Consider the following 114,468-nt stretch of genomic DNA (forward strand, 5'->3'; position numbering starts at 1 on the left):
GGGTACAACGGCCCGGCGACCAGGCCTTGCAGCACCCGAAAGCCAATCAGCTCGGGCATCGAGGTGGAGATACCACAGAGAAACGACGCCAGCACAAACAGGATGGTCGCCCACAAAAACAGCTTCACCTCGCCAAACCGGCGGCTCAGCCAGCCGGTGAGCGGCAGGGCAATGGCGTTGCTCACCGCAAACGAGGTGATCACCCAGGTGCCCTGCTCCGAACTCACGCCCAGGTTGCCGGAAATGGTCGGCAACGCCACGTTGGCGATGGTGGTGTCGAGCACCTGCATAAAGGTCGCCAGCGACAGGCCGATAGTGGCCATCAGCAAGCTTGGCGGCGTAAAGGACGCGGGGGCGTTAGCGCTCATCAGCGTTGCACAGCCTTGGGTGCGGCGAGGCTGTTGTCATGGATCAATTGGCTGATCATGGCATCGGCTTCGGCCAGTTGGCGGTCGTACACGTTAGTGGTGAACGAGGCCTTTTGCGGTGCCTGTTGCGCCAGCACCGGGCCGCTTTGGTCGTGCAGGTTGACGTTGACCACGGTGCTCAAGCCCACCCGCAGCGGGTTCTTGGCCAGCTCCTCGGCGTTGATATGGATGCGCACCGGCACCCTCTGCACGATCTTGATCCAGTTACCGGTGGCGTTCTGCGCAGGCAGCAGGGCAAAGGCACTGCCGGTGCCGGCGCCGAGGCTGTCGACGGTGCCGGTATATTTCACGTCGCTGCCGTAGATATCCGCTTCGATGTCCACCGGCTGGCCGATGCGCATATCACGCAGCTGGGTTTCCTTGAAGTTGGCGTCGATCCACAGCTGGTCCAGCGGGATCACCGCCATCAACGCGGTGCCAGGCTGTACGCGCTGGCCCAGTTGCACAGTGCGCTTGGCCACGTAGCCGGTGACCGGTGCGATCAAGGTGCTGCGCGCGTTGGTCAGGTAGGCCTGACGCAACTGGGCGGCGGCGGCTTGCACGTCCGGGTGGGACGAAATTACGGTGTCATCCACCAAGGCATTGGTGGTTTTCAGTTGCTGCTCAAGGTTGGTCAGGGCGTTCCTGGCGGCGGTCAGGCTGTCACGGGCGTGAGACAACTCTTCCTGTGAGATCGCGCCACCCTGGGCCAGCGTCTTGCGGCGGTTGAAGTTGTCCTGGGCGGTTTGCACGTCAGCTTTCTGTGCGTTGACCTGGGCTTTCATGCCGTCGACGTTGCTGTACAAACCACGCACCTGACGCACGGTGCGGGCCAGGTTGGCCTGGGCACTTTGCAGGCCGACGGCGGCGTCATTCGGGTCGAAGTTGATCAGTACCTGGCCTTCGTGAACCAGGTCGCCGTCGTCGGCGCCGATGCTGACCACAGTGCCGGTGACCAACGGGGTGATTTCCACCACGTTGCCGTTCACATAGGCGTCGTCGGTGCTTTCATTGAAGCGCCCGTAGAACTCATACCAGCCCCACACGCCGACCACGCCAAGAATGACGATCAGCGCCAGGCCGATCAGCATGACTTTGCGTTTGCGCGGGTTGTTATCGGGTTTTTCAGTTGCGTTGCTGTTTTCGGCAGTGGCCATGACAAATACCTCAAATTATTCCGTACGGGTGGCGGGGCTGGTCGTGGTCGCGGCCACGTTATCGGCGTTGAATCCGCCACCCAGGGCTTGCATCAATTGAATCGACAGGTCGATCTGCGCCGCATTCAGGGTCGCCAGCTGGCGCTGGGCCTGCAGCAATTGCTGCTCGATGCTGAGCACATCCAGGTAGTTACCGATGCCGGAGCTGTAACGCTGCACGCCGGTGTCGTAAGACTGCTGGGCAATGTCCGCGGCGTGCTGCTGCGCCTGGATCTGCCGGCCGGTTTCACGCAGTTGCATCAGGGTGTTGCCGATATCGCCCAAGGCTTGCACCAGGGTTTTGTTGTACTGGGCCACGGCCAGGTCGTAATCAGCGTCGCGGGCATCGAGGTCGGCACGCAAACGGCCGCCATCGAAGATCGGCAACGAAATCGTCGGCGCAATGCTGAAGAACCGGCTGGCGGAGCCAAACATCGCATCACCGAGCAACGACTCGGCCCCGGCGCTCGCACTGAGATTGAGGTTGGGGTAGAAGCGGGTTTTGCTCGCGGCCACGTTTTTGCTCGCAGCCTCGACGCGCCAGCGTGCGGCGATCAGGTCCGGGCGGCGGCCCAGCAATTCGGCGGGCAAGACTGAAGGCACGGCGACGGCGCTGGGTTTCAGCACATTCGGCCGGCTCAGCTCGCCGCCACGGTCCGGGCCTTTGCCGAGCAATACCGCCAGGGCGATTTTGGCGCTTTGCAGTTGTTTTTCGGCATCGATCAATTGCGACTGGGAGCTGGCTTCCAGGCTTTCGGTCTGCTGGTACTGGTACTCGCTGTCGATGCCGGAGTTGAGGCGACGTTTGCTCAGGTCGAGCATCTGGCGGGTGCGTTTGAGGTCGTCATTGGCCAGGTCACGCACGATATGCGCCTGGCCCAAGTCGCTGTAAGCCTTGGCCACGTTGGCGGCCAAAGTCAGGCGTGCGGCTTGTTGGTCGACTTCGGCGGCACGCGCCTGGCCCAACGCGGCTTCCCAGGCGGCGCGCTGGCCGCCCCAGAGGTCGAAGTTGTAGTTGAAGCTGGCGCCGATGTTGCGCACGGTGGCATAGGCGTCGCCCTGCCCGCGCGGGTCCTGGTCCTTGGCCAGGCGCGAACGGCTCACGCCGGCACTGGCATCCAGGGTGGGCATGCGTTCGGCATCGGCGGCATAGGCAGCGGCTTCGGCCTGGTGGGCACGGGCGCTGGCCACTTGCATATCGGGGCTGTTTTGCAGGGCTTCATGGATCAGGCCATTGAGCTGCGGGTCGCCGAGGCTTTTCCACCAGTCGGCGGTCGGCCAGGCGGCCGTGGACAGGGTCACGCCGCTCAAGGATTTGCCGGTTTGCAACGTGTTGGCGTCGAGACGTTGGCCTTGAGTGTCGAGGCCGCTGAAATTGGCACAACCGGCCATACTCATCGCCACCAGCACCAGGCTGAGTGCACGCGTTTTCATTGATTACCTACCCGCTGGATGACGATGGCGTCACCGGCAGCTACCAGAATTTTCTTGAGGATTCTTTCCAGGGTTTCCAACTCACCAGGCTCCAGGGCCCCGGCCAGTTCATTCATCGACTGCGCGCCGATGTGCGGCAACATGTCGGCCAGGCGCTGGCCGTCTTCGGTGAGCACCAACTGCACCTGGCGGCGGTCCTGCTCGGAACGCTTGCGCGCCAGCAGGCCCTTTTGCTCCAGACGGTCGAGCATGCGGGTCATGGAACCGCTGTCCAGGGACAGGTGGCGACACAGCTCCGCCGGGGTGTCGACGTCGAACTGAGCAATGATGATCAACACCTTGAACTGCGCGGCGGTGACGCCGTGGGGTTCCATATGGGTGTCGATAATGCGGTCCTTGAGCAGCGCCGCCCGGCCCAGCAATAGGCCCAGGTGGCAGTTGCGAAAGCTGTCAGGGGTAAAGTGGGTCATCGAAAGTCACCTTATTACTGCCTAGGCAGTGAATGTATGACAAGATGTTACTGCTTAGGCAGCGAATGTCAAATGGAATTATTAGCTTGCTTGGTAATTTCGCGACAGGCGGGCTTGGAATACAAACAACTGTGGGAGCTGGCTTGCCTGCGATGGCATCAACTCGGTGTACCTCATGTACCGAGGTGTCTGCATCGCAGGCAAGCCAGCTCCCACAGTTTTAACGAGTACGGGGTTTAGAAATCCCGTTTGTAGAAGATATCCAAAGAACTGGCCACACCACTGGCCACCTCCAGGTACACCTTCTTGCTCAGCAAGTAACGCAAGGCAATGGTATTGGCCGGCTCAAACACCCCAACCCCATAACGCAAACTGAGTTTCTCGGTAATTTTGCCGCTGGCCACCACTGCGGTCTTGTTCCCGGTGCCCTGGGTATCAAGGTCGAAATCCTGAATCCCCAGCTTGTTGGCAATATCCGAAGTCACCCCCGCACTGCCCATAAGCCCCAGGCCCAGGGCAGCCTCAGCGAGCATATTGTTGTCTTCACCCGTGTTGTTGCGCGAACGCCCCAGCACCAGGTACGACAACGCATCTTCCTGAGGCATCGACGGCTCGGAAAAGATCTGCGTGGTCGGCTGCTCGGCGCTACCGCTCAAGCGAATACCGGCAGTCACAGTCCTTGAATCCTCAACGACCACCCGTGTCGCTTCGATATCCAGGAACGGCTGATCCAGGGGCCCGGCAAACAACAGCCGCGCACGCCGCACATTGAGGCGCTGCCCGTAGGCACGGTAGCGGCCGTCGTTGAGCCACAGCTCACCACGGGTGTCCATGTTGTCGCCAATATGCACATGCCCCTGAACCTTGGCAGTCAAGCCAAAGCCGGCAAAGTTAAGCTGGTCTTCACCCACCTCGACGTCGATGTCCATGGCCATCGCCATCGGCGGCTTGCCTTCCTCGGTCTGGCTGCCGACGATCACCGTGTCATCCGAGACCTTGACCGTCGACGGCGGCAGTTCGCGCACGGTGATATCGCCGCGCGGGATGTGCACCTTGCCGGCAATCGCCAGCTTGTCGTCCTTGAGGCTGATCTTAAGGTCCGGCGCCACTTCCAACTTGGCATAGGGCTCAACCGTGACCGGCAATTTCGAGCCTTGCAGGCTCAGGTCCACCGCCAGGGCCTGGCCCCAGCCGACATGGCCCTTGAGGCTGCCCTGCCCGTCTTTGCCGCTGCGCCAGCCACCGTTGAGCTGCACACTTTCACCGGCGATCAGCGCCTGCACGTTCAAGCCCTCAAGGCTCATCGGCAGCTCAGGGCCGGAAACTTCACCGTCGACCAGGTTCACCGTGCCATTGACCTGCGGCGCCAAAAGCCCGCCCGAGATGCGGCCGTTACCGTTGAGCTTGCCATTGAGGGTTTCCACCATCGGCACAAACGGTCGCGCCACGGCGAGGTCCAGGCCAGTGAGGCTGAACGTGCCGGTAATCGGTTTGTCCTTGGGCAACGGATTGATCTGCGCCTGCAACAGCAACTCGCCGAGCTTGCCACCGCGAAAATTCAGCTGCGTGTCGATGCGCTTGGGGTTGAGGGTGGTTTCCAGTTTCAAGGTGTCGTAAGGGAAATCCACCCATTGATTTTTGTCCTTCACGCGCAAGGTGCCGCCGCTGGCATCCACCGCGACCACGCCTTTAGGGCCACTGCTGGGCAGGTCGAGTTGCACATCGGCGTTGAGCTTGCCCTGCCAGGCGAAATCCTTGGGCAAGAAGGCCGCCAGGCTGTCGATCGGGAATTGCTTGAGGTGGTAGCGCAGCTTGGGTTCGGGCATCAGGCGCTGGTCTTCGCCGCACAGGCTGGAACCGCCAGACACCCAGCAGTGCGCGGCAAAGGTCAGCTTACCGTCGGCCAGGCGTTCGATTTTCGCCGGCGCTTGCAGCCTCCAATCCTGGCCGCCGGCCTGCACATCACCGCTGGCCAGGCGCCCACGCCAGTTACCTTTGTCGAGGTTGCCATCCAGGGCCAGGGCGAGTTTGACCAGCGGCCCGGCCAGATCGAGTTGCACCTTCTGGCTCTTGATGTCGCCCTGGGCGCTGGCGGTCAGGGTGCCGACCTGGGTTTCACCGGCTTGAATGCCGCTGCCCTTGAGGTCGATCTTCGCGCGCTGGGCGTTGTCGAGGGCGGCATCGAGTGTGAGGCTTTGCAGTTTGTTGTCGGCAAACGCCAGTTGCTGGCCTTTAAGATCGAGCTTGCCCTGCGGCGCCTTCAGCGTACCGGCCACCTCCATGCGGCCGTTGATTTGCCCGCGCAACTGCGGCCACAGTTGGGCCAGGCGCGCCAGTTTGATGTCGATCTGCCCGGCCAAGCGTTGCTGCAAACTGCCACTGCCATTGATGCGGTTGTCGCCCAGACGGATATCCAGGTTGGCCAGGGTCCACTGTTCGCCCGCGCCTTCGGCCTTGGCTGCCAGTACGGCGGTCTGGCCGCGCAAATGGCCCTTGAGGTCGAGGTCGGCATTGAGTTTAAGCTGCTGGTTTTTGAACTCGCCTTTGCTGCGCAACGGCCCGGCCAAGGTGCCCGGCAACTCAGCAACCCAGTACGCAGGGTTCAATGCCGACAAGTCCAGCGCAGTGTCCCAGGCAATGCCGTCGGCAAATTGCAGGTTCAGGTGGCCTTCGGCCTTGCCTTGCCCGGCGGTCAGTTTCAGCTCGGGCAGGAAGACTTGCTTGAGGTCGCCGCTGAAGGGCGTGACCAGATTGAATTTACCTGCCGGCCCGTCCAGGTCGGCTTTAAGATTGCCGAGGTAGTTGCCGTCCTTGTAGGAAACTTCACCGTTGAACGTACGCAAGGCGACCTGCGGCTCGTCAATTAACGGATAGAGACGATGCCAGGGGAAATCCAGCCAGTTGATTTTCGCGTCGGCACTGAAGCCTTGCTGCCAGTCCAGGTTGGCGCTGAGCTTGAGGCTTTGCTGGTCACCGGCAGTCAGGTCGAGGCCGGCGATCTGTGCGCCCTTGGCGTCGACCTTGCCCTGTAGCAGCAAGGCCACCGGGCCTTTTTCTGCGGGCAGTACGGCCCGGCCGAGCAACTGGTAGCCGCTGCTCAGGTCGCCCTTGGCAGTGAGGTCCAGTTGATTGAGCTGCAAGGTGTCGGGCAGATCGGCGCTGGGTTTGAAGCCATCCGCCGTGATGTGCAACTGCGCGGGCAGGTTCTCCACCAGAGGTTGCAACTCGCCGCTGAGCCTGGCGGGCAAGTAGCCGCTGCTCTGTGCGTCAAGCTTGAGGGTCTTGAGCAGGTCGCCGTCAACCTTGAGCGCAACCGTCCACGGCGCGCCGCCGGGCGCATAGGGCAGGCTGAGGTTGCCGGTGGCGCTCAGCGGCCAGTTGCCGGTGGGTTGCAGCAGGCCGTTGAGGTCCAGCACCAGGTCATCGCGTTGCAGGTGCACCGAATCGATCTGCATGCCGGCAGCCGTCCAGTGCGCCGCCAGTTGCAGGCCCTTGAGTTCTTCACTGCCGTTAAACAACAGGCTGCCGACACGAACGTCGCCCAACTGGATGGCGACCGGCAACTTGAGATCCGGCAACGTGATCGGGCCACTGCTCGGCTCATTGCTTGGCGGCAATTGCAGGCTGACCTGCTCCACGTCCAGCTGGTTGATGCACAGGGTCATGCGCAACAGGCAGCCGGGTGACCAATCAAGCTTCGGCGCATTGAGTTCTACCCGACTCGCGTCCTGCTGCCACAGCAGATGGTCGGCGCTCCATTGGCCGCCCAGGCGCCCCTGGAAATTCTCCACGCTCAACCCCGGCACCTGCGCCAAGGCCCAACGACTGCCTGCTTGAGTACCGAGTACCGTCCACAGCGACAACAGCACCAGCGCAAGGATCGCCACCAGGGCCAGCCCCGCTATTTTCAAACCACGCATCACAGCTCAGGCCCCATGGAAAAGTGCAAACGAATGCCGCCCGGATCTTCGAGGGCATGGGCCAGGTCAAGGCGAATCGGCCCCACCGGCGACACCCAGCGCACGCCCACGCCCACGCCGGTTTTCAGGCTGGGCATTTCCAGGGTGTTGAAGGAGTTGCCTTGGTCGATAAAGGTCGCGATGCGCCATTTTTCGGCGATGGAGTATTGATATTCGGCGCTCAGGGCCACCATGTAGCGCCCGCCGATGCGATCACCGCGATCGTTTTCAGGTGACAGCGTCTGGTACTCGTAGCCGCGCACACTCTGGTCACCACCGGCAAAGAAGCGCAGCGACGGCGGCACCGACTTGTAGCCGTTGGTGGCACTGCCGCCGAACTGCGCACGGCCGAGGAAACGGTGGTTGTCCCACAAAGTAGTCAGGCCCTTGATGGTGGCGGTGCCGTACAGCAAGTTGGTGTCGGAGCCGAGCCCTTCCTTGGCGACCTTGGCGTCGAACATCAGGCGATAGCCATTGTGCGGGTCGATGCGGTTATCGCTGCGCAGGTAGGAATAGTTGATGCCCGGCATCACCAGGTTGCTCAAGCCCGAGTCATTGCCCAGGCGATATTCTTCTCGCTGGTACTTGAGCGAGATGACCCGCGTCCAGCCGCTGGGCAACTTGCTGTGCCATTCAGGGCCGAGGGTGAGCAATTTACTCAGGGTGTCGGTGTTGGCGATTTCTTCATTCTGGTAACCGCCGGCAAAGCGCAGCTTGTCGGTCAGCGGCGGATCGAGCGGGATGTCATACCACAGGCCGACGTTCTGGCGTGGCGCCGACAGTTCGGCCTCCCAGCCATAGCTGTGGCCCTGTGGGTTGACCCAATGGCGGGTCCAGTTGGCTTTGCCGCGCGGGCCGACGTCGGTCGAGTAACCGAGGCCCAGGCCCATAGTGCGTGGCTTGCGGGTGTCGAGTTGCACCGCCACCGGGATCACATCGTTGGTCGAGGCGGTTGGGCTGGCGTCCACGCGCACGCCTTCGAAGAAGCCGCTCGATTGCAGGTTCTGATTGAGTTCGGCGATCAATTCGGAGTCATACGGCGTGCCGCTTTTGAACGGCACCATGCGTTGCAGCAGGTCTTCATCGAACGGCGTGTCGCCGGTAAAACCGACCTTGCCCAAGGTGTAGCGCGGGCCGCTGTCGTAGATGAGTTCGATATCGGCCACACCGGCTTGCGGGTCCACCAGCAACTTCTGGCTGCTGAAACGCCCATTGAAAAAACCATAGCGCGAAGCCTGATTCTGGATAAGACGCTTGGCGTCTTCGTAATTGCCGTGGTTGAGCACTGCGCCGGATTTGAGGTCGTCGCTGGCGGGCACGCGAAACGCCTTGAGGCTCGCGGCCTGGCCGTCGACCCGAATGGTCACGTTGCGCAAATGCACCGGCTCGCCTGGGTCAACCGTGAGGGTCAGGCGCGGGTTCTTGCCGCCCTTCACCTCACTGGAGATCTGCGGCTGATAAAAGCCCAGCGCCTGGGCCGCCTTGCGGGCCTGCTCCTCGGCGCCACGGCTGAACCGTAGCAAGGCTTCTTCATCACGATCGCCAACCCCGCCGATATAGCCTTCGATGTTGGCTTTCAACGCGTCGTTTGATGGCTGGATGCGCACGTCCAATTCGCTTTGCGCAAATACGCCGCAGCTTGTGAACAGCAGAACCAAGCCGCTGGTAAATCTTCCTGGAAACTTCATAGGCGCGGATGCTACACGAGCTGGGGAGATTCTTTGAACCCGCAATAGTCTGAATAATTCTGTCTTAAGCCGTTGCAACATGTAACGCCTGGGGATTGGGATGAAAAAACACATGTTCAAGGACAGGTCCTACCGCCACTTCGCCGATTTCCTCATAGCCTTGGCGCTTGTAGAAATCCAGATAACGCGAGTTGCCGGTATCGAGCACCACACCGGATGAATGCGGGTCTTCGGCACACCAGTTGTGCACGGCCTGCAACAGTTGTTCGCCATAATGTTTGCCCTGGAATTGCGGGTGAATACCCAGCAGCGGCAACACATGCACCGACTCGTTCGGCAGGCACGCCAGCACCGCGTAATGGTAATCCAGGTAACGCCGAGTGCCGCGTACGCCGGTGCTCAGCCACATGCGCAACTGCCAGGCCCAACTCTCGGTGATGCCCAGGCGCCGTTGCGGTGGCGCAATCAGGGCGATGCCGATCAGCCGGTCGTTGACGAACAGGCCGATGGCAGGCAGCTTCTGGAAAAAATGCTGCTTGACCAGCTCACGCACCGTGGCACGCACGCGCTGTTCGTACCCCGAGCGCTCGGCTTCGAAGATGTAGGCAAAGGTCGGTTCATGCCGATAGGCCTGGTACAACAAGGAACGGGCCTCGCGGGAATAGCCGCTGTTGAGCAGGCGAATTTCGGCGGTGGCAGTGGCAGTGGCAGTGTCCGGCATACAGTCAATCTCCCTGGGCGCCACTCAAACGATGGCGTTCTTATGGGTACGAACCTGTGCAGCACCAGTCGTTCCCAGACATTAGCAGCGCATACGTCCTACCGCCACGCTGGCCCCCGCCGGACTTGTCGGCTAGCATCGGCCTTTTGCCAGACTGGACTGCCGACCATGAAAATCGTCTCCTTCAATATCAACGGGCTGCGCGCCCGCCCCCATCAGCTGGCGGCGCTGATCGAAAAGCATCAACCCGACGTGATCGGCCTGCAGGAAACCAAGGTGCACGATGACCAGTTTCCGCTGGCCGAAGTGCAGGCTCTTGGCTATCACGTGTACTACCACGGGCAAAAAGGCCATTACGGCGTGGCCCTGCTGTCGCGCAAGCCGGCGTTGAGCCTGCACAAAGGGTTTGCCAGCGACGAAGAAGACGCCCAGCGTCGCTTTATCTGGGGCACATTTGCCGACGAGCATGGCCAGTCGATCACCGTGATGAACGGCTACTTCCCGCAAGGCGAAAGCCGCGACCACCCGACCAAGTTCCCGGCCAAACAACGCTTCTACGAAGATTTGCAGCACCTGCTGGAAAGCCAGTTCAGCAATGACCAGCCGCTGGTGGTGATGGGTGACATCAATATTTCGCCGGAAGATATCGATATCGGCATCGGCGCCGACAATGCCAAGCGCTGGCTCAAAACCGGCAAGTGCAGCTTCCTGCCGGAAGAGCGCGAGTGGATGGCGCGCCTGAAAAACTGGGGCCTGGTCGACAGCTTCCGCCACTTGAACCCGGACGTGGCCGACCGCTTCAGCTGGTTCGACTACCGCAGCCGTGGGTTTGAAGATGAGCCCAAGCGTGGGCTGCGCATTGACGTGATCCTGGCGTCCAACGGCCTGGTGTCGCGGGTCAAGGATGCCGGTGTGGATTACGATTTGCGTGGGCTGGAAAAACCGTCGGACCATGCGCCGATCTGGCTTGAGTTGAGCTGATTTCAAGGTTTGTGTAGTTCAATGTGGGAGCTGGCTTGCCTGCGATAGCGGTGTGTCAGCCAGCCATTTGACGACTGGCCCACTGCAATCGCAGGCAAGCCAGCTCCCACATGTTGATTTGCAGTGTGCCGGTCATATTTATGCAACCTGCCTGACTTAATCTGGCGGCACTCCCTTTGGCCTAAGAAGGTGCCGGCATGCTGCTGCGCGTTCTGTTCCTGTTGATACTGCCGCTCTACGCTGTCGCCGCTGCCCTCCCCGTTCCCGACCAAGGCCCCGCCCTGCGCATTCAGGGTTCCAATACCATTGGTGCGGCGCTGGGGCCTGCGTTGGTCAAGGGCATGCTGGAGCACCAGGGCTTGCAGGCGGTGCACAGCGAGCCCGGCGATGGCGCCAATGAACAACGGGTGATCGGCAAGACGCGCCAGGGCAAAACCGTCACGGTCGAAGTCGCGGCCCATGGCTCCAGCACCGGTTTCAGCGCACTGAAAAAAACCAATGCAGACCTTGCGGCCTCATCACGCCCGATCAAGGACAGCGAGCTGGTGGACCTTGAACCCCTGGGCGACCTGAAAAGCCCGGACGTCGAACAGGTAATCGCCATCGACGGCCTGGCCATTATCCTCAACCCGCAAAACCCGCTGAACACCTTGAACACCGAACAGCTGGCGCAGATTTTCAACGGTGAAATCAGCCACTGGGAGGATGTCGGCGGTGTCGGCGGCGCCATTCATCTGTACGCACGGGATGATCAGTCCGGCACCTATGACACCTTTAAAGAACTGGTACTGAACCGGCGCGGTAAACCGCTGGCCGCGACGGCAACGCGTTTCGAGTCCAGCGAGGCGTTGTCCGATGCGGTGAGCCATGACCCGCAAGGCATTGGTTTTATCGGCCTGCCGTATGTGCGCCAGGCCAAGGCGCTGGGGATTGTCGACGGTGACTCGCAGCCGATGTTGCCGGTGACCAGCCTGATCGCCACCGAGGATTACCCGCTGTCACGCCGCTTGTATTTTTACCTGCCGCCGTCGAACCGCAACCCGTGGGCCAAAGCCCTGGTGGACTTTACCCAAAGTGGCAAAGGCCAGGCGATTGTGGCCGCCAATGGCTTTATCGCCCAGCAGGTGCAGGCGATCGCCGTGGAGCCACGGGCGTCGATGCCCGAGGGCTATCAAACCATCGTCCGTGACGCCCAGCGCTTGAGTGTGAATTTTCGCTTCGAGGAAGGCAGCGCCAGCCTGGACAACAAGGCGCGCCAGGATTTGCAGCGAGTGGTGGCATATATAAAAAGCCACGGCAAGCTCGACAAGCAGGTGACGCTGGTGGGGTTTGGTGACGCCAAGAATGACCCGCAGCGGGCGGCGCTGTTGTCGAAGTTGCGGGCGATGGCGGTGCGCCGGGAGTTGGTCAAGAGCGGCGTGGTGCTGCGGGACATTCGCGGCTTTGGCGCGCAGATGCCGGTGGCGGCGAATACGGCGGATGAGGGGCGGATCAAGAATCGGCGGGTGGAGGTTTGGGTGTACTAACCCCTCGGGTCTTGTGTTGTAAATACTGGCCTCTTCGCGAGCAAGCCCGCTCCCACATTTTGACCGCGTTCCCCTTTGGAATACGGTCAAAATGTGGGAGCGGGCTTGCTCGCGAATGCAGGCGCCTCGGTGTTACTGCCCGCCGCGCATCAGCTCTTTAGGCACATATTTGCCAATCTCAAACTTGCCAATCGCCGCGCGGTGCACTTCATCCGGGCCGTCGGCCAGGCGCAGGGTGCGTTGCATGGCGTACATATAGGCCAGCGGGAAGTCATTGGAAACCCCCGCGCCACCATGGATCTGGATCGCACGGTCAATCACCTTCAAGGCCACGTTCGGCGCCACGACCTTGATCTGCGCGATTTCGCTTTTCGCGACTTTGTTACCCACGGTGTCCATCATGTACGCCGCTTTCAGGGTCAGCAGGCGCGCCATGTCGATTTCCATGCGTGAGTCGGCGATCTTGTCGATATTGCCGCCCAGGCGCGCCAATGGCTTGCCGAACGCGGTCCGGCTGACGGAGCGTTTGCACATCAGTTCCAGCGCGCGCTCGGCCATGCCGACGGAGCGCATGCAGTGGTGGATGCGGCCTGGGCCAAGGCGGCCCTGGGCGATTTCGAACCCACGGCCTTCACCCAAGAGGACGTTTTCGTACGGCACACGCACGTTGTCGAACAGCACTTCGGCGTGGCCGTGGGGCGCGTCGTCGTAGCCGAACACTGGCAGTGGGCGTACGATTTTTACCCCTGGCGTGTCTACCGGCACCAGGATCATCGAGTGCTGCTGGTGGCGCGGTGCATCCGGGTTGCTCAGGCCCATGAAGATCAGGATCTTGCAGCGCGGGTCGCAGGCGCCGGAGGTCCACCACTTCTTGCCATTGATCACCCATTCATCGCCTTGACGCTCGGCCCGGGCGGCCATGTTGGTGGCGTCGGATGAGGCCACGTCCGGTTCGGTCATGGCGAACGCCGAACGGATCTCGCCGCGCAGCAGTGGTTCGAGCCAGCGTTGCTTCTGTTCTTCGTTGGCGTAGCGCACCAGCACTTCCATGTTGCCGGTGTCAGGGGCGGAGCAGTTGAACGGCTCCGGGCCCAACAGCGAGCGGCCCATGATTTCGGCCAGTGGCGCATATTCGAGGTTGGTCAGGCCGGCACCCAGCTCGGATTCGGGCAGGAACAGGTTCCACAGGCCTTCGGCTTTGGCCCTGGCCTTGAGCTCTTCCATGATCGCGGTGGGCTGCCAGCGGTCGCCTTCGCTGACCTGGCGTTCGAACACCGGCTCGGCCGGGTAAACGTAAGTGTCCATGAACGCGGTGACGCGTTCACGCAGTTCCTGAACCTTGGGCGAATAGGCGAAATCCATGGGCAGCTCCCTTCTCTGAGAGGTTGTTTAGGTCATGCAATCGATGCTAGAACAGCGTTGATAATTTACCTAGCCTATTCTCGGCGTGTATTAACATTCATCACCGATATATGATCGGCGCATGAGCACCTAACAATAAGAGCGCAACGACATGAATCTGAGCAAGGTCGACCTCAACCTGTTTATCGTCTTCGACGCGATCTACACCGAAGCCAACCTGACCCGCGCCGGGCAGATCGTCGGCATTACCCAGCCGGCGGTGTCCAACGCCCTGGCCCGCCTGCGGGAGACCTTCAACGACCCGCTGTTCGTGCGCACCGCCCAGGGCATGGTGCCCACGCCGATGGCGCAGAACATCATCGGCCCGGTGCGCAACGCGTTGTCGTTGCTGCGGGTGTCGGTGCAGGAAAGCCGGATTTTCAACCCTCAGCAGGCGGCCAAGACCTATCGCATCAGCATGACCGACCTCACCGAAGCGGTGATTCTGCCGCTGCTGTTCCAGCGCCTGCGCCGCCTGGCGCCCACCGTGGTGATCGAGAGTTTCTTGTCCAAGCGCCGCGAAACCACCAAGGAACTGGCCGCCGGGCGCCTGGACTTTGCCGTCGACGCACCGCTCAACACCGACCCGCAAGTGCGCCACGTCAAGCTGATGGAAGACCGCTACGTGTGCGCGATGCGCAAGGGCCATCCGATGGCGGGCAAGGACAAGTTCACACTGGATGACTACCTGTCGCTGACCCACATCCATATCTCCAGCCGGCGCAACGGCCTGGGCCACGTTGACCTGGCACTGGGCAAGATGGGCATCCAGCGCAAGATCGCCCTGCGTTCCCAGCATTACCTGATGGCCTCGCAAGTGTTGCAGCAGACCGACATGGTGATGACTGTGCCCGAGCGCTTTGCCCGCCGCCATGAACTGCATTGGTTCAACCTGCCGGTCAACGATGTGCCGCCGGTGGAAACCCACCTGTACTGGCACGAAAGCACCGACCAGGACCCGGCCAACCGCTGGATGCGCGAGCAGATGATCGAGCTGTGCCAGCAAGTCACCGCGCATGAAAAGAAGCTGGATGGCAAGCAAGCTTAAGCGCTGGCGAACGGGCCTGTTGTGGTGAACAGGCTTGTTGTGGCGAGCTCCCTCACCACAGGATAAGTATCCATCCAGGCTATTTGCTTGACGTAAACGTCAACCTGCCTTTAGCTTAGCGCCAAGACCTTCTTGAGCGCCGCCATGAGCACGACCTACAGCATCTCCGACCTCGCCCGCGAGCTCGATATCACCACCCGCGCCATTCGTTTCTACGAAGAGCAAGGCCTGCTGGCCCCGGAGCGCCGGGGTCAGGAGCGCATCTACTCGGCGCGCGACAAGGTCAGCCTCAAGTTGATCCTGCGCGGCAAGCGCATCGGCTTCTCCCTGGCCGAATGCCGTGAGCTGATCGAACTCTACGACCCCAGCAGCGGCAACCACATCCAGCTCAACAGCATGCTGGCGAAAATCGCCGAGCGCCGTGAGCAGCTTGAACAACAGATGCTCGATATCGAACAGATGAAGCTGGAGCTGGACACCGCCGAAGAGCGCTGCACCCAGGCGCTGGCGCAGACCATGAACCCGGTTGGCCCATAAACACAAGGTAGCTGCCCATGTCTCTCCCCTCTTTTGTGCGCCTGGTGGAAGTCGGACCGCGCGACGGTTTGCAGAACGAAGCCCAACCGATCAGCGTGACCGACAAGGTTCAACTGGTGGACGCGCTCAGCGCAGCCGGCTTGAGCTATATCGAAGTCGGCAGTTTTGTCTCGCCCAAATGGGTACCGCAGATGGCCGGTTCCGCCGAGGTGTTTGCGCAGATCCAGCGCATGCCCGGGGTAACCTACGGCGCGCTGGCGCCAAACCTGCGTGGTTTTGAAGATGCGCTGGCGGCCGGCGTGAAGGAGGTCGCGGTGTTTGCGGCGGCGTCCGAGGCGTTTTCCCAGCGCAATATCAACTGCTCCATCAGCGACAGCCTGGAGCGCTTTGCGCCGATCATGGCCGCCGCCAGGCAGCACGGCATCAGCGTGCGCGGCTATGTGTCGTGTGTGTTGGGTTGCCCTTACGAAGGTCAGATTGCGCCTGAGCAAGTGGCGGCAGTAGCACGCGAGTTGTATGCCATGGGCTGTTATGAAGTGTCCCTGGGCGACACCATCGGCACCGGTACGGCAGGCGCCACACGACGGTTGTTCGACGTGGTCGGCGCGCAGGTGCCACGGGAAAAGCTGGCCGGGCATTTCCATGACACCTATGGCCAGGCGATCGCGAATATCTACGCCAGCCTGCTTGAAGGCATCCAGGTATTCGACAGCTCTATTGCGGGCCTCGGCGGCTGCCCTTACGCCAAGGGCGCCAGCGGTAACGTCGCCACCGAAGACGTGGTGTACCTGCTCAATGGCCTGGGTATCAACACCGGCATCGATCTGGAGGCTTTGATTCGTGCGGGCCAGCAGATCAGTCACGTGCTGGGTCGAGCGACGGGTTCGCGAGTCGCCAAGGCACGTAACGCCGGTTGAGTAGCTTAGCCGTGACAATGTGTTACCGCACGGCTACACATCGAGTAACACGGGAACATATTTTGTCGTATTTGCCGCAGGCAAAATCCTACACAAAAATCAAACCATTGATTTTAAAGGATTTTTAGAAGTTGGCACGGCTCCTGCTATCTCTATTGCATAACAAGAATAAAAAGCGCCAAACCTAATAAAAATAAGACGAAACGACTCTGACATAACAAAAACAACACGGCAGAGACGCAGCTAACAGATTTTTTTGAAGAAGATGTGCTTCGCAGGGACGGCTTGCCGCAACCCGCAACCGGTTAGAGAAAAATAAAACTACCTCAGGTAGCTGCCACTGGTTGGATCAATACGAAGAAGCAGATCAGCGTTCAAAAAAATACGTTTGCTCTTGACCCCGAATGGGGGTCGCAAAAAACAGCGGTAAAGGGTAACGGTTGCCAAAAACAACAATAGACCGCCCCTCAATAATAAAAAAAGAGCACGCAACGACAAATTAAAGGGGACCTTCGGGTCCCCTTTGTGCTTTCTGTGTTTCAGCTATTTACCTGACGTTCACTATTCAAACTGTGGGAGCAGGCAAGCCAGCTCCCACATGAGCCTGTGTCGTCAGGTAGAACGCGTTCGCAACTCCTCGATCGAAATTTCGCGCATGCGAAACTTCTGGATCTTGCCCGTCACCGTCATCGGAAACTCATCCACGAACTTGAAGTGCTTGGGCGTCTTGAAGTGCGCAATACGGCCCTTGCACCAGGTTTGCAATTCCAGCTCGTTAGCGACATGGCCGGGGTGGAATTTGACCCAGGCAACAATCTCTTCGCCGTAACGCTCATCCGGAATGCCAATGATCTGCACATCGGCCACCGCCGGGTGGGTAAAGAAAAACTCCTCCAGTTCACGCGGGTACACGTTCTCGCCGCCGCGAATGATCATGTCCTTGTTGCGCCCGGCGATGCACACGTAGCCGTGCTCATCCATGGTCGCAAGGTCACCGGTGTGCATCCAGCCGGCATCGTCGATGGCGTCGCGGGTGCCTTCGGGGTTGTTCCAATAGCCCAGCATCACGCTGTAGCCACGGGTGCAGAGTTCGCCGATCTGGCCACGGGGCACGGTGTTGCCGGCCTCATCGATGATTTTGTTTTCAAGCTGCGGTTGGGTGCGGCCGACGGTGGTGACGCGCCGCTCCAGGTCGTCATCGGCGCCGGTCTGCAACGACACCGGGCTGGTTTCAGTCATGCCGTAGGCGATCTGCACTTCGCCCATGTGCAACTCGCTGATGACCCGGCGCATCACTTCGATGGGGCACGTGGCGCCGGCCATGATGCCGGTGCGCAAGGTGGCCAGGTCGAACTCGCCTCGGCGGGGGTGATCAAGCAGCGCGATAAACATGGTCGGCACGCCATACAGGCCCGTGGCGCGTTCTTGCGCGACAGCTGTGAGCGTCAGCAGCGGGTCGAAACCGTCATTGGGGTAAATCATGGTGGTGCCGTGGGTGATGCAGCCGAGGTTGCCCATGACCATGCCGAAGCAGTGATACAGCGGCACCGGGATTACCAGGCGGTCCTGTGCGGTAAGGCCCAGGCTTTCGCCGACCATGTAACCGTTATTGAGGATGTTGTGGTGACTGAGGGTCGCGCCCTTGGGGAAGCCGGTGGTGCCGGAGGTGTACTGGATGTTGACGGCTTGATCGAAGTGCAGGCTGGCCTGGCGACTATAAAGCTGCTCGGGCGGGATGCCGGCGCCGAGGGTCGCCAGCTGAGACCAGGGCATAAATCCCGTGGGCGGGCTGGGGTCCAGGCTGATCAGGCCGCGCACGTCGGGCCTTAGTTCCTGCAACATGGCGTGGTAATCGGAGCTTTTGAACGAACCGGCACACACCACCCATGCGCACCCGGACTGTTTGAGTACGTAGTCCAATTCGCTGCTGCGGTAAGCCGGGTTGATATTGACCAGGATCACTCCGAGCTTGGCGCTGGCAATTTGGGTGATGCACCACTCGGCACAATTGGGCGCCCAGATACCCAGGCGATCGCCGGTTTGCATGCCCAAAGCCATGAATGCGCGGGCGTGCAAATCCACCGTCTCGGCCAACGCCCGCCAGGTGTAGCGGCGCTGTTGATGGCTCACCACCAAGGCTTCGCCATCGGGGTAGTGCGCCACGGTGTGATCGAAAGCCTGGCCGATGGTCATGGCCAGCAAGGTCTTGTCCTGGGAGCCACGGCTGTAGCTCGGGTGCGGTTGATCCATAACGACCCCTGTTGTCTTTTTTGTAGGTTGACGTAAACGTAAACTACGATTGACAGCGCCGTAACGCAAGCTTACGTTAACGTAAAGGTGAGCGCCCTCCTCCGCGCCCCGCCCACACAACAACAAAGCTCACATTAAGGTGCCTGTCCATGAGTTACCCGTCCCTGAACTTCGCCCTCGGTGAAACCATCGACATGCTGCGCGACCAGGTGCAGTCGTTCGTGGCCAAGGAGATCGCGCCGCGCGCGGCCCAGATCGACATCGACAACCTGTTCCCCGCCGACCTGTGGCGCAAGTTCGGAGACATGGGCCTCTTGGGCATCACCGTGCCGGAAGAGTACGGCGGCGCCGGCCTGGGTTACCTGGCGCACGTGGTGAGCATGGAAGAAATCAGCCGTGGTTCGGCGTCAGTGGCGCTGTCCTACGGCGCGCACTCCAACCTGTGCGTGAACCAGATCAATCGCAACGGCAATCACGAGCAAAAGCTTAAATACCTGCCGAAACTGATCAGCGGCGAGCACATCGGCGCCCTGGCCATGAGCGAGCCGAATGCCGGCTCCGACGTGGTCTCGATGAAACTGCGCGCCGACAAACGCGGCGACCACTACGTGCTCAACGGCAGCAAGACCTGGATCACCAATGGCCCCGATGCCAACACCTACGTGATCTACGCCAAGACCGACCTGGAAAAAGGTCCCCACGGCATCACCGCGTTTATCGTCGAACGCGACTCGAAAGGCTTCAGCCGCAGCAACAAGTTCGACAAGCTGGGCATGCGCGGCTCCAACACCTGCGAACTGTTTTTCGATGACGTCGAGGTGCCCGAAGAAAACATCCTTGGTGTGCTCAATGGCGGCGTCAAAGTGCTGATGAGCGGCCTGGACTACGAGCGCGTGGTGCTCTCGGGCGGCCCGACCGGGATCATGCAAGCGTGCATGGACCTGATCGTGCCCTACATCCACGACCGCAAGCAGTTCGGCCAGAGCATCGGCGAATTCCAGCTGATCCAGGGCAAGGTCGCCGACATGTACACCCAGCTCAACGCCAGCCGCGCTTACCTCTATGCGGTGGCCCAGGCCTGCGAGCGTGGCGAAACCACGCGCAAGGACGCCGCCGGGGTGATCCTCTACAGTGCCGAGCGCGCCACACAAATGGCCCTGGACGCGATCCAGATTCTCGGCGGCAACGGCTACATCAATGAATTCCCTGCCGGGCGCCTGCTGCGTGACGCCAAGCTGTACGAAATCGGTGCCGGCACCAGCGAGATTCGCCGGATGCTGATCGGTCGCGAACTCTTCAACGAAACCCGCTGAAGGAGCGCCCCATGGCCATCTTGCACACCCAGCTCAACCCGCGTTCAGCGGAGTTCGCCGACAACAGCGCGGCGATGCGCCAACAGGTCGACGCCCTGCACACCTTGCTCGCCCATGTGCAGCAAGGCGGCGGCGCCAAGGCTCAGGAGCGACACACCTCGCGCGGCAAACTGCTGCCCCGTGAGCGTATCAACCGCTTGCTCGACCCTGGCTCACCGTTCCTGGAACTCAGCCAGTTGGCTGCGCATCAGGTGTACGGCGAAGACGTGCCAGCGGCGGGCGTGATCGCCGGGATCGGCCGTGTGGAGGGCGTGGAATGCATGATCGTCGCCAACGACGCCACGGTCAAAGGCGGCTCGTACTACCCGCTCACGGTAAAAAAACACCTGCGTGCCCAGACCATCGCCGAGCAGAACCGCCTGCCCTGTATCTACCTGGTGGACTCCGGTGGCGCCAACCTGCCGCGTCAGGACGAAGTATTCCCTGATCGCGAGCATTTCGGGCGGATCTTCTTCAACCAGGCCAACATGAGCGCCCAGGGCATCCCGCAAATCGCCGTAGTGATGGGCTCCTGCACCGCCGGTGGCGCCTACGTACCCGCCATGGCCGACGAAGCGATCATGGTGCGCCAGCAAGCCACCATCTTCCTCGCCGGGCCGCCGCTGGTAAAAGCTGCGACCGGTGAAGTGGTCAGTGCCGAAGACCTGGGCGGTGCCGATGTGCATTGCAAGATCTCCGGCGTGGCCGACCACTATGCCGACAGCGACGAACATGCGCTGGCCCTGGCCCGACGCAGCGTGGCCAACCTCAATTGGCGCAAGCTGGGTGAGTTAGTGCAACGCCCGCCAGTGGCGCCGTTGTACAGCAGCGAAGAGTTGTACGGCGTAATCCCGGCCGATGCCAAGCAGCCATTTGATGTGCGCGAAGTCATCGCACGGCTGGCGGATGGCTCGGTGTTCGATGAGTTCAAAGCGCTGTTCGGCACCACGCTGGTGTGTGGATTCGCACACTTGCACGGCTACCCGATCGCGATTCTGGCCAACAACGGCATTCTGTTCGCCGAAGCCGCGCAAAAAGGCGCGCACTTTATCGAACTGGCCTGCCAGCGCGGGATTCCGTTGCTGTTTTTGCAGAATATCACCGGTTTCATGGTCGGCCAGAAGTACGAAGCCGGTGGCATCGCCAAGCACGGCGCCAAGCTGGTCACGGCGGTGGCCTGCGCCAAGGTGCCCAAGTTCACGGTGATCATCGGCGGCAGCTTTGGCGCCGGTAACTACGGCATGTGCGGCCGTGCCTATGACCCGCGCTTTTTGTGGATGTGGCCGAATGCACGCATCGGCGTGATGGGTGCCGAACAGGCCGCCGGCGTGCTGGTGCAGGTCAAGCGTGAACAGGCCGAGCGCGCGGGCAATGCGTTCAGCGCCGAAGAAGAAGCCGCGATCAAGCAGCCGATTCTCGACCAGTACGAAACCCAGGGCCACCCCTACTACTCCAGCGCACGCTTGTGGGACGACGGTGTGATTGACCCGCAGCAGACCCGTGACGTGCTGGCGCTGGCGCTGTCCGCCGCGCTGAATGCCCCCATCGAGACGAGCCGCTTCGGCGTGTTCCGCATGTAAATGGAGCTGAACCCCATGAGCGATTTCAACACCCTCGAACTGGTCACCGACAGCCGTGGTTTCGCCACGCTGTGGCTCAGTCGTGAAGCCAAGAACAACGCGTTCAATGCGCAGATGATCCGCGAACTGATCATCGCCCTCGACCAGGTGCAGGCCGATGCGTCCCTGCGTTTTTTAGTGCTGCGCGCACGCGGCAAGCACTTCAGCGCCGGCGCGGACCTGGCCTGGATGCAGCAATCGGCCGAGCTGGATTACCACACCAACCTGGACGACGCCCGGGAACTGGCCGAGTTGATGTACAACCTGGCCAAGCTGAAAATCCCGACCCTGGCGGTGGTGCAAGGCGCGGCGTACGGCGGCGCGCTGGGCTTGATCAGTTGCTGCGACATGGCGATTGGCGCCGATGACGCGCAGTTCTGCCTGTCGGAAGTGCGCATCGGCCTGGCCCCGGCGGTGATCAGCCCATTCGTGGTGCAGGCCATCGGCGAGCGGGCGGCGCGGCGCTATGCGCTGACGGCCGAGCGTTTTGGCGGCCAGCGTGCGCGCGACATCGGCCTGCTGGCGGAAAGCTACCCGGCCACCGAATTGGATAGGCAAGTGGAACTGTGGATCGCCAACCTGTTGCAAAACAGCCCGGCGGCCATGCGCGCCAGCAAGGATTTGCTGCGCGAAGTCGGCAACGGCGCCCTCACCCCGGCGCTGCGTCGGTATTGCGAAAATGCCATCGCACGGATTCGCGTCAGCGCCGAGGGCCAGGAAGGCTTGCGCGCGTTCCTGCAAAAACGCCCGCCCAGCTGGCAAGTGCAGGAGCCACGTTCATGAGCACACTGACCACTGTGTTGGTGGCCAACCGCGGCGAAATCGCCTGCCGGGTGATGCGCACCGCCAAAGCCATGGGTTTGACCACCGTGGCGGTCCACAGCGCCACCGACCGTGATGCACGCCATAGCCGCGAGGCGGATATTCGGGTCGACCTGGGTGGAAGCAAGGCCACTGACAGTTACCTGCAAATCGACAAACTGATCGCCGCCGCCCACGCCAGTGGCGCCCAGGCGATCCATCCGGGTTACGGCTTTCTGTCGGAGAACGCCGGCTTTGCCCGTGCGATTGAAGCCGCTGGCCTTGTTTTCCTCGGCCCGCCCGCCTCGGCCATCGATGCCATGGGCAGCAAATCAGCGGCCAAGGCGTTGATGGAAACCGCCGGGGTGCCGCTGGTGCCGGGCTATCACGGTGAAGCCCAGGACCTGGAAACCTTCCGCGACGCCTGCGAGCGTATCGGTTACCCGGTGCTGCTCAAGGCTACGGCAGGCGGCGGCGGCAAGGGTATGAAGGTGGTCGAGGAGGTTAGCCAGTTGGCCGATGCCCTGGCCTCGGCCCAGCGTGAGGCGCTGTCGTCCTTCGGCAACGGGCAGATGCTGGTGGAGAAATACCTGCTCAAGCCGCGCCACGTGGAGATCCAGGTGTTTGCCGACCAGCACGGCCATTGCCTGTACCTCAATGAGCGCGACTGCTCCATTCAACGTCGCCATCAAAAGGTGGTGGAAGAAGCCCCCGCACCGGGCTTGAGTGCCGAGCAGCGTAAAGCCATGGGTGAGGCGGCCGTGCGTGCGGCCCAGGCAATCGGCTATGTGGGCGCCGGCACTGTGGAGTTTTTGCTGGACGCGCGTGGCGAGTTCTTCTTCATGGAGATGAACACGCGTCTGCAGGTGGAGCATCCGGTGACCGAGGCGATTACCGGCCTTGATCTGGTGGCCTGGCAGATTCGTGTGGCTCAGGGTGAGCCGCTGCCGATCACCCAGGACCAGGTGCCGTTGATCGGTCATGCGATTGAAGTGCGCTTGTATGCCGAAGACCCGGCCAATGATTTCCTGCCGGCCACCGGGCACCTGGCGCTGTACCGCGAGTCTGCGCCGGGGCCGGGCCGTCGCGTCGACAGCGGCGTCGCACAAGGCGACAACGTTTCACCCTTCTATGACCCGATGCTCGGCAAGCTGATCGCCTGGGGCGAAGACCGCGAACAGGCGCGCCTGCGGTTGTTGAGCATGCTCGACGAGTTTGCAGTCGGTGGGCTCAAGACCAACCTTGGCTTTTTGCGGCGTATCATCGGCCATCCGGCGTTTGCGGCGGCTGAACTCGACACCGGGTTTATTCCGCGCTATCAGGATGAGCTGCTGCCCGCACTGGGTGCTTTGAGCGATGAGTTCTGGCAGGCGGCGGGTGCGGCGTTTATACAGAGCCAACCCGCCGGTGATGGCCCGTGGGCGGATATCCGCGGTTTTCGTGCCGGGTTGCCTGCGCAAGTATCGTTGCATTTGACCTGCGCCGGGCAGGACCGGCTGGTGACAGTGCAGGACGGCGTCGCGCAGTTGCGTGGCGAACACTTGCTGATCGAACACCATGGCGTGCGCCGCGCTCATCTGGCGGTACGCAACGAAGGCATCCTGTATCTGCGCTGGGACGGCCAGATGCAGGCCGTCAGCCTGTTTGACCCGATTGCTGCGGTCGAGGCCAACCAGACTACTCAAGGCGGCCTCACGGCGCCGATGAACGGCAGCATCGTGCGGGTGCTGGTGGAAGTCGGTCAACACGTGGAGGCCGGCACGCAGTTGGTGGTGCTGGAGGCCATGAAGATGGAGCACAGTATCCGCGCGCCCCACGCCGGGGTGGTCAAGGCACTGTTTTGTCAGGAAGGTGAAATGGTCGCCGAAGGCAGCGCCCTGGTGGAGCTTGAAACCACGGACTAAAACTTCGCCGTGGCTTGCACCACGACCCCGAGGATTCGGCAAGCGTCGGTGAACAGCTGCTTGGGATACGTCGGATTGAGCGGTACCAGGTAACGCTGGCCGCTCTCTTCCAGCAGCTGGCGAAAAGTTGCCTGGGGGCTGTCGGCCCACTGGGCGACCACCAACTTGCCAGGTTCGGGCTCGATGGCCGGGTCCACCAGGATCATCATGCCCGCACCGATGCTAAGGCCATTGGGCGCGGTCATGGCATCGCCCGTCACGGGCAGCCAGAAGGCGTCACCCTGGGCGTGGTAATCGGTCAGTTCAAAACGTGGCGCGCCATAAGTGGCGCGCTCTTCGCGGGTTTCGCAGAGGCTTTTCCAGTCGTTGACCGGGTAGCGGAAGTAGGGGTTGTAGTGTTGTTGCAGGGCCGGTACTTCGCCGGCTTTTTCGCGAATCTCCAGGGCGACCTCCAGGTAGCCCAGCCCCAGCTCGGCCAGCACCCGGTTCATGTCCGCCAGGCTTGGCACGCGGCGCTTGTTGAGCCAATGGCCGACGCCGCCCTGGGACATGCCCAAGCGTTCGGCCAGTTCATCCTGCGTGACCTTGCGGTCTTTCATGTTGGCTTTGACCAACGCGATCCAGTTATCCATGGGGCCCGACCATACGTTGCGCAGTGGTCACGACAATAAACAGTTTGTAGTAATCCATCAAATGACATAAATACGATTCGTATTACTATCGGGTGCAGGTTTTCAACGTCCAGCCAGAGTAATTGACCTCATGATGACGCTCCCGAATCACCTGCCTTGCACGCCCGAAACCGACGAACTGCTGACGCTGCGCAGCAGCGGCGCCGCACAACGGGCACTCGACTATTACTTGAAAGAAGATGTGTCGGCGCCCACGCCTGACGTCGCTTTTTTCGACATCAGGCCCGGCATCAGCCAGGAAGACGCCCTGGTGCACGCATCGGACCTGCTGCGCAGTGCAGCGGCCGCCGCCTATGAATCGGCAAGCAGCCGGCAAGGCAACCAGCGGGACCTGGCATTTTCGGTGGTGTATTTGATTGATATGGCCAAGGCGATGGTGGAGCAGACATTGCAGGTGCCCGCTGCCCAGGCGAACGCCTGACAGGCAACAAAGAAAAATATTTCTATCCCACGGATAAAAACATTTGACTTGCAAATGATAATGATTATTATTGAACCCAGCTGATCGCGAGATCAGTCGATAGACCAAGGGACCTTAGGTCGGACTCTTGGAATATCTCCTCATCAGGCTAATCACGGTTTTTGACCCGGCTCTTTGGCCGGGTCTTTTTTTTGCCAGTTTTTTTCTGGCGTGGCTTCAGGCTAATGAAGACTGTGTGTTGCTTGATGGCCCGCATGGTAGCAAAAGAGCATCGCCAAATGAAAGCCGATCGAACGCTCTAGCCCCGATCTTTGCGAAATAGCGCTTGAGAATCAATCTCATAGATCCTAAGCTGCTGCTGCGTCAGGGACGACGCCCCCTCCCCCGTGCAACAATTTTGCAGCAAGATTTTGCCTCACTCCTGTGTAAGATATCCGCCACAACAATCATACGCAGGCAGCCAGACCATGACAGTGGCCTTGACCTCTATCAAGATCAGTACCGACTTCGACAGCGGCAACATCCAGGTCCTGGATGCCAGCGACGCTTACCAGTTGTTGCTGGCGATCAAACCCGATACCCGCAGCGCACATTTCCAATGGTTTCATTTCAAGGCCGAAGGCATGCATGTGGGCCACACCCACACCTTCCGGCTAAGCAACGCCGGCCATTCGTCGTACAAAAACGCCTGGAGCGGCTACAACGCCGTGGCATCCTACGACCACGTCAACTGGTTCCGTGTGCCCACGCGCTTTGATGGCGATACATTGCATATCAGCCTGGAGACCCGCGAGAAGCAAGCCTGGTTCGCCTACTTTGAACCCTACAGCCGTAAGCGTCACGACTGGCTGATCGAACAGGCCTTGAGCCGCGCCGGCACCCAGCTGCTTGCCACCGGCAAAAGCGCCGAGGGCCGTGATATCCAGTTGCTGCGCCGTGGCAAAGGGGGCGAAGGCCAGCGCAAGGTCTGGATCATCGCCCAGCAGCATCCCGGCGAACACATGGCTGAATGGTTTATGGAAGGCGTCATCGAGCGCCTGCAACAGGACGGTGATGCTGAGCTGAAAAAACTCCTAGCCGTCGCCGACCTGTACCTGATCCCCAACATGAACCCCGATGGCGCCTTTCACGGGCATCTGCGCACCAACGCCATGGGCCAGGACCTCAACCGGGCCTGGCAGAACGCCAGCGAGGCGCTCAGCCCGGAAGTGCTGTTCGCCCAGCAACAGATGGAGAAATACGGCGTCGACCTGTTTCTCGACATCCATGGCGACGAAGAAATCCCCTACGTCTTCACTGCCGGCTGCGAAGGCAACCCCGGTTACACCCCGCGTATCGAAGCGCTGGAAAAACACTTCCGCAGGCACTTGAGCGCCCTGACCCGCGACTTCCAGACCACCCACGGCTACACCCGCGACCTGCCGGGCGAAGCCAACATGACCCTGGCCTGCAATGCCGTTGGCCAGCAGTACGACTGCCTGTCGCTGACCCTGGAGATGCCCTTCAAGGACAACGACGACGCACCCAACCCGAAAACCGGTTGGTCCGGTGAGCGCTCCAAACAACTGGGCAAGGACGTGTTGAGCAGCGTGGCCGATATCGTCACCACCCTGCGTTGACCCGCCCTGCCCCCGGCATCAGCCTTTGGTGCCGGTCATGCTTTGCAGCACACCGTCGCGCCGAATCAACCCGTGGAACAGCGCCGCCGCCAGGTGCAACAGCACCGTCAGAAACAACAGGTAGGCCAGGTAGCCATGGGCCTTGCGCAGCACTGCAAACAACGGTGCATTGGCCGCGACCAATGCCGGCAATTGCACCGAGCTGCTGAGCATCACCGGGTCACCGGCCGCTGAAATCATGGCCCAGCCCAGCAGCGGCAGCACCAGCATCAACGCATATAACACAACATGGGACGCCTTGGCGGCCAGCACTTGCCACAGTGGCAGGTCAGCAGGCAACGGCGGTTGCCGGGTGCAAAAGCGCACCACCAGTCGCACGATCACCAACGCCAGAATCGCGATACCCAGTGGCTTGTGCAGGTGAATCAGCCACTCGTGACGCTCCGACACCGACGCCGCCATGCCCGCGCCGATAAACAACATGGCGATGATCATCAGCGCCATCAGCCAATGCAGCAGGCGAGCCAGAGGCGCGAAAAACCGTGGTTGGGCATTCATGGTTTCGACTCCTGAGGGGCACTGTGCAGCGGGCTGACTTCGCCGGCGCGGCGTACGTAGGAACTGGCATAAGCCGCCGAACGTGCAGCCAGCAGCGGGTCATTGGAGGCCTGGATACCGCTGGGCAAAATCAGCGGGTCATAGTTGATATCGCGGCAATCACCGTCAGCCTGCGGTTGGCTGCTTTGCAGCACCAACGTGCCGGCGTTGAGCACTTTGTGCGCGCCGGTCCAGGCTTTGCTGGCATCGTCCAGCGGATCACCGGGGTTGGCCAGGGTGATGTTCAGCTGCCAACGCAACGGCCCGGAAGCCAGACGCTGCACCAGGTCTTTTTCGAGAAAATCAGCGCCGGATGGCGCGGTGTCACCCGCCGCATCCTGGCTCTGTGGCACCACGCCCCAACGTACCGCCTGGCGCTGGCCATCGGCGTTTACCAGGTAAAAGGCATTGATGCCGTTGTAGGTTTCAGTCGCGTAACTGGCCGATGGCTTGGCAGTCTTGACCCAGGCCAGGAACGGCGCTGTCTCCGGGTGCGCGGCAAAAAACGCCGGCATGCTGGCCGGGTTCGGTTTGCCGGTGGCCGGGTCGGGCGCACCGGCCTTGAGCATCTGGTAAAACGCCTCAGGCGTGCCCACCGGGAACACCGGCATGCTGTTCATCCCCGTGCGCCATTGCTGGCCGTTGGCCTGGCTGAACTGCAAGGCGAAACTGCGAATCGGCACACTGCTGTCCGGCGCGTAGGGGTTGCCGCTGGGCAAGGCGAACCGGCCGATCACCGGGGTCTTCGCTTCGCTGAACACTTGGGCATTCGAGTACGTGCGCGCCTCGGGGCTGCTCTCGAAGTAACCGGCCACACACACGCCCTTGGCATGGTTACGCCGAAACCCTGGGTGCACGCCGTTATTGGTTTCCAGGGCATTGACCAGGGTTTTGGGGCGCAGGCGCTGTGGGTCCAGCGTGCCATTGACGTAGGCGAATGCCCCGGCAGCAACCGCCACGACCGCACCAATACACGCCAGCCTGATGAGCAAACTGAGGGTGCTGAGGGGCGCACGTGGCGGCGATGAGTGATCTACCATGAAAAACTCCGGGGCACGGGCCCACAAGGAAAATGAACTATGAGACGAGTCCCACGTAGGTCTATTCCCTTTTCACTGTAGTTTTTTTCAGAGCAGATGCACCGCGAGCCGAGCGCTCATTTTACACCGCGTTGAACACTGCCGGGCGTTTGTTCAGAAACGCCTGCATGCCCTCCTGCTGATCAGGCGTCGCGAACAACTGGTGAAACAGCCGGCGCTCCAGGCGCACGCCATCGTGTAGCCCCAGTTCCAAGGCTTGCTCAACTGCCTCCCGCGCCGCCCGCGTGGCGGTGCGCGAGAACCCGGCGATCTGCGCAGCCACCAGCAGTGTCTGCGCCAGCAAATCCGCCGTCGGGTACACACGTGACACCAACCCCGCCTGTTCCGCCTCTTGAGCCGTCATCGGCCGACCGGTCAACACCATGTCCATGGTCTTGGCTTTGCCGATCAGCCCGGTCAAGCGCTGGGTCGCGCCCATGCCGGGGATAACCCCCAGCTTGATTTCCGGCTGGGCAAACGTCGCCGTATCGGCGGCAAAAATCATGTCGCACATCATCGCCAGCTCACAACCGCCGCCAAACGCGTAGCCGCTCACTGCAGCAATGGTTGGCGTGCGCAGGCGGGTGAAGGCTTCCCAACCGACGAAGTAGTCCTCGTTAAGCATGTCCAGGTAAGACTTGGCGCTCATCTCCTTGATATCGGCCCCGGCGGCAAAATACTCGGGCGTACCGGTGATGACAAAACAGCCAACCTGCGGGTCCTGGTCCAGCGCTTCCAGACGGCTGATCAACTCCGTCATGAGTGCCGAACTCAGCGCATTCTTGACCTGCGGGCGATTAAGCCTGACCAGCACTACCCGGCCATGACGTTCTACTACTACATTCATAAACACCTCTGCTGATTAATCTCGAGCCTCAATGGCGCGGTGTCAGGAATCCCAGATCGCGCCATACGCCGGTATGCCGCGGGCTTCCATCTCGTGCACCACGCGCTGGGTCAACGCTTGGTTGGCAATACAGATCACTGCTTGCGCACCGAAGGTTTGCACAGCGCCGTAGGCCAACTGCACCAGGTCCGGCTTGCCGCGTTCATCGGTGTCCCAGATCAATGCGCCGGGTTGCGCCCGCAGGATTTCGTCGACCAGCTCATCGCCATAGGTCTTGCGCGGGCTGCGGGTGGACCAGATCAATTGGATCGGCACCTGAGCGGCAAGCAAATGCGGCATCACCGGGCCGATACCGCTGCCGGTGGCGATGTACACCACGGACTTGAACAAGGTTTCGACATTGGCGACGCCCGCCGTGGTGATGCCCTTGACCCAGACGTGGCTGGGCAAGTCTTCGATGAAGCGCCCGGTCCAATCGCCGGCGCGGGAAATGATCAGGCGAAACCCCGCCTCGCCCGGCGCGGGGATATTGGCAAATGAATGCCACTCCAGCAGAGGGTTGCGGCTGATTGCGGTGGAGGACCCCGCGAAGGGCGTGGTGTGGCTAAAACGCGTGATGACCGCATGCCCGGAAGGCCGGATATGTTCAACGGCGACCTTGCGCAGGCGCAACCACGGCAAGATGATGCTCAGCGTCAGCAGCACCAGCATCCAGAATGACCCGCTCTGTACCAGGCGGGTCGAGGTTTCGCTGGAGGCCAGTAACGTCAGCGCCCAGAACACCAGCAGCGCACTCCAGCCGGCGAACCGATGGACCCGCTCGAAGCCATTGTGAAATCGGTTGCGAACCCACGGCTGCGCCATGATGACCATCAACAGCAACAGGCCGAGCAACACACCAGTGAGCCCCATCCAGGCTGACGACACACTGTCGGGCTGACGCAGATAATGTGCGACCTGAATCCCGACCATGACCATGAACCAGGCGGTTGCCGCCAGGGCCGCGCCACTGTGCAACCCGCCAAAGTGGTAGACCTTGGCCGCACTGCGGCGCACGCGCAAAGGCCAGGTGACAGGCACGCGGGTGGCCAGCCAGAACAGCGCATTGACCAGGTATTGCTGGCGAATCAGGATTGCCAGCGACAGGTTGATCAACACCAGGTTCGAAAGCCTTTGAACCGTAACGGCATGGAAATCGACAGCCAGCAGCGCAAACGCCGCATTAACCATCACCACCAGCGCTGCCAGGCGGTTGTAGTAGGAAAACACTGGCAGTGAGGTCCAGCGACGCCACAGTGCCGGCTTGGGCGGCACGACGGTACGGGTCAATGCATCAATCATGCTGGGCCACCTCGGCTGCGATGGCCTGTTGCAGCAGCACGGCCTTGTCGATCTTGCCTCGGGCGGTCAGCGGAAAATGCTCCACCGCGTAGATGGATGTCGGCACGCAGTAGTAGGCCAGGCGCTCCCGGCAACGGGCTCGGCACGACTCAATATCCGCATTGGCAGGCGAGACGAAAGCCACCAGGGTGCGGCTGTCCAACTTCAATGTGACCGCCCGCAGGCAACCATCGCCGGCCTCCAGCGCCATGGACACCGCGTCCAGTTCCACACGGAAGCCACGCACCTTCACCTGATCATCGACGCGCCCCAGGTGCTCCAACTGACCGTCAGCGGTCCAGCGCCCCAAGTCCCGCGTGCGAAACATCATGGCGTCCCCGCCCATAAAGGGGTCCGGGCGATAGCGCGCCTGGGTCAGCGCAGCGTTGTTCAGGTAACCGCCCGTGACTCCGACGCCACCGGCCCACATTTCGCCGGTTTCACCCAGCCCACAGGCACGGCCGTGCTCGTCGAGCACATACACGGTGTTATTGGGCGTCGGTTTGCCGACGGTCAACAACGTGCCAGGTACATGCCGGTGCAACGTGTTGACGATGGTGGTCTCGGTCGGCCCGCAGCCATTGTAGAAGGTGCAATGCTCGGCCCAGCGGTCGGCCAGTACCTGGGAACAGGGCTCGCCCGCGACGGCGACCACTTGGAGGTCAGGGCATTGCGCGGGGTCAAGGTTCGCCAGTATCGAGGGAGTGGCGATCAGCACGTGGCACTGCGCAGCGGTTTGCGCAATGTCTTTATCGCGAATCAGCAGGGTCGCCCCATGGGCCAGGCAACCGAGGATTTCCCAGGCCGCCATATCAAAGCCGATGTTAAGGATTTGCCCCACGTTACGACCCGGTGCCATGCCCATCCGCCCCGGCTGCGTGAGCAAGATGTTGCATACGTTGCGGTGGCTGACACACACGCCGTTGGGCCGCCCGGTCGTCCCGGAAGTGAACAGCACGAAGCAGAGGTCATCGGTGTCGCCGGCAGCGAATACGGCGGTGTTGTCCTCGACAATAAAGGGCTCTTCGGCGAGGAAGCTGTCCAGGCACAGACTGCGCGGGGCCGCATCCGCCGGCAGGTGATCGGCCAGGTTCGACAGGGTCAGAACCACTGGGCTGGTCAACGATTCCAGGACCATACCCAATTGCAGCGTCGGCACGATTCGGGCGTCTTGAGGCACATACGCGGCGCCCACCTTCAACACCGCCAACAGCCCGACCAGCATGGGAATCGAACGCTCGACGAACAGCCCCACGGTGTCACCGCGCTTGACGCCCAGTTCAACCAGGCGCACTGCCAAACGATTGGCCTGACGATTGAGTTGTTCATAACTGATGCGCTGTCCTGCCCACACTGCAGCGATTGCCTGGGGCGTCAACGCCGCTTGCATTTCGACCGCATGGTGCACACTGCCATAGGCAGGCTTGGCCCAAGGGCCACAGCCCCATTGCTCAAACACCACGCGTTGAGCAGCAGGCAAATGAGCCAAAGCGTCTCGGGAGAAGAACTGTTTGTCGGTTGGAGAAAATGTCATGCACACACCCTCATCAATGAACTGCGCGAAATTGTTCGCAGCGGTTACGAGGGTTGATTGAGCGGTGGGAACGGTATTACAGGTCCGTATACAGAGCAGATAGCCCCCACAAGAAGGCTCATTTTTCTTACAGCCCCTGATGGAATAAGCTACGTTGGCTGGCGTCTTCCTCTGCACAACCGACCAGAATTCACGCCCATGCACGCGCTCGACGAACCGTTACGTGAACTCATCCCCAGGCTGCGGCGCTTTGCCGTGTCGCTGACGCGTAACGCCAGCAGCGCCGACGACCTGGTGCAGTCCACGCTGGAACGGGCGATCATCAGTTGGGCCGACAAACGCCCGGAAGGCGACCTGCGTGCCTGGCTGTTCTCGATCCTCTACCGCCAGTTCCTCGACGCCCACCGGCGCAGCCGGCGTTATGCACGCATGCTCGAATTCTTCACCGGTCGTGACGATGCGCAACCTTCAGTGGAGCGCACGGTGATGGCCCAATCGACCCTGCACGCCTTCGATCAACTCAACACCGAGCAACGTGCACTGCTGCTATGGGTGTCGGTTGAGGGTTTAAGTTACAAGGAAGTCGCCGAGATCCTGGCGGTGCCGTTGGGTACCGTGATGTCGCGCCTGTCCCGTGCGCGCCAGGCCTTGCGTCAACTCAGCGAAGGCGAAATTACCAGCCCTGCCCTGCGGATACTCAAATGATCAGCCTGCCCCCCAGCGAACGCGATTTGCATGCCTATGTCGATCACCAACTGCCGGAGAGCGACCGCCGCGTGCTTGAAACCTGGCTGGCCGCCCACCCTGAAATGGCCGCCCAGGTGCAGGCCTGGCAACAGGATGCACACGCCCTTCGCGCGGCCTTGAGCGGGACCTTGCAGCAACCGGCCAACCCCGACCTTGACCCGGCGCTGATTCGCCAACGCATTCGGCATCAATCGCGCCGCCACCTGGCCAGCGCCGCCGTGCTGCTGATCGCGGTCGGCCTCGGCGGCCTTGGCGGTTGGCACGCCCGCGAAGCGACCCAACCGCCGATGTTGCCGATGGCCGATGCCATGCAGGCATTCCGCCTGTTCGCCCAGGACGGCATTATGCCCGCCGACTTTAACGCCGAAGACCGCGGCACTATGCAGGGCTGGCTGGATCGCTATTTCAACCAGGCCCATCGCCTGCCCGATTTGAGCCAGGCCGGTTTCAAGCCGGTGAGCGGGCGCCTGCTCACCACTGAGCAAGGTGCGGCGGCGATGGTGTTGTATGAGGATCAGCAAGGCCATCGCATCAGCTTCTACATCCGCCCGCCGGGCCCGGAAAACGGCTTTCTGCCGCGTGGCAGCCGCAGCGCCGATGGGCTGCAGGCCGATTACTGGTCCGATGGCGGGTATAACTATGCGATGGTCAGCCCGGTGGATCAGGCGGCGACGCACTTGCTCAAGTTCTAGACGATCTAGACAGGTTTTTGTGGGAGCGGGCTTGCTCGCCCCCACATTTTGACCGCGCGTACCTGCACTAGAAGCCTACATCCAGCACCACATTATCAATGTAGGTGCCGCCCGGCGGCGTGGTTTGGTCGGTGTAGATCTTGGCGTTGTAGTTGAACACCTGGCTGCCGGTGCCCAAGCCGTTGCCGGGGTTGATCTCGGCCGTTGAGCTGGCCCGCCGCGCGGCGCCCACGCTGCCCCAGCGCGTGGTGCCGGCACTCATGAAGATGTCGTAGGCGAGGAAGTTGCTGCCGGAAATCATCCGCCGCCGCCCGCCCACGCTCACCGGGTTCTGCCCATCGCTGAGGCCGACGGTGTAGGCGCTGCCCTTGGTGCAGGCCACGCTGGCCTGGCCGTTGACGGTGGCGAAGGCGCTGACCACCGGCGCACTGCCGAAGGCAATCGGCGGCGTGGTGATCTGACAGTCGTTGACCACCGTCATGCTGACGTTCACGGTGGTGGTGCCGTTGTTGACCTCACGGCCCAGGCAGACTCCGCCAATGCCAATGCCCGAGCAATAGTTCCAGTTCCAGAAAATACTCAGGGTCTCGCTGTACACCCCCGACGCCACGTTGCTGCCAAGGGTGGTGGCGAAGTACAGCGGCACGACTTTGGTGCCCGGCCCGAACACCAGGCCAAGGGAGGCGGCAATGCCGCCACTGCCGCCAAAATCGAAGGCGGTGCCACGTGTCATCGGGAACGCCGTGGTGTTGTTGGCATAGATCGTATAGTTGATCACATCACCGGTCGGCCCCACCAGGCCACCTTGGGGCGAACCACTGACGGTCGCGTAAAAATGGTCATTGGAGGTCAACACCGACAATACCGCCGGCGTGCAGCTGAAGCCGGCATTGGTGGTCGAACTGGGCTGGGAGGTGGTGCGCACAGTCATCGAACTCACCGTCGTGCCAAAGCTGGCCGGTACGCTGGCCACCACCGAACACACGGCCTGTACCTGCGCCGACACCCCCAGGCTTGCCAGCAACACGCCCCGCAACAGCCATTCCTTGACCCGCACACGCACACTCCTTATGTCATTGGCACACCAGCGGCCCGATCAGTGGCACCTGGGCCTGGGTGGTATCGAGTTCGAACCTTGCCTGGCAGGTCTGGCCGTTGCCCAAGGTGACTTGCAAGGTGTTATGGGCCGCCAGGTTTTCCAGGTACACCAGGCCGTCCCACCCCACCACCGCCTGCGCGCCGCTTTGCTCGTGTCGCACCTGGCTGCCCAGGGGCAAATCCTGATGCTGGGCGTCAACCAAGGTGATGCTCGCCGCGCTCACCTGGCGCACCGGGAACTCCAGCAAGTAGCCACTGCCACGGCGCACGGCCACCCGCTGCTCGACGTTGGGCACCTGCACGTTCGATGGCAGGTTCAGTGGGTCGATCTCGTATTTGGCGCGGTAGTAAGCACTGGTCCACGGCACCAGCAAGTGCCCGTTGCGGTCGGTTTCGCCCACCACCTGGTTCTCGTAGCGCACCGGCACACCACTGACGCCATCGGTGCTTACCACCACAAACGCATCGTTGACGCGGTTGGCGGCGAACACTTGATTGTCCATCCACACCAGCGAGCCACTGGCGTCGGCCCAACGGGTTTCGGCGTCGCTGCTGCCGTACACGCCGGCCTGCAACTGCACCGACTGCAGGCGCCAGGTCAGGTCGGCCTGGCGATAAGCCGGCCCGTCACCACTGGCATAACCCAGGTTGAAGCCCACACCGCCCTCGGCCGGCATGGCTCGGCTGTAGTTGACCCGCTGCAGGCTCTCGCCGGTTTTACTGCGCTCGGTGCCCACGCTGAGGCTGCCGTACACGTCGAACGGCACCACCACCTGCGCCTGCACCGCCCAACTGCTATCACCCACTTCATGGTTGGCCGACAGGTAAAAACTGCTGTTGCGCCACAGCGGCTTGCTCCAGGTCAGGTTCACCAGGCGGGTGCGCGAATCATCCGCCGCCTGCACATCGAAATAGCCGACGCCCAGGCTGCCGAAATTATTCAGGTTCAGGCTCAAGGTCGCCTGCTGACTGCGCTTGCTGAGGCTGGCGTAAGGCGTGTCGATCAGGCTCAAGTCGGCGTATTGCTCACGGCGCTCGACCCGTTGATACGACAGGCTGTAGTGCTGGTTGCTGTATTGGTAGCCCAGGCTCAGTTGCTGACCGGTCCGGCCGTCGTACCGGCTTTGGCTGACGGCGGTATTGAGCACGCCGAAGTGACCGACCCGCAGGTTGCCGCCGACACCGCCCAGGGCCAGGTCATTGGCGGCTTCGGCATGGCTTTCGAGGGTAAACGCGTCGGATATCCCGTAGCGAAAAGTGCCGCTGGCCACGCCAGGGCCATAGCCGAAATCGCGCAAGGTGTAGTCGCGACGCAAATTACCCGCCGCCACCGAGAAGTCCGACAACCCCTTTTGCAGCAAAGTACTGGTGACATAAAACGGCACCGTGGTCGACACCTGCCGGCCCAGCGCATCGGTAGTGACCACCACCGCCTCGCCGGCGCCGTTGATAAACGGCACGTTGGTCAGGGTGTACGGCCCCGGCTGCAGGTCGGCGCTGCTGGATTTATAGCCATTGATAAACAGGTCCACCGAAGACGGCACCGCCGCCTCGCCGGCGAACTGCGGCAGCGGGTAGGTGACCAGATCCGGGCGCACTCCAAAGTCCCGCGACACCTGCACGCCGCCCAAGCGCACCGAAGTACTCCAGGGCAAGGCGCCGCTGATCACGTCGCCCGCTTCATAGGTCAACAGGCGTTCATCGTCGGAGAATCGCCAGGTGGTGTCGTACCGCCGATAGCCGTTGTACAGGTTGCTGCCGGCGGTTTCCCGGCCAATGGTGGTGCGGTATTGGCCGGTGTTGGACAACGTGCCCCAGGTATCGAACAAGCGCACTTCGTTGAAGATACCGAGGTAGGTGCCCGCATCGTCGGTGTCGTTGAGGTAGGCGTCATAGTTGAGCAACGCGCCGAAACTGGTCAGCGCCTGGGTGCGTGGGTAGTTGTTGCGGCTGCCGATAAATTGCTCCGGCAGCCAGGCCGGCGGCACGCTCAGTATCAGGCGCTGGCCCTGGCTGTCGTAATCGGTGTGCAGGCCGGGAAAGCTTTCCAGCGCAACCTCGCCAGGCATGTCGCCAGGCACGCTCCCAGGCACATCCCCAGGCAACTTCACACCAACCTCCTGCAACACCGACGCCGGCAAAAACAACTGCCCGGCACGCTGATTGACGGCGACCACACGGCCGGTGTCCATCTGGTTGACCACCAACTCCAGGAACAACTGCGCATCGGCAACAGCCTCCATGCTGCTGGGCGGGGGCGGCAACGGCGCAGCGAAGCCCGGCGGCGCCGGCACCAAGCCAGACAAGCCGCCCACCACCCACATCGATCGCCATAGACATCGAGCCCGATCCTGGCTCACCAAGGCTTTGTGTCCATCAATGGACATCTCCATCCGTATTTAACACCAGGGCCTACTCCATGCCCTGCCACACTGAGTCAGCGTGTCGGTGCGAGGCTCTCCATTTGCGTTGCCCCATTGATGCGCACCTGCAACGGCTGATCGGCCGGCAAACCGTCCGGCACCGGCCAGCGCATGGTCGCGCCCGGCAGCACATAGCCCATCAGGCCTTCCACCAAAGGCCGCGGCTGGCCGCCCTGCTTGAACGTGGCATCGGTGAGGCGCGCATGCACGGCGCCCTGGTTGCGCATCTCGACGTAGTTGCGCCCGCCCACGCTGACTTTTTTCCAGCTTAAATCCGGCTTGCCGGCGGTTTTCGGGTCGCGGTCCCGGGTGCCGTCAACCTTGCTCCACAAGCCCGGGCCGTAGGCAAACAACGGCACCGAATAGCGCATCTGGAAACGGATCGCGGCGGCCGTCTTGCCATCCGCCGGCGCCGGTGGGGGCGTGGCCGAAGGGATCTCATCGATGATGATGCGGTACGCCAGCTCCTGGCCGGGCGGCACGTCTTTGGTTCGGGTCAGACGCACCAATTGCTTTTGCCCAGGCTCGATTTTCGCCACCGGCGGGCTGCCAATCACATCGCGCTGGTTCTGGTATTGTTCGTCAAAACCACTCTGGGTCCAGGCAAACACGCGGATCTGCAGGTTGGCGGTCTCGGTGCCGCGGTTCTCCAGCCACAGCGCGCTGGCCTGTTGGTCGGCCTCCAGCACCGGGTCGATCGGCCAGATCAGCACCGAACTGGCCGCCAGGGCCTGCCCCGCCGCCAACATCAACAACCCGCTCAAACCCGCTGCCCACCCGTACCGGGAAGCTGCAAACATAGCTCTCACTCCTTATACCGTTCGCCTTACCACGACAGCTGCACCTGCAACGTGTCGCTGTACGTCCCCCCAGGCTGGTTACCCGGTAATTGCACTCGCCCATAAATCGGCAAGCTGATGTTGTTGGCGTTGCTGTAGGCCACGCTCACGCTTTGGCTGATGCCCAAGCTCTGACTGAACGCCGCGTCCCGAAACAATTGATAAGCCACTTGGGCAGTGCCGCTATTGAGCTGCATCCGCCGTCCGCTGTTGTTATGCAACCCACCATCGACACTCATGCTCAGCGCCACCCCCGGCGTGCATTGCAAGGTCACGCCGCCCGCCAGCGCGACAGACGCCGTACTGGTGGCCAACGCCGAATAGGTGCCGAACGCCAGGCTGCCGTAATTGCTGCCGCCGCCGACCACCAGGCACCCTGGCGTGATCGTCGCGCTGACCTGGAACGACTGGCTGGTCACCGCCAACAGCGACAGCGGCGCTCCCCAGCCGATGCACACCGCCAACGCCGCCCATCCTGAACGCCCCATAGCCCTTAGAACGTCAGGGTCACGTTAACCGTGTCGGTGTAAGTACCGGCCGGCAAGCCCGCCTTGCCATTGGCCTTGCCGTAGATATTCACGGCCTGGGCCACGCCGGTGCTCGGCGCCAGGTTGATCACCCCGCCGATGGCCAGCAGCGTGGAGTGGCCGCTGTCGGTGTACAGGTCATACGGCACGTAGTTGGCCACCCCGTCATACAGCGCGCGGCCACCGCCCACGGACTGGCCATCGTGGGCACCGGCAGACACCGTCAACGTCGGTGACGTACCCGCCGAACACAGAATCGACAACGCCCCGCCACCGCCGCCCAGCACCTGGCCGTCAGCTTCGGTGAACAGGCTGTTGGCGGTACCGAAGTTCAAGTTACCGAAGCTCATCCCGCCGGTGGCTGCGGCGCCGTTGACCTGGCAGCTGCTGGTGAGCACCAGGGTGGCGCTGACCGTACCAGCCACCGTCGCCGCCTGTGCGCCCGACACCCACGCCAACGCCATCAATGGAAAAACCGCCTTCGCTATACATGCATGCATGATGTCCATCCTCATGGTTTACCAATCCAGAGTCACCGTCAGGGTGTCTGTGTAGATGCCGGCCGGTAAGGCCCTGGTATTCGCCACCACCGAGCCGAATACCGGGATCGGTACTTGTGTGCCCTTGGTCACGACGAAATTACGTTGCTCGCCAATGCTGTAGCTGCGCCGGCCGAGCGGATCAGCCGAGAGTTGATAGGGAATGGTCTGGCGCCCGTTACTCAGGCGCCTTGTAGTGCCGTCACCATGGGCACCGCCGTCGATGGTCACGGTGAAGCTGCTGACCACCGAGGGGTTGCAGGACACCGAAAGCGGCGCCTTGCTGCCATCGGTAACGCCCGCGCCCAAGGGGTTGTTCCATGTAGGGCCCTGGCTGCCGAAATCCAGCAGCGCGCTGCCGCCTGCGGGGCTCACCGGCGCGCTCTCGATGTCTTTGCTCACCTGGCAACTGGCGGTAATGACCAGCCGTGCGTGGATCTGCCCGGCAACGGCCGCCTGGGCGTCATCGGCCAGCAGCAACAGCCCGCCCATGGCCGCCAGGGCCCAACTGCGGCTTACCATGTGACGGTGACCTTGAGCAGGTCGGTGTAGCGCCCCACCGCCGGAATATCCTTGAGCGGCTCAATGCGCCCATACAGCGGCAGGTCGACACTGCCGGAGTCCGGCACACGCCCACTCAGCGGCTCGTTGACCGGCAAGGCAATACGCCGCGCAGCGTCGGCATAAATACGGTAGGGAATCGGTTTGCTCGAAGGGGTTGCGGCACTCAGGTAGCGCACTTCGCCGGTGCCGCCATGCAGGCCGCCGTCAACGCGCAGTTGGTAAGGGGTGTCGGGGTTGCACTCCAGACGCGGCTGGCGCTGGCTGATCAGCGCCGCACTCAGCGGCCCGGCCGGGTCATCCAGACGCGGGCCGCTGCCGAAATCCAATACACCCAGTTGCTCGATGCCCGCACTGCGGGTGGTGCCCACCAGCTGGCAGCCCCGCTGCACGTCGATGCGCACCTCCACCTGGAGTTGCGCAGCGTAAATCGTGCTGCAGAGCATCGTGCCCATGACTGCCAAAACGCCTCGTCCCTTCACTGCCCCAAATCCTTGTACAGGGGTGACTGCTCTGTAAGAGGTTAGCCACAAAGGGCGAAACTGCCAGTCTGGGCCGGTTGGCAGGCGTAACATGCCATTTCGAGATAGCGGGGGGCGCCGTTCTGTATTGGTCAAATCGACGTGAGCGCCCTAAAGTGGGCAACCACCGAAATACAGAGTGACGTGCATTGGCTGTGCTTTCCCTGATTCAGCGTCTGCTGGGCAAAAAAACCGCGCTGGCGGGCGCCTCGCCTATCCCGGCGTTCTTTGAAAACAAGGCCCGAGACCAGGGCTATACCCTCAGCGCCGGCCAAACCCGGGCGATTGCCGCCCTCGCCCGCGAGACCCGGCACCTGCTCGCCGGCCAGCCCACGCGCAGCCTGTACCTGCACGGCCCGGTGGGGCGTGGCAAAAGCTGGCTGCTCGATGGGTTTTTCCAGGCGCTGCCGATTGCGCAAAAGCAGCGCGTGCACTTCCACACATTTTTCACCCGCCTGCACCAAGGCATGTTCCAGCACCGTGAACAGGACGACGCCTTGGGCGTGACGCTGGACGCGCTGCTGGCCGATTGCCGAGTGCTGTGTTTCGACGAATTTCACGTCCACGATATCGGCGATGCCATGCTCATCAGCCGCTTGTTCCAGGCCTTGTTCCAGCGTGGCGTGTTGGTGTTGGTGACCTCCAATTACGCCCCCGAGGGCCTGCTGCCCAACCCGCTGTACCACGAGCGCTTCAAGCCGGTAATCAACTTGATCGCCACGCGCATGCAGGTACTGGAAGTCAGCTCCCCCGAGGATTTTCGCAGCTTGCCCCAGGCCCATGCCGAGCAGCGCTTTACCGGCGGCCAGTATGTATGGCCGGGTAACGCCGCCCAGCGCGAAGCCCTCGGGCTGCCCGCTACACCTGGCCCGGCGCAAACCCTGAAGGTCGGCAACCGCCAATTGCTCTGCCGCAGCCATCAGGCGCGCAGCATCCTGTTCACCTTCAACGACCTGTGTGAACAGCTCACCGCCGTGATGGATTACCTGTTGTTGTGCGAGGACTTCGACCACTGGATCGTCGACGGCCTGCCCCCCTTGGCCGACTGCCCGATCGCCGTGCAACAGCGCTTTATCAACCTGGTGGACGTGCTCTACGACCAGGACAAACGCCTGACCCTGATCGGCCCGCACCCCTTGGCCCGCGCTCTGGAAGGCCAGGCCATCGACCTTGCCCGCACCGCCAGCCGGCTGAACCAATTACACACGGTGTGCCCGCAACCCGCGCCCGACCCGGTATCATGAGCGCTTTTTACGCCCATCTTGCCGAGTGACCGCGCCGTTCATGAATACCCTCGCCCAACTCAAGGCTGGCCAATTGGCCGGTATTACACGCCTGGACCTGTCTTGCGGGCTGACCGAATTCCCGCCGGAAATCTTCGCGCTGGCCGACAGCCTGGAAATCCTCAACCTTACCGGCAACGCCTTGAGCCGCCTGCCCGACGACCTGCATCGGCTGTCGCGCCTGCGCGTGCTGTTCTGCTCGGACAACGCCTTCACTGAGCTGCCCGCCTGCCTGGGTCAGTGCGCCAACCTGAGCATGATCGGCTTCAAGGCCAACCAGATCAGCCATGTACCCGCCGCCGCATTGCCGCCACAGTTACGCTGGCTGATCCTCACCGACAACTGCATCAGCCAGTTGCCCGGCGAGCTGGGCGAGCGGCCCCTGCTGCAAAAGCTGATGCTGGCCGGCAATCACCTGACGGACCTGCCGCCTAGCCTGGTCAACTGCAAAAACCTCGAACTGCTGCGCATCGCCTCCAACCGCTTCACTCAACTGCCGCCATGGCTGCTGACGCTGCCGAGCCTGACCTGGCTGGCCTATGCCGGTAACCCGGTGGAAATGGCCGTTGAAGTGGCGAACGACGATGCAACGCCGAATATCCCCTGGTCTGAACTGGAACTGGGCGAAGTGTTGGGCGAAGGCGCTTCGGGGATCATCCGCAAGGCGCTGTGGAAGCCGCAAGCGTTGCCGGTCGCGGTCAAACTCTACAAAGGCACGATCACCAGCGACGGCTCGCCGCTGCATGAAATGCAGGCCTGCATCGCCGCCGGGCTGCACCCGAACCTGATCAAGGTGGAGGGGCGCGTGATCGGACACCCGGAAGACCAGGCGGCCCTGGTGATGGACCTGATCGACCCGAGTTACCGCAACCTCGCAGCCCTGCCGAGCCTGGCGTCATGCACCCGCGACATCTACGCGCCGGGTATGCACTTCAGCGCTGAAGTGGCCTTGCGCATGGCGCGCGGCATCGCCTCGGTGGCGGCGCATCTGCACCGGCACGGCATCACCCACGGCGACCTGTACGGCCACAATATCCTGTGGAATGCCGCGGGTGACTGTCTGCTCGGGGACTTTGGCGGGGCGTCGTTCCATGGGACGGCGGACACCCTGGAAACCAGGGCCTTGCGGCGCATTGAAGTGCGTGCGTTCGGGATATTGCTGGGGGAATTGCTGGAGCGGTTAGACGAAGGCTTCGACAGTGAAGCGCTGGTGGCGCTGCAAAACAGCTGCTGCCAGCCCGATGTACTGGCGCGACCGAGCTTTGAAGAGATCGAAGCGCTGCTGCAATCGCTGCCACACCACTAAACAATGTGGGAGCAAGCCCGCTCCCACATTTTTTGCCGGCATTTATTCAGCTATAAATCAGCCAGCCAACCCGACAAACATATCCTGCACGTCATCATGGTTGTCCAACCCTTCCAGGAAGGCTTCGACTTCAGCCATCTGCTCATCGGTCAAACCGCTTACCGGGTTCTTCGAGATGTAGCCCAGCTTGGCCGACAACACGGTGAACCCCTGCTCCGGCAGGGCTTTTTGCACCGCGTCGAGGTCGGTGGTTTCGGTGATGAACAAGGTGCTGCCTTCTTCTTCGCCGTCTTCAAAGTCCTGCGCACCGGCTTCGATGGCGGCCATTTCCGGGTCGGCGTCCGGGCTGTCCGGCGAGGCTTCGATCAGGCCGACGTGGTTGAAGTCCCACGCTACGGAACCGGAAGCGCCAAGCTGGCCCTTACGGAACGCCACGCGGATTTCCGCCACGGTGCGGTTGATGTTGTCGGTCACGCACTCGACGATCAGCGGCACTTGGTGCGGGGCAAAACCTTCGTAGGTCACGCGGTGGTACTGCACGGTTTCACCGAGCAGACCGGCGCCTTTCTTGATCGCGCGTTCCAGGGTTTCCTTGGGCATCGAGGCTTTTTTAGCCTGCTCGACCACCAAACGCAGGTGGGCGTTGGTCGCGGTGTCAGCGCCGTTGCGGGCGGCGATGGTGATTTCTTTCACCAACTTGCCGAAGATCTTGCCCTTGGCATTGGATGCCGCTTCTTTATGTTTGACTTTCCACTGTGCGCCCATGACTCACTCTCTTTTCGTCCATCGCGCCGAAACGTCTACTGGCCGGCGCTTTGGGGGCAGAGTTTATAGCGCAAAAACACTCTAATCCACCAAAAAACCGGCCAGGTGCCTCAGGTGCGCAAGGGTTTGATGGTGACGTCACGCTCTGGCACAAAGTCGCCGACCTGGGCCAGCACCGCGGGTCTGGCGTTCCAGTAAGGCATCAGCACCAGCGAAGAAAACAACGCCGCGCCGGCAAATACGATAAACACCGTGACCGTATCGAAGTAGCCCGGCAGCAGGCCGCCAAGGATCGCCCCCACCGAACCGCAGCCGTTCACAAAGCCTGCCGCCGTGGCGCCGGCCTTGGCGGTGCCGAAGTCGATGGCCGCCGTGCTGCTGATCATCGAGTCCGGTCCGTAAAGGGTCAGGCCCATCATAAACAGCAAGGCCATCACCAGCATCACGCTGCCGGTGTGCAGCGCGCCCATGAACAACGCCAGGGCCACGGTCAGCGCCAGCAGGCTGAGCACACAGGCCGGCATGCGCCGGGCGCCGAAGAGTTTGTCGGACGCCAGCCCGATCATGATCGGCCCCAGCAGCCCGGCCAGCTCGAACGCCGTGGGCACGATGGCCGCACCGACCTTGCCCACCGAGGGCATTTGCTCATAAACGATCACCGGCCCCCACAACAGGATCGCGTAACGCGCCGGTTTCAACAGAAAGTACGCCAGGCCCAAAGTCAGCACCGTGCGGTTACGCAGGATCGCGCGCAGCGGTTCCAGCACGCTGACCCGCTGTGCGTCGCCCGCCACGACCGGCTCCGGCTCAACCGCCGGCAAGCCGACATCCTGCGGTGTATTGCGCTGGAAGATAAAGAACAGCACGGCCACCACCGCCACCACCGCTGCACTGGAAATAAACGCCGCATGCCAAGTGCCGATCAGCGTATAGGCCCACCAGCCGGCGAAGGGCGATGCCACCAGGCCACCAAAGGCGTAGCACGAACTCCACAACCCCAGCACCCGCCCGCGTTGCTGCGACGGGAAGAAACTGCCGAGGTTCTTGCACAGCCCCGACCAGCCGGTGGACTGCGCCAGCCCCTGTATCAACATGCAACTGATAAAGATCGGCAAGGTGGCAAAGGTGCCCATCACCAACGCCGCCGCGGCGGAAATCAACAACCCGCCCAGCACCACCACCCGTGGCCCGAAGCGGTCGGCGAGCATGCCCCAGGTGAACTGCCCCACCGCATAGGCCGCCAGGTACAGGCCATCGAGGTTGGCCATCATCATTTTATCGAGGGGAAAACTGGGGTCATCGACGATGCCCAGCTTGGCCACCGAAAACGCTTTGCGAGTGAAATAGAACGCGGCGTACGCCAGCCAGGTGATGGCAAAAATCTGCACGCGCCAACGCTTGATGCTACCCGTTTGGATATTCATGGTGGTTCTGACCTCAGGTGAGTGTGCCGGCAGGATCGAGAAGCAAATGCCTGTTGTTTTTATGGTTGAGCACTGCAATGCCAGGCCCTGGAGGGCGCGGCATTGGTCAGATGGGTCCGGCTTGGCAGAACCCATGGCCACCGAGGTTGTAGGACTCAACCTTCGGCGACTGGGGCGTATCAAAGCAATGGCTGACTAATAGGTAAAATCGATTTATCGTATTTCAACTATAAGCTCAGCTTGTAAGAGGATTTGCGATGTCGGTTTCCCACGCCCAACTCAAAGCCTTCCACGCCGTGGCCGTACACGGCAGTTTCACTCAGGCCGCCGAACGCCTGTTCCTCACGCAGCCGGCGATTTCCGACCAAGTGCGCAAGCTCGAAGAACGTTTCGGCGTGCTGCTGTTTCACCGCAACAAAAGGGCCGTGCGCCTTACCGACCTGGGCGAACGCCTGCTCGGCATCACCCAGCGCCTGTTTGTGATCGAGGCCGAAGCCGAAGAGCTGCTGCAAGACTCCCGCGCCCTGCTCACCGGCACCCTCACCCTGGCCGTGGACGCGCCCGTGCATGTGTTGCCGCAGATCGCACGCTTCTGCCAGTTGTACCCAGGCATCAGCGTGAAGATCGAAACCGGCAACACCGACGAGTCGCTGTTTCGCCTGTACAACTACCAGGCCGACCTGGCCCTGCTGGGGCGCGATGTCGACGATGAACGCCTGCTGTGGTTGCCGCTGCCCGATGAGCAGTTACTCGCCTTTGTGGCACGCAACCACCCGTGGGCCGGGCGTGAATCCATCTGCCTGGCCGACCTGGATGACACACCGCTGGTGCTGCGGGAAATCGGCTCGGTCACCCGCCAGACCCTGGAGCAGGAAATGCGCCAGGCCGGGCTGCGCATCCGCCCGGCGATCCAGGTCGAAGGCCGCGAAGCCGCGCGGGAGGCGGTGGTGGTGGGGATTGGCGTGGGCGTGGTGTCGGCAGCGGAACTCGGCGCCGACTCGCGGGTGTATGCCATGCCGATCCGCGATTGCAGCCAGCGCATGAAGGAAACGCTGGTGTGCCTCAAGGAGCAGAGTTCGCGGCGGGTGGTGGCGACGTTTCTGGATATTGTGCGGGACAGTTTGCGCTGAGTTTGCAAGCTATTGTGGCGAGCAGGCTTGCCCCGCGTTGGCCTGCGAAGCAGGCCCAGTGAAGACACAGTTTTTCCCTGAAAAAACTCAGCGCCTGGTTTTGGGGCCGCTGCGCAGCCCAACGCAGGGCAAGCCTGCTCGCCACAAAGGGAGATTGGGTTGCCTCGGATACCTCAAGACGCCAACTCAAAAAACGCCTGAATCAAGCGCAACGAGCGGCGCCGCTCCAAGCAGCCGAGCATATGCCGGTTCAACAACCCATCACCCTGAATCGCCACCGCCTGCACGCGCGGGTCCTGGCTGACCTCCATCGACGACACCACGCCCACGCCCAACTCGGCCGCCACGGCCTCGGTCACCGCCTCGCGGCTATCGAGTTCCAGCAGCACCTTGGGCTGCACACCCGCGACCTCACACGCCTCATCGAAGGTACGCCGCGTGATAGAGCTGGGCTCGCGCAGCACCATGATCACCTCGTTGAGCTGTTCCAGACGAATGCCCTTGGGCAGGGCCGCCCACGGGTGGCTGGCCGGGACCAGTGCGCAAATCCGCGACTCACTCAACGGCTGCAGGTGCAGGCCATTGCGCGGTTCCACCTCCGTCAGCACCGCCACATCCGCGTGCTCGGAGAGCAGTGCCGCCAGGGTTTCCTGGGCATTGCCCAGGCGCAGGTTCACGGTGATGCCGGGGTAACGGGCACGCAGGCTGGCGATCATCGGCATCACCAGGTGCGGGCCGTCTGCCGCTACTTCCAGGCGCCCGGTGAGCAACTGTCGATTGGCTTCAAGCAGCAGCTGCGCCTCGTCCACCAGGCCGAAAATCGCCCGGGTAATCGCCGCCAGGCGCGTGCCTTCCTCGGTCAACTCCACCCGCCGGGCCGTGCGGCGCAACAGTGCGATCTGGTAGTGCTCTTCCAGGGCCTTGATATGCCCGGTCACCGCCGGCTGGCTGATGAACAACCGTGCGGCGGCACGGGTAAAGCTGCCCTCGCGGGCCACGGCATCGAATGCACGCAGTTGGAACAAATTCATAGCTATCGGCCTCACTGATAGCTTGCATAACAACAAACAATTTGATTGATGACAAGCCAAACTGCAATTTAGGCGCCGTAGCTTCACCCCCCAATGACCTTGCGAGGACTTGAGATGAGCACTGCCGCGCCGATCCTGCTGACCCCTGGCCCCTTGACCACTTCGAACCGCACCCGTCAGGCAATGATGGTGGATTGGGGGTCATGGGATGAGCGTTTCAACCAACTGACCGCCAGCGTCTGCACACAATTGCTGGCGATCCTGCACGCCACCGACAGCCACCACTGCGTGCCCCTGCAAGGCAGCGGCACCTTTGCCGTCGAAGCGGCCATTGGCACCCTGGTGCCGCGCAACGGCAAGGTACTGGTGTTGATCAACGGCGCCTACGGCAAGCGCCTGGCGAAGATCTGCGAAGTGCTCGGCCGCGATTTCAGCACCTTCGAAACCGCTGAAGACGAGCCCACCACCGCCGCCGACGTCGACCGCCTGCTGCACGCCGACCCAGCCATCACTCACGTCGCGCTGATCCACTGCGAAACCAGCACCGGCATTCTCAACCCGCTGCCGGACATCGCGCAGGTGGTTAAACAGCACGATAAACGCCTGATCATCGACGCCATGAGCTCCTTCGGCGCGCTGGCGATCGACGCTCGCGAAGTGCCGTTTGACGCGCTGATCGCCGCCTCGGGCAAGTGCCTGGAAGGCGTGCCGGGCATGGGTTTTGTCTTCGCCGACAAACAGGCACTGGCGGGCGCCCAAGGCAACTGCCATTCCCTGGCGATGGACCTGTTCGACCAGCACAGCTACATGGCCAAGACCGGTCAATGGCGCTTCACCCCGCCGACCCACGTGGTCGCCGCGCTGCACGAAGCCTTGCTGCAATACCAGGAAGAAGGCGGCCTGCCCGCGCGTCACCAACGCTACGCCGACAACTGCCAGACGCTGCTCGACGGCATGGCCGCACTCGGCCTGCGCAGCTTCCTGCCAGCTGCCATCCAGGCGCCGATCATTGTCACCTTCCATGCACCAAAAGACCCTCGCTACCAGTTCAAGGACTTCTACGAACGGGTCAAGGCCAAGGGTTTCATTCTCTACCCCGGCAAATTGACCCAGGTAGAAACCTTCCGCGTCGGCTGCATCGGCCACGTCGACGCGCAGGGCATGCAGGCGGCAGTCGAGGCGATCGGCCAGGTGCTGCAAGAAATGGAAGTGCTGGACATCTGATTGCCCCCATTACCTACAGGATTTGAACCATGAACTATCAAAACCCCAACACCCTCCAGGCCGTAATCCTCGACTGGGCCGGCACCGTGGTCGACTTCGGCTCTTTCGCGCCCACGCAGATCTTTGTCGAGGCGTTTGCCGAGTTCGACGTGCAAGTCTCCATCGAAGAAGCCCGTGGCCCGATGGGCATGGGCAAGTGGGACCATATCCGCACCCTGTGCGACCAACCGCAGGTGGCCGAACGTTACCGCAAGGCCTTCGGCCGCACGCCGACCGATGACGACGTGACCTCGATCTACCAGCGCTTCATGCCCTTGCAGATCGAGAAAATCGCCGAGCACTCGGCGCTGATCCCCGGCGCCCTCGACACTATCGCGCGCCTGCGTGTGCAAGGCATCAAGATCGGCTCCTGCTCCGGCTACCCCAAGCAGGTGATGGACAAGGTGGTCGCCCTGGCCGCTACCAACGGCTACATCGCCGACCACGTGGTCGCCACCGACGAAGTGCCCAACGGCCGCCCTTGGCCGGCCCAGGCGCTGGCCAACGTGATCGCGCTGGGCATTGACGATGTGGCGGCGTGCGTGAAGGTCGACGACACCGTGCCGGGCATCCTCGAAGGCCGTCGCGCCGGCATGTGGACCGTGGCACTGACCTGCTCCGGCAATGCGATGGGCCTGACCTATGAACAGTTTCGTGACCTGGACGCTGCCGCCCTGGCCAGTGAGCGCACACGCATCGAAAAGCTGTTCGAAGGCTCGCGCCCGCACTACCTGATCGACACCCTCAACGACCTGCCGGCGGTGATCACCGATATCAACCAGCGCCTGGCCCGCGGTGAAATGCCGCAAAGCCACTGATTGAAATCAAAACAACGGCATTTACGCCAGGCGAACCACTCGAAACCGGCATACAGTTAAAGGACTCCATCGCGAAAGAATGGAGGTATGCCCTGATGAGTGAGGAACACAGCGATGCCGTGGAAAAACGCCGATACCCGCTACAGCACCATGTCGATTGCGTTGCACTGGTTGATGGTGGTGCTGCTGGCGGTGGTTTACGCCTGCATAGAGTTACGCGGCCAGTTCCCTAAAGGCAGTGGTGCGCGAACCCTGATTGTCGAAATGCACTTTATGTTCGGCCTTACCGTGTTTGTGCTGGTGTGGCTGCGCTTGTTTGCACGCAGCCTGGGAGTCGCGCCGAAGATCGTGCCCACACCGCCGCAATGGCAGACGGTGTTGGCCACACTGATGCACGTTGCGTTGTACGCGTTGATGATCGGCATGCCGATTGCCGGCTGGCTGATTGTCAGTGCCGAAGGGCATTCGGTGATGTTTTATGGGATTGAGTTGCCGCCGTTGATTGCGGAAAACAAAGCGCTGGCCAAGGAGATTGAGAGTTGGCATGTGCTGTTCGGCAAGGTTGGTTATTGGCTGATCGGGCTGCATGCGCTGGCGGGGATCTTCCATCACTACATCCTGCGCGATAATACGGCTTTGCGAATGATGCCAGGTGGGAGCTTACGCTAGGTGGTAAAGCCTCGGCGGCCTTGCAGGCCGCCGGTGTGCACGAAAATCAGGCGGGTGCCGGGGGTGAAGCGTCCGGCCTCGATCTGTTGCTTCAACGCCAGGAGTGCCTTGCCGGTATAGAGCGGTTCAAGCGGCACGCCACAGGCTTGTTCGGTGGTATGGATAAAGTCGAGCAATACCGGATCGACCTTGGCAAAACCCCCTCGGCTCGCCTCCAGCAGCTCATAACCGCCCGGCACAATCGCCTGCACATTCTGTGCAACTCCATGATCATCCGGCACGGCCATTGCGCCATACACCGGATGCGCGCCCGCCTCGGCCAGCGCCAACCCGGCCAGCGTGGTGCCCGTCCCTGCTGCCAGCCACCACCCGTGGTAATCGTCCCAGCCCAGACGGCTCAATTGCGCCCGCACGTGCTCAACCAACACCCCGCAACCCACGGCACCCGCCAACCCGCCGCCGCCTTCGGGCACGGGATACAGATCGGGGTACTGTTCGCGCCACTGCAACCAAAAACCCGGCTCATGCCGCGCGCGATAGCCGCCATAACCCAGCCAATGCAGCTGCATGCCGAAGGCTTTGAGGTCCAGCACAGTGGGCGTGTCTTGAGGATGGCCGCGCAACAGGCCGACGGTGGTGAAACCAAAGCGTTTGCCGGCGGCCGCCAGGGCGTGCAAGTGGTTGGCGTGGGCGCCACCGAGGCTGATGATGCCCCGCGCGCCGGCGGTTTGCGCGTGGGCCAGGTGCTCGGTGAGCTTGAACCACTTGTTGCCGCTGATCAGCGGGTCGATGCGGTCCAGGCGCAGCACGGCCAACTCGACGCCGTTCAGCCAGTCGAGCTGCAACGGTTCAAGGGGTGCCTGGGGAAGCCAGTCGAAGGGGCCCATCGAGCGGTATCTGCATGAAAAAAGGGGCGGTAGTCTAACACCGCCCCTGTCGTCGTTTTACAACTCGGCCGCCAGGCGCGAACCCTGGTTGATGGCGCGCTTGGCATCCAGTTCGGCTGCCACATCGGCGCCGCCGATCAGGTGCACGTTCTGGCCGGCAGCGACCAGCCCATCCTGCAGTTCGCGCAGCGGGTCTTGCCCGGCGCAGATGACGATATTGTCGACGGCCAGCACCTGCGGCTCGCCGTCGGCGCCGATGCGGATATGCAGGCCTTCGTCATCAATCTTCAGGTACTCGACACTGTTGAGCATCTGCACCTGCTTGTTCTTCAAGCCTGTGCGGTGGATCCAGCCGGTGGTCTTGCCCAGGCCGTCGCCGACCTTGGAGGTCTTGCGTTGCAGCAGGAACACTTCACGCGCCGGTGCATGGGGTTGCGGCTTGATGCCGGCCACGCCGCCACGGGCTTGCAGCTGGGTGTCGATGCCCCACTCTTTCCAGAACGCTTCGCGGTCCAGGCTGGTGGACACGCCCGCGTGCACGAGGAACTCGCAGACGTCGAAGCCGATGCCGCCGGCGCCGATCACCGCCACGCGCTTGCCCACCGGCTTGCGCTGCAGAATCACGTCCAGGTAGCTCAGCACCTTGGCGTTATCGACGCCCGGAATCGCCGGGGTGCGCGGCGCAATGCCGGTGGCCAGGATGATCTCGTCGTAACCGCCCGCCGCCAGTTGCGCCACATCCACGCGGGTGTTGAGGCACAGCTCAACATGGGTGGTCTGCAATTTGCGCTTGAAGTAACGCAGGGTTTCGAAGAACTCTTCTTTGCCCGGCACGCGCTTGGCGATATTGAACTGGCCGCCGATCTCACTGGCCGAATCGAACAAGGTCACCTGGTGGCCGCGCTCAGCCGCCACGGTAGCCGCCGCCAGCCCCGCTGGCCCGGCGCCGACCACCGCGATTTTCTTGATCTGCTTGACCGGCAGGTAGTTCAGCTCGGTCTCGTAGCAGGCACGCGGGTTGACCAGGCAGGTGGTCAGTTTGCCGCCAAAGGTGTGGTCCAGGCAGGCCTGGTTGCAGCCGATGCAGGTATTGATTTCATCCGCGCGGCCGGCAGCAGCCTTGTTGACGAATTCCGGGTCGGCCAGGAACGGCCGCGCCATCGAGACCATGTCCGCATCGCCTTCGGCCAGAATCTGCTCGGCAATTTCCGGGGTGTTGATGCGGTTGGTGGTGATCAGCGGAATCTGCACCGCGCCACGCAGCTTGGCGGTGACTTTGCTGAACGCGCCACGTGGCACCTTGGTGGCGATGGTCGGGATACGCGCTTCGTGCCAACCGATACCGGTGTTGATAATGCTCGCACCCGCGCCTTCGATAGCCTTGGCCAGTTGCACGATCTCTTCCCAGGTGCTGCCGCCTTCCACCAGGTCGAGCATCGACAGGCGGAAGATAATGATGAAATTCGGGCCGACGGCCTCGCGCACCCGGCGTACGATTTCCACCGCCAGGCGCATGCGGTTTTCATAGCTGCCACCCCAACGGTCGGTGCGGTGGTTGGTGTGGGCGGCGAGGAACTGGTTAATGAAGTAGCCTTCGGAACCCATGATTTCCACGCCGTCGTACTCGGCCAGCTGGGCCAGCAAGGAGCAGGTGACAAAATCCTGGATCTGCTTCTCGATGCCCTCCTCGTCCAGCTCTTTGGGCTTGAACGGGTTGATCGGCGCCTGAATTGCGCTCGGGGCTACCTGCTTGGGGCTGTAGGCATAACGCCCGGCGTGGAGGATCTGCATGCAGATCTTGCCGCCGGCTTCGTGCACGGCCTGGGTCACAATCTTGTGCTTTTGCGCTTCTGCGTCGGTGGTCAGCTTGGCGGCACCGGCGTACACGCCGCCTTCATCGTTCGGGCCGATGCCACCGGTGACCATCAGGCCAACCCCGCCACGGGCGCGCTCGGCAAAATACGCGGCCATGCGTTCGAAACCGCCGGGCTTTTCTTCCAGGCCGGTGTGCATCGAGCCCATCAGGGTGCGGTTGCGCAAGGTGGTAAAACCCAGGTCCAACGGGGCCAGCAGGTGCGGGTAGGCAGCAGCGGTCATGGTACAGCTCCACAACGGATCATCACGGGACGTGGCAGGCTCGAATGGCCTGCCATCGGTTTATGTCCCACAGACTAAGAGGCGATGGACGACCGCTCAATGACCGTAACTGACAAGTTATTGATCCAAATGCACAGTGCCCCTTGGCAAGCCGGTGCATCAGCCCTACCCTAGTCGGCGAACCCTGCACACGGTCTGTTGTCTGTTGCCCCATGCGTAAACTTCTAGCGTTCACCGTCTCCATGGCCCTGGTTGCCGCCGTCGCCGCGTATCTGGTCTGGACCCAGGAGCGCCCTGTGGCGCATTACCTGTCGGACCTGCGCATCACCCTGGCCGTCAACGAAGGCGAGCCCGCCGATCGTGGCAACCTGCTGGGCATCCAACCCGAGCTGTTCCCGGCCGATTACCAGAGCCTGGAACGCCTGCACCTGAAACTCTCGGCCTACCTGCAAAAGGCCCGCGACCAAGGGTTGATCAACCCCAAAACCATCGTCGTGTTGCCGGAACATATCGGCACCTGGCTGATGCTCAGCGGCGAAAAGAACGAGCTGTACCAGGCCACCCACCTCAAGGATGCGATGAATTGGCTGTCGGCCAGCAACCCGTTGCAGTTTGCCCGCGCCTGGATCAGTGCCAAAGGCGATAACCGCATGGACGACGCCTACCTGCGCATGAAGGCACCGGCCATGGCCCGCGACTATCAAGTGCTGTTCGGTGGCCTGGCCAAAGAGTTCGGCGTGACCCTGGTGGCCGGCTCCATCGCGCTGCCCAACCCCAGTGTCAGCCAGGGCCAACTGCACATCGGCCACGGTGCGCTGTACAACGCCAGCGTGGTGTTTGCCGCCGATGGCCTGCCCATCGGCGACCCCCAGCGCCAGCTTTACCCCATTTACGATGAGCGCGGTTTTATTGCACCGGGTAACGAAAATATCGTCAGCGTGGTCGACACCCCGGCCGGGCGCCTGGGCATCCTGATCGGCAGCGACAGCTGGTACCCGGACAACTACCGCAAACTCAACGAGCAAGGTGCGCAACTGGTCGCCGTACCGGCCTTCGTCACCGGCCGCGACACTTGGGACCGGCCATGGCGCGGCTTTAAAAGCGTGTCCACGCCGCCGGAAATCAGTCTCAAGCCCGAAGAACTCAGTGAAGGCGAGGCTTCGCGCCGCCTCACCCTGATCAGCCAGCAGCCGATCAGTCAGGCCAGCGCCGGCATGAGTGTCTTTTTGCGTGGGCAGTTCTGGGACCTGGGCACCGCCGGGCACAGCTTCCTCAGCAACGACGGGCACGTCACTGCGGGCAACGACGCCCGTGGCGCGCGCCTGCTGAATATCTGGCTGTAACGCCGTGAAGCCGGTGCGCCTTGGGGATTTGTCGGTGGGCTTTGTACAGTCCCTTGCCGACGCCGTCCACAGCCATGGCCTGGACCCGCAACCGCTGCTGCTGCAATACGGCCTGGACCCGGCGCGCCTTGCCGAAGCCGGGGCGCGGTTGTCGATCCCGCGCTACATGCGCCTGGGCCACGCCGCCATCCAACTGACCGGCGACCCTGGCCTGGGCCTGCGCATGGGTCAATTGAGCCGTCTGAGCCAGGCGGGATTGGCTGGCGTCACCGCCGCACAGGCGCCCAACGTACGCGAAGCGGCGCGCGCACTGACACGGTTTGAAGCGCTGTACGGCTCCAACTATCGCGGGCAGTCGAGCTTTCACGAAGATGCCGAAGGCGCCTGGCTGCGCTTCTATTCCATCAGCCCATACAACGCCTACAACCGCTTTGTGGTGGACTCGATCATCGCTGGCTGGTTGCAGCAATTGTCGAGCCTGGCCCAACAACCGGTGCAGGCGCAGCGCATCGACATCGAATTTGAAGCCCCGGAGTACAGCGAGCAATACAGCGTGCTGGGTGATAGCCCGGTGCATTTCGGTGCCGACGCCAACCAGTTGCGCCTCAACCAGCCAACCCTGGGCCTGCGCAACCCGCAGCATTGCCCCAGCACCTGGCAGTTGTTGTTGAAATTATGTGAACAGGAGTTGGAGCAGCTCACCCGCACCCGCAGCCTGCGCGAGCGCATTACAAGGTTGCTCGGGCCGATGCTCAATGGCGGCCGGGAACCCGACCTGGAAGAAGTGGCGGCACGCCTGAAGCTGCCAACCTGGACGCTGCGGCGCAAACTGGCCGACGAAGGCACGCAGTTTCGCGCAATTCTCAACGATACCCGCCGCGATCTGGCCATGACCTACATTCGCGACACGGAACTGGCGTTCGGCGAGATCGCCTACTTGCTCGGTTTTGCTTCAGCCCAAGCCTTTCAACGGGCCTTCAGGCGGTGGAACAACCAGACCCCAGGGGAATTTCGCCGCAGTCAGCGGCATTCCGCCTGAAGTCGGTGTTACAGCTCGGTGGCGTCATCGGCCGGATCCAGCGGATCCAGTTCAAACGCGTGGTACTCCAGCAGTTCTTCCTGGTATTCGTCCATGGTGGACTCCTTGTTGGTTAAAAGCGGTTGCAGATAAATGACCTGCACAGCCAGCCTAAAGTGCCGTGATGACGAAAAAATGTCGGCGCCATGACGTTCCTGCACTTCAAGATAAAACGTAGCAGGGTTGGATCGATTTAGCACTTCGAGATCGAAGTGCGATTGCAATCATTGCAATTGCAATCACATGCCATTTTCCATTAGGGTAGGAACCTCTGTCGCCAGGAGCCTCGCCCCATGCCTGTCTCAACCGCCCAAGCCGCGCAGCGCTGTATCGATGCGCTGAGCAGTGCCGCGCCGCCTCCCGGCTCGCCGCTGTACACGGTCATGACCATGGCCAATACCCTGGAATTGAGCCGACAGGCCTGGGTGATTCGTGGCCAGTCACGCAGCCGCCTTGTGGGCAACTGGCCCAGTTGGTTTGCGCGCAATACCGGCGAAAAACCCCTGCTGTACCTGCACCGTGCAGCATCGTCGGCGCAGTTATGTGGGCTGTCCCAGGCCGCCACGCAGCGCGGCATTCTCTGCAACGACGTCGAGAACCAGCCCTCTGCCTGGCCCAGAGGCGCGCAACCGTCACTGCCATTGTGGCTGGCGACCAACCCGCACTGCACGCCCTATGACCCGGCGTCCGGCGAAGAAGCCCGGGCGATTGTGCTGGCCGGAATTCACGCGCTGTATGTCGACGGCAAGCCGGGGTTTTATTACCTCGCGCTGCATGATCAACAGCGCCCAGCGCGGCTGGATAAGCAGGATCGTGAAGAAGCGCTCAAGGGCATGTACCCGCTCCAGCGTACTCACACTGGGGAGGTGCGCTTGCTGGGTGCGGGCCGAGCGCTCGAGGACGTGACCCACGCGGCGCAATTGCTTGAACAGGATTGGGCAGTGACGGCGCAGGTATGGAGCTGCCCAAGCTACACGCGGCTGGCCCGTGAGGCAGCGGCGGCCGAGCGCTGGAATCGCCTGCACCCGATGGCCGCCCGGCAAAGCTGCCATTTGCAGGAGTGCCTGGCCGGGAGCAGCGCGCCGGTGATTGCCGTGACCGGTTATCCGCAGGTGATTGTCGATCAGTTGGCGGCGCATGTGCCGGCGCGGTTTGTCGGGTTGGGTGCAGGGTCGGTGCAGGCGTCTGCGCCCAGTCGGTATTGGATTGTGGTGTGTGCGCTGCGGGCGTTGGCCGATGAAGGCCGTATTGGTGTTGAGCAGGTCGAAACGGCGATGCGTCGGTATCCACTGTGATGGCTGGCAATACGATCAAAATGTGGGAGCGGGCTTGCTCGCGAATGCGATCTGTCAGACACATAGAGGCTGGCTGACCCACCGCATTCGCGAGCAAGCCCGCTCCCACATTGGACCCTCATCGCCTATTAGATCTTGCGTCGGCTTCGGGTTTGCACGCCCGCCTCCACCGCCAGCCCCGCCGTGCGCTCCAAGGTATCGGCAAACAGCTGGCGTTGCTCAGGCTCGATTTGCGACAGGAACAGCTCATCCACCGTGCTTTCGTAGATTTTCCACATCTGTTTACGCAACACCCGGCCGGCCTCGGTGATGGAGGCAAACGCTGCGCGGCCGTCACCGTCGGAGCGCGAACGCACCACCAGGCCGTCCTTTTCCAGACGGTCTACCAAGCGTGTGAGGTTGTAGCGCTCGATCGCCAGCACATCGGCCAACTCATGCATGCGCCGTGTGCCATCGGGGCCGCTTTCCAGGCCCCATAACGCGTCATACCAGGCGTAGGGCGGCAGGTCTGCCGCGGCCAGGCGGCGTTCGATTTCTCGGATGACCGTCCTGTGGGCCCTGACAAAACGGAACCATACATCTGGCTCTTTCGACGACATGCAACACCATCCGGGGAATTTCAAGAAGGTTGCAATAGTAGCTCATCCCGCGCTAGATTCAGCCATGTAGTTGCAATTGCAATTATATTCGCGCAACTCCCACAAGGAGCCCGCTGCTTGAAATCCGCCTACCCTGGAGCCGCACATGACCCCCAATAACGCAGTAAGACTGGACGACGATCCACAGGAAACCCGCGAGTGGCTGGAGTCCATCGAATCGGTGCTGTCCACCGAAGGCCGCCCACGTGCCCACTACCTGATAGATCAGTTGCTGGATTTCGACGTTGCGCGCCATGGTGACTTCTACGGGCGGGTGACCACGCCTTACGTCAACACCATCGCGGTTGACCGCCAACTGCCCTACCCCGGCAACCTGGCCATCGAGCGGCGCACCAATGCGTTTATTCGCTGGAATGCCATGGCGATGGTGCTGCGTGCGGGTAAACACTCGGGTGTCGGTGGGCATATTGCGACCTACGCGTCGGCCGCCGTCCTGTACGACGTAGGTTTCGACCACTTCTTCCGTGGCCGAACCGATACCTTCGACGGCGATCTGGTGTACATCCAGGGCCACTCCTCCCCGGGCATTTACGGCCGCGCCTACCTCGAAGGCCGCATCAGCGAAGCGCAGCTGGACAACTTCCGCCGCGAGGCCGGTGGCGAGGGCTTGTCCTCCTACCCGCACCCACGGCTGATGCCGGACTTCTGGCAGTTCCCGACAGTATCGATGGGCCTGGGCCCGATTACCGCCGCCTACCAGGCGCGCTTTATGCGCTACCTGGAGTTCCGCGACCTCAAGCCACACCAAGGCCGCAAGGTGTGGGCATTCCTGGGCGACGGCGAAATGGACCAGCCGGAATCCCTGGCGGCCATCTCCCTGGCCGGCCGCGAGAAGCTCGACAACCTGATCTTTGTGGTCAACTGCAACCTGCAGCGCCTGGACGGCCCGGTGCGTGGCAATGCCAAGGTGATCCAGGAGTTCGAAAGCCTGTACCGCGCCGCCGGCTGGAATGTGATCAAGGTGATCTGGGGCGGCGGCTGGGATGCGCTGCTGGAAAAGGACCAGAGCGGCCTGTTGCGCCAACGCATGATGGAGTGCGTGGACGGCGACTACCAGAACTACAAATCCCAGAACGGCGCCTATGTGCGTGAACATTTCTTCGGCAAATACCCGCAATTACTGGCGCTGGTTGCCGACATGTCCGACGACGATATCTGGAAACTCTCACGCGGTGGCCACGACCCGGACAAGGTCTACAACGCCTACGCCGCTGCCGTGCGCCACAAGGGCCAACCGACGGTGATCCTGGCCAAAACCGTCAAGGGTTTCGGCATGGGCGAAGCAGGCGAAGGCCAGAACATCAATCACCAGTTGAAGAAGATGGGCGCTGATGCCGTAAAAGCCTTTCGCGACCGCTTCGGCCTGGAAGTCGCCGATGACCAGCTCGACGAAATCCCTTACCTCAAGCCCGCTGCCGACAGCGAAGAAGCCCGTTACTTCGCCGCCCGCCGCCAGGCGTTGGGCGGCTATGTGCCAGCACGACACACTGCGGTGCAAGCGTTGCAGATTCCCGAACTGAGCGCGTTTGCCACCCAACTCAAAGACACCGGCGAGCGTGCCATCTCCACCACCATGGCGTTTGTGCGCATCCTCGGCACGCTGTTGAAAGACCCGCACCTGGGCAAGCTGATCGTACCCATCGTGCCGGACGAGTCGCGCACCTTCGGCATGGAGAGCCTGTTCCGCCAGATCGGCATTCACTCCGCCGTCGGCCAGCTCTATACCCCACAAGACGCCGGGCAATTGAGCTACTACAAAGAGAGCAAAGACGGACAGATCATGCAGGAAGGCCTGAATGAATCCGGGGCCATTTCTTCGTGGATTGCGGCGAGCACGTCCTACAGCAATCACGGCTTGATGACCGTGCCGTTCTACATTTTCTATTCGATGTTCGGTTTCCAGCGCGTCGGCGACCTGGCCTGGGCCGCCGGCGATGCCCGCGCTCGCGGCTTTCTGCTGGGCGCCACGGCCGGCCGCACCACGCTGATGGGCGAAGGCTTGCAGCATGACGACGGCCACAGCCACATCCTGGCGTCGGTGATCCCCTGCTGCGTCGCCTATGACCCGACCTTTGCCTACGAGCTGGCGGTGATCATTCGCGAAGGCATGCGGCGCATGTACGTCGAACAGGAGGACATTTACTACTACATCACCCTGCTCAACGAAAACTACCCGCACCCGGCCATGCCCGAAGGCGCGGAAGACGGGATTCTCAAAGGCTTGTATCCGCTGAGCACGCACCCCCAGGCACAGGTGCAATTGATGGGCAGCGGCTCGATCCTGCGCGAGGTGATTGGCGCAGCGCAACTGCTCGACAAGGACTTTGGCGTAGCCAGTAATGTCTGGAGCGCCACCAGCCTGACCGAATTGCGCCGCGACGGGCACGCGGTAGAGCGCTGGAACCTGCTGCACCCGCAGGACGAACCGCGCGCGAGCTACGTCGAAACCAGCTTGGCCGGACACAGCGGGCCGGTGGTGGTGGCGACGGACTATATGAAGTTATTCGCCGACCAGATCCGCCCGTTTGTACACGGCCGCCGTTTTGTGGCGCTGGGCACCGATGGCTTTGGGCAATCGGACACCCGCGAAACCCTGCGCGAATTCTTTGAGGTGGACCGCCACTTCATCGTGTTGGCGGCGCTGAAGGCGCTGGCCGATGACGGCGTGATCGGGCGTGACAAGGTGAGCGAGGCCATCAGCCGCTACGGGATCAACGTCGACAAGACGAACCCCGTAGCGGTCTGAGTTACTGCCCAGGCGTCGGCAGTGGTGGAATCGCCTCTGTCGGCGCTGGCAGGTTCGGGTTGGTCGGCGCAGGCGCTGGTTCCGCAGCCGGTGCAGGTGCTGGCGCAGTGGTCGGCGCAGTGGTCGGCGCTGGCTCGGCCTGTGGCGAAATCGGTGCCGCCTCTGGCGGCGGTGCCAGCGGTTCCGACACGGCGGGCGCTACCGATGCGTCCTTGGGCGCGTCGACCTTATCGGTCGGCGCAGCCTTATCGGTCGGCGCTACCTTATCGGCAGGCGCAGGCTTATCAGCAGGCGCAGCCGCTTTCGGCTCCGGCACGCCCAGCTCAGCCTTGGGCTTCTCTGAAATATGTTCGGCCGCCTTCACGTCCTGGGGCAGGAACACATCCACCAGCGAGAAGTAGCGATCGTAAAACTTTGGTGCCGTCACCGTCTCGCTGGCCACCTTGACCATCGAATCATCGGTTGAGCCGATCGGCATCGACACCGAGCCCAACACACCCACGCCGAGGCTGGCGGAGTTGTTGACCTTCTTCAGCGCGTAGCGGTCCTGCAAGGCGTTGGCGAACATGGTTGAGTGCTTGGCGCCTTTGCCATCATCGGCACACACCACGTTGAAGCTGATTTGCAGATGGGTTTCGCCGGTCTGCTGGAAGCTCTTGTTACCCACCACCAGCTTGGGGTCGCTGCTGGTGATGATGTAACCCTGGCTCAACAGCGCACGTCGCGCCGCTTCACAGGCCGCCACGTCGCTGACCGGGTAATCACGGGAGAACGTGCCGGAGTCGTCGAAATTTTCATGTTCATAAATAGCGGTCTTGGGTGACGAGCAGCCCGCAGCGCCCGCCAGCACCAGCGCCAACCCGAGGCTACGCAAGTGAAATGATGTCGACATCGAAAATCCTGAGGAAAACAGTCAGGGCGCTATTGTGCAACAGAACGCAGGGTTGGCGCGCACATTCCTGTCGGTAAAACGTCACAGCGTTATTACACCACCTGCGCAGGGAAAAGCCCGGCAGACATATGGTCGATAAACACCCGCAGCTTGGCCGAGGCGAAGCGACTTGAGGGCCACAGCATCCAGAAACTGCCACGGTGGACCAGATGTTCATCCAGCACCCGTTGCAGACGCCCCTGGCGCACCGCCTCCTTGACCATAAAGTCCGGCAGGCAGGCGATGCCCAACCCTTCGTGCACCACATAGCTGAGGGACTCGATGGTGGTGCTGACCAGCGGCGCACGCAGCACCGGCTCCGCCACGCCCGGCACCGGGCGCAGTGGCCAGGGCTCCAGCTTGCCGGTGGCGCAGAACTTGTGGCGCAGGCAGGCATGGCCGCTCAAATCCTGCGGCTGTTGCGGCGTGCCATGCTGGGCCAGGTAACCCGGCGTGGCCACCAGGACCAGTTGATAATGCCCCAGACGACGTGCCATCAGCCGTGAATCTTCCGGCTTGCCGGTGCGAATCACCGCATCAAAACCTTCCTCGATCACGTCGACCATGCGATCGGAGAAGTCCACATCCAGTTCAATGTCCGGGTAGGCGCGCATAAAGTCGCTGAGCACCGGCATCAACAGGCCACGCACTTGCGGCAAGCTGATGCGCAATGTACCTCGGGGCGTGGCGCCGGCCTCGGTCAACTCCTGCTCGGCCGCTTCCACCTCGGCCAGAATCCGTCGCGAGCGCTCCAGGAACAGCGCGCCTTCGCCGGTCAGGGTGACGCTGCGTGTGCTGCGATGAAACAGCCGCACGCCCAGGCGTTCTTCCATGCGCGCGATGCTTTTGCCCACGGCCGAAGACGACACCCCCAGCACGCGGCCAGCAGCGGTAAAGCTGCGGGTTTCCGCAACCTGCACGAACACCGCAAGGCTACTCAGACTGTCCATCGCCCATCCTTATCGATTGCGGACTTTGATGTCCGATAAGTTCGGAACCTTAGCCTGTTTTTCCGCAACCCACAGCCCCCTACTCTGCCTCCTGACCTTTTGCATGGAGACGGAACATGAGCGACTGCCCCCCGATTACCAACCCGGCCGTCACGACCGTAAAGGACGCACTGCCCCTCGGCGGGTTGCTGGCCTTGGCGTGTGCCGGGTTTATCACGATTCTGACCGAGGCCATGCCGGCCGGGCTGCTGCCGCAAATGAGCGAAGGGCTGCAGGTTTCGCAGGCGTTGGTCGGCCAACTGGTGACCCTGTATGCCCTCGGTTCATTGCTCGCGGCCATTCCCCTGACCTTATTGACCCAAGGCTGGCGGCGGCGTCCGTTGCTGCTGATTGCCATCGGCGGCTTTGCCCTGGTCAACAGCGTCACGGCACTCTCCACCCATTACGGGCTGACCCTGGTTGCGCGGTTTTTTGCCGGCGTATTCGCCGGGTTGCTTTGGGCGTTGCTGGCCGGGTATGCCAGCCGGATGGTGGCCCCGCGTCTGCAAGGCCGGGCGATTGCTGTGGCCATGCTCGGCGCACCGCTGGCGTTGTCGCTGGGTGTACCCGCCGGCACTTTCCTCGGCACTGCGGTGGGCTGGCGCCTGAGCTTTGCGATCATGACCGGGCTGACGCTGTTGCTGCTGGTGTGGGCACGCTGGCAACTGCCGGATTTCGCCGGGCAAGCGGCGCAACAGCGCTTGGGTTTGCGCCAAGTGTTTAACCTGCCGGGCATTCGTCCGGTGCTGTGGGTGACGTTTACCTACGTACTGGCGCACAACATTCTGTACACCTACATCGCCCCACTGCTGGTGCCTGCCGGGTTAGAAGCCAACATCGACCGGATCTTGCTGGTGTTTGGTCTCGCGGCCTTGCTGAGCATCTGGCTGACGGGCGTGCTGATTGATCAACACCTGCGGCGCCTGCTGATCATCAGTTGCGTGATGTTCGCGCTAGCGGCCCTGGCACTGGGCGTGTGGATGACCTCCGCCGGTGCGGTGTATGCCAGCGTGGCGCTGTGGGGCCTGGCCTTTGGTGGCTTGCCGGCACTGCTGCAGACGGCGCTGGCCAAGTCTGCCGGTGACTCGGCCGATGCCGCGCAATCGATGCTGGTGACGGTGTGGAACCTGGGGATTGCCGGCGGCGGGCTGGCGGGCGGCCTGTTGCTGCAAACATCGGGGGTTGGGGTGTTCCCCTGGGCGGTGGGCGGATTGGTGCTGTTGGCATTGGCGCCGACACGGCGCATCGCGAGGACAAGCGCTGGATATACGGTTAACCTTGAAACACCCTGAAACTTATTCGGAATTCACCTGGGTGATCAAACCGTTCATTTCACTGCGCCGCCGCTTTACCTCACTGCGCTGGCGCACCCGGATCACCCTGTGGGCCGGCGCCACCATCGCCGGGCTGATGGTGGTGATGTTTGCGCGCCTGGCTGACGTGGCGCTCACTCAATTCGCCGAGCAATCCAGCGCCCATCCGTGGCTGCCCTTTCTCTATACACCGCTGGTGGGCATGCTGGTGGTGTGGCTGACCACGCGCTTTTTTGCCGGTGCCCAAGGCAGCGGCATTCCCCAGGTCATCGCTGCCACCCGCCTGGCTAACAAGGGGCAGGACGTCAGCAGGCTGGTGTCCTTGCGTATCGCCTTCGCCAAGATAGGCCTCGGTACATTGGCGTTGACCGGCGGTTTTTCCGCCGGGCGCGAAGGGCCGTCCGTGCAGGTGGCGGCGTCGATCATGCACTTCTTCCATCGCTACCTGCCCAATGCCCGCATCATCCGCAGCGAAGACTTGATCCTGGCCGGCGGCGCTGCCGGTATCGCCGCTGCGTTCAATACGCCGTTGGCCGGCATCGCCTTCGCAGTCGAAGAGTTGGGGCGCAAGCTCGAAACCCGCACCAGCGGTGTCTTGCTCAGCACGATTATTTTATCGGGGATGGTCGCCATCGCCCTGCAGGGCAATTACAACTATTTCGGCCATCTGGACGTTGAGGAGATCAAACTCGACATCATTATTCCGGTGCTGGCGGCAGGCATCGGCTGCGGCCTGCTCGGCGGGCTGTTCAGCCGCATGCTGCTGTGGCCCCAGCGCCACCACAGGTTTGTAGTCTGGGAATGGCGGCGTGCGCACCCGGTGTGGTTCGCCGGGGCGTGTGGGCTGGTAGTGGCAATCCTGGGCTGGCTCAGCGGCGGAATGTCCTTCGGCAGCGGCTACGGGATTACTTCGCAGATCATTGCTGCCGATGTCGGCTTGCCGTGGCATGCGCCGGTCACGCGTTTCCTGGCCACGGTGGTCACCTATTTTTCCGGGATTCCCGGCGGCATCTTTGCCCCGTCGCTGGCCGTCGGCGCGGCCGTGGGCGCCAACGCAGCCGAGTTCTTCGCGCTGGCAGCGCAACCGACCATTGCGCTGTGCATGGTGGGCTTTCTGGCGGCCGTGACCCAATCGCCGATCACCTCGGCAATCATCGTGATGGAGATGATCGACAGCCACGGGATGGTGATCAGCCTGATGGCGGTGGCGCTGATTGCCAAGGCCGTCAGCTCGCGAATGGGGCCGGAGTTGTACCAGCAATTGGCGCGCGGTTTTCTGCTACCGCCGACAAAAAGCCCGTAACCCTGACAACATTGTTTACAACTTATTCATCAACTTCCTATCATCGCTCTGGGTGCGTGACTGCATAGGGCACAACGCAGGTTAAAGCAAAGCATTGGTCGGGCCGCCAATGGAGACTTGTCGTGCCCAAAAAACACCCTGCCATCCCTCGTCCCCAGGCCTTGACCGAGGGCGCACTGTCGGCTCTTGAGCGGTTTTCACACATTGAGGCGGTCAGCGGCATCGTCCTGCTGCTGGCGGCCATTGCTGCGCTGATCTGGGCCAACAGCCCCGCCGCCGCGTCCTATGAACACTTCTGGAACACCCCGATCACCCTCGGGATGGGCGACTTCAGTGTGTCGCGCTCACTGCACTTTCTGGTCAACGACGGCCTGATGACCATCTTCTTCCTGGTGGTTGGCGCCGAGATACGCCAGGAAATAAAGGACGGCGCACTCGCCAACCTGAAACTTGCGACCCTGCCGCTGGGCGCCGCACTGGGTGGCGTATTGATGCCCGCCATCCTCTACACTGCGCTCAATCATGGCACCGCCGCCGCCAGTGGCTGGGCCGTGCCTACCGCCACCGACATTGCCTTTGCCGTCGGCGTGCTGGCGCTGTTGGGCAAATCGATCCCCAGCGGTGTGCGTGTGTTGCTGCTGGCACTGGCCATCATCGATGACATCGTGGCGATCCTGATCATTGCCGTGTTCTTCACTGCCAGCCTGGACTACATGGGCCTGGTGGTGGCCGCAGGCGGTTTGGCCTTAGTGCTGGTGTTCCAGCGGATGGGCATCAGCAAGGCGGCGATCTATCTGCTGCCGGGGGCGATTGTCTGGTTCGGCCTGCTCAAGACCGGCGTGCACCCGACCCTCGCCGGGGTGATCTTGGGCCTGATGACGCCGGTGAGTTCCAAACCGACCACCGAACGCCCCCTGGACACCATCGGACGTACCTTCAACGAGCTGATGGATCGCCTTTCGCAACCGGCCGACGACGCGCACCAGGTCGCCAGGCCGCTCAAGCAACTGCGCGAAGCCCAACGTGAGCTGATGCCGCCGGTGCAGCGCGTGCAATCGGCGTTGCACCCGTGGGTCGCGTTCGGCGTGATGCCGCTGTTCGCCCTGGCCAATGCCGGTGTGAGCCTACAGGGCTTGAACCTTGAGCACCCGCTGCCCCACGGCGTGTTTATGGGCGTGATCGTCGCCTTGGTGATCGGCAAGCCGTTGGGCGTGATGCTGGCGAGTGTCACGCTGGTCAAACTCAATATCTGCAAGCTGCCCGACGGTGTCACCTGGAGCGGTGTCGGCCTGGTCGGCCTGCTGGCGGGGATTGGTTTTACCATGTCGATCTTTATCTCGTCCCTGGCCTTCTCCGACCCGGAACTCCTGGCAGCGGCCAAACTGAGTGTGCTGACGGCGTCGACCGTGGCAGCGGTGATTGGGTTGAGCTGGGGCAAACTGAAGTTCTGAGCCGGTCTGCGCGGCCCGCTTTCTGCACTTGCGTGCGGGTGACGCAGAGCGTCACGGGATGCATTACCACGCAGAGCGTGGGAACGATCAGTTCTGAGCTGGACATTGCGCAAAAAAAAGCCCCCGGTCTTTCGGACCGGGGGCTTTTCTATTCAAACCAACATCAGAACTTCTTGATGTCAGCCTTGGTTTCCAACTGCTTGCGGTAGGCAGCAAAGTCCTGCTGGCCAATACGCGAGGCGAGGAAGCGGCGGTATTGCGCCTTTTCGTCGTCGGTAGGGGCTGCAGCTTCGTTGACGCCGTTCAATCGCACGATCACCAGGCTACCATCAGCCAGGGTCACGGTGGTGAAGGTCGGCTTGTCCTTGGCCGCAGGCTTTGGCATGCGGAACAGGGCTTGCAGCACGGCCGGCTCGATCGCTTCAGCGTTACGGGTCGCCGCTTCAGTCACCTTCCAGGCCTGGCCGTCGATCGGCTGGTTCAACGGGGTCTTGCCGTCACGCAGGCTGGCGATCAACTCGTCGGCATGGGTTTTGGCAGCCGCGATGGCGCGCTCTTTGGTCATCTGGGTGCGGATCGCAGCCGACACGCTTTCCAGCGGCAGTTGCGCAGGCTTCAGATGCTCTTTGGCACGCAGCACGATGACGGTTTCCGGGTCCAGCTCGATAGCGCCGCTGTTGGCACCTTCATCCAGCACTTCCGGGCTGAACGCAGCAGTGACCACGGCACGGTTGGCCGCAACACCTTCGCCACCTTCACGGCCAAACGGCGCGGACGTGTGCACGGTCAGCTTCAGGTCGGACGCCGGCTGAGCCAGGTCGGAGGCTTCGAATGCCGCGTCTTCCAATTGCTTGGTCGCCTCGACATAACGCTGCTCGACCTGCTGGGTCTTGAGTTCACGGGTCAGCTTGTCTTTCAGGCTGGCAAACGATGGCACTTCTGGTGCTTCAACGCCCAACAGCTTGATCAAGTGCCAACCGAAGGTGGTTCGCACCGGCGCCGACACCTGGTCCTTGTTCAAGGCATACAGGGCGGTTTCGAAGTCCGGGTCGTAGACGCCAGGGCCGGCAAAGCCCAAGTCACCGCCATTGTTGGCCGAACCTGGATCCTGGGAGAACTCCTTGGCCAGGGCTTCGAACTTCTCACCCTTGGCCAGGCGTGCCTGGATGTCTTCGATCTTGGCCTTGGCTTGCGCGTCGGTGGTCTTGTCGTTGACTTCAATCAGGATGTGCGCGGCACGACGCTGTTCAGCGAGGTTGGCGGTTTCTTTCTGATAGGCCGCCTGCAGCTCTTCGTCCTTGACGGTGACCTGGTCGAAGAAGGACGACTTCTTCAGTTCCAGGTAATCGATGACCACTTGATCGGGAGTCATGAACTCTTTGGCGTGCTGGTCGTAGTAAGCCTTGACCTCATCGTCGGTAAGCTTCACCGCCGCAGGGTCGGTCTTGATCTTGACGGTGGCAAAATCGCGGGTCTGTTTTTCCAGACGGGCGAAAGCCAGCACTTCGGCGTCGGTGACGAAACCGCTGCCGGCGATGCCTGCGCGAACCTGGCCGATCAGCATTTCCTGGGTCAGCATCTGACGGAATTGCATACGGGTGTAGCCCAGCTGACGGATCACCTGGTCAAAGCGTTCGGCACTGAACTTGCCGTCCACCTGGAATTCCGGCGTCTGCAGGATCACTTGGTCCAGCGCAGCTTCAGAGAAGCCGAACTTGGAATCCGCGGCGCCTTGCAGCAACAGCTTGCGATCGATCAGGCCCTTCAGAGCCGCTTCGCGCAGCAGTTTTTCGTCCAGCAGCGAAGCATCGAAATCCTTGCCCAACTGTTGCATCAGCTGGCGACGTTGCATATCGACGGCCTGGCCCAGTTCGGTCTGGGTGATTTCTTCACCGTTGACCTTGGCCACGTCCTGCTTGTTGTTACCCGAAGCCTGGAAAATGGCCTCGATACCGGTGAACGCCATCAATGCGACGATGATCCCGATAATGGTCTTGGCAATCCAGCCTTGTGAATTGTCCCTGATATTTTGCAGCATGCGTCCCCCAGAAACGGTTGATCTTCAAAAATTAGGCAACCGTGGAGCGTGGGTAGAGTCCGGATAGAAGAAAGGCGCATCCGAGGATGCGCCTTCTCGTAACTGGCGGAGCGGACGGGGTTTTGAACCACACCCCAGGCCCTGGCGACCCGATGGATACGCGGGTCAGCTGCCGCTCCGCTGCCAGGTCAGACCTGCGTCTGACCCGGGTAAGCAAGGCTTGAACGAAGCTTAGTTAACCGCTTCTTTCAGGGCTTTACCGGCTTTGAAACCTGGTTTTTTGGCAGCAGCGATTTGCAGTGCTTTGCCAGTCTGTGGGTTACGGCCAGTGCGAGCTGGGCGGTCAGTCACAGAGAAAGTACCGAAGCCTACCAGTACCACGGAGTCGCCGGCCTTCAGAGCGCCAGTGACGGATTCGATTACTGCGTCCAGCGCACGGCCGGCAGCAGCTTTCGGGATATCAGCGGATGCGGCGATAGCATCAATCAGTTCCGACTTGTTCACTCTAAGTCCCCTTATATATCTATTGAGTATGATTCTAAGTTTTTTGGTGAAAGCAAAAACCAGTGCTGAATGGCCTACAGACACTTAAGAGCCGCTTTATAACAAGGGCTCTAAAAAGCTGTCAAGGAAGCCCCCAGGCTTAATCGCATTAATGCGTGCTAATTCTTTCCTTGGAATCGGACTCGCGTTTTTCGTCCTTCGCGACAATCTCCGGAGCCACATCCGGCAAGGGCTCCGGCGCGTATTGCAGCGCAATTTGCAGGACCTCGTCAATCCATTTAACCGGTTTAATCTGAAGATCCTGCTTGATATTGTCCGGAATTTCCTTTAAGTCGCGAACATTCTCTTCAGGAATGATCACGGTCTTGATACCACCCCGGTGTGCAGCGAGCAATTTCTCTTTCAGACCACCGATGGCCAATACCTGACCACGCAGGGTAATTTCCCCGGTCATCGCCACATCGGCACGCACAGGAATGCCCGTCAGTGCCGACACCAGTGCCGTGCACATGCCTACACCCGCGCTAGGCCCGTCTTTGGGGGTCGCCCCTTCCGGCATGTGGATGTGGGTGTCGTGCTTCTCGTGGAAGTCCAGGGGGATCCCCAGGCTCTTGGCGCGGCTGCGCACTACGGTCTGCGCGGCGGTGATCGATTCGACCATCACATCACCCAGCGAACCCGTCTTGATAAGCTGGCCTTTGCCCGGGATCACCGCAGCTTCGATGGTCAGCAGTTCGCCGCCCACCTGGGTCCACGCCAGGCCAGTTACCTGCCCTACCTGATCCTGCTGCTCAGCCAGGCCGTAACGGAATTTCTTCACGCCCAGGAAGTGCTCCAGGGAATCGGCAACCACCTTCACCGAGAAGCGTTTTTCCAGCGAGTGCTCCTTGACCGCTTTGCGGCAAATCTTCGCAATCTGACGCTCAAGACCACGCACACCGGCTTCGCGGGTGTAGTAACGCACGATGTCGCGGATCGCTTCGACCTCAAATTCGATCTCGCCTTTTTTCAGGCCATTGGCCGAAATCTGCTTGGGCGCGAGGTATTTGACGGCGATGTTGATCTTTTCGTCTTCGGTGTAACCCGGCAGACGAATCACCTCCATCCGGTCCAGCAGGGCTGGCGGGATGTTCATGGAGTTGGAGGTGCACAGGAACATTACGTCGGACAAGTCGTAGTCGACTTCCAGGTAATGGTCGTTGAAATTGTGGTTTTGCTCGGGGTCGAGCACTTCGAGCAACGCCGAGGCCGGATCGCCACGCATGTCGCTGCCCATTTTGTCGATTTCATCGAGCAGGAACAGCGGGTTGCGCACACCCACCTTTGTCATTTTTTGAATCAATCTTCCTGGCATCGAACCGATGTAAGTACGGCGATGGCCACGAATTTCAGCTTCATCACGCACACCGCCAAGGGCCATGCGCACAAATTTACGGTTGGTCGCACTGGCAATCGACTCGGCCAGGGAGGTTTTACCCACACCCGGAGGCCCGACCAGGCACAACACCGGGCCACGAATTTTCTTCACGCGCTTTTGCACGGCGAGGTATTCGAGGATGCGTTCTTTAACTTCTTCGAGGCCGTAGTGGTCGGCGTCAAGGATCTCTTCGGCACGGGCCAGGTCCAGGCGCACCTTGGTCTGAGCCTTCCACGGCACCTGCACCAGCCAGTCGATGTAGGAACGCACCACGGTGGCTTCGGCCGACATTGGCGACATTTGCTTGAGCTTGTTCAGCTCAGCCATGGCCTTGGTCAGGGCGTCTTTAGGCAGGCCGGCGGCGTCGATGCGCTTTTTCAGCTCTTCGACTTCGTTGTGGCCTTCTTCGCTGTCGCCGAGTTCTTTCTGAATGGCCTTCATCTGCTCATTCAGGTAGTACTCGCGCTGGCTGCGCTCCATTTGTTTCTTCACGCGGCCACGGATGCGCTTCTCAACCTGCAGCAGGTCGATTTCGCCATCCAGCAGCGCCAGCACGTGTTCGACACGGGCCGGCAGGTCGATGATTTCGAGGATGTCCTGCTTCTGCTCGATCTTGAGCGCCATGTGCGCGGCCATGGTGTCGACCAGGCGGCTTGGCTCATCGATGCTGTTGAGAGAAGACAGCACTTCAGCCGGGACTTTCTTGCCCAACTGCACATACTGCTCGAACTGCGAGAGCAGGCTGCGCACAAACACTTCGGATTCGCGCTCAGGGGCTTCGACTTCATCGATCAGCGCCACTTCGGCGCGCAGATGCCCGTCCACCTCCATGAAGCGCTCGACCGCACCACGTTGCTCGCCTTCGACCAGCACCTTGACGGTGCCATCGGGCAACTTGAGCAATTGCAGAACAGTCGCAACGGTGCCGACGCGATACAGGGCGTCTTCGCCTGGATCATCATCAGCAGGATTCTTCTGGGCCAACAGCAGGATTTGCTTGTCGCCCGTCATCGCAGCCTCGAGGGCTTCGATAGACTTCTCGCGCCCCACGAACAGCGGGATAACCATGTGCGGATAGACGACGACATCACGCAACGGCAGGAGAGGCAATTCAATGGTTGTCTTCATGATTTCGCCTCTATGACAGTTGAAAAATTAGCTTGAAACCAAGATGGGGGCTGTACGCAAAAAAAACAAGCTCAATGCCAGCAGTTAAACGCATGAATAAACGCGAATTTAACCGCAAAACACAAACCGCCCCGAAAAACCGCCACATAAAAAGAAAGGGCCTCGAAAGGCCCTTGCTTGTACTGCGATGGCTTGACGCTTACGCGTCAGGTGCAGCCTTGGCAGCCGGCTCACTGTTTTCGTAGATATACAGTGGCTTGGACTTGCCTTCGATAACGCTTTCGTCGATCACCACCTTGCTCACCTCGGATTGCGAGGGGATTTCGTACATGGTGTCGAGCAACACGCCTTCGAGGATCGAACGCAGGCCACGTGCACCGGTCTTGCGCTCCAGTGCCCGTTTGGCCACTGATTTGAGCGCGTCGGTACGGAACTCGAGGTCTACACCTTCCATCTCGAACAGCTTGGCGTATTGCTTGGTCAGGGCGTTTTTCGGCTCGGTGAGGATCTGAATCAAAGCAGCCTCATCCAGCTCGTCCAACGTGGCCAGGACCGGCAGACGGCCAACGAATTCCGGGATCAGACCGAACTTGACCAAATCGTCAGGTTCGACTTCACGCAGAGACTCGCCTACCTTCTTGCCTTCTTCCTTGCTGCGCACTTCTGCACCAAAGCCGATGCCGCCACGGGTGGAACGTTGCTGAATAACCTTTTCCAGCCCCGAGAATGCACCGCCACAGATGAACAGGATGTTGCGCGTATCAACCTGAAGGAATTCCTGCTGCGGGTGCTTGCGGCCGCCTTGTGGCGGTACGGAAGCAACCGTGCCTTCGATCAGTTTCAACAGGGCTTGCTGCACGCCTTCACCGGAAACGTCCCGAGTGATCGACGGGTTGTCGGACTTGCGCGAAATCTTGTCGATTTCGTCGATGTAGACAATACCCATCTGGGCCTTCTCTACGTCGTAGTCGCACTTCTGCAGCAGCTTCTGAATGATGTTCTCGACATCTTCACCCACGTAGCCAGCCTCGGTGAGGGTGGTGGCGTCGGCGATGGTGAACGGAACGTTCAGCAGGCGAGCGAGGGTTTCTGCAAGCAGGGTTTTACCCGAGCCTGTAGGACCAATCAGCAAGATGTTGCTCTTGCCGAGTTCGACTTCGTCGCCTTTCTTGTCACGCTGGTTCAAGCGCTTGTAGTGGTTGTACACCGCTACCGCCAGAACCTTTTTTGCACGCTCTTGACCAATCACATACTGATCAAGGATGCCGCTGATTTCTTTAGGCGAAGGCAATTTATGCGCGCTGCTCTCGGCCTGGGCTTCCTGCACCTCCTCGCGGATGATGTCATTGCACAGGTCGACGCACTCGTCGCAGATAAACACCGAGGGGCCGGCAATCAATTTGCGTACTTCATGCTGGCTTTTGCCGCAGAAGGAGCAATAGAGCAGCTTGCCGTTGTCCTCGCCGTTGCGGGTGTCAGTCATTCGTTCGATCCAAATCCGATAGGCTTGCAACACAAGATGAAGGCTTATGCGGGCTTTTTCAAGCCCGCCGGTGGTCGGACATGCCGACCAGCCTTATTTTGAGGTGCTTATATTAAGCGGGGCGCTTTTCGATCACTGCGTCGATCAACCCGTATTCACGAGCAGCTTCAGCGCTCATGAAATTGTCGCGGTTGGTGTCACGCTCGATTTCTTCCAGGGTGTGCCCGCTGTGCTTGGCCATCAGCGTGTTCAGACGCTCACGAATAAACAGGATTTCCTTGGCGTGGATTTCGATGTCCGATGCCTGGCCCTGGAAACCGCCCAACGGCTGGTGAATCATCACACGCGAGTTCGGCAGGCAATAACGCTTGCCCTCGGCACCTGCGGTCAGCAGGAACGCGCCCATGCTGCAGGCCTGGCCGATGCACGTGGTCGACACGTTTGGCTTGATGAACTGCATGGTGTCGTAAATCGACATGCCTGCAGTGACCGAGCCGCCCGGGGAGTTGATGTAAAGATGGATGTCCTTGTCCGGGTTTTCCGCTTCAAGGAACAGCAGTTGCGCGCAGATCAGGTTGGCCATGTAGTCCTCTACCGGGCCGACCAGAAAAATCACTCGTTCCTTGAGCAGGCGCGAGTAGATGTCATAGGCGCGTTCGCCACGAGCAGATTGCTCGACAACCATCGGGACCAGGCCGCCGGCGGCCTGGATATCAGAGTTCTGCTGAATATAGGAATTACGGAACATGCTCTGCAGTTACTCCCAAATAGTCATGTCTTGAAAACGCATAAGCCAGCGCGAGGCTGGCTTATGGTTATATTTCGAACGAGTTGGACAATCAGTCGGCTTGTGCTGCTTCCGCCGGTTTGACTGCTTCTTCGTAAGAGACCGCTTTGTCGGTCACCTTAGCCTTCTGCAGAACAGTATCCACAACTTGTTCTTCCAGCACAACCGAACGTACTTCGTTCAGTTGCTGGTCGTTCTTGTAGTACCAAGCCACGACCTGCTCAGGCTCCTGGTAGGCCGAAGCCATTTCCTGGATCATCTCGCGAACGCGATCTTCGTCAGGCTTGAGGTCGAATTGCTTGACCACTTCAGCCACGACCAGACCCAGTACAACGCGGCGCTTGGCTTGCTCTTCGAACAGCTCGGCCGGCAGTTGGTCAGGCTTGATGTTGCCACCGAACTGCTGAACCGCTTGAACGCGCAGGCGATCCACTTCGTTGGACAGCAGGGCCTTGGGCACTTCGATCGGGTTGGCGGCCAGCAGACCGTCCATTACCTGGTTCTTGACCTTGGACTTGATGGCCTGACGCAGTTCACGCTCCATGTTCTTGCGAACTTCGGTGCGGAAACCGTCGATGCCGGTTTCCTTGATACCGAACTGGGCGAAGAACTCTTCGTTCAGCTCAGGCAGCTTAGGCTCGGAAACGCTGTTGACGGTCACGGTGAACTCGGCGGCTTTGCCGGCCAGGTCCAGGTTCTGGTAGTCAGCCGGGAAAGTCAGGCTCAGAACGCGTTCTTCACCGGCCTTGGCGCCAACCAGGCCGTCTTCGAAGCCCGGGATCATGCGGTTGGAACCCAGTACCAGCTGGGTGCCCTTGGCGGAGCCGCCAGCGAATGCTTCGCCGTCAACCTTGCCAACGAAATCGATGTTCAGCTGGTCTTCGTTCTGGGCGGCACGCTCGGCCACTTCGAAACGAGTGTTCTGCTTGCGCAGGATTTCCAGCATGTTGTCCAGGTCGGCATCCGCCACGTCAGCGCTCAGGCGCTCAACGGCGATGTCTTCGAAACCGGCAACGGTGAATTCCGGGAACACTTCGAATACGGCAACGTATTCCAGGTCTTTACCGGCTTCCAGGGATTTAGGCTCGATCGAAGGCGAACCCGCCGGGTTCAGCTTGTGCTCGACAACAGCTTCGTAGAAGGAAGCCTGGATCACGTCACCCACAGCTTCCTGACGCGCATCGGCACCAAAACGACGCTTGATTTCGCTCATCGGCACTTTGCCTGGACGGAAACCAGCGATCTTGGCCTTTTGGGCAGTCTGCTGCAGACGCTTGTTGACCGCAGTCTCAATACGCTCTGCCGGAACGGTGATGCTCAGGCGGCGCTCGATGGCAGTAGTATTTTCAACAGAAACTTGCATGGATATTCCTCGTTGCACAGACGTTAGCCGGCCGTTTCCGACCCCAGAATCAAGGGCATGCATTCTAGTGGGTCAAACTCAAGAAGTCACCCTACTGAAAACGGGTGGAAAAACAGCAGGCCATTTATAGGTTCAAGTGCACGCATGCACCTCATCCCGTTAGCAAATACAGCGCATCCCGCCAGGGCTCTAGGCCAGCCCTTCTATATATAGAAGAGCCGGATGCACACCCCGGCGAGCGACCCTGCAAGCAAGGTCGAAGGGTGTGGCGGCAGCATCGAGAAACACAAATACGATGAAACGCCCTACCCCGGAAACTCAAAACACTCAAACAAAAACGGCACAGCCCTTTTTCAGGTACTGCGCCGTTATTCGCTATTAAATAGCTGTACTGACCCTTATATAGCCGCGGATCAGTTCTACACGCTCAAAACCGGCAACGATTCTAACGCCAAGGCATTGAGAATGCTTGTTTTTTCTTGACGTCAATCAAGGCCGCAGGCCTGGTGCCGGTCGATGGCGGCAAAAACCCGACTGCGCGCCCGGTGCAGCAGCACCCGCGCGTTGCACAGACTCACGCCCAGCAACTCGGCAATTTCCTCAAGCTCAAGCCCTACACGCTCACGCAGCACAAGCGCGGCGCTCTGAAGCGTCGACAGTTCCTGCAGCGTGCGCTCGATACAGGCACGCAGCTCATCCTCACTGGCTAGCGCCTCGGGCGTATCTTCATGCCAGCCCACCGGCACCGACAACCACTGGCCGCTGGCGGCGCAAAAGCGCTCCTGACCCAGCGCGTCGTCGAAAAACACTTCGCGCCGATTCCGACCATAGCGGCCCTTGGCTTTATTGGCCGTAATGGTCAGCACCCAGGTCTTGAGGCTGGAGCGCCCCTGAAAACCACTCAACCCGCGCACAATCGCCAACCAGGCATCCTGCACCACGTCATCGACATGCCGATGCCCGGCAATCGCCGAAGCCACCGCACGCATGGCGCCCTGATGGGTGTTGACCAGGTCGCAATAGGCCGCTTGCTCCCCCAACAGCAGGCGCCCGAGCAAGTATGCTTCGCCAACCGCCATTCCCTGATTGTGATCCTGCTGTTGTGCCAACATTTTTCAGACCCTCCACGTAGCAGCGGATGAGGATCCAGGCCCGTCCACGGCCATCCTCGTCAATACATACGCGGCCGGGCATTTTTCGGATGCAAAAAAAAGCGCCAGATCATTGATCTGGCGCTTTTTAGAATATGGGGTGGACGAAGGGGATCGAACCCTCGACAACGGGAGTCACAATCCCGTGCTCTACCAACTGAGCTACGCCCACCATATTGCATCAACAAGGAACTCGAACACCTTCCTTGTCTGGCCTCACCCTGCCTGATGGCCGGATGACGCTTAATTGGTGCGGATGAAGAGACTCGAACTCTTACGCCTCGCGGCGCTGGAACCTAAATCCAGTGTGTCTACCAATTCCACCACATCCGCGCTTGAAGCTCTTAAAGCAAAGGCGCCAGACGATTAATCTGGCGCCTTTTTAAATATGGGGTGGACGAAGGGGATCGAACCCTCGACAACGGGAGTCACAATCCCGTGCTCTACCAACTGAGCTACGCCCACCATCTAGCGCTACTTGTGCCAAAGCTGCCTAATGGCGCACCCGGCAGGACTCGAACCTGCGACCATCCGCTTAGAAGGCGGATGCTCTATCCAGCTGAGCTACGGGCGCCTTATTAATCTGTACTCGTTGAAGATTACAAACTAAGTGCTTCCAGCCTTGCAGAACAGCTCTATCTGCTCGACCTTCTTAACCAGTGCTAGGCTGTGCCCGACAAGTGCGACGAATAGTATAGACGGCCTTGATACCCGTCAAATCTTTTTTGAAAAAAACTGATTTTATTTAAGGGGTTAGGGCAATTTGCAGACCAAGCGCCTTTGCCCTCACGTCATGGCGTGCGAGAATGCGCGCACTTTTCTTCCCCCTCTCGATGGTTAATCACGCGTAATGACTGCACAACTTATCGACGGCAAATCAATCGCCGCCAGCCTGCGCCAGCAGATCGCCAAACGAGTCACCGAGCGCCGCCTGCAAGGCCTGCGCACGCCTGGCCTCGCGGTGATCCTGGTCGGCAGCGATCCTGCCTCTCAGGTTTATGTCTCGCACAAGCGTAAAGACTGTGAAGAGGTCGGCTTTATTTCCAAGGCCTACGACTTGCCTTCCGAGACCACCCAGCAGGCGCTTACCGACCTGATCGACGGCCTCAACGACGACCCGGCCATCGACGGCATCCTGCTGCAATTGCCGCTGCCCGAGCACCTGGACGCCTCCAAACTGCTGGAGCGCATCCGCCCGGACAAAGACGTCGACGGTTTCCACCCGTATAACGTCGGCCGCCTGGCCCAGCGTATTCCGCTGCTGCGCCCGTGCACCCCGAAGGGCATCATGACCCTGCTGGAAAGCACCGGCGTCGATCTGTACGGCCTCGATGCGGTAGTGGTCGGTGCCTCCAACATCGTCGGTCGCCCGATGGCCATGGAACTGCTGCTGGCCGGCTGTACCGTGACTGTCACCCACCGTTTCACCAAGGACCTCGCCGGCCACGTCGGCCGCGCCGACCTGGTGGTGGTTGCCGCCGGCAAGCCGGGCCTGGTCAAGGGCGAGTGGATCAAGGAAGGCGCCATCGTCATCGACGTAGGCATCAACCGTCAGGATGACGGCAAGCTGGTCGGCGACGTGGTGTACGAAACCGCCCTGCCCCGCGCCGGCTGGATCACCCCGGTACCCGGCGGTGTCGGCCCGATGACCCGTGCGTGCCTGCTGGAAAATACCCTGTACGCAGCAGAAACCCTGCACGACTAATAACCAGCGGTACTGAAAAAGCCCTGCCTTATCGCAGGGCTTTTTATTGCGCGGCTAAAAACCCTTTTTTTCTTAGTTTTTAAGTACTTTCGTCTGGTTCTAGAAGAACATTCGACAGTTCTTCGTCCATACTCCTAAAATGTAACGGCATTTATCAAAAAACCGTTCTCGAACGGCATTTTCCTTACTTTTTTTAGCGAGTTCACCCGCGTGAAAATTCGTCTCTCTCTTGTCAGCCTATTGTTTGCATTTACAGGCACCTTCGCGCACGCCAGCGAAACCACTATCGCCCCGCGTGATACTTCCAAACTGCAGATCGCTTCCGGCAGCGCCATCCTGGTCGACCTGCAGACCAATAAAGTCATCTACGCCAGCAACCCCGATGTGGTGGTGCCGATTGCCTCCGTCAGCAAGCTGATGACCGGCCTGATCGTGCTCGAAGCCAAACAGAACATGGATGAGTACATCGACATCAACATCAAGGACACGCCGGAAATGAAAGGCGTGTTCTCCCGGGTGAAAATCGGCAGCGAAATGCCGCGCAAGGAAATGCTGCTGATCGCCCTGATGTCCTCGGAAAACCGCGCCGCCGCCAGCCTGGCCCACCACTACCCGGGCGGCTACCCGGCGTTTATTGCAGCAATGAATGCCAAAGCCAAGGCGCTGGGCATGACCAGCACGCATTACGTGGAACCTACCGGCCTGTCGATTCACAACGTGTCCACCGCCCGCGACCTGAGCAAGCTGCTGGCCGCTGCGCGTAAATACCCGATGCTGAGCCAACTGAGCACCACCAAGGAAAAGACCGTGGCGTTCCGCAAGCCCAACTACACCTTGGGTTTCTCCAACACCGATCACCTGATCAACCGCGCCAACTGGGATATCAAGCTGACCAAGACCGGCTTCACCAACCAGGCCGGCCATTGCCTGGTGCTGGTGACCAGCATGGGCAACCGCCCAGTCTCGCTGGTGATCCTTGATGCGTTCGGCAAGTTCACCCACTTCGCCGATGCCACGCGTATCCGCAACTGGGTCGAAACCGGCCGCAGTGGCTCGGTGCCGGATGTGGCGTTGCGTTACAAGGCCGACAAGAACCTGAAGAGTCGCCCGAACGCGGCTGAAGTACGCCGCTGAATAGTGTGGGAGCCAGCTCCCACACTAGCAAGCTCCCACAGGCATTGACCTTCAGTGCCTTCTACTTTCTTTCCGCCAGCACCTTGAGTGCCTGCGCCGCCGCCTGTTCCTGCCCGGCCTGCGCCGTGGCATTGGCAGAATCACGCCAGCGCTGCACATCCACATTCGCCGGCAACTGGCTAGGGCGCTGGGTCAAAATCGCCCAGTGCCCTGCACTCTTCCACGCCGATTCAAAATCACTGAAGCTCATCAACAACCGCCGGTCCATGCCCGAGCGCAGCAACACCGTGCTCTTCTGCTGATTGAACCCCACCACCACCACATAACGCGTCCCCGACCACATGCTCGGATTAATCCGCGCCATCACCGGGTAACCCGCCGCCACTTGCGCCAGCACGCCCGTCAACTGGCTGTCCAGCGGGTACACCATCAGCCCGTATTCACGCGCCAGCACCTGCATGTTGCGCTCAAGGTTCGCCTCGCCGCCCGGCAAGTGCAGCGGTTTGTCGAGCAAGCCGGGTGTCATGACAATGCCTTGTTGCGACAGCATGCTGGCTAATGCTGAAGGACCGCTCTGATAGGCCTCGCTGCGATACGCCGGCACGCCCGTGAGTTCAACGCGCTCCGGCAAGCCCGCCAGTTTCGACGGGTGCCCGGAGCACGCCGCCAACCCGAGGGCGCACGCCAGCAACAAGGAGGTTTTAACGTTCGAGCGTAAGCGCAATTTTTTACTCTCTTGATCAACGGCCGGTAAGGGCCCAGATCATAGCCCAATCGCATTCAGGGAGCAGTGACAGCGCGCTGATATAGCCAACAAGTTGGACCGATTCGACCATTGGTCAATAGCACGCAACCGTCAGCTGGCTAGACTGTCCATTGAGAAGACTGTGTGTGCCCCCAGCGGGGCGAAAGGAGGCCGGAATGAGCCTTGCAACAACGATTTTCATGTTGGTCTGCGGTTGGCTGGCAGTAGCAGCCGCGATGTTGTGGGGCGTGATGCGCATAACGCGTCGGCATCACCACCCCCATGTCACACCTGCTGCACCGGCCAAGCCGCACAAGGCCGAGGTGCATCACGCCTAGCCTGGCATGCAACTGAAGTCTTGAGTCGCGGCCACTTCCTTGCCGCGACCGTCCTTGAGCACGGCACGCACAGTAGTGCCCAGGCTGGATTCCACCAGCGTGTAGTGCTCACCCGCCTTGAAATTCCTGTACTCGACCCGGCCCTGGCAGTCTTGCTGGTTGTCGTCGCCCGGCTCTTCTTCAAACAGTGTCACATCCAAACGATGGTCCCCCGGGGTCACTTCAAAATAACGGCCGTCGTCCACGCGGTGGCCGTCGACGCGCTCGGCCATCAGGTCATTTGGCGCTTCTTCCTTCAAACCAATCCACGCTTCGCTCGGGTCAGCTTTAGGGAGGGGGCCGGCGCAGGCCGACAACAACAAAACAACACCCAGTGCGGGGATCAATAACAAAGGTTTGAGTGACATGGCAGGGCTCCAAAGGGCTTCAGTAAAAATGGTTGGAAGCGATTCAACTGTATCGCCGCCGATGGGTGACAAGCTTGGAGAGCGGCCTTATGTAGAACAAATGAATACATATGAAACGATCTTCAGCCGTTAACTAAATGTTCCTTCACCTGGCTGAAAGGTGCGTGTTAGGTGGGTCGGGCAAGACTGCCGGGGTTTGCAATCCTGCTCCCTCGGAGGTTCACGCATGCTCGGGCTGGTAAAGACCGCACTGCAAAAGCCCTACACGTTTATTGTGTTGGCCATATTCATCTGCATCATCGGGCCGATGGCGGCCCTGCGAACCCCCACGGATGTTTTTCCCGATATCGGCATCCCCGTCGTCGCTGTGGTCTGGCAGTACAACGGCCTGTCACCGGACGCCATGGCCGGTCGGGTGATCTACACCTACGAACGCTCCTTGAGCACCACCGTTAACGACATCGAACACATCGAATCGCAATCGCTGCCCGGCATGGGCATCGTCAAGATCTTCTTCCAGCCCGGCGTGGATATCCGCACCGCCAACGCCCAAGTAACGGCCGTGTCACAAACCGTGCTCAAGCAGATGCCACCGGGCATCACGCCGCCGCTGATCCTTAACTACAGCGCTTCCACGGTGCCGATCCTGCAACTGGCGTTTTCCAGCCCCAGCCTCTCGGAAGCCAAGATCCGCGACCTGGTGCAGAACAATATCCGCCTGCCCCTGAGCGCCCTGCCCGGCCTGGCCATGCCCACGCCAATGGGCGGCAAGCAACGCCAGATAACCCTCGACCTCGACCCCCAGGCGCTGGCCGCCAAAGGCTTGTCGGCCCAGGACGTGGGCAACGCGCTGGCGCTGCAAAACCAGATCATTCCAGTGGGTACCGCCAAACTCGGCCCCAACGAATACACGATCCTGCTCAACAACAGCCCCAAGGCGATTGATGAGCTCAACGACCTGCCGATCAAGACGGTCGACGGCGCAATCATCACCATCGGCCAGGTGGCCCATGTGCGTGACGGCTCGCCGCCGCAGACCAACATCGTGCGCGTCGACGGCCACCGTGCAGTGCTGATGCCGGCGTTGAAAAACGGCAGCATCTCTACCCTGTCGATCATCGACGGCATCCGCCAGATGCTGCCGCGCATCAACGAAACCCTGCCGCCGTCGCTTAAAACCTCATTGCTGGGCGACGCCTCGGTGTTTGTTAAACAATCGGTGGGCAGCGTGGCCCAGGAAGGCATCATCGCGGCGCTGCTGACCAGTGCGATGATCCTGCTGTTCCTCGGCAGCTGGCGCTCCACCTTGATCATCGCCGCCTCGATCCCTCTGGCGGTGTTGTCGGCCATTGCATTGCTGGCGGCCACCGGGCAAACCCTCAACGTGATGACCCTCGGCGGGCTCGCGTTGGCGGTGGGGATTCTGGTGGATGACGCCACGGTGACCATCGAAAACATCAACTGGCACCTGGAACAAGGCAAGGCGGTGAAGACCGCGATCCTCGACGGCGCCGCGCAGATCGTCGGCCCGGCGTTTGTGTCGCTGCTGTGTATCTGCATCGTGTTTGTGCCGATGTTCCTGCTGCAAGGCATTGCCGGTTACCTGTTCCGGCCGATGGCGCTGGCGGTGATTTTCGCCATGGCCAGCTCGTTCATTCTCTCGCGCACCCTGGTGCCGACCCTGGCGATGTTTTTGCTCAAGCCGCACGTGCCGGAGCAAGGGCCTGGGCATCACCCGGAAGATGAGTTCATCAACCATCACGAAGGTGAACAGCACAAGAAACCGCGCAACCGCGTGCTGCAATCGGTGCTGAACTTTCAGCAGGGTTTCGAGCGGCACTTCTCGAATATCCGCGACACCTACCACGGCCTGCTGACCCTGGCGCTGGGCGCACGCAAGCGCTTTATCGTCGGCTTCCTGGCCTGCGTGCTGGCCTCGTTCCTGCTGTTGCCAAGCCTGGGCCAGGACTTCTTCCCGGCCACCGACGCCGGCGCCCTGGCCCTGCACGTGCGCTTGCCATTGGGCACGCGTATTGAAGAAAGCGCGGCGGCGTTCGACCGCATTGAAGCGCGGATTCGCGAAGTGATCCCCGCCGCAGAGCTCGACACCATCGTCGACAACATCGGCATCCCGCTCAGCGGCATCGACATGGCCTACAGCAGCAGCGGCACCATCGGCCCGCAGGACGGCGACATCCAGGTCAGCTTGAAAAAGGACCATGCGCCGACCGCCGACTACGTGAAAAAACTGCGAGAAACCTTGCCGCAAAGCTTCCCCGGCAGCCACTTTGCGTTCCTGCCTGCCGACATCAGCAGCCAGATCCTCAACTTCGGTGCCCCCGCGCCGCTGGACGTGAAAATCTCCGGGCGCAGCGATGCGCAAAACCGCGCTTACGCCATCGAACTGGAACGCCGCCTGCAGCATATTCCGGGCATTGCCGACCTGCGCATCCAGCAGTCCACCGGCTACCCATCATTGCAGGTGAACGTCGACCGCATGCGCGCCAATGGCCTGGGCATCACCGAGCGAGACGTCACCAACAGCATGGTCGCCTCGCTCGCCGGCAGCTCCCAGGTCGCGCCGACGTTCTGGCTTAACCCGGCCAACGGCGTGTCCTACTCCATCGTCGCCGCCACCCCGCAATACCGCCTCGACAGCTTGCCGTCACTGGAAGCCTTGCCGGTGACCGGTGCCGATGGGCAATCGCAAATCCTTGGCGGCCTGGCGAGCATCTCCCGCGTGCAGAGCCCGGCGGTGGTGACCCACTACAACATCGAACCGACCCTGGACCTGTACGCCAACGTGCAAGGCCGCGACCTCGGCGGCGTGGCCCGTGACGTGCAAAAGGTGCTGGATGACACCGCCTCCATGCGCCCCAAAGGCGCGGTGATCAGCCTGCACGGGCAGATCGATGCGCTGCATGAAGCCTTCAGCGGTTTGAGCTTCGGCTTGCTCGGCGCCGTGGTGCTGATCTACCTGCTGATCGTGGTCAACTTCCAGTCGTGGGCTGACCCGTTTGTGATCATCACTGCACTGCCGGCGGCGCTGGCGGGGATTGTGTGGATGCTGTTCCTCAGCGGCACCTCATTGTCGGTACCGGCGCTTACCGGCGCCATCCTCTGTATGGGCGTGGCCACCGCCAACTCGATCCTGGTGGTGAGCTTCTGCCGTGAACGCCTGGCCGAACATGGCGATGCGTTAAAGGCCGCCATGGAAGCCGGTTACACGCGCTTCCGCCCGGTGTGCATGACCGCCCTGGCGATGATCATCGGCATGTTGCCGCTGGCGATTTCCGAGGAGCAAAACGCTCCGCTCGGCCGCGCCGTCATCGGTGGCTTGATCTTCGCCACCATCGCCACGTTGTTGTTTGTACCCGTGGTCTTCAGCCTGGTCCACGGTCGTCACCCTACTCGCGAAGTTGCTGGAGAAACCCCACATGTCGTCTGATCACAAACCCTCGCGCAAGCGTCTGATGCTCCTGGGTGTCGGCGGCCTGACATTGGCCGCCCTGTTGGTCGCCAACGGCCTGCACGCCCGCACCACCCACGAAGAAGCGGTGACGGCCTGGACCGAAACCGCCGCCATCCCCCAGGTGATGGTGTTCCAGCCCAAGCTCAACGCGGCCGGCGATACCCTGCGCCTGCCCGCGCACCTCGACGCCTGGAGCAAGGCGCCGATTCATGCGCGGGTGAGCGGCTATTTGAAAGACTGGAAAGTCGACATCGGCAGCCAGGTGAAAGCCGGGCAAAGCCTCGCCGAAATCGACAGCCCGGACCTCGACCAGCAGCTGGCGCAAACCCACGCCCGCCTGCTTCAGGAACAGGCCAATGCACGCCTGGCCGCAACTACCGCCACACGCTGGCAGAACCTGCTCGCCAGCCATTCGGTGTCGCGTCAGGAGGCGGATGAAAAAACCTCCAACGCCGCCGCGGCCAAAGCCAACGCCGAGGCGGCGGCTGCCGACTATGCGCGGCTGTCGGCGCTGGAAAGCTATAAGACTATTCGTGCGCCGTTCGCCGGTACCATCACCGCGCGCAACACCGATATCGGCCAGTTGATCAAGGCCGACACCGACAGCGACCCGGAACTGTTCAACATCGCCGACACCCACCAACTGCGCCTGTATGTGCCGGTGCCGCAGAACTACGCGTCGGTGATCCATCCTGGGCTTGAGGCCGAACTGACCGTGCCCGAGCACCCTGGCGAACACTTCAAGGCGCGCCTGATCGGCGACTCCACCGCCATCGACCGCCGTTCGGGCACCCTGCTTGCGCAATTCGTCGCCGACAACCCCAACGGCGAACTGCTGCCCGGTGACTACGCCGAAGCCACCCTGCCAATCCCGGCCGACACCCATGGCGTGAGCATCCCGGCCAGCGCCTTGATCTTCCGCGCCCAAGGCACCCAGGTGGCGGTGCTGGACGCGCATAACCATGTGCACCTGCAAGACATCCACATCGGCCTGGACCTGGGCGAGCGCCTGGTAATCGACCAGGGCCTCAAACCCGCCGACCGCGTGGTCGACAACCCGCCCGACGCCCTGCGCGAAGGCGACCCGGTCCAGCTTGCCCAAGCCGGAGGTGCCCATGCGCATAAGGTTTAACCCCCTCGCGGCGTTAGTGCTGCTGACCTTGCAGGGTTGCTCGATGGCGCCCACCTACAAGGTGCCCTCGGTTGACTTGCCGGCCGGCTACCGCGAACAGACCAGCGATGGCCCGTGGCACAGCGCGCAACCGTCCGACCAACTGGCACCCCAATGGTGGACGCTCTACAACGATTCGCAGCTCAATGACCTGCAACAGCAACTGCTCAAGGCCAACCCGGACCTGGCGGCGGCGCTGGCGCACTTTGATGCATCCCAGGCCTATGCCAGCCAATTGCATGCCGGGCTATTCCCGCAAATCACCGCCAGCGCGCAGCCGCTACGCCAGCGGCAATCGGATTCGCGGCCACTGCGCGGCGATACGCAGCCGTCGGTGTACAACAGCAATGCCGCCGCGTTTTCCCTGAGCTACGACCTCGACCTGTGGGGCAAGATTCGCAATCAGGTCGCGGCGGGTGACGCCCAGGCACAAGCCTCCGGGGATGACCTGGCGGTGGCGCGCCTGAGCCTGCAGCACCAGTTGGCGACCTTGTATGTGCAGCTCAATGGGCTGGATGCGCAGAGCCGGATCCTCAATAGCTCGCTGGAGGATTTCAGCCAGGCGCTGCAACTGACCCGCAGCCGATACGAAGGCCAGATTGCTTCGGAGCTGGACCTGACCCGTGCGCAAAGCCAGTTGGCCGAAGCCAAGGCTCAACTGGATGAAGTGCGCGGGCAACGCAACCTCACCGAGCACGCCATTGGTGAATTGGTGGGCGTGGCAGCCAGTAACTTCACGCTGCCGCCGAGCCAGCAGTTGATTGCCTTGCCGGGCATCCCCTCGCAGCTGCCGAGCCACCTGCTGCAACGTCGCCCGGACATTGCGGCGGCGGAACGGCGGGTGTTTGCGGCCAATGCCAATATTGGCGTGGCCAAGGCGGCGTGGTACCCGGATTTCAGTCTCACCGGGCTGATCGGCGGGCAGACTCAAGGGGTTGGCAACCTGCTGTCTGCCGGTAACCGCTATTGGGCGCTGGGGCCGCTGGTGAATCTGCCGATCTTTGAGGGTGGGCGGCTGAGCGCCAATGAGCGGCAGGCCAAGGCCGAGTTTGAAGAAGCGTCGGCGCAATACCGTAGCCATGTGCTCAAAGCGGTGCGCGAGGTGGAAGATAACCTGGCGCAGCTGCGGGATTTGCAGCAGCAAGCCCAGGATGAGCAAGCGGCGGCGGACGCAGCAGAACATACGCAGGCGTTGGCGATGAACAGCTATCAGGCCGGGGCCGTGAGTTATCTGGATGTGGTCACCGCGCAAACGGCAGCGTTGCAGGCGCAGCGAACCTTGCAGGCCGTGCAGACCCGGCAGTTGCAGGCGAGTGTGGGGTTAGTCACCGCGCTCGGCGGCGGCTGGCAACCCGGCGTCTGACACAGTTCCCCAGCATAGCCGGGATTAAAGGTGGGAGCTGGCTTGCCTGCGATGGCGGTGAACCAGTCGCCTGACGGGTTGGCTGACACACCGCCATCGCAGGCCAGCCAGCTCCCACACTTAGAGCGTCCAGAGCGCGGGAACGATCAATTTCATCCCTCTGGCCGGCTATTCAGAAAAATGTTCACCGCTGTGTAATCACTGCCGTTGGCATGTCGGTACAAGGTGCTGCTGTGATAATCAGACACTTCGCCCTCCACCGAAACGGCAACCGCCCTGCCTTGAACATCAACCTTTGCGGCGGCATCGCGTGTAACCAGAAACGGATTGGCGTTTTCCAATTCAGACAATACTTCTGCGTCGGCGCCCAGGGTTCGATAAACATAGTATCGGTAGTTGAACGGAACCGTTGCACCACCACGGTCATCCTTGACCGCATAGATGGATGCTTCGCCGTTCAGCGGAACCTGCAGTACGACTTCTGTCAATTGCGGACGCCCTGGCGAAAATAACCCGTCAGCAGCGATATACAGCAAGCACAGCGCCAGCAGCGTCGTGGTAACCATCGAATAGAGTGACGTCCTAGTAGAACCTGAACCTGGCATACCTGATTCCTTCCTTGATCCAATGCTGGTCGACTGGGTCATCACCAAAGGGCGCATCGCCCCACCAACGACCAAACTCGGGTCTGTCTGTACCGGCTCTGGTTTGAGCAAGCCCCGCTGCACGCAGAAGCACTTCTTCACTGAACCCGGCAGCAATGCCTACAGCACCATAATGAAAGTTTCCAAACGCTTCATACTCTTTGGAGATTTGCTTGTAGTCCCAAGGCCCGCGATTACGAACCTGAGTATAAAACCAAGAGTACATGAACGCTGAACCTGCTTTGAGCACATCCTTCTTATGTGCGGCGATGAACATATTTTCGTTAACTGATACGCCAGGCGGCGGCTTAGGGTTTGCCATTGCATGCTTCCTTTGCATTAGGTTTTTTCGAGGCGAAACCTAGCACTGGAAACGAAGAGTTTTGAGCGCCGCAAGATGTAAAAGAAACTTCGTACGATAGATTAGGACACGCCCTGCACCAGCCCCTCAAAACGGGCTTTTTCTTACAGGTTTTTAGGGTTGTTGCTCGGAACGGCTGTCACTAGTCTTCGCTAGTCGCTGCTAACTCAGCGACCGGACGTGAGAAATCCGAACAACTCCATTGGCGCGAACGCGCTCACCATATACAGTGCAGACGCTTTTTTGTGCTCGCTGTAATGGCGGCTGTGCGCGGGCATGCTTCGGCGTGGCCGAGTTCCTGGAGACTTGGTTTTCTCACTCCGCGTACAGCTGCCACCCACAGTCCGTGAGAAAGATTTGGGGGTAGCCAGCCCTTAATTCTCCAGGAGTTACCTCATGATCAAAGAAAGTCCAAACCCACCTTCGGACTCAAACCTGCTCTTCACCCTCCGCCCCAATCTCGACACCGAAACCCTGCTGGTCAATGCCTCTCAGGATCTGGAATCCATCACTGCCATCGCGGCGAACCTGGCTTTTGAAGTTGAAGGTCCGCAGCGCAGCGTGGTGCTGGGAATTTGTCGGATGGTGGAGGGTGTGCAGTTGCTGGTTGATCGAGTCGTAGAGGGAAGCGGCGAGGCACGTGTGCAGTAACGGCGTCGCCTGTCAGGGCCTCTTCGCAGGCAAGCCAGCTCCCACATTTGGAATGTATTCACAGATCAAAAGGTGGAAGCTGGCTTGCCTGCGGTGAGCATAGGAATCTACCCAACTTTTCAAAGCTGCCACATTCCTCTGTGGCGAGCAGGCTTGCCCTGCGTTGGGCTGCGCAGCAGCCCCAATGTAGACACCGAGATACTCCTGAAAGAACTCTGCGTCGGTTTTTTGGGGCTGCTGCGCAGCCCAACGCAGGGCAAGCCTGCTCGCCACAACAGCCCGCTTGCCACAGACTTTGTATTCAACAGAAGTTGCTTAGATACCTGTACTGCAATAGCGGCCTATCAGGCAGCAAGCTTCCCGCCGGCGATCGCCGCCGATGCCGCCACCATCGCCCGCAACAACACCGCACACCCTGCCGCCAGATCATCCGGCGCGGCATTCTCGATTTCGTTATGGCTGATGCCGCCTTCACACGGCACAAAGATCATCCCCGCCGGACCCAGTTCAGCAACAAAGATCGCGTCGTGCCCTGCCCCGCTGACAATATCCATGTTCGACAAGCCCAACCCATTCGCCGCATCGCGCACAGCGTCCACGCAGCCTTTGTCGAAGTACAAAGGCGGGAAGTCGGCAGTGGGTTCCAGCTCAAACGTCAGCCCATGCTTGGCACAGGTCTCGTCGATCACCGTGCGCACCTGGGCAATCATCGAATCCAGCCGCGCCGGTTCCAGGTGACGGAAGTCCAGGGTCATACGCACTTCACCGGGGATCACATTGCGTGAGCCTGGGTAGGCTTGCAGGCAACCGACAGTGCCGCACGCATGCGGCTGATGCCCCAACGCCGCCGCATTCACCGCCGCCACCACGGCGGCCGCGCCCACCAGCGCATCCTTGCGCAGGTGCATCGGCGTCGGCCCTGCATGCGCTTCAACGCCACGCAGTTTCAGGTCAAACCACTTCTGCCCCAATGCCCCCAGCACTACGCCGATGGTTTTCTTCTCGTCCTCCAGAATCGGGCCTTGTTCGATATGCGCTTCAAAATACGCGCCCACCTTGTGACCACTGACCGGCCGCGTGCCCGCATAGCCAATCGCATTCAACGCATCGCCCACGCTGACGCCTTCCACATCGACCTTGGCCAAGGTATCGGCCAGGGTGAATTTCTCGGCAAACACACCCGAGCCCATCATGCACGGCGGGAAGCGCGAGCCTTCTTCGTTGGTCCACACCACCACTTCCAGCGGCGCCTCGGTTTCGATCTTGAGGTCGTTGAGGGTGCGCAGCACTTCCACACCTGCCAGCACGCCGAAGCAGCCGTCGAACTTGCCGCCGGTGGGTTGGGTGTCGATATGGCTGCCGGTCATCACCGGTGGCAGCTTGGGGTCGCGGCCAGGGCGCCGCGCGAAAATATTGCCGATGCCGTCGATGGTCACGGTGCAACCCGCGTCCTCACACCACTGCACAAACAGGTCGCGGGCCTTGCGGTCGAGGTCGGTGAGGGCCAGGCGACACACGCCGCCCTTGGGCGTGGCACCGAGTTTGGCCAGGTCCATCAGCGACTGCCACAGGCGGTCGCGGTTGATGTGCTGATGGGTCGATTGCAGAACGTCCAGGGCAGCGTTCATGGGGATCTCCTCAGGCTGTGTTTTTTATGAATTGGCGCGGTTCCAGCAGTGAAATGAGGTCAAAAATGTGGGAGCGGGCTTGCTCGCGAATGCGGTTATCAGTCGCCGCACATGTCGCCTGACACGACGCATTCGCGAGCAAGCCCGCTCCCACATTTGATTGGATTCCAACCTTTTACAGCGGTGTTTTTACCGCCAGCGGCAGAGCTCGGCGCTTGGCATTCAAGCCGTAATACAACAACCCACCCAACGCCGAGCCGGTGAACCAGCCGTAGCTGTAAAACCAGCTGAACGCATCACTGCCCAGCGACAGCAAGGTCAGCACCACCGGCACGCCGAAGGCCACAAAGCCGCTCCAGTTCCATGCCGGGTACACGTCGTCGCGGTACAAACCGGCCAGGTCCAGCTGCTGTTTGCGCGTGATGAAATAGTCCACCACCATGATCCCGGCAATCGGGCCGAGCAGGCTGGAGTAGCCCAGCAACCAGTTGGAATACACGGTTTCCAGGCTCACATCCGAGACGATCAACCCAAGCTTTTTCAGCAGTTCGTGGGCCATCAATGCCAGCCCGACCAGGCCGGTGAGGATCACCGCCGTGGTGCGGTTGATCAGCTTGGGCGCGATGTTCTGGAAGTCGTTGGTGGGCGAGACGATGTTCGCGGCGGTGTTGGTGGACAAGGTGGCGATGATGATCAGCGCCATGGCGATGGCGACCCACACCGGGCTCTGGATATGCCCGATCAAGGTGACCGGGTCGGAAACACTCACACCCACCAGCTTCACCGATGCGGCGGTCATGATCACGCCGAGGGCGGCGAACAGGAACATGGTCAACGGCAGGCCGAAAATCTGCCCGAGAATCTGGTCCTTCTGGCTTTTGGCGTAGCGGCTGAAGTCGGGAATATTCAGCGACAAGGTGGCCCAGAAGCCCACCATGGCCGTCAGCCCGGCCATAAAGTAACCGGTAAGGCTTGCGCCTTCGGGGCGCTTGGGTGGGATTGCCATCAACTCGCTGAGGGACACATTGGGCATTGCCCACACCAGCAAGCCAATCCCCACCGCCACCAGCAAAGGCGCCGACAGGGTTTCCAGGCGCTTGATCGACTCGGCGCCACGCAGCACCACCCACAGGTTCAAGGTCCAGAAAATCATGAAACCGATCACTTCACCGGTGCCGCCGAGGGACTTCCAACCTTCGAAAATCGAACCCAGGAACAGGTGAATCGCCAGCCCGCCGAACATCGTCTGGATGCCAAACCAGCCACAGGCCACCAGCGCCCGAATCAGGCACGGCACGTTGGAGCCGAGGATGCCGAAGGACGAGCGCAACAGCACCGGAAACGGAATGCCGTACTTGGTGCCCGGGAAGGCGTTAAGGGTCAGCGGGACCAGCACCACGATATTGGCCAGCAAAATTGCCATCAGCGCCTCGCCCACCGACAGCCCGAAATAGGCGGTGAGCACGCCGCCCAGGGTGTAGGTCGGCACGCAAATCGACATACCGACCCACAGCGCAGTGATGTGCCACTTGTTCCAGGTGCGTTCATGCACCTTGGTCGGTGCCATGTCGTGGTTGTAGCGCGGGCTGTCGAGGACGTCGGGGCCGGCGTCGAGTTCATACAGGCCGTTGCGTTCAATGACTTGCGATCTGTTCTGTTGCATGGCCGCTCCACGGTTTTTTTAAAATTATTGTTGCTCATCCAGCGCGTGGCGCCGGATGGCCGGAGTACCTCGTAAACAACATGACATCACGGGCTCGGCCAGCCGCCACTGCACTCAATAACCGTGCCGACAACCGCACCTTAACCCACACCGCTTATATAACTCACTGATGTTAATCAGCTTTCAGATTGTGCCTACGGTACGTGTCGCCTTACTCAGGCTAAATAACGCGAAAGTTGCCCGAACTGTCAGGACTCAATCTGGTGCAACACAATTATTTTTATTTACCCATGCCGTCAAGCGGCATGTCTCAAGCGTCTGATTTGCAATAAGAAATGTTGCTCAATTTAAGAACCTGTCAAGTGCGTCAAAATGGTGAAGGGGCGCTACATTTTGGTGATTTATAGTTTTTTACTTTTAAAATCATGCAGTTAAAATCGATATAAGCTTAAGAAAAATCTTCTTGCTCATTCGAAAAACTCGGGCTAGTTTCTATTCCTGTCACCGATGACAGGATTAAACCGGCCATCGGCAAGCAGCATTACAACACTTAGAACTGGCACAAGCCGGTCAAGCCTGTGAGGAACTCGACATGTCGCTGTTGATCCGTGGCGCCACCGTTATTACCCATGATGAAAGTTACCGCGCCGATGTGTTATGCGCAGACGGTCTCATTCGCGCTATTGGCACGAATCTGGACGTTCCCGCCGGCACTGAAACACTCGATGGCAGTGGCCAATACTTGATGCCCGGCGGCATCGACCCGCATACGCATATGCAACTGCCCTTCATGGGCACCGTGGCCAGTGAAGACTTTTTCAGTGGCACGGCGGCGGGTCTGGCAGGCGGCACCACCTCGATCATCGACTTTGTGATTCCCAACCCGCAGCAATCGCTGATGGAGGCGTTTCACCAGTGGCGCGGCTGGGCGGAAAAATCCGCCTCCGACTACGGTTTTCATGTGGCGATCACCTGGTGGAGCGAGCAGGTGCGCGAGGAGATGGCCGAGCTGGTCAGCCACCATGGCATCAACAGCTTCAAGCACTTCATGGCCTACAAGAACGCGATCATGGCGGCGGACGACACCCTGGTCGCCAGCTTCGAACGCTGCCTGGAACTGGGCGCGGTGCCGACGGTGCACGCAGAGAACGGCGAGCTGGTGTATCACCTGCAACGCAAGCTGATGGCCCAGGGCATTACCGGGCCGGAAGCGCATCCGCTGTCGCGTCCGTCCCAAGTGGAAGGCGAAGCAGCCAGCCGCGCCATTCGCATCGCCGAGACCATCGGCACGCCGTTGTACCTGGTGCACGTATCAACCCAGGAAGCACTGGATGAAATCACCTACGCCCGTGGCAAAGGCCAACCGGTCTACGGCGAAGTGCTGGCCGGGCACCTGCTGCTGGATGACAGCGTGTACCAGCACCCCGACTGGCAAACCGCCGCAGGCTACGTGATGAGCCCGCCGTTCCGCCCGCGTGGGCATCAGGAGGCACTCTGGCACGGCTTGCAGTCCGGCAACCTGCACACCACCGCCACCGACCACTGCTGCTTCTGCGCCGAGCAAAAAGCCGCCGGCCGCGACGACTTCAGCAAGATCCCCAACGGCACCGCCGGCATCGAAGACCGTATGGCGCTGCTGTGGCACGAGGGCGTGAACACCGGGCGTTTGTCGATGCAGGAATTTGTTGCGCTGACGTCGACCAACACCGCGAAGATCTTCAATCTCTACCCGCGCAAAGGCGCGATCCGCGTGGGTGCCGATGCAGACCTGGTGCTGTGGGATCCCGAGGGCACGCGCACGATTTCGGCCAAGACCCACCATCAGAAGGTCGACTTCAACATCTTCGAAGGCAAGACCGTGCGCGGCGTGCCGAGCCACACCATCAGCCAGGGCAAGCTGGTGTGGGCCGATGGGGATTTACGCGCCGAGCGCGGTGCCGGGCGGTATGTGGAACGGCCGGCGTATCCGGCGGTGTTTGAGCAGTTGAGCAAGCGGGCCGAGCATTCCAGGCCCACTGCCGTAAAGCGCTGAACATACAGCGCACATGATCGTTCCCACGCTCTGCGTGGGAATGCAGTCAGGGGCGCTCTGCGCCCCAAAAGCGGACGCAGAGCGTCCAGTGAGGCATTCCCACGCAGAGCGTGGGAACGATCGCCCATCAGAGGCAGCACCTCAACAACCGTGAGGCCAATACCGTGATCCAGACCCTGACCCACCTCCCCCATCCCCATGAAGATGGACCCACTCTCGCCAGCCACTTCACCGACCTGGCGCCGCCTCTCAACGCCCGCCAGGCCCAACTGGAAGCCTCGCGCTGCCTGTATTGCTACGACGCGCCGTGCGTGAATGCGTGCCCCAGCGAAATCGATATCCCATCGTTCATCCGCAATATTCACACCGAGAACGTGCAAGGCGCCGCGCAGAAAATCCTCTCGGCCAATATCCTCGGCGGCAGCTGCGCTCGTGTGTGCCCCACCGAGATTCTGTGCCAGCAAGCCTGCGTACGTAATAACGCCGAAGAATGCGCGCCGGTGCTGATCGGCCTGTTGCAGCGCTACGCCATCGACAACGCGCAGTTCAGCGAACACCCGTTCCAGCGCGCGGCACCCACGGGCAAACGCATCGCCGTGGTCGGCGCCGGGCCTGCGGGCCTGGCCTGCGCCCACCGCGCCGCCCTGCATGGCCATGACGTGGTGATTTTCGAAGCCCGGGAAAAAGCCGGCGGCCTGAATGAATACGGGATCGCCAAGTACAAGCTGGTGGATGATTTTGCCCAGAAGGAGCTGGCTTTCCTGTTGCAGATCGGCGGCATCGAGATCCGCCATGGCCAGCGCCTGGGTGGCAACCTGACGCTGAGCGAATTGCACCAGCAATTCGATTCGGTATTTTTGGGCTTGGGCCTCGCCGCCAGCAAACAACTGGGCTTGCCCCATGAAGACGCGCCCGGCCTGCTCGCCGCCACCGACTATATCCGCGAACTGCGCCAGGCCGATGACCTCAGCCAACTGCCCTTGGCCGACCGCTGCATCGTGCTCGGTGCCGGCAATACCGCCATCGACATGGCCGTGCAAATGGCTCGCCTCGGCGCCCGCGATGTGAACCTGGTGTACCGCCGTGGCCTGGCCGATATGGGCGCCACTCACCATGAACAAGAGATCGCCAAGGCCAATCAGGTGCGGCTGCTGACCTGGGCTCAACCGGATGAAGTGTTGCTGGATGATCAAGGCCGTGTGCGCGGCATGCGTTTTTTGCGCACGTGCATGGAAAACGGTCGCCTGCACCCCACTGGCGAAGCCTTTGAACTGGCCTGCGACGCAATCTTCAAAGCCATCGGCCAGGGTTTTGACAACGAGGCGCTACATGATCCGCTGGCCCAGCAACTGCACCGGGTGGGCGAGCGTATCTTCGTCGACGAACAGCTGCAAACCAGCATCCCGGGCATCTATGCCGGCGGCGATTGCGTCAGCCTCGGCCAGGACCTCACCGTGCAGGCGGTGCAACATGGCAAGCTGGCCGCCGAGGCCATGCACGCCCAACTCATGCTGAACGTGGAGGCTGCGTAATGGCCGATCTCTCGATTGTATTTGCCGGTATCAAAGCCCCCAACCCGTTCTGGCTGGCCTCCGCGCCGCCCACCGACAAGGCCTACAACGTGGTGCGCGCCTTTGAAGCCGGCTGGGGCGGCGTGGTGTGGAAAACCCTCGGGGAAGACCCGGCGGCGGTCAACGTCTCGTCACGTTATTCAGCGCACTACGGTGCCAACCGTGAAGTACTGGGTATCAACAATATCGAACTGATCACCGACCGCTCCCTGGCGATCAATCTCAAGGAAATCACCCAGGTGAAAAAGGATTGGCCCGACCGCGCCCTGATCGTGTCGCTGATGGTGCCGTGTGTTGAAGAATCCTGGAAAAACATCCTGCCGTTGGTGGAGGCCACCGGCTGCGATGGCATCGAGCTGAACTTCGGCTGCCCCCACGGCATGCCCGAGCGCGGCATGGGCGCAGCGGTCGGCCAGGTGCCGGAGTACGTGGAACAGGTGACGCGCTGGTGCAAGACCTACTGCTCGCTGCCGGTGATCGTCAAGCTTACGCCGAACATCACCGACATCCGCGTGGCGGCGCGCGCAGCGTATCGCGGCGGTGCGGATGCGGTGTCGTTGATCAACACCATCAACTCCATCACCAGTGTGGACCTGGAGCGCATGGTCGCCCTGCCGGTGGTCGGCACGCAAAGTACCCATGGCGGTTATTGCGGCTCGGCGGTCAAGCCGATTGCGTTGAACATGGTCGCCGAAATCGCCCGCGACCCGCAGACCCAAGGGCTGCCGATCTGCGGCATCGGCGGCATCGGCAATTGGCGTGATGCAGCGGAGTTTGTTGCTCTGGGCTGCGGCGCGGTGCAGGTGTGCACGGCGGCGATGCTGCATGGGTTTCGGATTGTGGAAGAGATGAAAGACGGGCTCTCGCGGTGGATGGACAGCCAGGGCTACGCCAGCCTGCAGGAATTTTCCGGGCGGGCGGTGGGCAATACTACGGACTGGAAGTACCTGGACATCAACTATCAGGTGATTGCCAAGATCGACCAGCAGGCGTGTATCGGCTGTGGGCGTTGCCATATTGCCTGTGAGGATACGTCACATCAGGCGATTGCCAGCTTGAAACAGGCGGACGGCACGCATAAATACGAGGTGATCGATGATGAGTGCGTCGGCTGCAATTTGTGCCAGATCACCTGCCCGGTGGCCGATTGCATCGAGATGGTGCCGATGGAAACGGGCAAGCCGTTTTTGAACTGGACGCAGGATCCGCGTAACCCCTATCGCGAAGCTGTGTAGCCCAGATCGTTCCCACGCTCCGCGTGGGAATGCCTCCCGGGACGCTCTGCGTCCGCGCTTGGGACGCGGAGCGTCCCTGGCTGCATTCCCACGCAGAGCGTGGGAACGATCATCAAGGCTCCAAGCCAATCCCACGCAAAATCACACTGGTGACCGTCTGAATCGCCTTCTCGAACTGCCTGTCCGACAATGGCTGGTGATCATTCAAGATCTTCACCTGATGATCAAAATCCGCATAGTGCTGGGTCGAGGCCCAAATCATATACAGCAGGCTTGACGGCTCCACCGGCAGGATGCGTTTGTCTTCCACCCACTGACGAATTTTCGCCTCCTTCATCTTGGCCCAGTCGTACAGGCTTTCATCCAGCGCCTCACCGAGTGTCGGCGCGCCGTGGATGATTTCATTCGCCCAGACTTTCGAACCATAGGGCCGCGTACGTGAGCGCTGCATCTTGGCGCGGATATAACTGCTGAGCACCACGCGCGGGTCATCGAAAGTTTCAAAGCTCAACGCATCCTGCTTCCACAGGTCCAGCAGGTCGAACAGCACGGCGCTGTACAGTTCGCTTTTGGTGCTGAAGTAGTAATGCAGGTTGGAGCGCGGCAGTTGCACTTCTTCGGCAATGTCGGCCATGGCGGTGCTGCCGTAGCCCTTCTCGGCGAAGACTTTCTCCGCCGCCAACAGGATTTTCTCGACGTTGCTGCGCCGGATGCCGATCTTGTGATTGCCCATGGATGGTGGAGCCCCAGTCACTTTTAAATACAATTCATTTTCAAGCATCACATCATGAACCGCTTCATTAGGCTACACGCCGTTGATCGCCAGATCAGCACCAGCGCCGTAAAGCCCGCAGTATTCCAAGGCGTCAGCCTGCGTGATCGGGCTATGATCGGCGCATCTGAACCGGACACCCCAGACCTATGGCCGTTGACCTGCACGCCCTCTACCCGAAATTGATCCACCTGATGCTGGACACGGTCTTCGTGGTCGACAGTGACAACCTGATCGTGTTTGTCAGCGATGCCTGCGAAGCCCTGCTCGGCTACCGCGCCGATGAACTGACCGGCACGCCCATTACCGACTACATGCACCCTGAAGACCTGGCGCGCACGCGGGCCTCGATTGTGCGAGTCATGAATGGCCGGCCCCATGTGGACTTTCGCAACCGCTATCTGCGCAAGGATGGCAGCGTGGTGCACATCCTGTGGGCAGCCTTCTGGTCCGAAGAAGTCGGCGCGCGCATCGGCGTGGCGCGGGACGTGACGGCGCTCACCCAGGCCGAGGAGGAACTGCGCTTCCTCGCCCACCATGACCCATTGACGGCCCTCACCAACCGCTCGTTGTTCAACGATGGCCTGGCGTCGGCCCTGCACACCGCACGGCGTGATAACACCCGGCTGGCGTTGCTGTTTCTGGACGTCAATGACTTCAAGGGCATCAACGATGTGCATGGCCACGCCGTGGGCGACCGCGTGCTCTGCGTGATTGCACGGCGGCTGGAACGCTGCGTGCGAGAAAGCGATCTGGTGGCGCGCATGGGCGGTGATGAATTCACGGTGTTGCTGACCGATGTGCAGTCACACGAAGCGGTTAGCAGCAAAGTGGCGCAAATTCTCGCGGCCATGGCCGAGCCGCTGGGCGCTGAGTTTGGCCCGGTCAAGATGCCGTCGTGCAGTGTGGGCGTGGCGTTTTACCCGGCCGACGGCGCAGACGCCGATACCCTGCTCAGCCACGCAGACAGCGATATGTACCGGATAAAAAGGCTGCGGCTGGCCGCCGAGTGATGAAACTTCCTACGCGAACCTTTCCCGCCAAAAACGGATTGGTTAGGATCGCGGTCCACTTGAAGGATCATTGCAATGACTATTCGACCTCGCGCGGCCGCCGGCGACCCGGTGCTGGGAGCACTGTGGGAGCGCTCGGTGCGGGCCACCCATAACTTCCTCCCCTCACTTGAAGGTACTGAACAATGTTGATCAAGAAAGCCCTGACCACCGTCACCCTGCTCGCGTCCCTGTTGGGTGCGTCTGCGGCATTTGCCCACGCCCACCTCAAAAGCTCGACACCGGCGGCCGACAGCACGGTTGCCGCGCCCGCCGACCTGCGCCTGACCTTCAGCGAAGGCGTAGAAGCCACCTTCACCAAAGTGTCCCTGAGCAAAGACGGCACCGAAGTCGCCATCAAAGGCCTGGAAACCCCGGACGCCGACAAGAAAACCCTGGTGGTCACACCCGCCGCGCCGCTGGCGGCCGGCAACTACAAGGTGGTGTGGAACGCCGTCTCGGTCGACACCCATAAGAGCAACGGTGAATACAGCTTCAAGGTCGGCCAATAACCGATGGCAACCCTGCTGGTGCTGTGCCGCTTCGTGCATTTCATCGTCGTGCTGTTGATGTTCGGGGCCTGTGCCTTCAGGCCCTGGCTGCTCGGCGCGCAACCGGCACTGGACCGGCAACTGCTGCGCATCACCCGTGCGCTGGCCTGGCTGGGGTTGCTCTCCGGCGTGGCCTGGTTGCTGTTGATCACGGCCAGCATGGCGGGCAGTTGGGACGCGGCGCTGCAACCGGCCACGGTGCAGTTGGTGCTGGGCAAAACCTTTTTCGGCCAGGTGTGGGTCTGGCACTTGTTGCTGAACCTGCTGCTGGTAGTGGCGTTGATCAAACCCTGGCCGGCCTTGCGCCTGCCGTTGACCGCACTGCTGTTGGCGACCTTGGCCCCGGTCGGCCATGGCGCGATGCTCAATGGGCTGAGCGGGCAATTGCTGATCCTCAATCAAGTGGTGCACCTGGTGTGCGTCGGCGCCTGGCTGGGCGGGTTGTTGCTCCTGGTGCTGATCCTGCGGCTGTCGCCAAAGCCTGGGCTGGAGCCGATCCTCAAGCGTTTCAGCGGTGTGGGTTATGGCCTGGTTGCCGGTTTGCTGGTGACGGGCTTGATCAATGTTCGGGTGCTGACCGGGCAGCTGTGGCCCACGCCGCTGTTTAACGGGTTTGCGCTGATTCTGTTGATCAAGGTGCTGCTGGTGCTGGGTATGTTGGCGCTGGCGCTGTTGAACCGGTTGCGTATCGAGCGTTGTGAGGAGCGAGTGGGCAGTTTGAAGGCCAGTGTGATGCTCGAATGGGTGCTGGGTATTTCAGCAGTCGCCGCGGTGTCCCTGCTGGGTACCTTGCCACCGATGGTGATGGCTGGCTAAACCCACGCAAAGCTCAAGTCGAACTCGCTCCCACATGGCCCGTGCTCACTTTTGACCGGTACAGACCTAGTCATCGTATAACTTCTGCTTGACAGACCCCGAAAACCCCGCAAATATCCCTCGCAATGTTGTACGACAACGTATAACAAATAATAAAAACAACAACACGAAAGGGAGCTTCACTGTGCCTCAATTCGCCCGCAATTCCTCCTCGCGTCTCGGTCTTATCAGTTTCAGCAGCCTGGCACTCGCCCTGCCCCTCTGTGCCCAGGCCGAGGGTTTTCTCGACGACGCCAAAGCCACGCTCAACCTGCGCAACGCCTACTTCAATCGCAACTTCACCAACCCCACGTACCCGCAGGCCAAGGCCGAGGAATGGACGCAGAACTTCATTCTCGACGCCAAATCCGGCTTTACCCAAGGCACCGTGGGCTTCGGGATTGACGTGCTGGGCCTGTATTCGCAGAAGCTCGACGGCGGTAAAGGCACGGGGGGCACCCAGCTATTGCCGATCCATAGCGACGGCCGCCCTGCCGACAATTTCGGACGCCTGGGCGTAGCGCTGAAAACCCGGCTGTCCAAAACCGAACTGAAGGTCGGCGAATGGATGCCGGTGCTGCCGATCCTGCGCTCGGACGACGGCCGCTCCTTGCCGCAAACCTTTCGTGGCGGCCAGGTCACCTCCAATGAAATCGCCGGGCTGACCCTCTACGGCGGCCAGTTTCGCGGCAACAGCCCGCGCAACGACGCGAGCATGGAAGACATGTTCATGAACGGCAAAGCGGCGTTCACCTCCGACCGTTTCAACTTCGGCGGCGGCGAATACGCCTTCAACGACAAACGCACCCAGGTCGGCGTGTGGTACGCCGAACTCACCGACATCTACCAGCAGCAGTACCTGAACCTGACCCACAGCCAGCCGGTCGGCGACTGGACCTTTGGCGCCAACCTCGGGTTCTTCAATGGCAAGGAAGACGGCAGCGCCCTGGCCGGCAACCTCGACAACAAAACCTATTCCGCCCTGCTCTCGGCCAAATACAAAGGCAACGCCTTCTATGTGGGCCTGCAAAAACTCACCGGCGACAGCGTGTGGATGCGGGTCAACGGCACCAGCGGCGGCACCCTGGCCAACGACAGCTACAACGCCAGCTACGACAATGCCAAGGAAAAATCCTGGCAGATACGCCATGACTTCAACTTCGTGGTGCTCGGCATTCCGGGGCTGACCATGATGAACCGCTACATCAGCGGCAATAACGTGCACACCGGGGCCATCACCGATGGCAAGGAATGGGGCCGCGAGTCGGAACTGGCCTACACGGTGCAGAGCGGCACACTGAAGGATTTGAATGTGCGCTGGCGCAACTCGACCATGCGTCGGGATTTCAGCAACAACGAGTTTGATGAAAATCGGATCTTTATCAGCTATCCGATCTCGTTGCTCTAGGGCTGGATCCATAAGCAGAAGAAGATCCACGGTGGGAGCGGCGGTGCGACGATTCGACTTGCTCGCTCCCACATTTGATCTGACTTGCCTGCAAGAATGTTGACAACCTCGGGAATCCCTAACACTATTTCCACATAGTCATACGACAACCTACAACAACAATGGAATTCCCATGACCACCACCACGCCTGCTCCCTTCAACCGCCTGCTGCTTACCGGCGCTGCCGGCGGCCTGGGCAAAGTCCTGCGCGAACGCATGCGCCCTTATGCCCAGGTATTGCGCCTGTCGGACATCGCCAACATGGCCCCGTCGGCCGGCGAGTTCGAAGAAGTGCAACCCTGTGACCTGGCCGACAAACACGCCGTGCACCAGTTGGTGGAAGGCGTCGATGCCATCCTGCATTTCGGCGGTGTGTCGGTGGAGCGCTCTTTCGAAGAGGTGCTCGGCGCCAACATCAGCGGCATTTTCCATATCTACGAGGCCGCACGCCGCCATGGGGTTAAACGCGTGATCTTCGCCAGCTCCAACCATGTGATCGGCTTTTACAAGCAGGACGAACACATCGACGCCCACTCCCCACGTCGCCCCGACAGCTACTACGGCTTGTCCAAATCCTACGGCGAAGACATGGCCAGCTTCTACTTCGACCGCTACGGCATCGAGACCGTGAGCATCCGCATCGGCTCCTCGTTCCCGGAACCCCAGAACCGCCGGATGATGCACACCTGGCTGAGTTTCGATGACCTGACCCAACTGCTCGAGCGCGCGCTGTACACGCCGAATGTCGGCCACACCGTGGTCTACGGCATGTCGGATAACCTCGATACCTGGTGGGACAACCGCTACGCCGCGCACCTGGGTTTTGCGCCCAAGGACAGCTCCGAAGTGTTCCGCGCCAAGGTGGAAGCCCAGCCGCCAGTGGCCGCCGACGACCCCGCCGCGATCTACCAGGGCGGCGCGTTCTGCGCGGCGGGGCCGTTCGGTGACTGAACGCACATCAACCCAAGGGAATGAGTTGCCATGACCGCTGAACTGATCGTCGATGCCCGCAATGCCGTGGGCGAATGCCCGGTGTGGGTGCCGCAGGAAAACGCGCTGTACTGGGTGGACATCCCCAACGGCGGCCTGCAACGCTGGAACGCCGCCACCGGCCAAGTCGCCGTCTGGAAAGCCCCGCAGATGCTTGCCTGTATTGCCCGCACCGACGCGGGCAATTGGCTCGCAGGCATGGAAAGCGGGTTTTTCCAACTCACCCCGCATCACGACGGCAGCCTCGACACCACGCCTGTGGCGAGCATCGAGCACCCGCGCACTGACATGCGCCTCAACGATGGCCGCTGTGATCGCCAGGGCCGCTTCTGGGCCGGCAGCATGGTGCTGAACATGGGCTTGAATGCGGCCGAAGGCACCCTTTACCGCTATGCGTCAGGCGCCGCGCCCCATGCACAACTGAACGGGTTCATCACCCTCAACGGCCTGGCCTTCAGCCCGGACGGCCGCACGATGTACGCCTCGGACTCACACCCGCTGGTGCAGCAAATCTGGGCTTTCGATTACGACATCGACACCGGCACGCCGTCCAACCGCCGGGTATTTGTCGACATGCATCAATTCCTCGGGCGCCCCGATGGCGCGGCGGTCGACGCTGACGGCTGCTACTGGATCTGCGCCAACGACGCCGGGCTGATTCACCGCTTTACCCCGGATGGCCGCCTGGACCGCTCCCTCAGCGTGCCGGTCAAAAAACCCACTATGTGCGCCTTCGGCGGCAGCCGGCTGGACACCTTGTTCGTCACCTCGATCCGTGATGACCACAGTGAGCAGTCGGTCGCCGGCGGCGTGTTTGCCCTCAACCCCGGCGTCAGCGGATTGCCGGAGCCCACGTTCACCCTCTAGCTGCATCGCTGTGCCTTGAATACAACAACAATAAGACAGGAGTGACACCCCATGGACTTCAAACGCACCTTGCTCGCCGCTGCATTCTTTACCCTCAGCACCGCCGCCCATGCGCTGGAAATCAAATTCGCCGACATCCACCCCGCCGGCTACCCCACTGTCGTTGCCGAAGAGAACATGGGCAAGGCCCTGACCAAAGCCAGCAACGGCGAACTGACCTTCAAATACTTCCCGGGCGGTGTGCTGGGCTCCGAAAAAGAAGTGGTCGAACAGGCCCAGGTCGGCGCGGTGCAGATGACCCGCGTCAGCCTCGGCATCGTCGGGCCGGTGGTGCCGGACGTGAACGTGTTCAACTTGCCGTTCGTGTTCCGCGACCAGGCGCATATGCGCAAAATCATCGACGGCGAAATCGGCGATGAAATCCTCGCCAAGATCACCGACTCCGAGTTCGGCCTGGTGGCCCTGGCCTGGATGGACGGCGGCACCCGCAACCTCTACACCAAAAAGCCGGTGCGCAAGATCGAAGACCTCAAGGGCATGAAAATTCGCGTTCAGGGCAACCCGATCTTCATCGAAGCCTTCAACGCGATGGGCGCCAACGGCATTGCCATGGACACCGGCGAAATCTTCAGCGCCTTGCAGACCGGCGTCATCGACGGCGCAGAAAACAACCCGCCGACGATGCTGGAGCACAACCACTTTCAGAATGCCAAGTTCTACACCCTCACCGAGCACCTGATCCTGCCCGAACCCATCGTGATGTCGAAAATCACCTGGAACAAACTCACGCCTGCCCAGCAAGACCTGGTGAAAAAAGCCGCCAAGGTCGCCCAGGCTGACGAGCGCGCGCTGTGGGACGCCAAGTCAGCCAGCAGCGAGGAAAAGCTCAAGAAGGCTGGCGTCGAGTTCATCACCGTCGACAAAAAACCCTTCTATGACGCCACCGCAGCGGTTCGCGCCAAATACGGTGCGGCTTACGCCGACATCATCAAGCGCATCGACGCGGTCGAGTAATCACCCTTCCCTCTAGTCAGGCCCGGCGCGGTCCGCATCGACGCGCCCGGTTACGGTGAACGCCATGAAGAATTTAGTGTTGCGCATCAACGACCGCATTTACATGACCTGCATCTGGGTCGCCGGCCTCTCGGTGCTCGGGGTCGCGCTGATCATTCCCTGGGGCATCTTCGCCCGCTACATCCTCGGCACCGGCGCAAGCTGGCCGGAGCCCACCGCCATTCTGCTGATGCTGGTGTTCACTTTTGTCGGCGCGGCGGCCAGTTACCGTGCCGGCGCGCATATGTCAGTGGCCGTGGTCACCGACCGCCTGCCACCGCGCCAACGGCAAATCGTCGGCGTAATCACGCAACTGCTGATGGCCACCATCTGCCTGTTCATGGCCGTCTGGGGCAGCAAGCTGTGCCTGTCCACCTGGAACCAGTTCATGAGCGCGATCCCCACCCTGCGCGTGGGCATCACCTATATGCCGATCCCGATTGGCGGGCTGCTGACGCTGGTGTTCGTGCTGGAAAAACTCTTGCTCGGTGACCAGAGCCAGCGCCGTGTGGTGCGCTTCGACCTGGTTGAAGAAAACGAAGGGGCTGCCTGATGGACGCATTGATGCTGCTGGGCAGTTTTATCGCCTTGATCCTGATCGGCATGCCGGTGGCCTACGCCCTCGGGCTATCGGCGCTGATCGGCGCGTGGTGGATCGACATCCCGTTCCAGGCCCTGATGATTCAGGTGGCGGGCGGGGTGAACAAGTTTTCGCTGATGGCGATTCCGTTCTTTGTGCTGGCCGGGGCGATCATGGCCGAGGGCGGCATGTCGCGCCGCCTGGTGGCGTTTGCCGGGGTGCTGGTGGGGTTTGTGCGCGGTGGCCTGTCGTTGGTGAACATCGTGGCGTCGACGTTTTTTGGCGCGATTTCCGGCTCGTCGGTGGCCGATACCGCATCGGTCGGTTCGGTGTTGATCCCGGAAATGGAACGCCGAGGCTACCCGCGTGAGTTCTCCACCGCCGTCACGGTAAGCGGTTCGGTGCAGGCCTTGCTGACGCCGCCCAGCCATAACTCGGTGCTCTACTCCCTGGCGGCCGGCGGCACGGTCTCGATCGCCTCGTTGTTCATGGCCGGCGTGGTGCCTGGGTTGTTGATGAGCGCGTGCCTGATGGTGCTGTGCCTGATCTTCGCGAAAAAGCGCAATTACCCCAAAGGTGACGTCATCCCCTTGAAGCAGGCGCTGAAGATCGCCGCCGATGCACTCTGGGGCCTGATGGCCATGGTGATCATTCTCGGCGGCATCCTCTCGGGTATTTTCACTGCCACCGAGTCGGCCGCGATTGCCGTGCTCTGGGCATTTTTCGTGACCATGTTCATCTACCGCGACTACAAATGGCGCGAGCTGCCCAAGCTGATGCACCGTACGGTGCGCACCATTTCCATTGTGATGATCCTGATCGCCTTCGCGGCGAGCTTCGGCTACATCATGACCCTGATGCAGATCCCGGCAAAAATCACCACGCTGTTCCTGACCCTGTCGGACAACCGCTACGTGATCCTGATGTGCATCAACGTCATGCTGCTGATGCTCGGCACGGTGATGGACATGGCGCCGCTGATTTTGATCCTCACCCCGATTTTGCTGCCGGTGGTGCTGGGTATCGGCGTCGACCCGGTGCACTTCGGCATGATCATGCTGGTGAACCTCGGCATCGGCCTGATCACGCCGCCAGTGGGCGCAGTGCTGTTTGTGGGCGCGGCGGTGGGCAAGGTCAGTATCGAGAAAACCGTGGCGGCGCTGCTGCCGTTTTATGCGGTACTGTTTCTGGTGTTGATGGCGGTGACGTACATTCCCGCGCTGTCACTTTGGTTGCCGCATCTGGTGCTCTGATGATTGAACTTGAAGACAACCTGACTCAGCTCACCCTCGCCCCGGACGTGGGTGGCAGCCTCGTCAACTGGACGGTGCGCGCCACCGGCCAGCCGCTGTTACGCCCTAGCGACGAAGCTGCGCTGAACACCGGGCTGCCGGGCAAGCTGGCGTGTTACCCGCTGGCGCCGTGGTCCAACCGGGTTGCCCAAGGTGGTTTCGATAACCCGGGCGGCTGGCTGGCACTCACGCCCAACAGCCCGCTCGACCCGCTGCCGATTCACGGTTCGGCCTGGCAACAGGTGTGGCAGGTGGTGCGCCAGACGGCGGATGAAGTGGTGCTGGAGGTGGTGTGTGAGACGCCGTTTGCCTACCGCGCCGAGCAGCGGTTGCGCTTGAGCGGCGGCGAGCTGAGTATCCAGTTGCGCGTAACGCATCTGGCCGAAAAAGCCGCGTGGCACGGCCTGGGGTTGCATCCGTATCTGCCGCGCAGGCCGGGCACGCGGTTGCAGGCCAAGGCGGATCAGGTGTGGATGAGTGATGCGTCCAAGCTGCCGACCGGGTTGGCGCCGGTGCCTGCCGAATGGGATTTCACTCAGCTCAAAGGGCTGCCGCACGCCCTGGTGGACAATGGGTTTTGCCAGTGGGATGGGCGTTGTCGCATCGAACAGCCGGAGCTGGGCTATGCACTGGAGTGCCAGGCGAGCGGCGCCGATTACTTCCTGCTGTTCTGCCCGCCGGGGTTGGGGTTCTTTTGCATCGAGCCGGTGAGTCATCCGGTGAATGCGCATCACCTGCCCGGGCGGCCGGGGCTGAAGCTGCTGGAAAAAGGCCAGTCAACTCACCTCAATTTCACCCTGAAATACCAACCTTTATAACCCCAAAAAAACCTGTGGGAGCCGGGCTCGCCCGCGATGGCGGTGTGTCAGCCTGCACACCTGGACCTGATAAACCGCTATCGTAGGCAAGCCAGCTCCCACATTTTTGATCGGCGTGGTGTCAAGGCGGACTGTTTTTCAGGCGGCCTGCCGTGTCGATACTCACCACCACCGACAACCCCGGCCGCAGGCGCTCGCTCTCGGCCTGATCCGGGTCCACCGTAATCCGCACCGGCACCCGCTGGGCGATCTTTACAAAGTTGCCGGTGGCGTTATCCGCCTGCAACAGGCTGAACTCCGAGCCGGTCGCCGGGGAAATATGCTGCACCGTGCCGTGAAACTTGCGGTGGTTGAGCGCGTCCACGGTGAACGTCACCGGCTGGCCGACCTGCACATTGTCCATCTGGGTTTCTTTCATGTTGGCGATCACCCACAACTGCGGCGGCACCAGCGCCATCAACTGCGCGCCGGAGTTGACGTACGCGCCCAGGCGCACGCCGATCTGCCCCAGCTGGCCGTCACGCGGTGCAATGATGCGGGTGTTGGACAGGTCGATACGCGCCAGCTCCACGGCCGCATCGGCACTGGCCACCGCCGCTTCCAGGGAGCCGCGATTGACGATCACGGTTTGCAAATCTTGCCGGGCGATTTCCAGGTTGGCCTGGGCCTGCGCCACCGCTGCGATGGTCTGCGCGTTTGCGGCGCGGGTCACGTCCAGCTCGCGCTTGGACACCGAACCATCGCTGATCAGTTCTTCATTGCGGCGCAAGTCGGCGGTGCTTTTGCGCGCCTGGGCCTGGCTGTCCACCAGCGCGGCCTGGCGCAGTTTGATGGTGGCTTCGGCGCTGTTGCGCTGCTGCACCACATTGGCCAAGGAGGCTTTCTGCACCGCCAATTGTGCCAGCGCCTGGTCGAGCCGCTGCTTGTAGATGCGGTCATCCAGGCGCACCAGCAGGTCGCCGGCCTTGACGTACTGGAAGTCCTGCACCGGCACTTCATACACATAGCCGCTCAGTTGCGGGCCGATAATCGTCACCTGGCCGCGCACCAGGGCGTTCTCGGTGGTTTCCACCGCGCTGCTGAAGGGCGGCAATTGCCAGGCATACAGCACGATCAACACACCGACGATGGCAATCGCGGCAAAGCCCAACGACGAGACGATGCGCACCCGCAACGAGCGCGGCTCCGTTACGCTGGAGCCCGGTGGTGGCGTGCCTTCCGGGGTGGAGGCGATGGCGTTGGTGGTAGTGGTGGTGGTTTCGGTCATGAAGTAACGCCGCTGGGTTGAACGGGAGGGGCTGCTGCTTTGGTGGTACTCATCAGCCACAGGCTGCGGGTGAAGATCCAGAGCATGGTGAGGATTGCGATGATCGCGATCAACATGAACACATCGTTGTAGGCCATCACATTCGCCTCGCGCGTGGCCGCCGTGGCCAGGCTGCGAATGCCCATGAGGTTGCGCAGTTCCGGGTCGGCAATCACGCCGCCGTAGGCCGAGCCGCCGCCCTGTACCCGCGCCGCCACGCGTGGGTCGAGCAAGGTCAGGTGTTCGACGATCATGCTGGAGTGGTATTTCTCCCGCACGATCTGGAACGTGCCCAGCAACGCCGCACCAATCAGGCCGCCGAGGTTCTGGCAGATGCCGAACATCACCGAGAAACTCACCAGGTTGCGCGGGTTGGTCAGTACGTTTTTAGTGCCCAGCACCATGGTCGGTCCCAGGAAGAAGGTGCCGCCAAAGCCTAGCAGGAACTGGCTGATATACAGGTTTTGCGGGCGGGTGAGATTGCTGGAGAAACTGTCCATCACCGAGCCTGTGGCCATCAGCGCCAGGGAGATGATCAACGGCATCAGCAGGTGCGCCGGGTTGATCGTCAGCGCGCTGACCACCAGCCCGGCAATCGCCCCGGCCAGCATCACCACGTAGAGGGTGTGCATCTGCTGGTAGCTCATGTTCAGCATCTGCATAAAGCCCACCGCGCCGGTGGACTGCTCGGACAGCACCATGCGAATCAGCACCACCGCCAGCGCCAGGCGAATCATCGCCCCGCTGCCGAGCCAGCGCGTCATCAGCATGGGGTTGGCGCGGTTATGTTCGATGGCCAGGCCGGCCATGATCAGCACCAGCGAACAGGCCGAGGCCACGCCGATCCAGGGCGCTTCCAGCCACCAGTCGATACGCCCCAACGACAGCACCGCACAGAGCAACGCCACGCCGCTGGCGAGGATGGCAAAGGTGAGAAAGTCGAGTTTTTCAAAGGTTTTGAAACGGTCGCCGGGCGGCAGTTTGAGCATGAACACACAGCCCAGGCAGATCAGCGCCATGCCCAGTTCGAACAGGTACAGCCCGCGCCATTCGGCAATTTGCAGCAAGTCTTCGGAGAACAAACGCGCCAGCGGCAACGCCAACTGCGCGGTGCCCAAGCCCAGCACCAGGGCTTTGAGCCGCCACTTGGCCGGGAACGCCTGGATCATGTAGTACAACCCCAACGAACTCAGCGCCGCGCCAACCATGCCGTGAGCGGCCCGTACTGCAATCGCAGAACTCAAGTCATTGACGAACAAATGGCCGAAGGTCACCAACGCATACAGCACCAGGAACACCTCGGTAAACGCCCGCAGGCCGAACTGCTGACGAAACTTCACCAGCAGCAGGTTCATGCACACGTTGGTCATCACATAGGCGGCCGGCAGCCAGGCCATTTCGGCGGTGGTGGCACCCAGCGCGCCTTGCAGGTATTGCAGGTTGGCGATCACCAGAGCGTTGCCGAGCCCGCCGGTAATTGCCACCAGGATCCCGACCAACGCAAACAGCCAGCGCTTGTGCGTAGGGTGCAGCGGCGTCGACGGCGAGCCCGGCAAGCTCGGCCGCTCGTGGGGTTGCCAGGTGTGGGGGGTGTATTTATCCATCGCATGACCTTGATGAGCCGACGTGCAAGGTCGGTAAATCCGTAACTCAGGGACCAGTAAACCTGAGAGGCGTTCATCTTGCCATGTCTGGTGCGGGCACGGTCAAAACTGTGGGAGCTGGATTGCTTGCTGTGGCGGTGGGTCAGTCACACCGCCATTGCAGGCAAGCCAGCTCCCACAGTTGGAATGCATTAGACCTTGAGATCAGAGCGCAGCCTTGACCAGCATCCCCGCAGCCACCACCACACACAGGCTGGCAAAGCCCACCTGCAAGGCGCGCGCGGGGATTATCGAACACAGGCGCCGACCGGCCAGCATGCCGACAATACTCGCGCCGATAAACACCCAGCCCATCGGCTCAATGCTCACACCGGCCTGCATCGACCCGGCCACGCCGATCAGCGAAATCAGGCTGATCACCATGAGCGAGGTGGCGACAATCCCGCGCATCTGCACATCGGTCAGTTGCTTGAACGCCGGCACGATCAGGAAGCCACCGCCCACGCCGAGCAAGCCCGACACCGCGCCAGTCACGGCCCCCAAAGCCGCTAACGTGGCACTGCACTTGGCGGTCCAGGCCAGGCGCCCGGTCTGCTGGTTGAGCATGCAGTTTTTCTGGCCCCAGGACGCGGCGCCATGGTCGCTGGGCCCGGCCTCGACCTTTTCGCGTTGCAACATGCGCCAGGCCACCAGCACCATCAAGGCGCTGAACAGGCCCATCAGCAGGTGTTCGGGTAACTGGTGGGCAATAAATACGCCCAGCGGCGAAAACAGCGCGCCCAGCAACGCGATCAATAAGGCCGCGCGGTAGCGCACCAGGCCATGGCGCAACCCGTCAATGGCGCCGACCGCCGCCGCTGCGCCCACGGCGAGCAACGACACCGGGGCGGCCTGGGTCATGGTCAAGCCCAGCCCCAGCACCAACGCCGGCACTCCGAGAATGCCGCCGCCCGCGCCGGTGAGGCCCATGACCAGGCCCATCAATAAACCCAACAGACTTGCCAGCAGCATTTAATCCACCTTGCTCAGGCGGGTCAGCCACTCGCGGCCTTTGAGCATGCCGTTCCAGTAGAACCACGGCAGCAGCGTGGCCTTGAGGAACCACATCGAGCGGCGTGCCTGGGTCGGGTCCAGCGGGAAGGTCGGCAGCAGCTTGCCGCCATAGCCGAACTCGGCCAGCACCACCTTGCCCTTCTCCACCGTCAACGGGCAGGAACCATAGCCGTCGTACTTGAGCGGCAGCGGTGCCTGTTTGCGCAGGGCCAGCAGGTTTTCGGCCACCACCACGATCTGCTTGCGCACGGCGGCAGCGGTCTTGGCGTTGGTGGTGCCGCACACATCGCCGAGGCCGAAGATGTGCGGGTAGCGCAGGTGCTGCAGGCTGTGCGGGTTCACCTCGCACCAACCGGCAGGGTCTGCCAATGGGCTCTGGCGGATAAAATCCGGGGCCACTTGCGGCGGGACCACGTGCAGCAGGTCGAAGGACTTTTCTTCGACAGTGGCCTTGCCTTCGGCGTCTTTGACTTCAAACCAGGCTTTGCGCGCCGGGCCATCGACCCTGACCAGGTTGGCATTGAACGCCAGGCGAGCGTTGTATTTCTCCACGTACTTCATCAACGGCGGCACAAAGGTCGCGACGCCAAACAGCGCGGCACCGGCCAGGTTGAATTCGACGTCGATGTTTTTCAGGTTGCCCTGCTTGAGCCAGTGATCGCAAGACAGGTACATGGCTTTTTGCGGCGCGCCTGCGCATTTGATCGGCATGGCCGGCTGGGTAAAAATCGCCTTGCCGCTCTTGAGCTGCTGTACCAACTGCCAGGTGTAGGCCGCGTGTTCGTAGCTGTAGTTGGAGGTGACGCCGTTCTGGCCGAGGGTCTGTTCCAGGCCGTCGATTTTTTCCCAGGCCAGCCGCAGGCCAGGGCACACGATCAGGTTGTTCCAGGTCACGCGCTGGCCGTTGTCGAGCACCAGGGTTTGCTCGTCGGGCAGCAACTCGGCGACAGCGGCCTGCACCCAGGCGACGCCATTGGGCAGTACGTCGGCCAACGGCCGTCGGGTCTTTTTCAGCTCGTAGGCGCCACCACCGACCAGCGTCCAGGCCGGCTGATAGCAGTGGTAGTCGTTAGGTTCGATGAGGGTGATGTTCAGCTGCGGGTCGCGTTTGAGCAGGCTGGCCAGCAGGCCGATGCCCGCCGAGCCGCCGCCGATGACTACGATGTCGCCACTGATGGTCGGTCCACAGTGTTGCTCGGTCATGGTCTTTTGCCTTTTATCGTCAATGCACACAAGGGTCGCTGCCGTATGGCGTCACGCCCAGCTTTTTATGACCGCGCCGCAGTACAAGCCGGACAAGGTCTTCATCACTTGAATCACTTCGTGGCTGGCCAGCCCGTAGAAAATGTATTTACCTTCCCGACGGGTGGCGACCAACCCTTCGTCACGCAAAATGCCCAACTGTTGTGACAGGGTGGGCTGACGCACGCCGGTCATGGTTTCCAATTCGCCGACATTGCGCTCGCCCTGGGTCAACTGGCACAGGATCAACAGGCGGTCCTCATTGGCCAGTGCCTTGAGCAAGGAACACGCCTTGGACGCCGATGCGCGCAACTGGGCGACTTCGCCTTCACTCAATGTAGATTCCATTTGCCTTGGGTCCTTTACGTCACTTAAGCTCAAAACATTATGTGTAAACGTAAACTGATTGTAACCACTTTTTTCGCTTCCGGGGACCGCCGCCATGCCAGCGTTGATTCAAGCCTTTCTGGACGAGGCATCGTCGACCTTCACCTACGTCATTTATGAACACGAGGGCGGCCCGTGCGCCATCGTCGATTCGGTACTCAATTACGATGCCGCGTCCGGACGCACTGAAACCACCCAGGCCGATAAAGTCATCGCGTTCGTGCGTGAGCACGGTTTGCAGGTGCAGTGGCTGCTGGAAACCCACGCGCATGCCGATCACTTGTCCGCTGCGCCTTACCTGCGCCGCACGCTCGGCGGCAAAATCGCCATCGGCCAATCCATCAGCAAGGTGCAGGATGTGTTCAAGCGCCTGTTCAACCTGGAGCCGGAATTTCGCGTCGACGGCTCGCAGTTCGATCACCTGTTTGCGCCGGATGAAATCTTTCATATCGGTAACTTGAAGGCCCAGGCGCTGCACGTGCCCGGCCACACTCCCGCCGACATGGCGTACCTGATCGACGGTCGCTTGATCCTGGTGGGCGACACGCTGTTCATGCCGGATGTGGGTACCGCGCGTTGCGATTTCCCCGGCGGCGATGCGCGGCAGTTGTATGCGTCGATGCGCAAGCTGTTGGCCTTTCCATTGGAGACGGAACTGTACGTGTGCCATGACTACCCGCCTGAAGGCCGCGAGGCCAAGTGCCTGACCACGGTCGCCGAGCAGCGCGCGGGCAATATTCATGTGCATGACGGGGTGGATGAAGCGGCGTTTGTGCAGATGCGCACCCAGCGCGATGCCGGGTTGGGAATGCCGACGCTGTTGCTGCCGGCGATTCAGGTGAATGTGCGGGCGGGGAATATGCCGCCGGCGGAGGAAAACGGCGTGACGTATCTGAAGATTCCCCTTAACCAACTGTAAAAACGCCGACTTCCATGTGGGAGCTGGCTTGCCTGCTCCCACATGGGTTGGTGTGATTCAGTTGCCCAGGCTGATGCCATTGGCCGGCAACGGCAGCGCGGTCTTGTAGCGCACCTGCTTGAGCGCAAAGCTTGAGCGGATATTGGCCACGCCCGGCACCTTGGTCAGAAAGTCCATCATGAAACGCTCCAGCGACTGGATCGTCGGCACCAGTACCCGAATCAGATAATCCGGGTCGCCCGCCATCAAGTAACACTCCATCACTTCCGGCCGGTCCGAGATCGCGCCCTCGAACTGCTGCAATGCCAGCTCGTTCTGCTTTTCCAGGCTCACGTGGATGAACACATTCACGTGCAGCCCCAGCAGGTCGGCGTCCAGCAAGGTGACCTGATCACGGATAAGCCCCAATTCCTCCATGGCCTTGACCCGGTTGAAGCACGGCGTGGGCGACAGGTTGACCGAGCGGGCCAGGTCGGCGTTGGTGATACGGGCGTTCTCCTGCAGGGCGTTGAGAATGCCGATATCGGTACGGTCCAGTTTGCGCATGAGACAAAATCACCTGTTTATTATGTTTATGCAGTTTTTTTATCCGCAAATGGTCGTGAGCGCAATGAAACACAGATAAATATTCTTCTACGCCACGCCTATGATGTTTGTAGGACAAGATTTCTCCTACCCGGAGACTGACTGTCAGCTAGCGCGCCCACTACAAGAAATTCACAAGATCGAGCGTAGAAAGCCATGAACCAGCCGTATGCACCATTGCGCCTGCACGTTCCCGAACCCTCGGGCCGCCCAGGCTGCAAGACCGACTTTACCTACCTGCGCCTGACTGACGCAGGTACGGTGCGCAAACCCGCCATCGACGTAGAACCCGCCGACACCGCCGACCTCGCCAAGGGCCTGATCCGCGTGCTCGATGACCAGGGCCAGGCCCTCGGCCCGTGGGCTGAAGGCGTATCCGCCGAGATCATGCGCAAAGGCATGCGCGCCATGCTCAAGACGCGCATCTTCGACAACCGCATGGTGGTCGCCCAGCGTCAGAAGAAAATGTCGTTCTACATGCAAAGCCTTGGCGAAGAAGCCATCGGCAGCGCCCAGGCCCTGGCCTTGAACATTGACGACATGTGCTTCCCCACCTACCGCCAGCAAAGCATCCTGATGGCCCGCGAAGTGCCGCTGGTGGACCTGATCTGCCAACTGCTGTCCAACGAGCGCGACCCGCTCAAAGGCCGTCAGTTGCCGATCATGTATTCGGTCAAGGACGCTGGTTTCTTCACCATTTCCGGCAACCTCGCCACTCAATTCGTGCAAGGCGTGGGCTGGGGCATGGCCTCGGCGATCAAGGGCGACACCAAGATTGCCTCGGCCTGGATCGGCGACGGCGCCACCGCCGAATCGGACTTCCACACCGCCCTCACCTTCGCCCACGTGTACCGCGCGCCGGTGATTCTCAACGTGGTCAACAACCAGTGGGCCATCTCCACCTTCCAGGCCATCGCCGGCGGTGAAGCCACGACCTTCGCCGGACGCGGCGTGGGTTGCGGCATCGCTTCCCTGCGTGTGGACGGCAACGACTT

General features: G+C 61.3%; 100 protein-coding genes, 4 tRNA genes and 1 pseudogene (2 of these 105 cut by a window edge). 50 read left to right on the top strand and 55 right to left on the bottom strand.

Annotated features, from left to right (window positions below; all coding sequences use genetic code 11):
- From BFP92_RS21900 to BFP92_RS21930, 7 genes are all read right to left on the bottom strand, one after another.
- Positions 1-368: the start of a DHA2 family efflux MFS transporter permease subunit gene (locus BFP92_RS21900; protein ID WP_065931059.1), read on the bottom strand. 1,168 nt of this gene lie to the left of the window's left edge; only the first 368 of its 1,536 coding nucleotides appear in the window; its start codon is at positions 366-368; its stop codon lies beyond the left edge, outside the window.
- Positions 368-1,564, bottom strand: coding sequence for an HlyD/EmrA/EmrK family protein (locus tag BFP92_RS21905; RefSeq protein WP_065931060.1), 1,197 nt, complete (start codon positions 1,562-1,564; stop codon positions 368-370). Before BFP92_RS21905 ends, BFP92_RS21900 begins: the two co-directional genes overlap by 1 nt.
- 15 nt (positions 1,565-1,579) lie before the next feature.
- Positions 1,580-3,037 (bottom strand): efflux transporter outer membrane subunit, encoded by a 1,458-nt coding sequence (locus tag BFP92_RS21910; RefSeq protein WP_065931061.1) that lies wholly within the window; start codon positions 3,035-3,037, stop codon positions 1,580-1,582.
- Positions 3,034-3,507: a MarR family winged helix-turn-helix transcriptional regulator gene (locus BFP92_RS21915; RefSeq protein WP_065931062.1), complete on the bottom strand. Its 474-nt coding sequence runs from the start codon at positions 3,505-3,507 to the stop codon at positions 3,034-3,036. The genes BFP92_RS21910 and BFP92_RS21915 overlap by 4 nt, the downstream gene beginning before the upstream one ends.
- 236 nt (positions 3,508-3,743) lie before the next feature.
- Positions 3,744-7,427 (bottom strand): translocation/assembly module TamB domain-containing protein, encoded by a 3,684-nt coding sequence (locus BFP92_RS21920; RefSeq protein WP_065931063.1) that lies wholly within the window; start codon positions 7,425-7,427, stop codon positions 3,744-3,746.
- Positions 7,427-9,154: an autotransporter assembly complex protein TamA gene (locus BFP92_RS21925; protein WP_065931064.1), complete on the bottom strand. Its 1,728-nt coding sequence runs from the start codon at positions 9,152-9,154 to the stop codon at positions 7,427-7,429. The genes BFP92_RS21920 and BFP92_RS21925 overlap by 1 nt, the downstream gene beginning before the upstream one ends.
- A gap of 64 nt (positions 9,155-9,218) precedes the next feature.
- Positions 9,219-9,875, bottom strand: a complete 657-nt coding sequence (locus BFP92_RS21930; RefSeq protein WP_065931065.1) for a GNAT family N-acetyltransferase — start codon at positions 9,873-9,875, stop codon at positions 9,219-9,221.
- Between the two features lie 168 nt (positions 9,876-10,043).
- Between BFP92_RS21930 and xthA the strand changes: the two genes are divergently transcribed.
- Positions 10,044-10,856, top strand: a complete 813-nt coding sequence (xthA, locus tag BFP92_RS21935) for an exodeoxyribonuclease III (RefSeq protein ID WP_065931066.1) — start codon at positions 10,044-10,046, stop codon at positions 10,854-10,856.
- A 197-nt stretch (positions 10,857-11,053) separates the two neighbouring features.
- The gene (locus tag BFP92_RS21940) at positions 11,054-12,382 is read left to right on the top strand and encodes a substrate-binding domain-containing protein (RefSeq protein WP_065931067.1); all 1,329 of its coding nucleotides are present in this window, start codon (positions 11,054-11,056) and stop codon (positions 12,380-12,382) included.
- A gap of 132 nt (positions 12,383-12,514) precedes the next feature.
- On the opposite strand, the gene BFP92_RS21945 is transcribed toward BFP92_RS21940, so the two are convergent.
- Entirely contained in the window at positions 12,515-13,744 is a 1,230-nt protein-coding gene (locus BFP92_RS21945) for an acyl-CoA dehydrogenase (protein WP_065931068.1), read from the bottom strand.
- A gap of 151 nt (positions 13,745-13,895) precedes the next feature.
- Here BFP92_RS21945 and BFP92_RS21950 point away from each other — a divergent pair, with 151 nt between their 5' ends.
- The 3 genes from BFP92_RS21950 (at position 13,896) to BFP92_RS21960 (ending at position 16,285) form a co-directional block, all read left to right on the top strand.
- A complete protein-coding gene (locus BFP92_RS21950; RefSeq protein WP_017136514.1) occupies positions 13,896-14,831 on the top strand; it encodes a LysR family transcriptional regulator in 936 nt (311 codons plus the stop codon).
- A gap of 144 nt (positions 14,832-14,975) precedes the next feature.
- Positions 14,976-15,368 carry a MerR family transcriptional regulator gene (locus tag BFP92_RS21955; RefSeq protein WP_058420934.1) on the top strand — a complete coding sequence of 131 codons (393 nt, stop codon included), beginning with the start codon at positions 14,976-14,978 and terminating at the stop codon, positions 15,366-15,368.
- Between the two features lie 17 nt (positions 15,369-15,385).
- Positions 15,386-16,285 carry a hydroxymethylglutaryl-CoA lyase gene (locus BFP92_RS21960; RefSeq protein WP_065931069.1) on the top strand — a complete coding sequence of 300 codons (900 nt, stop codon included), beginning with the start codon at positions 15,386-15,388 and terminating at the stop codon, positions 16,283-16,285.
- Between the two features lie 612 nt (positions 16,286-16,897).
- Here the strand turns inward: BFP92_RS21960 and BFP92_RS21965 are convergent.
- The gene (locus BFP92_RS21965) at positions 16,898-18,535 is read right to left on the bottom strand and encodes an AMP-binding protein (protein ID WP_065931070.1); all 1,638 of its coding nucleotides are present in this window, start codon (positions 18,533-18,535) and stop codon (positions 16,898-16,900) included.
- Between the two features lie 149 nt (positions 18,536-18,684).
- On the opposite strand from BFP92_RS21965, the gene BFP92_RS21970 reads away from it, so the two are divergent.
- From BFP92_RS21970 to BFP92_RS21985, 4 genes are read left to right on the top strand one after another with little or no spacing between them, the layout of a single operon-like run.
- The gene (locus tag BFP92_RS21970) at positions 18,685-19,848 is read left to right on the top strand and encodes an isovaleryl-CoA dehydrogenase (protein WP_065931071.1); all 1,164 of its coding nucleotides are present in this window, start codon (positions 18,685-18,687) and stop codon (positions 19,846-19,848) included.
- 11 nt (positions 19,849-19,859) lie between these two features.
- Positions 19,860-21,467 (top strand): carboxyl transferase domain-containing protein, encoded by a 1,608-nt coding sequence (locus BFP92_RS21975; RefSeq protein WP_065931072.1) that lies wholly within the window; start codon positions 19,860-19,862, stop codon positions 21,465-21,467.
- 15 nt (positions 21,468-21,482) lie between these two features.
- Positions 21,483-22,289, top strand: a complete 807-nt coding sequence (locus BFP92_RS21980) for a gamma-carboxygeranoyl-CoA hydratase (protein WP_065931073.1) — start codon at positions 21,483-21,485, stop codon at positions 22,287-22,289.
- On the top strand, positions 22,286-24,211 hold the full coding sequence (locus BFP92_RS21985; protein ID WP_065931074.1) for an acetyl/propionyl/methylcrotonyl-CoA carboxylase subunit alpha: 1,926 nt from the start codon (positions 22,286-22,288) through the stop codon (positions 24,209-24,211). Before BFP92_RS21980 ends, BFP92_RS21985 begins: the two co-directional genes overlap by 4 nt.
- On the opposite strand, the gene BFP92_RS21990 is transcribed toward BFP92_RS21985, so the two are convergent.
- The gene (locus tag BFP92_RS21990; RefSeq protein WP_065931075.1) at positions 24,208-24,843 is read right to left on the bottom strand and encodes a LexA family protein; all 636 of its coding nucleotides are present in this window, start codon (positions 24,841-24,843) and stop codon (positions 24,208-24,210) included. The genes BFP92_RS21985 and BFP92_RS21990 overlap by 4 nt on opposite strands.
- A 130-nt stretch (positions 24,844-24,973) precedes the next feature.
- Between BFP92_RS21990 and BFP92_RS21995 the strand changes: the two genes are divergently transcribed.
- On the top strand, positions 24,974-25,324 hold the full coding sequence (locus BFP92_RS21995) for a DUF6124 family protein (protein WP_065931076.1): 351 nt from the start codon (positions 24,974-24,976) through the stop codon (positions 25,322-25,324).
- Between the two features lie 467 nt (positions 25,325-25,791).
- Positions 25,792-26,943: a M14 family metallopeptidase gene (locus BFP92_RS22000; RefSeq protein WP_056858475.1), complete on the top strand. Its 1,152-nt coding sequence runs from the start codon at positions 25,792-25,794 to the stop codon at positions 26,941-26,943.
- Between the two features lie 18 nt (positions 26,944-26,961).
- On the opposite strand, the gene BFP92_RS22005 is transcribed toward BFP92_RS22000, so the two are convergent.
- From BFP92_RS22005 to BFP92_RS22025, 5 genes are all read right to left on the bottom strand, one after another.
- Complete coding sequence (locus tag BFP92_RS22005) at positions 26,962-27,501, bottom strand: cytochrome b (protein ID WP_065931077.1); 540 nt, start codon at positions 27,499-27,501, stop codon at positions 26,962-26,964.
- Complete coding sequence (locus BFP92_RS22010) at positions 27,498-28,580, bottom strand: catalase family peroxidase (RefSeq protein ID WP_065931078.1); 1,083 nt, start codon at positions 28,578-28,580, stop codon at positions 27,498-27,500. The genes BFP92_RS22005 and BFP92_RS22010 overlap by 4 nt, the downstream gene beginning before the upstream one ends.
- 121 nt (positions 28,581-28,701) lie before the next feature.
- Positions 28,702-29,466 carry an enoyl-CoA hydratase-related protein gene (locus BFP92_RS22015; protein WP_065931079.1) on the bottom strand — a complete coding sequence of 255 codons (765 nt, stop codon included), beginning with the start codon at positions 29,464-29,466 and terminating at the stop codon, positions 28,702-28,704.
- A 42-nt stretch (positions 29,467-29,508) separates the two neighbouring features.
- Positions 29,509-30,807, bottom strand: a complete 1,299-nt coding sequence (locus BFP92_RS22020; protein WP_065931080.1) for a hypothetical protein — start codon at positions 30,805-30,807, stop codon at positions 29,509-29,511.
- Positions 30,800-32,380, bottom strand: coding sequence for an AMP-binding protein (locus BFP92_RS22025; RefSeq protein ID WP_065931081.1), 1,581 nt, complete (start codon positions 32,378-32,380; stop codon positions 30,800-30,802). Before BFP92_RS22025 ends, BFP92_RS22020 begins: the two co-directional genes overlap by 8 nt.
- A gap of 198 nt (positions 32,381-32,578) precedes the next feature.
- Here BFP92_RS22025 and BFP92_RS22030 point away from each other — a divergent pair, with 198 nt between their 5' ends.
- Positions 32,579-33,085, top strand: a complete 507-nt coding sequence (locus BFP92_RS22030) for an RNA polymerase sigma factor (protein ID WP_065931082.1) — start codon at positions 32,579-32,581, stop codon at positions 33,083-33,085.
- On the top strand, positions 33,082-33,819 hold the full coding sequence (locus BFP92_RS22035; protein WP_065931083.1) for an anti-sigma factor family protein: 738 nt from the start codon (positions 33,082-33,084) through the stop codon (positions 33,817-33,819). Before BFP92_RS22030 ends, BFP92_RS22035 begins: the two co-directional genes overlap by 4 nt.
- Positions 33,820-33,886: 67 nt before the next feature.
- Here the strand turns inward: BFP92_RS22035 and BFP92_RS22040 are convergent, their stop codons facing one another.
- The 7 genes from BFP92_RS22040 to BFP92_RS22070 are packed head-to-tail and all read right to left on the bottom strand — an operon-like array spanning position 33,887 to position 40,252.
- Positions 33,887-34,858, bottom strand: a complete 972-nt coding sequence (locus BFP92_RS22040; RefSeq protein WP_099487015.1) for a Csu type fimbrial protein — start codon at positions 34,856-34,858, stop codon at positions 33,887-33,889.
- A gap of 34 nt (positions 34,859-34,892) precedes the next feature.
- Entirely contained in the window at positions 34,893-37,310 is a 2,418-nt protein-coding gene (locus tag BFP92_RS22045; RefSeq protein ID WP_065931085.1) for a fimbria/pilus outer membrane usher protein, read from the bottom strand.
- 44 nt (positions 37,311-37,354) lie between these two features.
- Positions 37,355-38,140 carry a fimbrial biogenesis chaperone gene (locus BFP92_RS22050; RefSeq protein WP_065931086.1) on the bottom strand — a complete coding sequence of 262 codons (786 nt, stop codon included), beginning with the start codon at positions 38,138-38,140 and terminating at the stop codon, positions 37,355-37,357.
- Positions 38,141-38,166: 26 nt separating this feature from the next.
- Complete coding sequence (locus BFP92_RS22055; RefSeq protein WP_065931087.1) at positions 38,167-38,667, bottom strand: Csu type fimbrial protein; 501 nt, start codon at positions 38,665-38,667, stop codon at positions 38,167-38,169.
- A gap of 5 nt (positions 38,668-38,672) precedes the next feature.
- Positions 38,673-39,206, bottom strand: a complete 534-nt coding sequence (locus BFP92_RS22060; protein ID WP_065931184.1) for a Csu type fimbrial protein — start codon at positions 39,204-39,206, stop codon at positions 38,673-38,675.
- Positions 39,207-39,224: 18 nt separating this feature from the next.
- The gene (locus BFP92_RS22065; protein WP_065931088.1) at positions 39,225-39,767 is read right to left on the bottom strand and encodes a Csu type fimbrial protein; all 543 of its coding nucleotides are present in this window, start codon (positions 39,765-39,767) and stop codon (positions 39,225-39,227) included.
- The gene (locus BFP92_RS22070; RefSeq protein ID WP_170875857.1) at positions 39,761-40,252 is read right to left on the bottom strand and encodes a Csu type fimbrial protein; all 492 of its coding nucleotides are present in this window, start codon (positions 40,250-40,252) and stop codon (positions 39,761-39,763) included. Before BFP92_RS22070 ends, BFP92_RS22065 begins: the two co-directional genes overlap by 7 nt.
- A 224-nt stretch (positions 40,253-40,476) precedes the next feature.
- Between BFP92_RS22070 and zapE the strand changes: the two genes are divergently transcribed.
- Positions 40,477-41,571 (top strand): cell division protein ZapE, encoded by a 1,095-nt coding sequence (gene zapE, locus BFP92_RS22075; protein ID WP_065931089.1) that lies wholly within the window; start codon positions 40,477-40,479, stop codon positions 41,569-41,571.
- A 40-nt stretch (positions 41,572-41,611) separates the two neighbouring features.
- On the top strand, positions 41,612-42,916 hold the full coding sequence (locus BFP92_RS22080; protein ID WP_065931185.1) for a leucine-rich repeat-containing protein kinase family protein: 1,305 nt from the start codon (positions 41,612-41,614) through the stop codon (positions 42,914-42,916).
- Positions 42,917-42,973: 57 nt separating this feature from the next.
- On the opposite strand, the gene BFP92_RS22085 is transcribed toward BFP92_RS22080, so the two are convergent.
- The gene (locus BFP92_RS22085; protein ID WP_056858461.1) at positions 42,974-43,681 is read right to left on the bottom strand and encodes a YebC/PmpR family DNA-binding transcriptional regulator; all 708 of its coding nucleotides are present in this window, start codon (positions 43,679-43,681) and stop codon (positions 42,974-42,976) included.
- Between the two features lie 110 nt (positions 43,682-43,791).
- Positions 43,792-45,105 carry an MFS transporter gene (locus BFP92_RS22090; RefSeq protein ID WP_065931090.1) on the bottom strand — a complete coding sequence of 438 codons (1,314 nt, stop codon included), beginning with the start codon at positions 45,103-45,105 and terminating at the stop codon, positions 43,792-43,794.
- Positions 45,106-45,362: 257 nt separating this feature from the next.
- On the opposite strand from BFP92_RS22090, the gene BFP92_RS22100 reads away from it, so the two are divergent.
- The gene (locus BFP92_RS22100; protein WP_065931091.1) at positions 45,363-46,235 is read left to right on the top strand and encodes a LysR substrate-binding domain-containing protein; all 873 of its coding nucleotides are present in this window, start codon (positions 45,363-45,365) and stop codon (positions 46,233-46,235) included.
- A gap of 173 nt (positions 46,236-46,408) precedes the next feature.
- Here BFP92_RS22100 and BFP92_RS22105 read toward each other — a convergent pair whose 3' ends face one another.
- The gene (locus BFP92_RS22105) at positions 46,409-47,266 is read right to left on the bottom strand and encodes a LysR substrate-binding domain-containing protein (protein ID WP_065931092.1); all 858 of its coding nucleotides are present in this window, start codon (positions 47,264-47,266) and stop codon (positions 46,409-46,411) included.
- Between the two features lie 114 nt (positions 47,267-47,380).
- Here BFP92_RS22105 and BFP92_RS22110 point away from each other — a divergent pair, with 114 nt between their 5' ends.
- The 3 genes from BFP92_RS22110 (at position 47,381) to BFP92_RS22120 (ending at position 50,016) form a co-directional block, all read left to right on the top strand.
- Complete coding sequence (locus BFP92_RS22110) at positions 47,381-48,490, top strand: 2-aminoethylphosphonate--pyruvate transaminase (protein WP_065931093.1); 1,110 nt, start codon at positions 47,381-47,383, stop codon at positions 48,488-48,490.
- 29 nt (positions 48,491-48,519) lie between these two features.
- Positions 48,520-49,347, top strand: a complete 828-nt coding sequence (gene phnX, locus BFP92_RS22115; RefSeq protein ID WP_065931094.1) for a phosphonoacetaldehyde hydrolase — start codon at positions 48,520-48,522, stop codon at positions 49,345-49,347.
- A gap of 114 nt (positions 49,348-49,461) precedes the next feature.
- Entirely contained in the window at positions 49,462-50,016 is a 555-nt protein-coding gene (locus BFP92_RS22120) for a cytochrome b (RefSeq protein ID WP_065931095.1), read from the top strand.
- On the opposite strand, the gene BFP92_RS22125 is transcribed toward BFP92_RS22120, so the two are convergent.
- Positions 50,013-50,903: a 1-aminocyclopropane-1-carboxylate deaminase/D-cysteine desulfhydrase gene (locus BFP92_RS22125; RefSeq protein WP_065931096.1), complete on the bottom strand. Its 891-nt coding sequence runs from the start codon at positions 50,901-50,903 to the stop codon at positions 50,013-50,015. The genes BFP92_RS22120 and BFP92_RS22125 overlap by 4 nt on opposite strands.
- A 57-nt stretch (positions 50,904-50,960) precedes the next feature.
- Positions 50,961-53,000: an NADPH-dependent 2,4-dienoyl-CoA reductase gene (locus BFP92_RS22130; protein WP_065931097.1), complete on the bottom strand. Its 2,040-nt coding sequence runs from the start codon at positions 52,998-53,000 to the stop codon at positions 50,961-50,963.
- Positions 53,001-53,212: 212 nt separating this feature from the next.
- Between BFP92_RS22130 and BFP92_RS22135 the strand changes: the two genes are divergently transcribed.
- Together BFP92_RS22135 and BFP92_RS22140 are read left to right on the top strand one after the other, a co-directional pair.
- On the top strand, positions 53,213-54,343 hold the full coding sequence (locus tag BFP92_RS22135; RefSeq protein ID WP_065931098.1) for a carbon-nitrogen hydrolase family protein: 1,131 nt from the start codon (positions 53,213-53,215) through the stop codon (positions 54,341-54,343).
- A gap of 4 nt (positions 54,344-54,347) precedes the next feature.
- Positions 54,348-55,382: an AraC family transcriptional regulator gene (locus tag BFP92_RS22140; protein ID WP_065931099.1), complete on the top strand. Its 1,035-nt coding sequence runs from the start codon at positions 54,348-54,350 to the stop codon at positions 55,380-55,382.
- Positions 55,383-55,390: 8 nt separating this feature from the next.
- Here the strand turns inward: BFP92_RS22140 and BFP92_RS32310 are convergent, their stop codons facing one another.
- On the bottom strand, positions 55,391-55,525 hold the full coding sequence (locus tag BFP92_RS32310) for a hypothetical protein (RefSeq protein WP_256122283.1): 135 nt from the start codon (positions 55,523-55,525) through the stop codon (positions 55,391-55,393).
- A gap of 189 nt (positions 55,526-55,714) precedes the next feature.
- Here BFP92_RS32310 and BFP92_RS22145 point away from each other — a divergent pair, with 189 nt between their 5' ends.
- Positions 55,715-56,716, top strand: a complete 1,002-nt coding sequence (locus BFP92_RS22145; RefSeq protein ID WP_065931100.1) for a transketolase-like TK C-terminal-containing protein — start codon at positions 55,715-55,717, stop codon at positions 56,714-56,716.
- A gap of 128 nt (positions 56,717-56,844) precedes the next feature.
- Here BFP92_RS22145 and BFP92_RS22150 read toward each other — a convergent pair whose 3' ends face one another.
- Positions 56,845-57,315: a MarR family winged helix-turn-helix transcriptional regulator gene (locus tag BFP92_RS22150; protein ID WP_065931101.1), complete on the bottom strand. Its 471-nt coding sequence runs from the start codon at positions 57,313-57,315 to the stop codon at positions 56,845-56,847.
- A 145-nt stretch (positions 57,316-57,460) separates the two neighbouring features.
- Here BFP92_RS22150 and aceE point away from each other — a divergent pair, with 145 nt between their 5' ends.
- A complete protein-coding gene (gene aceE, locus BFP92_RS22155) occupies positions 57,461-60,121 on the top strand; it encodes a pyruvate dehydrogenase (acetyl-transferring), homodimeric type (RefSeq protein ID WP_065931102.1) in 2,661 nt (886 codons plus the stop codon).
- A gap of 1 nt (position 60,122) precedes the next feature.
- On the opposite strand, the gene BFP92_RS22160 is transcribed toward aceE, so the two are convergent.
- A complete protein-coding gene (locus tag BFP92_RS22160) occupies positions 60,123-61,013 on the bottom strand; it encodes a DUF2242 domain-containing protein (protein WP_065931103.1) in 891 nt (296 codons plus the stop codon).
- A 92-nt stretch (positions 61,014-61,105) separates the two neighbouring features.
- On the bottom strand, positions 61,106-62,002 hold the full coding sequence (locus BFP92_RS22165) for a LysR family transcriptional regulator (protein WP_065931104.1): 897 nt from the start codon (positions 62,000-62,002) through the stop codon (positions 61,106-61,108).
- A gap of 116 nt (positions 62,003-62,118) precedes the next feature.
- Between BFP92_RS22165 and BFP92_RS22170 the strand changes: the two genes are divergently transcribed.
- From BFP92_RS22170 to nhaA, 3 genes are all read left to right on the top strand, one after another.
- Entirely contained in the window at positions 62,119-63,333 is a 1,215-nt protein-coding gene (locus BFP92_RS22170; protein WP_065931105.1) for an MFS transporter, read from the top strand.
- A gap of 22 nt (positions 63,334-63,355) precedes the next feature.
- Entirely contained in the window at positions 63,356-64,657 is a 1,302-nt protein-coding gene (locus BFP92_RS22175) for a chloride channel protein (protein WP_065931186.1), read from the top strand.
- A 122-nt stretch (positions 64,658-64,779) separates the two neighbouring features.
- Positions 64,780-66,108: a Na+/H+ antiporter NhaA gene (gene nhaA, locus BFP92_RS22180; protein ID WP_065931106.1), complete on the top strand. Its 1,329-nt coding sequence runs from the start codon at positions 64,780-64,782 to the stop codon at positions 66,106-66,108.
- 163 nt (positions 66,109-66,271) lie between these two features.
- Here the strand turns inward: nhaA and BFP92_RS22185 are convergent, their stop codons facing one another.
- The 6 genes from BFP92_RS22185 to tig all read right to left on the bottom strand — a co-directional run bounded on the left by BFP92_RS22185 (position 66,272) and on the right by tig (position 74,828).
- Entirely contained in the window at positions 66,272-68,146 is a 1,875-nt protein-coding gene (locus BFP92_RS22185; RefSeq protein WP_065931107.1) for a SurA N-terminal domain-containing protein, read from the bottom strand.
- Positions 68,147-68,377: 231 nt separating this feature from the next.
- A complete protein-coding gene (locus BFP92_RS22190) occupies positions 68,378-68,650 on the bottom strand; it encodes an HU family DNA-binding protein (protein WP_003174819.1) in 273 nt (90 codons plus the stop codon).
- Positions 68,651-68,798: 148 nt separating this feature from the next.
- A complete protein-coding gene (gene lon / locus BFP92_RS22195) occupies positions 68,799-71,195 on the bottom strand; it encodes an endopeptidase La (protein WP_065931108.1) in 2,397 nt (798 codons plus the stop codon).
- Positions 71,196-71,394: 199 nt separating this feature from the next.
- Entirely contained in the window at positions 71,395-72,678 is a 1,284-nt protein-coding gene (gene clpX / locus BFP92_RS22200; protein WP_017136464.1) for an ATP-dependent Clp protease ATP-binding subunit ClpX, read from the bottom strand.
- A 112-nt stretch (positions 72,679-72,790) separates the two neighbouring features.
- Positions 72,791-73,426 carry an ATP-dependent Clp endopeptidase proteolytic subunit ClpP gene (gene clpP, locus BFP92_RS22205; protein ID WP_003174822.1) on the bottom strand — a complete coding sequence of 212 codons (636 nt, stop codon included), beginning with the start codon at positions 73,424-73,426 and terminating at the stop codon, positions 72,791-72,793.
- A 91-nt stretch (positions 73,427-73,517) separates the two neighbouring features.
- Positions 73,518-74,828, bottom strand: coding sequence for a trigger factor (gene tig, locus BFP92_RS22210; protein ID WP_056861394.1), 1,311 nt, complete (start codon positions 74,826-74,828; stop codon positions 73,518-73,520).
- A 222-nt stretch (positions 74,829-75,050) separates the two neighbouring features.
- On the opposite strand from tig, the gene BFP92_RS22215 reads away from it, so the two are divergent.
- Positions 75,051-75,311: a hypothetical protein gene (locus tag BFP92_RS22215; RefSeq protein WP_058420897.1), complete on the top strand. Its 261-nt coding sequence runs from the start codon at positions 75,051-75,053 to the stop codon at positions 75,309-75,311.
- Positions 75,312-75,313: 2 nt separating this feature from the next.
- Here the strand turns inward: BFP92_RS22215 and BFP92_RS22220 are convergent, their stop codons facing one another.
- The 5 genes from BFP92_RS22220 to BFP92_RS22240 all read right to left on the bottom strand — a co-directional run bounded on the left by BFP92_RS22220 (position 75,314) and on the right by BFP92_RS22240 (position 76,553).
- Positions 75,314-75,907 carry an RNA polymerase sigma factor gene (locus BFP92_RS22220; protein WP_065931187.1) on the bottom strand — a complete coding sequence of 198 codons (594 nt, stop codon included), beginning with the start codon at positions 75,905-75,907 and terminating at the stop codon, positions 75,314-75,316.
- Between the two features lie 168 nt (positions 75,908-76,075).
- Positions 76,076-76,151: transfer RNA gene (locus BFP92_RS22225), tRNA-His, on the bottom strand.
- A gap of 76 nt (positions 76,152-76,227) precedes the next feature.
- Positions 76,228-76,312: transfer RNA gene (locus tag BFP92_RS22230), tRNA-Leu, on the bottom strand.
- 56 nt (positions 76,313-76,368) lie between these two features.
- Positions 76,369-76,444 (bottom strand) — tRNA-His (locus tag BFP92_RS22235).
- 32 nt (positions 76,445-76,476) lie between these two features.
- Positions 76,477-76,553 (bottom strand) — tRNA-Arg (locus BFP92_RS22240).
- Between the two features lie 276 nt (positions 76,554-76,829).
- On the opposite strand from BFP92_RS22240, the gene folD reads away from it, so the two are divergent.
- Both folD and pbpG read left to right on the top strand, forming a co-directional pair.
- Positions 76,830-77,684, top strand: a complete 855-nt coding sequence (folD, locus tag BFP92_RS22245) for a bifunctional methylenetetrahydrofolate dehydrogenase/methenyltetrahydrofolate cyclohydrolase FolD (protein ID WP_056861391.1) — start codon at positions 76,830-76,832, stop codon at positions 77,682-77,684.
- Positions 77,685-77,894: 210 nt separating this feature from the next.
- Entirely contained in the window at positions 77,895-78,818 is a 924-nt protein-coding gene (gene pbpG / locus BFP92_RS22250) for a D-alanyl-D-alanine endopeptidase (RefSeq protein ID WP_065931109.1), read from the top strand.
- Between the two features lie 61 nt (positions 78,819-78,879).
- Here pbpG and BFP92_RS22255 read toward each other — a convergent pair whose 3' ends face one another.
- A complete protein-coding gene (locus tag BFP92_RS22255; protein WP_065931110.1) occupies positions 78,880-79,542 on the bottom strand; it encodes a peptidase C39 family protein in 663 nt (220 codons plus the stop codon).
- Between the two features lie 197 nt (positions 79,543-79,739).
- Here BFP92_RS22255 and BFP92_RS31795 point away from each other — a divergent pair, with 197 nt between their 5' ends.
- Positions 79,740-79,901 (top strand): hypothetical protein, encoded by a 162-nt coding sequence (locus BFP92_RS31795; protein ID WP_163005485.1) that lies wholly within the window; start codon positions 79,740-79,742, stop codon positions 79,899-79,901.
- On the opposite strand, the gene BFP92_RS22260 is transcribed toward BFP92_RS31795, so the two are convergent.
- Positions 79,898-80,308, bottom strand: a complete 411-nt coding sequence (locus BFP92_RS22260) for a PA0061/PA0062 family lipoprotein (protein WP_065931111.1) — start codon at positions 80,306-80,308, stop codon at positions 79,898-79,900. The two genes, BFP92_RS31795 and BFP92_RS22260, sit on opposite strands and share 4 nt — an antisense overlap.
- A gap of 226 nt (positions 80,309-80,534) precedes the next feature.
- Here BFP92_RS22260 and BFP92_RS22265 point away from each other — a divergent pair, with 226 nt between their 5' ends.
- Genes BFP92_RS22265 through BFP92_RS22275 form a run of 3 tightly spaced genes read left to right on the top strand, consistent with a single transcriptional unit; the run spans position 80,535 to position 86,314 of the window.
- Positions 80,535-83,756 carry an efflux RND transporter permease subunit gene (locus BFP92_RS22265; RefSeq protein ID WP_065931112.1) on the top strand — a complete coding sequence of 1,074 codons (3,222 nt, stop codon included), beginning with the start codon at positions 80,535-80,537 and terminating at the stop codon, positions 83,754-83,756.
- Complete coding sequence (locus BFP92_RS22270; RefSeq protein ID WP_065931113.1) at positions 83,746-84,912, top strand: efflux RND transporter periplasmic adaptor subunit; 1,167 nt, start codon at positions 83,746-83,748, stop codon at positions 84,910-84,912. The genes BFP92_RS22265 and BFP92_RS22270 overlap by 11 nt, the downstream gene beginning before the upstream one ends.
- On the top strand, positions 84,896-86,314 hold the full coding sequence (locus BFP92_RS22275) for an efflux transporter outer membrane subunit (protein ID WP_065931114.1): 1,419 nt from the start codon (positions 84,896-84,898) through the stop codon (positions 86,312-86,314). Before BFP92_RS22270 ends, BFP92_RS22275 begins: the two co-directional genes overlap by 17 nt.
- A 152-nt stretch (positions 86,315-86,466) precedes the next feature.
- Here BFP92_RS22275 and BFP92_RS22280 read toward each other — a convergent pair whose 3' ends face one another.
- On the bottom strand, positions 86,467-86,919 hold the full coding sequence (locus BFP92_RS22280; RefSeq protein ID WP_065931115.1) for a hypothetical protein: 453 nt from the start codon (positions 86,917-86,919) through the stop codon (positions 86,467-86,469).
- Positions 86,897-87,235: a polymorphic toxin type 44 domain-containing protein gene (locus BFP92_RS22285; RefSeq protein WP_083221780.1), complete on the bottom strand. Its 339-nt coding sequence runs from the start codon at positions 87,233-87,235 to the stop codon at positions 86,897-86,899. Before BFP92_RS22285 ends, BFP92_RS22280 begins: the two co-directional genes overlap by 23 nt.
- 480 nt (positions 87,236-87,715) lie before the next feature.
- Between BFP92_RS22285 and BFP92_RS22290 the strand changes: the two genes are divergently transcribed.
- Complete coding sequence (locus tag BFP92_RS22290; protein ID WP_065931117.1) at positions 87,716-87,970, top strand: DUF6124 family protein; 255 nt, start codon at positions 87,716-87,718, stop codon at positions 87,968-87,970.
- A 344-nt stretch (positions 87,971-88,314) separates the two neighbouring features.
- Here the strand turns inward: BFP92_RS22290 and BFP92_RS22295 are convergent, their stop codons facing one another.
- Positions 88,315-89,598 (bottom strand): Zn-dependent hydrolase, encoded by a 1,284-nt coding sequence (locus BFP92_RS22295; protein WP_065931118.1) that lies wholly within the window; start codon positions 89,596-89,598, stop codon positions 88,315-88,317.
- Positions 89,599-89,773: 175 nt separating this feature from the next.
- Positions 89,774-91,261, bottom strand: coding sequence for an NCS1 family nucleobase:cation symporter-1 (locus BFP92_RS22300; protein WP_065931119.1), 1,488 nt, complete (start codon positions 91,259-91,261; stop codon positions 89,774-89,776).
- 592 nt (positions 91,262-91,853) lie between these two features.
- Here BFP92_RS22300 and hydA point away from each other — a divergent pair.
- From hydA to preA, 3 genes are all read left to right on the top strand, one after another.
- Positions 91,854-93,293 carry a dihydropyrimidinase gene (gene hydA, locus BFP92_RS22305; protein WP_056861381.1) on the top strand — a complete coding sequence of 480 codons (1,440 nt, stop codon included), beginning with the start codon at positions 91,854-91,856 and terminating at the stop codon, positions 93,291-93,293.
- Between the two features lie 164 nt (positions 93,294-93,457).
- Positions 93,458-94,825, top strand: a complete 1,368-nt coding sequence (locus BFP92_RS22310; protein ID WP_065931188.1) for an NAD(P)-dependent oxidoreductase — start codon at positions 93,458-93,460, stop codon at positions 94,823-94,825.
- On the top strand, positions 94,825-96,099 hold the full coding sequence (gene preA, locus BFP92_RS22315) for an NAD-dependent dihydropyrimidine dehydrogenase subunit PreA (protein WP_065931120.1): 1,275 nt from the start codon (positions 94,825-94,827) through the stop codon (positions 96,097-96,099). Before BFP92_RS22310 ends, preA begins: the two co-directional genes overlap by 1 nt.
- Before the next feature lie 112 nt (positions 96,100-96,211).
- Here preA and BFP92_RS22320 read toward each other — a convergent pair whose 3' ends face one another.
- Positions 96,212-96,832 (bottom strand): TetR/AcrR family transcriptional regulator, encoded by a 621-nt coding sequence (locus tag BFP92_RS22320; RefSeq protein ID WP_065931121.1) that lies wholly within the window; start codon positions 96,830-96,832, stop codon positions 96,212-96,214.
- Between the two features lie 188 nt (positions 96,833-97,020).
- Here BFP92_RS22320 and BFP92_RS22325 point away from each other — a divergent pair, with 188 nt between their 5' ends.
- The 11 genes and pseudogenes from BFP92_RS22325 (at position 97,021) to BFP92_RS22370 (ending at position 106,377) form a co-directional block, all read left to right on the top strand.
- A complete protein-coding gene (locus tag BFP92_RS22325; protein WP_065931122.1) occupies positions 97,021-97,884 on the top strand; it encodes a GGDEF domain-containing protein in 864 nt (287 codons plus the stop codon).
- A 75-nt stretch (positions 97,885-97,959) separates the two neighbouring features.
- Positions 97,960-98,049 (top strand): annotated as a pseudogene (locus BFP92_RS30670) (GNAT family N-acetyltransferase); the annotation flags it as partial.
- Positions 98,050-98,069: 20 nt separating this feature from the next.
- Entirely contained in the window at positions 98,070-98,435 is a 366-nt protein-coding gene (gene copC, locus BFP92_RS22330; RefSeq protein WP_056861375.1) for a copper homeostasis periplasmic binding protein CopC, read from the top strand.
- A 3-nt stretch (positions 98,436-98,438) separates the two neighbouring features.
- Positions 98,439-99,290: a copper homeostasis membrane protein CopD gene (gene copD / locus BFP92_RS22335; protein WP_065931123.1), complete on the top strand. Its 852-nt coding sequence runs from the start codon at positions 98,439-98,441 to the stop codon at positions 99,288-99,290.
- 184 nt (positions 99,291-99,474) lie between these two features.
- Positions 99,475-100,737, top strand: a complete 1,263-nt coding sequence (locus BFP92_RS22340) for an OprD family porin (RefSeq protein ID WP_065931124.1) — start codon at positions 99,475-99,477, stop codon at positions 100,735-100,737.
- Between the two features lie 172 nt (positions 100,738-100,909).
- Positions 100,910-101,728 carry an NAD-dependent epimerase/dehydratase family protein gene (locus tag BFP92_RS22345; RefSeq protein ID WP_065931125.1) on the top strand — a complete coding sequence of 273 codons (819 nt, stop codon included), beginning with the start codon at positions 100,910-100,912 and terminating at the stop codon, positions 101,726-101,728.
- A gap of 30 nt (positions 101,729-101,758) precedes the next feature.
- Positions 101,759-102,634, top strand: coding sequence for an SMP-30/gluconolactonase/LRE family protein (locus BFP92_RS22350; RefSeq protein ID WP_065931126.1), 876 nt, complete (start codon positions 101,759-101,761; stop codon positions 102,632-102,634).
- Between the two features lie 51 nt (positions 102,635-102,685).
- Entirely contained in the window at positions 102,686-103,648 is a 963-nt protein-coding gene (locus BFP92_RS22355) for a TRAP transporter substrate-binding protein (RefSeq protein WP_065931127.1), read from the top strand.
- 64 nt (positions 103,649-103,712) lie between these two features.
- Positions 103,713-104,240 carry a TRAP transporter small permease gene (locus BFP92_RS22360; protein ID WP_065931128.1) on the top strand — a complete coding sequence of 176 codons (528 nt, stop codon included), beginning with the start codon at positions 103,713-103,715 and terminating at the stop codon, positions 104,238-104,240.
- Complete coding sequence (locus BFP92_RS22365) at positions 104,240-105,520, top strand: TRAP transporter large permease (RefSeq protein WP_065931129.1); 1,281 nt, start codon at positions 104,240-104,242, stop codon at positions 105,518-105,520. The genes BFP92_RS22360 and BFP92_RS22365 overlap by 1 nt, the downstream gene beginning before the upstream one ends.
- Positions 105,520-106,377, top strand: coding sequence for an aldose 1-epimerase (locus BFP92_RS22370; protein ID WP_065931130.1), 858 nt, complete (start codon positions 105,520-105,522; stop codon positions 106,375-106,377). The genes BFP92_RS22365 and BFP92_RS22370 overlap by 1 nt, the downstream gene beginning before the upstream one ends.
- A gap of 121 nt (positions 106,378-106,498) precedes the next feature.
- Here BFP92_RS22370 and BFP92_RS22375 read toward each other — a convergent pair whose 3' ends face one another.
- The 5 genes from BFP92_RS22375 to BFP92_RS22395 all read right to left on the bottom strand — a co-directional run bounded on the left by BFP92_RS22375 (position 106,499) and on the right by BFP92_RS22395 (position 111,930).
- Positions 106,499-107,644 (bottom strand): HlyD family secretion protein, encoded by a 1,146-nt coding sequence (locus BFP92_RS22375; RefSeq protein ID WP_065931131.1) that lies wholly within the window; start codon positions 107,642-107,644, stop codon positions 106,499-106,501.
- A complete protein-coding gene (locus tag BFP92_RS22380; protein WP_065931132.1) occupies positions 107,641-109,287 on the bottom strand; it encodes an MFS transporter in 1,647 nt (548 codons plus the stop codon). Before BFP92_RS22380 ends, BFP92_RS22375 begins: the two co-directional genes overlap by 4 nt.
- 204 nt (positions 109,288-109,491) lie before the next feature.
- Complete coding sequence (locus BFP92_RS22385) at positions 109,492-110,298, bottom strand: sulfite exporter TauE/SafE family protein (RefSeq protein WP_065931133.1); 807 nt, start codon at positions 110,296-110,298, stop codon at positions 109,492-109,494.
- Positions 110,299-111,543 carry an NAD(P)/FAD-dependent oxidoreductase gene (locus BFP92_RS22390; RefSeq protein ID WP_065931134.1) on the bottom strand — a complete coding sequence of 415 codons (1,245 nt, stop codon included), beginning with the start codon at positions 111,541-111,543 and terminating at the stop codon, positions 110,299-110,301.
- Between the two features lie 51 nt (positions 111,544-111,594).
- Positions 111,595-111,930, bottom strand: a complete 336-nt coding sequence (locus BFP92_RS22395) for an ArsR/SmtB family transcription factor (protein WP_017136253.1) — start codon at positions 111,928-111,930, stop codon at positions 111,595-111,597.
- Positions 111,931-112,024: 94 nt separating this feature from the next.
- On the opposite strand from BFP92_RS22395, the gene BFP92_RS22400 reads away from it, so the two are divergent.
- Positions 112,025-112,888 (top strand): MBL fold metallo-hydrolase, encoded by an 864-nt coding sequence (locus BFP92_RS22400; protein WP_065931135.1) that lies wholly within the window; start codon positions 112,025-112,027, stop codon positions 112,886-112,888.
- 57 nt (positions 112,889-112,945) lie between these two features.
- On the opposite strand, the gene bkdR is transcribed toward BFP92_RS22400, so the two are convergent.
- The gene (gene bkdR, locus BFP92_RS22405) at positions 112,946-113,434 is read right to left on the bottom strand and encodes a Bkd operon transcriptional regulator BkdR (protein WP_056861361.1); all 489 of its coding nucleotides are present in this window, start codon (positions 113,432-113,434) and stop codon (positions 112,946-112,948) included.
- Between the two features lie 195 nt (positions 113,435-113,629).
- Between bkdR and BFP92_RS22410 the strand changes: the two genes are divergently transcribed.
- A protein-coding gene (locus BFP92_RS22410) for a 3-methyl-2-oxobutanoate dehydrogenase (2-methylpropanoyl-transferring) subunit alpha (protein WP_017136256.1) crosses the window boundary here: on the top strand, positions 113,630-114,468 show its 5' portion. 397 nt of this gene lie beyond the right edge of the window; only the first 839 of its 1,236 coding nucleotides appear in the window; the start codon lies at positions 113,630-113,632; the stop codon falls past the right edge of the window.

The organism is Pseudomonas sp. 58 R 3, from assembly GCF_900006605.1.
Lineage (GTDB): Bacteria > Pseudomonadota > Gammaproteobacteria > Pseudomonadales > Pseudomonadaceae > Aquipseudomonas > Aquipseudomonas salomonii.

Bases quoted from the DNA above. Each gene is read 5' to 3' on its own strand.
- BFP92_RS21945 (WP_065931068.1), bottom strand. From the start codon at position 13,744: ATGGATTTCGCCTATTCGCCCAAGGTTCAGGAACTGCGTGAACGCGTC.
- tig (WP_056861394.1), bottom strand. From the start codon at position 74,828: ATGCAAGTTTCTGTTGAAAATACTACTGCCATCGAGCGCCGCCTGAGC.
- BFP92_RS21925 (WP_065931064.1), bottom strand. From the start codon at position 9,154: ATGAAGTTTCCAGGAAGATTTACCAGCGGCTTGGTTCTGCTGTTCACA.
- BFP92_RS22135 (WP_065931098.1), top strand. From the start codon at position 53,213: ATGCGTAAACTTCTAGCGTTCACCGTCTCCATGGCCCTGGTTGCCGCC.
- BFP92_RS22345 (WP_065931125.1), top strand. From the start codon at position 100,910: ATGACCACCACCACGCCTGCTCCCTTCAACCGCCTGCTGCTTACCGGC.
- BFP92_RS22015 (WP_065931079.1), bottom strand. From the start codon at position 29,466: ATGAATGTAGTAGTAGAACGTCATGGCCGGGTAGTGCTGGTCAGGCTT.
- phnX (WP_065931094.1), top strand. From the start codon at position 48,520: ATGAACTATCAAAACCCCAACACCCTCCAGGCCGTAATCCTCGACTGG.
- BFP92_RS21995 (WP_065931076.1), top strand. From the start codon at position 24,974: ATGATGACGCTCCCGAATCACCTGCCTTGCACGCCCGAAACCGACGAA.
- BFP92_RS22285 (WP_083221780.1), bottom strand. From the start codon at position 87,235: ATGTTCATCGCCGCACATAAGAAGGATGTGCTCAAAGCAGGTTCAGCG.
- BFP92_RS22350 (WP_065931126.1), top strand. From the start codon at position 101,759: ATGACCGCTGAACTGATCGTCGATGCCCGCAATGCCGTGGGCGAATGC.
- BFP92_RS22105 (WP_065931092.1), bottom strand. From the start codon at position 47,266: ATGAATTTGTTCCAACTGCGTGCATTCGATGCCGTGGCCCGCGAGGGC.
- BFP92_RS22000 (WP_056858475.1), top strand. From the start codon at position 25,792: ATGACAGTGGCCTTGACCTCTATCAAGATCAGTACCGACTTCGACAGC.
- clpX (WP_017136464.1), bottom strand. From the start codon at position 72,678: ATGACTGACACCCGCAACGGCGAGGACAACGGCAAGCTGCTCTATTGC.
- aceE (WP_065931102.1), top strand. From the start codon at position 57,461: ATGACCCCCAATAACGCAGTAAGACTGGACGACGATCCACAGGAAACC.
- BFP92_RS22035 (WP_065931083.1), top strand. From the start codon at position 33,082: ATGATCAGCCTGCCCCCCAGCGAACGCGATTTGCATGCCTATGTCGAT.
- BFP92_RS22185 (WP_065931107.1), bottom strand. From the start codon at position 68,146: ATGCTGCAAAATATCAGGGACAATTCACAAGGCTGGATTGCCAAGACC.
- copD (WP_065931123.1), top strand. From the start codon at position 98,439: ATGGCAACCCTGCTGGTGCTGTGCCGCTTCGTGCATTTCATCGTCGTG.
- BFP92_RS22300 (WP_065931119.1), bottom strand. From the start codon at position 91,261: ATGCAACAGAACAGATCGCAAGTCATTGAACGCAACGGCCTGTATGAA.
- BFP92_RS21950 (WP_017136514.1), top strand. From the start codon at position 13,896: ATGAATCTGAGCAAGGTCGACCTCAACCTGTTTATCGTCTTCGACGCG.
- BFP92_RS22085 (WP_056858461.1), bottom strand. From the start codon at position 43,681: ATGGGCGCACAGTGGAAAGTCAAACATAAAGAAGCGGCATCCAATGCC.
- BFP92_RS22130 (WP_065931097.1), bottom strand. From the start codon at position 53,000: ATGACCGCTGCTGCCTACCCGCACCTGCTGGCCCCGTTGGACCTGGGT.
- BFP92_RS22295 (WP_065931118.1), bottom strand. From the start codon at position 89,598: ATGAACGCTGCCCTGGACGTTCTGCAATCGACCCATCAGCACATCAAC.
- BFP92_RS22100 (WP_065931091.1), top strand. From the start codon at position 45,363: ATGTCGGTTTCCCACGCCCAACTCAAAGCCTTCCACGCCGTGGCCGTA.
- BFP92_RS21930 (WP_065931065.1), bottom strand. From the start codon at position 9,875: ATGCCGGACACTGCCACTGCCACTGCCACCGCCGAAATTCGCCTGCTC.
- clpP (WP_003174822.1), bottom strand. From the start codon at position 73,426: ATGTTCCGTAATTCCTATATTCAGCAGAACTCTGATATCCAGGCCGCC.
- lon (WP_065931108.1), bottom strand. From the start codon at position 71,195: ATGAAGACAACCATTGAATTGCCTCTCCTGCCGTTGCGTGATGTCGTC.
- BFP92_RS22390 (WP_065931134.1), bottom strand. From the start codon at position 111,543: ATGACCGAGCAACACTGTGGACCGACCATCAGTGGCGACATCGTAGTC.
- BFP92_RS31795 (WP_163005485.1), top strand. From the start codon at position 79,740: ATGAGCCTTGCAACAACGATTTTCATGTTGGTCTGCGGTTGGCTGGCA.
- BFP92_RS22050 (WP_065931086.1), bottom strand. From the start codon at position 38,140: ATGTTTGCAGCTTCCCGGTACGGGTGGGCAGCGGGTTTGAGCGGGTTG.
- BFP92_RS22265 (WP_065931112.1), top strand. From the start codon at position 80,535: ATGCTCGGGCTGGTAAAGACCGCACTGCAAAAGCCCTACACGTTTATT.
- BFP92_RS22065 (WP_065931088.1), bottom strand. From the start codon at position 39,767: ATGGTAAGCCGCAGTTGGGCCCTGGCGGCCATGGGCGGGCTGTTGCTG.
- BFP92_RS22060 (WP_065931184.1), bottom strand. From the start codon at position 39,206: ATGCATGCATGTATAGCGAAGGCGGTTTTTCCATTGATGGCGTTGGCG.
- hydA (WP_056861381.1), top strand. From the start codon at position 91,854: ATGTCGCTGTTGATCCGTGGCGCCACCGTTATTACCCATGATGAAAGT.
- BFP92_RS22005 (WP_065931077.1), bottom strand. From the start codon at position 27,501: ATGAATGCCCAACCACGGTTTTTCGCGCCTCTGGCTCGCCTGCTGCAT.
- BFP92_RS22220 (WP_065931187.1), bottom strand. From the start codon at position 75,907: ATGGCGGTTGGCGAAGCATACTTGCTCGGGCGCCTGCTGTTGGGGGAG.
- BFP92_RS22165 (WP_065931104.1), bottom strand. From the start codon at position 62,002: ATGGACAGTCTGAGTAGCCTTGCGGTGTTCGTGCAGGTTGCGGAAACC.
- BFP92_RS22070 (WP_170875857.1), bottom strand. From the start codon at position 40,252: ATGCTCTGCAGCACGATTTACGCTGCGCAACTCCAGGTGGAGGTGCGC.
- BFP92_RS22010 (WP_065931078.1), bottom strand. From the start codon at position 28,580: ATGGTAGATCACTCATCGCCGCCACGTGCGCCCCTCAGCACCCTCAGT.
- BFP92_RS21940 (WP_065931067.1), top strand. From the start codon at position 11,054: ATGCTGCTGCGCGTTCTGTTCCTGTTGATACTGCCGCTCTACGCTGTC.
- BFP92_RS21975 (WP_065931072.1), top strand. From the start codon at position 19,860: ATGGCCATCTTGCACACCCAGCTCAACCCGCGTTCAGCGGAGTTCGCC.
- BFP92_RS22080 (WP_065931185.1), top strand. From the start codon at position 41,612: ATGAATACCCTCGCCCAACTCAAGGCTGGCCAATTGGCCGGTATTACA.
- BFP92_RS21915 (WP_065931062.1), bottom strand. From the start codon at position 3,507: ATGACCCACTTTACCCCTGACAGCTTTCGCAACTGCCACCTGGGCCTA.
- BFP92_RS21920 (WP_065931063.1), bottom strand. From the start codon at position 7,427: ATGCGTGGTTTGAAAATAGCGGGGCTGGCCCTGGTGGCGATCCTTGCG.
- BFP92_RS21990 (WP_065931075.1), bottom strand. From the start codon at position 24,843: ATGGATAACTGGATCGCGTTGGTCAAAGCCAACATGAAAGACCGCAAG.
- BFP92_RS22400 (WP_065931135.1), top strand. From the start codon at position 112,025: ATGCCAGCGTTGATTCAAGCCTTTCTGGACGAGGCATCGTCGACCTTC.
- BFP92_RS21960 (WP_065931069.1), top strand. From the start codon at position 15,386: ATGTCTCTCCCCTCTTTTGTGCGCCTGGTGGAAGTCGGACCGCGCGAC.
- BFP92_RS22045 (WP_065931085.1), bottom strand. From the start codon at position 37,310: ATGGAGATGTCCATTGATGGACACAAAGCCTTGGTGAGCCAGGATCGG.
- BFP92_RS22025 (WP_065931081.1), bottom strand. From the start codon at position 32,380: ATGACATTTTCTCCAACCGACAAACAGTTCTTCTCCCGAGACGCTTTG.
- BFP92_RS22170 (WP_065931105.1), top strand. From the start codon at position 62,119: ATGAGCGACTGCCCCCCGATTACCAACCCGGCCGTCACGACCGTAAAG.
- BFP92_RS21980 (WP_065931073.1), top strand. From the start codon at position 21,483: ATGAGCGATTTCAACACCCTCGAACTGGTCACCGACAGCCGTGGTTTC.
- BFP92_RS22120 (WP_065931095.1), top strand. From the start codon at position 49,462: ATGCCGTGGAAAAACGCCGATACCCGCTACAGCACCATGTCGATTGCG.
- BFP92_RS22280 (WP_065931115.1), bottom strand. From the start codon at position 86,919: ATGCCAGGTTCAGGTTCTACTAGGACGTCACTCTATTCGATGGTTACC.
- bkdR (WP_056861361.1), bottom strand. From the start codon at position 113,434: ATGCGCAAACTGGACCGTACCGATATCGGCATTCTCAACGCCCTGCAG.
- BFP92_RS22145 (WP_065931100.1), top strand. From the start codon at position 55,715: ATGCCTGTCTCAACCGCCCAAGCCGCGCAGCGCTGTATCGATGCGCTG.
- BFP92_RS22275 (WP_065931114.1), top strand. From the start codon at position 84,896: ATGCGCATAAGGTTTAACCCCCTCGCGGCGTTAGTGCTGCTGACCTTG.
- BFP92_RS21905 (WP_065931060.1), bottom strand. From the start codon at position 1,564: ATGGCCACTGCCGAAAACAGCAACGCAACTGAAAAACCCGATAACAAC.
- BFP92_RS22125 (WP_065931096.1), bottom strand. From the start codon at position 50,903: ATGGGCCCCTTCGACTGGCTTCCCCAGGCACCCCTTGAACCGTTGCAG.
- BFP92_RS22375 (WP_065931131.1), bottom strand. From the start codon at position 107,644: ATGACCGAAACCACCACCACTACCACCAACGCCATCGCCTCCACCCCG.
- BFP92_RS22215 (WP_058420897.1), top strand. From the start codon at position 75,051: ATGCACACCCCGGCGAGCGACCCTGCAAGCAAGGTCGAAGGGTGTGGC.
- BFP92_RS22395 (WP_017136253.1), bottom strand. From the start codon at position 111,930: ATGGAATCTACATTGAGTGAAGGCGAAGTCGCCCAGTTGCGCGCATCG.
- BFP92_RS22370 (WP_065931130.1), top strand. From the start codon at position 105,520: ATGATTGAACTTGAAGACAACCTGACTCAGCTCACCCTCGCCCCGGAC.
- BFP92_RS22290 (WP_065931117.1), top strand. From the start codon at position 87,716: ATGATCAAAGAAAGTCCAAACCCACCTTCGGACTCAAACCTGCTCTTC.
- BFP92_RS22090 (WP_065931090.1), bottom strand. From the start codon at position 45,105: ATGAATATCCAAACGGGTAGCATCAAGCGTTGGCGCGTGCAGATTTTT.
- BFP92_RS22055 (WP_065931087.1), bottom strand. From the start codon at position 38,667: ATGGGGCGTTCAGGATGGGCGGCGTTGGCGGTGTGCATCGGCTGGGGA.
- preA (WP_065931120.1), top strand. From the start codon at position 94,825: ATGGCCGATCTCTCGATTGTATTTGCCGGTATCAAAGCCCCCAACCCG.
- xthA (WP_065931066.1), top strand. From the start codon at position 10,044: ATGAAAATCGTCTCCTTCAATATCAACGGGCTGCGCGCCCGCCCCCAT.
- BFP92_RS21985 (WP_065931074.1), top strand. From the start codon at position 22,286: ATGAGCACACTGACCACTGTGTTGGTGGCCAACCGCGGCGAAATCGCC.
- folD (WP_056861391.1), top strand. From the start codon at position 76,830: ATGACTGCACAACTTATCGACGGCAAATCAATCGCCGCCAGCCTGCGC.
- BFP92_RS22360 (WP_065931128.1), top strand. From the start codon at position 103,713: ATGAAGAATTTAGTGTTGCGCATCAACGACCGCATTTACATGACCTGC.
- BFP92_RS22365 (WP_065931129.1), top strand. From the start codon at position 104,240: ATGGACGCATTGATGCTGCTGGGCAGTTTTATCGCCTTGATCCTGATC.
- BFP92_RS21910 (WP_065931061.1), bottom strand. From the start codon at position 3,037: ATGAAAACGCGTGCACTCAGCCTGGTGCTGGTGGCGATGAGTATGGCC.
- BFP92_RS22160 (WP_065931103.1), bottom strand. From the start codon at position 61,013: ATGTCGACATCATTTCACTTGCGTAGCCTCGGGTTGGCGCTGGTGCTG.
- BFP92_RS22110 (WP_065931093.1), top strand. From the start codon at position 47,381: ATGAGCACTGCCGCGCCGATCCTGCTGACCCCTGGCCCCTTGACCACT.
- BFP92_RS21965 (WP_065931070.1), bottom strand. From the start codon at position 18,535: ATGGATCAACCGCACCCGAGCTACAGCCGTGGCTCCCAGGACAAGACC.
- BFP92_RS22325 (WP_065931122.1), top strand. From the start codon at position 97,021: ATGGCCGTTGACCTGCACGCCCTCTACCCGAAATTGATCCACCTGATG.
- BFP92_RS21955 (WP_058420934.1), top strand. From the start codon at position 14,976: ATGAGCACGACCTACAGCATCTCCGACCTCGCCCGCGAGCTCGATATC.
- BFP92_RS22270 (WP_065931113.1), top strand. From the start codon at position 83,746: ATGTCGTCTGATCACAAACCCTCGCGCAAGCGTCTGATGCTCCTGGGT.
- BFP92_RS22030 (WP_065931082.1), top strand. From the start codon at position 32,579: ATGCACGCGCTCGACGAACCGTTACGTGAACTCATCCCCAGGCTGCGG.
- BFP92_RS22355 (WP_065931127.1), top strand. From the start codon at position 102,686: ATGGACTTCAAACGCACCTTGCTCGCCGCTGCATTCTTTACCCTCAGC.
- BFP92_RS22260 (WP_065931111.1), bottom strand. From the start codon at position 80,308: ATGTCACTCAAACCTTTGTTATTGATCCCCGCACTGGGTGTTGTTTTG.
- BFP92_RS22385 (WP_065931133.1), bottom strand. From the start codon at position 110,298: ATGCTGCTGGCAAGTCTGTTGGGTTTATTGATGGGCCTGGTCATGGGC.
- BFP92_RS22020 (WP_065931080.1), bottom strand. From the start codon at position 30,807: ATGATTGATGCATTGACCCGTACCGTCGTGCCGCCCAAGCCGGCACTG.
- BFP92_RS22320 (WP_065931121.1), bottom strand. From the start codon at position 96,832: ATGGGCAATCACAAGATCGGCATCCGGCGCAGCAACGTCGAGAAAATC.
- BFP92_RS21970 (WP_065931071.1), top strand. From the start codon at position 18,685: ATGAGTTACCCGTCCCTGAACTTCGCCCTCGGTGAAACCATCGACATG.
- BFP92_RS22150 (WP_065931101.1), bottom strand. From the start codon at position 57,315: ATGTCGTCGAAAGAGCCAGATGTATGGTTCCGTTTTGTCAGGGCCCAC.
- copC (WP_056861375.1), top strand. From the start codon at position 98,070: ATGTTGATCAAGAAAGCCCTGACCACCGTCACCCTGCTCGCGTCCCTG.
- BFP92_RS22380 (WP_065931132.1), bottom strand. From the start codon at position 109,287: ATGGATAAATACACCCCCCACACCTGGCAACCCCACGAGCGGCCGAGC.